Raw genomic sequence first — 111,235 nt, 5'->3', positions numbered from 1 at the left:
TGTTTGGGTACTATCACAAACCTGAACAAGTATCAATTTGCCCCAACGCAACGGACGTTGCTTTCACTATAGGTCCGAACGGACGTTCGAACCAGCGTCTTTCTTTTTAAAACCTTCATTTCCAGAATAGATATGGGACACGATAAGGGAAAGCCCATGGCTTTGTGGGCAGGAGGTTCGGCAGAAAGTGCCTTTTCTTTACAAACACACAAATCTGGCTCACCAAATTCTCATTTGGTGCCCCTTTCTTTGGGCAAGCAAAGAAAGTAACATGCGGTAGGAACAACAATGTTCTGGGCTATGAACTTATACTGGAAGAAGTAGTCAGAAACTATATATAAGTAGAAAGAAAAGATTCTAATCGAAAGTAATCAACAAACACATTGCAATCCTGACTACCGACTAAGCTACCTGCTTATCCTTGCCTGCCAATTGGCCACAGGCCGCATCAATGTCTTTGCCACGACTGCGACGAATGTTAACCACCACACCCTTATCTTCCAGAAACTTACCAAACTGAGCAATCTTATCACCTTCGGCATTCACATAGTTGGCTTCTGCAATAGGGTTATATTCAATGATATTTACCTTGCAAGGGGTATGTTTGGTAAACTCATACAATTCTCTGGCATCCTGAATTGAGTCATTGAAGTTATGGAATACAATGTATTCATAAGTCACCCGGGTGCCCGTTTTTTTATAGAAGTACATTAAGGCTTCTTTCAGTGCCTCCAACGTATTGCTTTCATTGATAGGCATAATCTGATCACGTTTAACATCATTGGCTGCATGTAGTGATAATGCCAGACGGAACTTTACTTCGTCATCACCCAGCTTCTTGATCATTTTGGCAATACCAGCTGTGGAGACAGTAATCCGCTTGGGTGACATATTTAATCCATCCGGCGATGTGATTCTTTCAATAGATTCCATCACATTGGCATAATTGAGCAGCGGTTCACCCATACCCATATACACAATATTGGTCAGAGGTGTCTGGTAATGTTCTTCTGCCTGATTACGTATGGCTACTACCTGATCATAAATTTCTGCTGCATCCAGATTTCGTTTGCGATCCATATAGCCAGTAGCGCAAAACTTGCAGGTCAGTGAACAACCCACCTGGCTGGACACACAGGCTGTCATACGATCATCCGCTGGGATCAGTACCCCTTCAACCAGATGACTATCATACAGGCGAAATGCTGATTTGATAGTCTGATCACTGCTAACCTGTTTTTTATCAACAGAAATAGAATTGATTACAAAATGCTCATCAAGCAAATTGCGCAAGGGTACAGACAAGTTAGTCATCTGATCAAAACGGGTAGCAGACTTCTTCCATAGCCATTCATAAATTTGTTTGGCACGAAATCCCTGCTCTCCCTGAGAAGTCAGAAAGGTTTTAATGTCTGACAAGGCCAGTTTCCGAATATCTTTTTTCACAACCTGTACCACAGGCTTTGCTGTTTCTATTTCCATACTTGCAAAATTACACCAAGATTTGCAGGAAGTAAATTCTTTTCTGTGTCTATACGCAGAATCTTTTACAAAGAATTTGTCCTTCCGTGAAGAGGATACTAATTTTAACTCCTTGTAAGGCAACAATAAACCCAGTACATTAATTCATTCCCTTGTTATTTACTATAATTAAACCTCTTATTCCTTTCCTGATCCATCTGCCATTGGTAGCTTATCTGCTCACTCAGTGGTCTAAACAGCTGGTTGATGTACCTTTGAAACAATGGTTCTGGCCTGCTGTAGGAATAAAGTTACTGGCAGGATGTGTAGTAGGGCTTCTTTATCTCTATTACTATCCCTATAAAGGTGATACCTGGTTGTTGTTTGATGAATCAGTTCGGCTAAACAAACTTGCATTCCGCAGTCCAGTTGACTATCTACGTGTATTATTGCTGAATAATACGGCACATGCACAACATTATATAATTCTGGATCTGGCAGACCAGCCAAGAGCTTTCTTTATGGCAAAGGTTCTGAGTCTGATTAATCTATTCACCTTTCATAATTACTGGGTTACAAGTCTGTATTGTTCTCTACTAAGTTTTTACGGGTTATGGAAGCTGGCTAACCAATTGGTTCGGTATTTCCCTGATACCCGGCTAAGTGCCTGTATTGCCTTCCTCTTTTTTCCAACAGTTGTATTCTGGAGTAGTGGAGTATTAAAAGAATCCATTGCTGTGGCCTGTATCTGTCGTATCATTGGAATTGTCTTACAGAGGCTGCACACAACTGATACTGGAATTCCAAAATGGGAAGATTTACTAAAAAAGCTGAGAATACAGGATGTATTCTGGTTTGGAATTTCATTCTATGTGTTGTGGCAAATGAAGTTTTACTATGCGGGTGTATTAGTGGTGGCTTTGGTGGCGTTAGGCAGTACATTATGTATTTGCTCTGTTTTGCGTACAACTGGTTTTAGAATCATGAAGGCAGTCTATTTTCTGTGTTTTACGGGTATCTTTAATCTGGTGCCTTTAGGATATACCTTTCTGACTGGACAATCCCTGCTGGAATCTATTGTGCAAAACCATGATGCCACAGTTCGAGCTTCCAGTCCAGGCACTTTTATTATTTTTTCAGGCTTGCAACCTGTTATTACAAGTTTTTTGCAGCATTTTCCGTTAGCTTTGTGGTCTGGTTTGTTTGCTCCTATGCCGTGGCAGGCGCATACTAGTCTGGTTTTGAGTGTGAGTCTGGAAAATAGTGTATTGTTGCTTGGATATATAGGATACTTCCTGATCTTTTTCTGGACATGGAAAAAAGAAAATAAAGAACCAGAATCGGTTCTCTACCAGTTAATTGTACAAAGTATCTGGTGGTATAGCCTAACACTGGCTGTAATACTGGCTTTTGCTTCACCCAACTTTGGAGCTTTGAGCCGTTATAAAGTAGGATTTTTACCTCTGCTGGTATATGTTGTGTTTAGTAAAATTGAAAAAATAAAACGTCAAAATAAAAGAAGTACGCATGCAAATACGTGATTGCTTTGAATTGGGATATGTTGCCAAAACCCATGGATTAAAAGGCGAACTGGTAATAATGCTGGATGTAGATGATCCGGATGAGTATGAAGAGATGGATTCGTTTTTTATCCAGATAAAAGGACAACTGGTGCCGTATTTTATGGAGTCCTATAACCTGCAGGGAAACAGAGCTATTGTAAAACTGGAAGATGTGAATACAATAGATGCCGCAAAAGCTCTGATTGGTAATAAATTGTTCCTGCCATTGGATAATCTGCCGGATTTGGAAGACGATCAGTTTTATTATCATCAGGTAATGGGATATACTATTGTAGATGAAACCAAGGGCGATCTAGGACAAGTAGATGCCATCTATGATATGCCAGGACATGATTTGCTGGCTATGAAGTATCAGGGAAAAGAGGTTCTGATTCCTGTAAATGATGAGATTGTGAAAAAGGCAGATCATGAACAGAAGATTGTCTATGTTTCTCTGCCAGAAGGATTACTGGAAGTCTTTTTGAATGAAGGTGACGAAAAGCCGGATGATGAAGAGGAATAAATAGAATGTGTAATACTAACTTCTGGTCTTATTAAGTAAGAATATATGCGTATTGATATTATTACCTGTTTGCCTCAGTTGCTCGACAGCTTTTTTGCTGCCTCTATTCTGAAAAGGGCACAGGATAAAGAACTGGTTTCTGTAAACGTGCATGATCTGCGGGATTACACTACCTATAAACACAAACAGGTAGATGACTATGCTTTTGGTGGGGGTGCCGGGATGGTGTTAATGATTGAGCCTATCGCAAACTGTATCCGTTCATTACAAAAAGATCGAACCTATGACGAGATCATCTATGTGACTCCTGATGGAGAGCGTTTGAATCAGAGAATCGCCAATCGGTTGTCACTGAAAGAGAACTTATTGATTTTGTGTGGACACTACAAGGGTGTGGACGAACGTGTACGGGAACATTTTGTAACACAGGAAATCAGTATTGGAGATTATGTTTTGTCAGGAGGAGAGTTGGCAGCAGCGGTGATCTCCGATTCTGTGATCCGGTTGCTTCCGGGTGTGCTTTCAGATGAAACATCTGCACTGACAGATTCTTTTCAGGATGATATGTTGGCACCTCCTATCTATACACGTCCGGCAGACTTTGAGGGCTGGACTGTTCCGGAGGTACTGCTTTCCGGGCATGAAGCCAAAATCAATGACTGGCGTTATGAACAAGCGCTGCAACGAACCCGAGCCCGGCGTCCTGATTTACTGAATGAATAGAAGAAAAGCTGCTAACAAAAAAGACAGGTGAGAGCCTGTCTTTTTTGTTAGAAACCATCATCGCTAATAGACCGTTTCCCTTGGGCTGTGGTCTCGTCCATGGCATCGGTTTCGCGTTGAGCCACATTATCTCCACTTTCCAGGTCATCTTCTTTTCTAGTAGGATCTGACTCCGGTTTCTGCTTCTGATTCGTGATCTGCTGACTACTATGTTTCAACTGATCATCTCTTTCTGCTTCTGCAGGTTCTTGTTTTTTTTGATTTTCAGGATGTATCATATTTCTAAAGAGCTTACTCTCTGTTGGTTTTATAGTATCCTGAGACAATAATATGCCTGTTGTCAAAATGCATTAGATTAGCTGAAAGTAGCAATTTAGCCTATATACGCTGGGGAAAGTATTACTGGTCTTGTGGTGTTTTTTACGCGGTTAATTGAGTGTCTAAACTTAAGACAGATAAAAAAACACCAGGCAATTTATTTACCTGGTGCAAAATATAAGTTGTATCTACTAAAAACTACAGCAGTTTCCGGATGATATCATCTACTGTTACGTTTTCAGCTTCAGCTTTGAAGTTACGTACCACACGGTGACGAAGAATCGGAATAGCAACTGCCTGTACGTCTTCGATATCCGGTGAATATTTGCCCATAAATAGTGCATTACATTTGGCTCCCAGCACCAAAAACTGTGAAGCGCGCGGACCTGCGCCCCATTCCAGGTACTGATTGGCTTCATTAGATGCCAGTTCTGTTTGAGGACGAGTTTTGTGAACCAGTTTTACGGCATATTCCACTACATTGTCTGTTACAGGTACTTTACGTACCAATGTCTGGAAATATTTAATCTCCTCTCCACTGATTACATGAGAGATTGTTTGTGAGCTGGATGAAGTAGTATTTTTTACAATCTCAACTTCTGACTGGTATTTAGGATAATCCAGCTTTACATTGAACATAAAGCGGTCCAACTGTGCTTCAGGTAGGGGATAGGTACCTTCCTGTTCAATCGGGTTTTGGGTTGCCAGTACAAAGAAAGGTTTTTCCAGCGGATATTTCTTCCCTGCTATGGTTACCGCATATTCCTGCATGGCTTCCAGTAAGGCTGATTGCGTTTTAGGAGGAGTCCGGTTAATTTCATCTGCCAGAATGATATTAGCAAAGATAGGTCCCTGAATAAATTTGAAGTGCCGTTCCTGATCCAGTGTTTCCGAACCCAGGATATCAGAAGGCATTAGGTCAGGAGTAAATTGAATACGATTAAAATTAAGGTCCAGAGCAGAGGATAAAGTTTGAATCAATAACGTTTTGGCCAGTCCCGGTACTCCTACCAGCAGACAGTGTCCCTGACAAAAAATGGCTGTGAGCAATAATCTCACTACTTCATCCTGGCCAATAACTACTTTGGAAATTTCGGTTTTTAACCGGCTGTAGGCTTCTTGCAAAGCACGCGCCGCATCTACATCAGAAGTATATTGCACGATAGTTAAAAAGTTTGATTATAGAATCTATTATGTTTTACAAGAATGTCAGAAATATGATTACCTATGTGAATAGTATATTAAGTTCACAAAGTAGTAAAAATTGTTTCGGTCTAAAATAGATATTTTTCTTAAAAACAAAAAACTACAAAAGTGTTCTTAACTTTTGTAGTTTTTTGTTTTACACCATGGTGTAAAATAGATATTCTTCTTTACTGTTTTCCTTTTAGCACATCACAGTCTTTCAAATCTTCATGAACATTGATAAATACTTCGTCCTTTGATTTTTTAAACCACTCATTCAATGCTTTGGATTTCTTCTCATTTAGTGCGGCAGCAGCTATCTTATCCCAGTCATCTTCAATTGTGGCTGTGTGTGGAGCTATCTTTTTCCGGAAATAAATGATACGCAGTGCATTTTTTCCATCATCTGTACGATACTGAAGTGGCTTGCTAATGTTACCTACCTGCATTGTATCTATGGCAAAATACAAACCTGGATCCAGAGCTTCCATGAAGATTTTAGAACTACGACTGTTCGGATCAGAGATTACGCCGCCGTTCCCTTTTGTTCCTTTGTCATCTGAATATTGTTTTGCTGCATATTCAAACTTGATACTGTCAGCTAATATCAATGTGCGAAGACTATCCAGATATTGTGCAGGCACATTCATATCTGCATCTGAATAGTTGGGACGTACTAGAATATGGCGTGCACGATATTCTTCTCCTTTTCTGTCAATCAACTGAATCAGGTGAAACCCGAATTCTGTTTCTACTACCTGGGATACTTCGCCTTTTTTGAGCTTCATTGCCGCACCTTCAAATTCAGGTACCATCATACCTCGTTTAGCCCAACCCAGATCTCCTCCATCAGCTGCTGAACCATCTACCGAGTTTGTACGGGCCAGAGATGCAAAATCTTCACCGCCATCTACAATTTTTTTACGGATCTGATTCAGGCGTGTTTTAATTGTATTTTTCTCTTCCTTGCTTACGGCTGCCAGTTTAACAATCTGAGCTACTTCTACTTCAGTAGAAAAATAGGGAATGCTATCATGAGGCATGTTATTATAAAAACGCTTTACTTCACTAGGAGTTACTTTGATTTTCTCTGTGATTTTCTCCTGCATTTTCTGAACCATCATCTGCTCCTTGATCTGAGGCCTTAATTCAGCCTTCAATGCTTCAGGTGTTTTTCCATAGGCTTCAATCAGTTTTTCTGCCGAACCAAACTGATTCCGAATCATATATTCCATTCTTCGGTCTAATGTTGACTCTACATCTTTATCTTCTACTTCCACAGAGTCAATTTCAGCTTTGGCTGCCAGTAGCTTTTGCAGTAACAACTGCTGAAGGATCTGACATTCTTCCAGATTCTTTCCTGCAGCAGAGGCTTCTGCCTTATATCCTTCGATTTCTGATTGTAATACAATGTAGTTATCAACCTTGGCTGCAATGCGGTCAACAGATTTACCCTGAGCATTGGCAGTTGTACTACAGATGCCTGCAAACAAAATTGCTAGCAAGCAACCAAGACAATATAAATACTTCATTTTTGAAAACATATACATATAAATAGGATCTTCGGAAAATGGACTATTCTACAAAAGAAAAGGAATTTCTACTTTTCTTATATGATTTAACAATCTTTAACACCTATTGGACTTTTATTTCGAACTCCTTCTTCTTCTTTGCTTCCTCATAAATCTTGTTTTCCAGTTCATGTAACATCTTTACCTTTCTGCGGTTAATGAGTATTTCGTGGATTTGGGGAGTGATAAAAGCAAGAGGTGCAGGTTGAGATGAAAGCCTTACTTCTTTAATAGCCAACAAATATACATTTTGTTGATCGGAAGTTTCTGCAAATTGATTATTTTTTAACAAAGCCACATTGTTCTTGTCATCTGCAAAAGGCGTATTACGAATCAGATCATTAAAAATAGTCCATCTGGTATCTTCCAGATGATAGAAATTAGCAAAGCGATAGGCAAATGACTGTAGTTCTTTGCGGTCATTGGGTTTATTGGAACGTATCCAGTTTCTGGCACGATCCAGGCCAGGGGTAGTTTTTGGAGCCACTACCAGCCAGGCTTTGACAATACTTTGCTGCAAGGTAAAATTTTCTGGATTGTTTTTATAATAGTCCTGTATTTCGGCAGTACTTACAGTGGTATCTATATGACGGTCAACATATTGTTTCTCAAAAGCCTGAAGTATCAGATATTCTCTGTAATCAGCCACTTTCTTATCAATCTCATCAGCATCTCCTTCTGTTTCGCGAGTAGCTTGAGTTAGCAGGAGGTGCTTCCTTACCCAACTTTCTGCATAGCGCTTTACAAATGCAGTACTATCTGGCTGTGAAAGTCCGGCAGGAAGGATGTCTGATAACTCAGACAGGTAAAGAATGTCGTTACCTGTTTTGGCAAGTACAGTTTCTGACGTAGACTGACGATTGGATTTTTTGTCCGTATTGCATGCTGAGATCAGCAGAGTTCCAGTAACCGAAAGCAAAAAAAGAATGGAAAAGTTTCTCATAGGATATAAAGCAAACGAAGACCCTTGCAGAAATAGTATTCAAAAAATAGTGTTGTGGAAATGATTTGTTGGATAAAATAAAACCCCATTGGGAGGGGTTTACGGACAATAAGTTACAAAAGTTTTTATAGCGGTGCTGTAATAGGTTTTATGGCACGTGTCATTTCCCTTTTTCCCATAGGTCCAGGCAATGACTCCACTTCCCAGCCAACTTCTTTCAGATCGCGTTTGAATTGCCCCTTTGCGCAGTAAGTAACTAACATGCCACCAGGAACTGTTACATCATATATTTTTTGAAAAAGTGCTTTTTCCCACATTTCAGGTTGTTTGCTGGGGGCAAAGGCATCATAGTAAATAAGATCAAACAGCCAGTAAGGTTTAAAATCTGTAAGTGTAACCGGAAACTTTCGTAAATGAAACTGATCTTTTAGTATTTTGGATTCTTTTTCCCAAGGCACTTCATGCAACTGAGAATACAAGGAATCCATTGAGGCAAAACTGCTGGAAACATGTGTATAGTTTAACTGACTGATAATCTCAGCAGGAACAGGATAAGGCTCTATGGCAACATAACTCACCAGATGGTCAGGGAAATAACGTTGTATATTGCAGATACTCAGCCATGCATTGAGTCCTGTGCCAAAGCCAACTTCCAGTAGATATATTCCCTTCTTATCTTGTAAAACGGGTTTCAGGCCTGCTTCTATAAATACGTGTATAGATTCATCCATAGCTCCGTGAATGGAATGATAGTTTTCATTCAACAGCGGACTGTAGAGAGTATGGGACCCGTCATGTGTAACTCGAATTTCCACTTTATATCAAATAGATAGTACTTTTACAAAATGCTTACAGCTGAATTGTTTTTACTGTAGAATAACAACAATATTTGTAAAATGTTATAAGCTATTTTACCTGAAGCAAACAGTCAGGTAGCTTCCCGGATTTATTAAGCAAAGCTTGCAAATTTATTATTTTTTTCATTTGTATGAACATTTATTTAATTGGTATGCCCGGTTCCGGGAAAACAACGTTGGGTAAACGATTGGCAAAAGCGTTGGGTTTCTCGTTTACAGATTTGGATATTGTATTAGCTGAGCAAGAGAAGATGCCTGTTACTGAAATATTTGCGCAGAAAGGTGAATCATATTTCAGACAAGCAGAAAGTGAATGCTTAAAGGGGACACTTCAATTACAAAAATCTGTGATTGCTACGGGAGGAGGGACGCCTTGCTTTTTTGATAATATGGCATGGATGAATGAACATGGTATTACCATTTTTCTGGATGTATCCACTGACGAACTAGTAAAACGTCTGACGAGTAGCGAAGACGCTACGCAAAAGCGGCCTTTGTTTGCAAATAAATCGGTGGAAGAACTGAGGGACAGCATTGATACAATGCAGGTAAATCGCGTACCACATTATGAAAAGTCACAGTTCCGGTTTCTCCCACATGAGACAAAACCTTCCTTTGTTGCTTCACAATTAAAAGAGAGGTTTCCAGATTCGTTTTAATAATTGGATAACAAACAAAAAAATCCCTCTATTGCCAGAGGGATTTTTTGTTTGTTCGAATATATGATTTAGAAACTGGACCCTATTGTAAGCATAACAGATGTAGTATTATATTGTGTAGTTGCAGAAGGTGCACCTGGAAGTTGATAGGGTGTATATCCTCCTTTGGATTGAGAATACATAACTCCAAGATCTGAATAAAAATTAGAAAGTTTAATCCCAACACCACCACTATAAGATAGTAAGCTACGATTCAGATCATCTATACGTTGTTGATAAGGATCAGTTTGATAAGCAAATCCCGCACGAATGCGAAATATCTGATACCTGAACTCTCCACCTACTCTGTAATTAAATGTATTTGTATAGGTTTGTTTTATCTGGTTATTGATTGTGACACGTTCACTTAAACCTGAATTATCTGTAGACCAATCACTGCCTCCTATTCTTGCTCCCTTATAAGGCATATATTCCACATCACCTGAGATAAAACCATATTTTTCGAAAAAGAAAGCTATACCTACTGAAGTTCGAAGAGGAGTTGTTAGGTTATAGTCAAATTCATTGTCAACCGTTCTAAAACCAATAGGGTTATTGCCTCCAACAGTACTAGGATCTTTTACACGTGTGGAAAGAGAAGTAAAACTTACTTCATTCAGACGATATAAAGTTGGTGTAGAGAAAGACCAACCAATCCGTACCCAGTCAACAGGACGATAATTCAAACCAAGTGTTGCATTAAAGCCAGTACCATTTACTTTCAAATTATCAGTAACTGTAAACTGGTCCAGAAAGTTTAGGGTAGATTCATTCACAACTTCCGTATATCCTTTAGTGGATTCATAACGAATAGATGATATTCCTAAAGAAACACCCATATAGAGTTTGTCAGCCCAGTTTCCTCCCCATGCAAAACTCCATTGACTACGTCCGCCTGTTGTGGTCCATGTTTCACTTTGCGAAACTTCAAATGGATCTTCTATCAGTTCATTGGTTTGAGGGTCTACAATAGCGTTTCGGCTTAAATTTGTAATATAATAGTTACCTACATCTTGATTCCCATCATTGTCACTATCATATCCCTCAATTAAATATCCTTTATAAGCCAATTGAGCCATGGCCTGATTATAGCCTACATTAAATCCGATCTGATCGTCTGCAACATCAAGTCGAGAAGATGGAAGATCAAGCGCATCTGCAAGGCCTCTGAAGTAAACAGCTATGGAGTTAGCACTATTAGGGTTTCCCTGAAATGTAACAACATTTCTGAAGTTAGCGTTTCTATTATAACTTATACCAAAAGAACCTCCTCTCCACAAGCTATTGTCTGTATCTTTTTTTGCTCCAGAAAATACAATACCAAAGTTAGGGACATTAAAAAAGGTAGTACCATCACTTAGTTGACGTCCAATGAATGTACTTTTGTTATTTGTAAAATTCAAAGATGGGGTAATACTGAAATCTGACTTACGATAGAAACCCAGACCTGCAGGATTTCCAGAAATAGAACTAATATCTGCACCTAAAGCTGTATTGACACCACCCATAGATTGAAAACGTGTTGTTCCGAAGGGTTGTGATTGTGAAAATTGGAGTGCATCTGAAACATACGGGGATATAGATTGGGCCAGTACACTGTCTGTTAGGCAATAACAAGCTAATCCCACTATTAAATGTCGGATTTTCATAGTCAAAAAATCTAAAAAGGTTGCTTAATAAATGAGAGGGATTCTCAGAGAGGAGAATTCCCCCGGAATATAAGGGGGAATTCTAAATTAAAAAATTATCTTCGAGGAACACGTGTTGGTGAACCATTGCTGTTACCTCCTCCACTACTGTGACTTCCACCACTACTATGGCTGCCGCCACCCCAGCTACCGCCTCCACTATTACCTCCACTACTGCGACCTCCACCGCCCCAGTTGCCTCCAGAATTACTGTTGCTAGGAGTGCTCCAGCTACCACTATTGTTGCTGCTATTGCTACGACCTCCACCCCAGCTACTTCCAGAATTGGAATTATTGCTAGGAGTATTCCAGCTACCACTGTTAGAGCTAGAACTGCGGCTTGGACGTGAGTTATATGGGGTTACAGGCTGACTACCAGAGTTTGAATAACCATTATTAGAATAACTGCTGCTTCTGCCTCCTACACTGCTATAGTCACTGCGACGATAATTGAAATCGTTACCACTATTGTTGCTATAATCCGTACCACGAGGTCTTACTGCACGAGTATCAGACATGGAAGAGCGGCCTGAAGAAGAGAAGCCATCATTAGAGCTACCTCTTGGATTGGCAATCATGCTATTTCTTGCAGGACGAGAAGAACCTGAATTATTTACCGCGTTATCTGTTGACGCCATTCTACCTCCTCTACCTCCTGATCCATTTACAAAGTTCTCATTTACAACAGTGTTACTTCTGCTTCCTCTGGAACCATAATTTCTATAAACAGTATTTTCTGAGCGACTTCCTGTATAACCAGTGCCATTTGAACGGCCCCATACTACATTGGTACGTGAACCACCATAGTAGTTATAATAGTTATTGTAATATCCACCATAGTAACCATAATATCCATAAGGACTACCCCAATAAGAGTTATACCCATACCAGTAAGGATCATACCCCCAACCACGGGCATAGTAACCACCGCCCCAGCCCCAGTATGGTCTGCCCCAGCCGATACTTACACTTATACCAGGTCCCCACCAGGATGATGCCCAGGGACTATAACCCCAACCTCCACCATAGTAAGGATATCCCCAGCTTGAACCATAATAAGGGTAGCCCCAATTTGATCCATAGTAAGGATCATACCAGGAATTGCCATAATAGTTGTTAGCGTAGTAGTTGTTGTAGTTTGGATATACACTGTTATATCCATAACTGGTAGTACGACGACGGCCTAATGTAGCATTATCTGCTGTGATCAGATCGCTATCCTGATAATTAGGATCGTAATAGGTATCTCCTGTTGTATCCTGAACTTGTCTTTGGTTATTGCCACTGTATTGTTGTGACTGCTGGCTATATTGCGTCAGATAATCCGGATTAAGATTTTTTTGATTTTTTGAATTTCCGGATGTATTGGGGGCAACTTCAGTTGAAGAGGCGTATCGGGTAACAGGTTTATCCTTAGAAGAATAATACAGATCATCACTATCGCCTTTCTGTGCATATTGTGATTGTGTACACGACATGACCCCCCCCAAGCCTATCATAGCCGCAAAAACTACTGATTTAAATGGGTACGTCTTCATAAAATTATCTGTTGGATGTAAAACTAATTCATTTAGATCTCAAGCATTTCTCACAAAAACCTATCTTTGCCGTTTGCTTATCTATTTTATAAAACACAGTATCCGGTAAAAAAAGTTTATGTTTTGAAATTTATAAGTTTTTCGGGATAAAAGTAAATTAAAATGTAATTAAATACGCACTTTCGTATTCTCATTCTGCCTTATATAAGTACTAAAAATCGTGCCATAATTAACAATTTTTAACATTTTTTATAAAAAATACGATTATAACGAAAGACTATACAGAAACAAGATATAAGTAGTCAAAGAAATCGATTTAGTATAGTTTAATTACCAATGGATTAGCAATGTGAATGCTTTACAATACAAATAACCTAACCTATATTATTCATTAACTTTTTTGTTGAATTCATGAGTAAAGGATTGCCAAAACGAAGCGAAGACTATTCAGCCTGGTACAATGAACTGGTTCAGAAGGCTGACCTTGCCGAAAACTCACCTGTGCGCGGATGTATGGTGATTAAGCCCTATGGATATACTATCTGGGAAAAAATGCAAAGGGCATTGGATGATATGTTTAAAGAAACAGGGCATACCAATGCGTACTTTCCGTTATTTATACCCAAATCGTTCCTGAGCAAGGAAGCTAGCCACGTAGAAGGATTCGCAAAAGAATGTGCGGTGGTTACACACTATCGTTTAAAAAATGCACCCGATGGAAGTGGAGTTATTGTAGATCCGGAAGCAAAGCTGACAGAAGAACTGATTGTGCGTCCCACATCGGAAACGGTGATCTGGAGTACCTACAAAAACTGGATACAAAGCTATCGTGACCTGCCTGTTCTGGTAAATCAGTGGGCTAACGTGGTTCGCTGGGAAATGCGTACACGCCTGTTTTTGCGTACAACTGAATTTCTGTGGCAGGAGGGGCATACGGCACATGCTACTGCGGATGAGGCTGTTGCTGAGACCAAACAGATGCTGGAAGTATATGCCACATTTGCCGAAGATTGGATGGCCTTACCGGTAGTACGTGGTGTAAAAACCGCTAATGAACGTTTTGCAGGGGCTGAAGATACGTATTGTATTGAGGCACTGATGCAGGATGGAAAAGCATTGCAGGCAGGTACCTCTCACTTCCTGGGACAAAACTTTGCCAAAGCATTTGATGTGCAGTATACGAGCAAAGAAGGAAAACTGGATTATGTATGGGGAACTTCCTGGGGTGTGAGTACACGTTTGATGGGTGCTTTGATTATGGCACACTCAGATGATGAAGGTCTGGTATTACCTCCCAAACTGGCCCCTATTCAAGTAGTGATTGTCCCAATATTTAAAGGGGGTGAGCAACTAGCTACCATTACTGAAAAGATTCAGCCTCTAGTAAAAGAGTTAAAATCCAAGGGAATCAGTGTGAAGTTTGATAATCGTGATGGAAATTCACCTGGATGGAAATTTGCTGAGTATGAACTGAAAGGTGTACCTGTACGGGTTGCCATCGGCCCTCGTGACCTGGAAAATGGTACCGCTGAAGTGGCTCGTCGGGATACCAAGGAGAAGAAAGTCTATTCGATGGAAAATCTTGCCAGCCAGATTGAAGGATTGCTGGCAGATATTCAACAGAATATTTATCAGAAGGCCCAAACTTTCCGGACTGCCAATACTACAAAGGTTGAAACGTATGATGAGTTTAAGCAAATGCTGGATGAGAAACCAGGATTTGTTCTGGCTCACTGGGATGGTACTTCTGAAACAGAAGAACGTATCAAGGAAGAGACCAAAGCTACCATCCGTTGTATTCCATTGGATGCGCCAGCAGAGGAAGGTAAGTGTATTGTAACAGGAAAGCCTTCTTCCAGACGTGTTTTGTTTGCACGGGCTTATTAATAGAACCAATTACAAAGGCATTTTTTACATTGTAAGAAATGCCTTTACTTTATGTAAGTTATATAGCATACCTGTTCTTTTAGAAGTATGTTCAGATATCTGGGTAGTTTAGGCGCCATAATCCTGCTGACTTCTTATCAGGACATTATTGATTGGATAAGTCATCATTTGCTGACATGCCCTTTTAAGAAAGTGTTTCTGATTGATTGTCCGGGTTGTGGATTACAGCGTTCTATTATTGCGTTGTTACGTGGTGATTTTAAAGAATCATGGCATATGTATCCGGCTACATTACCTATGTTTTTGTTGATTGGATTTGTTTTTGTAAACAGTCGAATTAATTTTCGGTATGGAATCTGGATCGTAAAGATTTTGTCTGGTATTGTTTTTCTGATTATTATTAGCAGTTACATCTTAAAAATAAAAAATCATCAATTATTTTAACTTATGCAACAAGATCCTACTACATTCAATCAAGGGGGTATGGGCTTTCAACAACCCTTACCAAATGCCACTATTGTATTAATTTTAAGTATCCTATCTATTCCTACCTGTTGCTGTTATGGTATTGTCGGATTGGGATTAGGTATTACCGCACTTATTTTAGCCAACAAGGATAAGGCATTATATGAAATGAATCCGAACATGTATACTCCTTCTTCTTACAGTAACATCAATACCGGAAGAATCATTGCTATTATAGGTATTGTATTAGGCAGTATCTATCTGCTGTTATCTATCTTTATGATTCTTGCGTTTGGTTTTGATGCATTATCTGACCCTACGCTGATGCAAGAGCGGATGAGAGATATATTTGGAAGCTAAGATTATCACATTCATTAAACAACAAAAGCCCGAGTACTCGGGCTTTTGTTGTTTAATGAACTTTTATTCAATAAAGTTTAAAGAATAATATTACTAAAGATTAATTATTTCAGAATGATTTTTTGACAAGCATTCTCTTGTTTAGTTCTAAATATAAGCAAATATATACCTGCGCTATATGCAGATAGGTCTAATTGCTTAAGTGATGTAGAACGAGATATATTTTCAGAAACTATCTTTTTACCCAGATGATTGTATATCTCTATTTGTTGCAAAGAAACATTGGTGTTCGAAAAGTCGATTGTTAATTTCCCATCTGTTGGATTAGGTGAAACTACAATTTGGCTACTCCATATAGGTTGTTCGGTTGCTGTTGGTTTTAGTATGAAATCAACTTCACTGGTAGCAGTCCCTCCAAGAGTAGTCACACTTACTTTGCCTGTGAATACATTTTGTGGAACAGTTACTATCAATTGATTTTCTGTAGCAGATATAATTGTTGCTTGTATTCCCCCAATTTTTACTTGGTTATCTGTAGGAATCTTTTTATAGTTAGTTCCATTAATAGTAATCTGATCACCTGCTTGTGCATTGTCAGGTGTAAAATTACTAATTGTTGGGCGTAGGAACATTATAGATTCTGCATCTAATTTATTTTCTCCTTTTACTGTAGAAGGCACATCATAGAGTACATTGACTGTAGTATTAGTGCGAACTGGATCATTATAATCAAAGACTATATCAGCAAAATTTTCAATCAACGTTTTTTCTGGCAGATCTTTCTTAGGTTTAATTGAAAACTGAATAAATCCATTGCTACCATCCTGGTCATGAGTACTGTCAGGCAAATTGATATTGTTGAATGTCCATATTAATATTGGCTGGTCTTTTCCTCTTACATTTAGAGTATATGGATGTGATATTGATCCATTCTGAAGTGTAGAAACATCTAGGAATTCAGATAGCGTATCAATTACTGTAACCACATAGGCAGTGTCTGTACCTGTATTTTGAAACCGAATTGTATATTTTAATTCTGCTGAAGTTGGGGTGTAGTGTTCTGAAGTTGTACCTGCCGGACTAACTTGTTTATCATTGGGGTCATAAGAATCTCGTATTGTCAAGCATTGAACTGCTACCTCTGGTTCTGAATCATCTTGTGGTAGCAGATCTACATAACCTTTGCTGATTATTTCGTTAGAGGAAGCAATACATCCTTCAATAGTGAGGTTAGTTTGTGATTTGAGTGGGTTGCCAGGTCGTTGGTCAGCTTCTAAACGGATAGTTTTTCCATTTGCTGGAACCCTTAGCACAAGACTATCGCCTACTTCCAATTTACATTTTTTATATAAAGCAAGGTTTGCATCAGTAAAAAGTCTTAACTCTGTACTGTCTGCCATATTGCCTTGACCTGTATTTTTAACGACCATCCGAATAATGCCATTCTCTGTGCATTTTCCAGTAATTGTTATTACTGAACTATCCCAATACGAATCTGCTGGTATAATGTGAGTGTTAGCAGGAGTAATCCAGGTTTTTGTACAAGCAGTCAAACCGACTATATCTGCAATACAGGCTACTGAATCTATAATTTGGATAGTTCCAGACTGATTCGATTTTAATGTATCAAGGGAGAAGATGTAGGTAGAATCTAGACCAATATCATAGGGTTGGTTTGCCGATTTGAGGATTATATGTGTTGGCATCTTTACATATACTTTTACATTCTGGGCATCTGCATAACCTATATTGGCATAACTTATAACTGTTGTGTTGGTGCGACATCTTCGGCGTCTGTCAGAGCTAACACTACTTGTTAAATTAGGGAATAATGTGGCTTGATTTGCAAAATCTATATTTACTGCACTATCTCCTATATTCTTTAAGCTAATCAACGGAGATACATTATTCGCTGGACATATTGGTTTGATAAGTGCACTTGTTGTGTTACTAATGACTTGGCTAACAGTATATGTACCAGTATCTGCTATAATCTCATAGTATCCGTCGTTGTCAGTACTTGCATAATAATTACCAGGTTGTGTTTTAACAAAAATATTTGAAAGAGGCTTATCTATATTATCAAACGTACAGTTTTGATTTACGTCTGAATAAATACGGCCTTTTATTAAGGTGGGCAATGGATCATAAATGCCTGTACTATATATATATACACCTCTATTGGTTGTACAATACAAATCTCCATTTGGAGCAAATGCAATATAACGTGGTTGTAAATTAAGAGTACTTATCTTTGTTAGGAATTTTCCATTTTTGTCAAACTGCTGGATGCGGTAATTGTATGTGTCTGTAACCCAGATGTTTCCGGCTTTATCACAAGCAATACCTTGGGGATTTTTAAATTGGCCATTTGCAGTACCATTTGAACCGATTGTTAGTAGGAATTTTCCGTTTCTATCAAACTTCTGAATACGATGATTCCCATTATCAGTAACCCAAATATTACCTTGAAGATCTACTGCAATACCTGTTGGGCCAGAAAATGCTCCATTGGCAGATCCGGAAGTCCCAAATTTGAGCAAGAACTTTCCGTTTCTATCAAATTTCTGAATACGTTGATTTCCACTATCGGCAATCCATACATTACCCTGCCGATCCAGAACCATTCCCATTGGTTCTTTTACCAATCCATCTGCGGAACCTACTGTTGCTATCCTTTCTAAGAAATTACCCTTGTCATCAAACCGTTGAATATAAGAATTTACTTGGTCTGTAATCCAGTAGTTGCCATGACTATCTAGTACAATACCATGAAGACCACGAAACTTACCATCCCCATCACCTATAGAACCAAATCTAAATGCGAATTTCCCATTGGCTTCAAATTTTTGAATATGTTGACTACCGCCATCTCCTACCCAAGTATTGCCTTGATTATCTATAACTATCCCTGTTGGAGATGAAAACTGACCATCTACTGTATTAGCTCCCAATGCACCACCAAAGTTTAATATAAATTTTCCATTTTTATCAAACTTTTGTATACTTTTCGCAGACACATCTGCTATCCAGATATTTCCTTTGATGTCTGATGCAATATCTTTGATATTCTTGAATGTTCCATTTACAGGTCCAGTGATGGTACTTTGTGAACCGAATTTTAGCAAAAATTTGCCATTAGAATCAAATTTTTGAATGCGACATAGTTCTGTATCTGTAACCCAGACATTATTGTCTTTATCTACGACTAAGTTTTTGGGAGAGTGAAACGCTCCATCAAAAGGACCCGCGATGCCTGAGGCTAAAAGAAATTTTCCATTTTTATCGAATTTCTGAATACGATAATTACTTTTATCAGCAACCCAAATATTACCTTGAAGATCTATACATACATCTGAAGGATAATTAAATTTTCCTTCTGCAGAACCAGGAGTTCCAAATTTTGCTAGAAAATTACCATTTGTACTAAATTTCTGAATACGGGTATTGTTGGCATCTGCTGCCCAAACATTACCCTGACTATCTGCAAATATATCGAGCAAAGTATTAAACTGGCCATCGGCTGAACCTAATCGTGTGCCATATGGATTTATCTTTACTAAAGATTTACCTTTAGCGTCAAATTTTTGTATCCGAATCTGACCATCAGATAGCCAAATATTACCCTGTGGATCTATACTAAGTCCGTTTGGTCTATCTAATGGCTTAGATGAATTGATATAGTCGCTATATACTAGTTGTTCTAGTATAATTCCATTAGAGTCAAGTTTCATAATCTGTCCATTATATCCATCTATATCCGCAACGTATAACATACCTTGTTGATCTGTTGCAACACAGGATGGATTTAGCAATAAGGGTGGACCAAGACTTCTTTTGAAAGAGTAAGTTTGCCCAAAAGTGTAAACTGTAGAAATATGTAGAAGAAAGAAAAATAGAAAAGGTAGTTGTTTATTCATAAAAAGAATACTGTATATTTTGCTGCAAAGATATGTAAAGCAGGAGGTAGTAATATTTGAATGTTTAACCCTTTATTACATGTTGAATAATTGCTGTATAATCATCAATATTCAGATTTTAGTCTAAATGGAGTGTTTTTATGAGAAACTTTATACATATCAGTGATACAGATATTATGTAGGGTCGAAACATACAATCCTCTTGAAAAAAGTTTTTCAAGAATTACTGCGTTTCTGCTGACTAGCTAATAAATATAAGACTATAAAAATCTCGTGAAACAGAATAAAAAGAGGATAAAAGTTTTTTCAAACGAGTACTGTTATAGATATTCCAGTTCTTTCTTTTGCTGTGTTGCATGTGCCAGTAGTTTAGTTAGAAGAGTCTGATCAGCAAGAGATTGCTTCTCATCTTTCTGAATGGCTTTGAGGCATTATCTGACCCTACGCTGATGCAAGAGCGGATGAGAGATATATTTGGAAGCTAAGTTTCTGAATCTGTTTTGACAAAAGCCTGGATCATCCAGGCTTTTGTTGTTTGAATAGAACAAAAGTATTTGTTTCATTAAAAATAAACACTATTCAATATATGCAGCAAGAGTCCGGATTTGAGCAACGACAACTACCCAATACTCTGGTTGTACAAGTATTAGGCGTTATTTCTATTTTTGTCTTCTGGTACTATGGTATTTGGGGATTGATTAGTGGGATTGTTGCTCTTATGTTGGCAAAGCAGGATTTGGTTCGTTACTACAACGATCCGGATAACTATTCTTTCAGCTCTTATAAAAACCTTAAGGCAGGACGTATTTGTGCGATTGTCGGAATCGCACTTTCGGCTTTGGTTAGTTTATTAACTATCGCTTTGTTTATTGCAGTAGCAACAGGGGTAATAGGTAATGAACTAAGATTTTTCCAGTGAAATAGAACTATTGAAATCCATAAATAGATTGGATTGAACCCTTTGTTTTAATCTCTTCTTGTATAGAGTATGTAAACTGCTTTTGGGTAGTGCAATGGATACTATTCTTGTCGTCGGGGTTAGTCACTGTAAGGTAGTTTTGGAAACGATTAAAATAAGCATTTACTATAACGCGGGTCGATTTCTCCTGTATAAATGGTTTGACACCCGCCACTGAAAGGGGTTTTTCGGAAGCCAGATCTGATTGGGTGTTAGTTGTAGTCTGGCTAGCAGCTTGCTTTGATTGTTTTACAAAGTGTAAAGCCTTGAACAGTTCAAAATCCATAAACTCGTATTGTTCTTCCTGCTCAAGTTTTTTCCAGATATCATAGGCTGTTTTGATACGAATGCGTACTTCATCGCGCTTCAGTTCTTTGAGAACATATTTAGCTGCATTGTCTTTGTCCTTTTTCTTTTCCAACACAGCGAGGTGGTATTCATTGCGTTTGTGTTTGGCATTGATTTCTTTATACTCTTTTTCCGCTTTTTTGAGTTGTTTGTTACGTTCTTTGGAGGCAGGCTGTACTTCCAGCTTAGCTTTATGCTCACTGGTATGAGCCAATAGAGTAGTCAGAAGAGTTTGATTGGCAAGTGATTGCTTCTCATCTTCTTTGATAGCTTTGATGTGTTGTGCCATCCGGAATAGTTCATGATTCAGGCGGGCTTCGTAGACCATTAATCCATAATATTCAGATTTATACTTGCGAATCGCTGTTGTATTTGTATGGTAACGAGGCATATAGATACTAAGTGTTTAAACGTTTGCTGATTGAATTAGGTACTTTAAAGATACAAAAAATAGTGCTATGTTTTACTTTGTTTTTTAATGAATTTTTATTGCTTTATTGTATTGATCGTCAGTTATTTAGTTTGTGTTTAATGCATTGATTTGTAAAGGTGTGGTTGTTAGCTTTGTACTACATGGTTGCACAAGAGAGAAGATGGGAAATAGGATAATTAGAATAGAATAACCAACTATATGAGTCGCTCCAAATTTTGAGGAAACAACTTTACTTTGAAGCCATAATAGTAGTACAGAATAAATAAGCTACAAAGATGGTTGCGATAACTTCAATTGTGAAAGTCAGTGTAAGTGTGTAGGCAATCTTTTCTCCGCGAGGTTGGTCTTATCCTGTTCTATATTTTGTGGAAATGAGGTTTGTAAATAAAGAAAAAACATCCTCCCTGTCCTCCTGAAAGGATCTCTTGACAAATAGAGTTGTGTTCGTTTTTGGAGAGAAAGAATATTTTCCAGTCGGAAAGGCCGCCGGTCTTGCCACGAGTTCCTTTCAGGAGGACAGGGAGGGGGCAAGGGTAAAAGAGAATTTTTCCTAAAACCTGCAAAATTAAAAAAGATATGGGACAAGATAAGGGTTGGCCTTTGGCCTTGCGGACAGAAGGTTTGAAGAAAAGTGCCTTTTTTGCACACACACAAATCTGGCTCACCAAACTCTCGTTTGGTGCCCTGTTTTTGGGCAAGTAAAAAATGAAGAAGCCAGTGGAAGAACAATGTAAGGGATAATAAACAAACGCAGGAAGAGAGATTTCTCAAAAATTAACCCAAGCCCATATTGTCAAAAACATAGGCTTGGGTTTTACTCATATCCAAAATTTGGGATCAATCATGTAATCCTTAGACCTGTATACAATCTTATTCAGCTAACTGATTCCAGTCGGACAAGCCTGCTGACCAAAGCAGTTCTGCTCGTTCCTTTGCATATTTGGTTTTCAGAGAAAACAATTTGATCTGCTCATCGATATACTTGGTTTCCCGTGAGTTAATGAGAAACAGAGAGCTTTCTCCATTTTCAAACTTTTGTACCTCTGCATCCCGTAACCGTCGATAGTTGGCAATGTTAACCTGTTGGAGCCGGATCAGCGAATCCAGGTTCCGCAGATCATTATAGGTAGTTTGAATATTGTTTGCAATTTCACGGGATGTTTGCTGGCGTTCCAGATTGTTTTGTTCAATCTTTACTTCATTAAGAGCCAGCTTGCCTCGTTCTTTTCGTAAAAACAAAGGATAACTAAACTCAAATCCCCACTTATAGTTGTTTTGCAAATAAGCCATATCCACTGTCGAAGGTAAAATACGGCCGTCTGTATTATATGTAGGGCTACTCAGTAAATTGTAATTAACCCGTAAGTTTGGTTTAAAACGGTCTCGTAAAAAGCGTCTTTCGATAGTAAGCTGTTCATTTTTAAAAGTCAATTTTTGCAATTCCGGATGGTTTGCTTGTGCCATATCCCGAAGACGTATCAGAGTAGCTTCCATTTCTACTCTATGGGTTACATCAAATTGTTCAGGTGCAATATCTGAGGGCATCTCTAATGGAGTATCATTTTCTCCCCACAGATAGTTAGACAACCGGATACGTGCATTCAATAAATCTACTTCTACCTGTGTGAGGCGAATCAGACGGTCTTGCAATATGGTTTGTGCTTCTACTGAGTCAATGCCTGCCAGATCACCTTCTACAACACGACCTTTTACTGCTTTATAACGTATATTGGCTAGTTCGTAATTTTCACGCAACATGGTATATTCGTTGTGAGCCAGATACCATTCCCAGTATTCTTTAGTCGCATTGAAAACCAGTTTGTTGATTTCCTTTACGCGATCTGCTTCGGCAATATTACGAAACACCTGTGCCTGCCGGAGAGTACTACGTCGCTGGTCTATCAGGAAATCCTGGCTGATGGGTAGCGGAATAGAGACTCCAGCAAAGATTAATCCGCTGGTACTTGTATAATTCTCGTTGTTAATATAGTTGCCTACACCACGCTGAAATCCCCCTTTTATCTCTCCAATCCAGAAAGGAATCTTCAACTGGCTATCCCATCGATGATAGTAGGTAGATCCTTTCAATTCTTTATTCTCATAATTGGCTTCCAGTTTAGGGTCGAAAGAACCTCGTGCATACCGAATCTCATTCCGCGCTTGCTCACTTAATAAGGCTGCTTGCCGGGCTACAGGATGATACTTTAAAATTCGTTGAAGAAAATCCTGACTGCTCATGGTTTTAGACTCAACCGTTGTTGTTGGCTTTTTGTCTGATGCCAATTGAGCTGAAGCAGTAAAATGCAATCCCTGAAACAGAACATACAAACAGAAAATAAGCATTCTTGTGATAGATAGAATGTGTGCTTTGGCTGGAAAGCGCGATCGCCAGCCAAAGACCTTACGTGTCTGGCTATTTCTTTGCATCTTTCTCTCCCTCCTTCTTTTTCTCAGATGAATCTTCTGCTCCTGCTGTTGGACTCTGCAAACTTGGTGGGAAGCCATTTAGCTGCCGCCAGATTTCATACCATACAGGTACATCATTCAACATTACAAAGCCACTTACCCCCGACCCAAGACGTAATTGCTCTGGCCATTCTTCTTCCTCATTATCAGGCGTAACCAGAATCCTGTATTTACCATCCTTGCTATTAACATAGTCAATGACTGCCACACGTCCAGGAAATGTACCTACGGATACACTTGGCCATCCGGAAAACTGTAACGCAGGCCATCCATCAAACTCCAAACGCACCATACGACCTTTTTCGAGCAGAGGAACATCCATTGCTTTTACATAGAGTTCTACCGCTTTGGCTGGTTGTGCTGGCTGAATCGTAGCCACCGGATCTCCTTCTTTTAACGTTTCACCTACCCCAGCTTTCAGTGCTTTTACCACATATCCATCCTGTGGCGCAATGACTGCCCGGTTTTTGATCCGTACCTGTACACTGGAATATTTGTTTTGCTGTTTGGATAGTTCACCTTGTGCATCTGCCAGATAGGAAACTGCCGAACTTTTATCAGATTGTGCTTTGGAGATCTCTTTTGCGTAATCTGCCCGGATAGAACTCAGTTCAATCTGAGCATTGATAATCTCATTACGAGCTACATCTACTTTATTTTGGTAGGCAATCAGCTTGGCCTGTGTTTCCTGCAGCTTGGCTTTTCGCTTTTCAAAGTCTACCAGAGAGATTAACTGGCCATTGTACATATTTTCACCTGCCTGAAATTGGCGGCGGGCAATTTGCATATTTATTTTCTCTGCTTCATAATCGGCACTGTCCATCTGCAATTTAAAGCGAGCTTGTTGCAATTTGTTGGCCGCTTGCTGCAATTTAAATTTCAACCCATTCTGTAGTGCGGCAATATTATCTTCCAGTGCATTAATTTTAGTCTGAGTAGCTGCAATCCCTTCATTTTTAGCTTTGATCTGTTCCTGTAGACGCTCAGGTAGTTGTGGGTCAAAGTATTCATCTTTTACCTCTGAAATAACTAGGATGGTATCTCCGGCACTTACTTTCTGGCCTTCCTGTACATACCATTTTTCAATTCGTCCGGCAATAACAGAGGGAATTGTTTGTGGACGATCTTTTGGGGCAAACGCTGTAACATACCCATATCCCTGAACATTCTGCTGCCAGGGCAGGAAAAGGCATAAGAAGAAGAAAACGAATATTCCTATTAACCAATAGGCTATTACCCTGCCAGATCGGGGTGTCCCTAAGGTCTGCAGGGCATAGACCTTCTTTTCGATTTCATGAGAATCTATATTGTTATTTGATATATGTAACATACGGAGGCGGTTTATACTTGAATGTGTAAAATAAACTAAGGTTTAATCCTTCTAAACAAGAGTTGGTGAGCGGTTATAGTCCTCTCACCCGGATCTCTTAGGAAAGATCAGATTTTTGTTCATTATCTGTTTAACTTCATTTACGAGGTCAATGTTTTTACCTCATCTTGGAAAGTGTCTTGCATCACCTATCAAAAATGATGCAAAACAGATTGTGTGAGAACAAAACTGGACTTAATCCTGTAAAATGGCTTCCCGCAATACAGGATGATCCTTCACTTGCTGATACGAACCCTGGGTAACCAGATGCCCGTCATCAAAAACAAGAACCTTATCACATTGTGACAGCAGCATAGCATCATTACTTACTACAACCAGCGTCCATGGCATTTCGCGACTGGTCATAAACTGAATCAGTTGAGTACGGTCTGTACGGCACATTTCAGGTAAAGTGTCCTTTACTACCAGTAGTTTGGGTTTGGAAACAATAGCTCTGGCAAAGAGTATTTTATGTGTAACTCCTTCTGAAGGATGTTGTCCATCAGCACCAATATGCGTATAGAGACCTTCCGGTAGCTTATTCATATAATGTTGTAGACCTACATTGGTCAGTGCCCAGCGGACATCCTCATAGCTGATGCCTGGACGATTCATTGCTACATTCTCAAGAATAGAACCAGAAAAAACTGCATCTTCAAACAGGTAATTGGATACTATAGGTCGCAGGGAACTCGGATGAATATCCCGCAAGGAGATCTGATTATAGGTAATGCTACCTGTGTAATCAGTCATAACACCCGCCAGTAGCTTAGCTAATGTGTGTTTCCCTGCTGCATGCATCCCTGCAATCGCTACTTTTTCACCAGCTTTGATCGTAAAACTAACGCCTTCCAATGCCTTGTCTCCCATTGCATACCGATACCGGAGGTCTTTGATGGCTACTTCCATGCCTTGGCTGTTTGTATTTAATTCCAGAGGCGTTCCTCTTTCATTTTCCAGAGGCATATCCGTTACTGTACCTATTTTCTCTACCGCTGTAAGCAGGTCATAAACGGTGTCCATATTGACAATAATCTTTTCTACCGCAGCCACTACCAGCACTATTACAATCTCAGAGGCTACAAACTGACCCAGCGTAATCTGGCGGTCTACCACCAGCAGGGTGCCCAGAATAAGTAAACCTCCAATGATCAGTACCTTAAAAATAACAATATAAATTAATTGGGTACGTAACACACTGAAATGACTTTTCCGATAGTAAAGATAGTTGCTTACATAGTCGTCCATCTTTTGCATATGCAGATTAGTATCGCCTGCCAGACGAAAACTGTTGACAGTGCGGGCAATCTCTTCAAGCCAGTAGACAATCTTATATTTATACTTTGATTCAGTCAAACTGGTTTTCAAACCCTTTGGACCTGTTATTTTAAAGATTAGGGCAATGATGCCTACCAGTAATACACTAAATGCAAGAAAGAAAGGATGGTAGAAAGACAACAAAATTAATCCAAACAAAATCTGAAGTACAGCCCCTGTCAGATCCACCAGTAGCTTGGGTAGTGATTTCTGAACATTGATCACATCAAAGAAACGGTTCATTAATTCCGGAGGATAGTATTTGGATAAAGCATCCAACCGGATTTTGGGAACACGGTATGTAAATTCGAATGCAGCTTTAGCAAAAATACGTTGCTGCAAGATCTCAACCAGGGAGATTTGCATGATCTGTAAGCCACCAGATGCCAATAATCCAATGATAACAACAGTAATAATTACAACTACTGAACTAAAGATCATCCCACCGGATATAAGTCGGATCATTGCCTGAATCCCTAAAGGAAGCACCAGACTGATTAAACCTACTACAATAGCATAGACATATATATAGGAGATATCTTTTCGTTCGGAGCCTAATAAGTTGAGTAACCTTTTGAGTGGAGTAGGAGGCTCAAGGGTTTCTTTATTTTCATCTCCTGTTGGCTGGTCGGCGAGATAGTGAACCGGAAATGAAGTTACAAAGATGACGTGTCCATTTTGCCGGGGATCAGTTGCTTGTTGTTGAGTCAGGAATTGCCGGCTTAGATCACGTATCTGAGATTCTTTAAATACAGTTTCCGAATCGGGATATTCTCCAACCAGATCATCATTTTTATCTCTGTAGATAAGTAATGGTTCTATTTTGTCAGGACTAATCTGTTGGAAAAAGATAACAGGAAAGGTTATATTTTCCAGAAAAGAGGCTACTTCTTCAGGGCGTAAATGATTTTGTAAGAATGTAAGGCCTGCCTTTTGTCCTTTATAGGTTAGTTCATCAATAAATTTATGAATGTCTTTAATTGTATATTCTCTATCAAGCTGATGATCATTTCCGCTGAGTTGCATGGGCGTGACTTTTTGCCCCGACAGCTCTGCGATCTTTTGTAATAGTTTTGTGATTTTTCTTTTGTCCATTTTGATCTTTAAGTTAAATTTTACCTTGGCTAGAAGTTGTCATTAACAACCAAACTTACTTAAACGTTCTGTTGTTTTGTTTTTCTGTTTATCTTTACCGCCACAAAAGCAGATATCATTAATACAGAAAAACTACCCGAAAGGTAATCCGGCTTATGTCACAACGTATAAGGTTTTATCTTGTTGTGTAAATTTATGTAGAAGATATTGGACTTTCGGACATAACTATAAATTTTTATCGAACCGTCTGTTTGAAATCCGATACGATTTCCTCACATTTCTATTTTAACTTTTAACCTTGAACCTTATTTATGAACTTTCCAAGTGAATTGAAGTACACCAAAGAACACGAATGGATACGCATTGAAGGCGATGTTGCCTATGTAGGAATTACAGAATTTGCACAGCGTGAGCTTGGCGATATTGTCTATGTAGATATCAATACAGTAGGACAGGAAGTAGCTAAAGATGAGATATTTGGTACTGTAGAGGCCGTAAAAACGGTGTCTGATCTGTATCTTCCGGTGTCTGGTACTGTACTGGAGTTTAACGCAGATCTGAACACTGCGCCTGAGTTGGTAAATTCTGATCCTTATGGAAAAGGATGGATGGTTAAGATCTCTATTTCTGAGGCATCCCAACTGGATGGACTTCTGTCTGCAGATGCATACAGTGCATTGGTAGGTTAATATCTGTTTCTTTGGTTGTTTATTTCAATGAACCATGCAGCTTTTTGCTCTAAAGAACCTATTGCTTCAGAAACGGCCCTCGATAACAGGGCTGTTTCTGTTTATTGCCCTCACAGCAGCAGGGCAGGATATGACCCGCGCCCGGGCTACTCTGAAAACGCTTACCTCTCCTGAATTTCACGGACGAGGATATGTGAATCAAGGGGATCGGATTGCTGCTGATTTTCTGAAAAGCCGGTTTTCAGACATGGGGTTAAAGCCATTTGGAAACTCCTACTTTCAGCCCTTTACACTGGATGTGAATACCTATCCGGGAAAGGTGTCATTGAAGATCAATAAGACAGATCTTGCACCCGGAAAAGACTTTCTGGTAAATCCTATTTCCCAAAAAGGAAAGGGAAGTGCCCGGATCATGCAATTACCTCCTCGTTTATTTACGGATACTATAGTTCAATCTGCCTTTCTCAAACAAAATCTGTCACGTAAGGCTATTGTTTACCTTTCTGCTGATTATGGGAAGTTTACAGATAATCCGGATCTATTGGAGAAGCTGCATACTGCTAAAGCTTTGATTGAACTGCAGAAAGAAAAGCTGACTGCGACTGTATCAACTGCTGCTTTGAGTCATCCTACTTTTGAGATAGTTCGTAAAGACTGGGATACGGCTGCTCAGAAAATCAAGTTTAGAGTAGACGCGAAGCTTATTAAGAATTATCAGACGCAGAATGTGGTTGGTTTTGTGGAAGGGAAAGCCCATCCGGAAGAGTTTGTTGTGATCACGGCTCACTATGATCACTTAGGGCAGTTGGGCAAAGATGTCTACTTTCCGGGAGCCAACGATAATGCATCGGGTGTAACACTTTTGCTGGAACTGGCTCAGTATTATGCGAAGCCTGAGAATCAGCCTGAATACTCAATTGCTTTTATTGCCTTTGCAGCAGAAGAAGCGGGTCTGTTAGGTTCTAAGTATTATACAGACCATCCCTTATTTCCCCTGAATCAGATTCATTTTCTGATTAACCTGGATCTGATGGGAGCTGGAGATGAGGGGATTATGATGGTAAACGGATTGCGTCTGGAGCAAGAGTTCGGCTTGTTCAATAAGATCAATGAAGAGAAGCATTACTTTACCAAATTACAGAAGCGGGATAATGCTCCCAACTCTGATCATTTTTTCTTTGCACGCAAGGGTGTAAAGGCCTGTTTTTTCTATACACTGGGTAATCCCAAGTTTTACCATGATATTTATGATCGGGCAGAAACATTGCCATTGGCTAAGTTTCCGGAAACGTTTGGGTTGCTTACAGATTTTATCCAACAATATCCGTAAGCTGGAATGAAATAGTACGAAACCAGAGCCAATGTTCTTGGGAAAGACTATAGGCTTTGGTTTCGTTTTTGAGAAATTATTCTTCCTTGGTTTGTTTATTATCCCTTACATTGTTCTTCCACTGGCTTCTTCATTTTTTGCTTGCCCAAAAAAACGAAGCATAAAGGGCACTTTCTGCCGCGAGGAAAGCCCTTTATCCTGTCCCATAACTTTTTCACTTTTGCAGCTTTTAGGGTGTAATCTCTTTTTTGTGCCCTTACACCCTTTATTGTCCTCCTGAAAGGAACTCGTGGCAAGACCGGCGGCCTTTGGATTTGGAATGTATTTGTTTTTCTCACAAACCAGGCATGGCTCTATTTGTCAAGAGATCCTTTCAGGAGGACAGGGAGAGTGTTTTTTTCTTTATTTACAAACCATGTTTCTAGAAAAGATAAGGGAAAGCCCATGGCTTTGCGGGTGTGAGGTTCGGCAGAAAGTGCCTTTTTTGTACACGCACAAATCTGGCTCACCAAATTCTCATTTGGTACCCTGTTTTTTGGCAAGCAAAAAATGAAGAAGCCTAGGGAAGAACAATGTATGGGACAATAAACAAACTTAACCTGAGAGAGATTCTTCAAAAACAAAATCAGCGTTATACTCTTCTCAAACGCATAGATGATAATCTTGTAAAACAAACTCATATCTAAACTTCTGTAGGTTTATCTTATTCAAAAAGGTTAGATAGATCTTTGTCTCTATAAATATACACATGGAATAGTTTTTTATAGTTAGTCTACTGTCCATCCCTCCTTATTATAAAGTAATGCTTGGCGAGATAACTTATACACTATTCATCTGTTATAGACACACCTTATGAAAACGTCTTTGGTAAGATTTTCATCCAGCCGAACCGGAAAAGTTCTGAAATGGGTAGGCGGCATTATTGCCGTTGTGATTGTGGGAATTTTTATATGGCTTAATGTGGGATTAGGACCCACTATCCGTAAAAAGCTGGAAGCAAAAGTCTCTGAAGCAACCAAAGGCAAGTACCAACTAAAGATCAACTGGATAAGTATCAACTTTATCACAAGTAATCTTGTATTTCATAATGTGAGTCTACAACCTGGTAAGTTAGCATCTTACACCAAAGGTGACAGTTCGAAACGGAATACAAATCTGGGAATAGAGGCTAAATCGGTACAATTACATGATATAAAATGGCGAACCTATCTGGCTGAAAAGAAAATTGAGCTCAAAGGTATCTACATTAATTCACCGGATATCACAATCACACAAACCAAACCAGACGATATAAAACAGATAGATTCTACAGATCAGAAAAAATCATTGGAAGATTTACTGAATGGACTGAAAAATGAGATTCAGATTGACGAGATTATTGTAAAGGATGGCAAACTGAAACATACGGTAGTAGCTTCTAAAGGAAAGTCAACACAATCAGCTGAACACATTCGCATTGCACTACATAATATACGTCTTGACTCAGTCACAAAGCAAAAGCGATCTTTTCCGTTTCTCGATAAAATAGAAGCTTCATTGGAAAATTACCAGTTTGTGGGTGCTGATAACCTGTATGCGTTGAAAGTAGGGAAGGTAGACTTGAAAGACGATCACTCATTGGCTATTGAAAATATGAAGTTACAGCCTACAGTATCTGATAAAGAATTTGTTCGAAGGAAGAAAGTGCAGAATGACCGATTTATTATTACTGTGCCTAAGATAGAATGCAAAGGTGTAGAGTTAAGACAGGCCCTGGATAAAAAGCTAATTGCACAAAGTGTTCGGGTCAATAATCCGGTAGTAAACATATACCGGGATAAACGGATGCCTCCTAAACCAAACCATCACCCTTTAATGCCTAATGAAGCAGTACGTAATATTAATTTTCAGGTACAGATTGATTCAACGTTTATTTCCGGAGCTTCTATCACCTACGCTGAACAAGTACTAAATGCTCCCAAACCCGGAAAGGTAATGTTCGAAAAATCGAATGTCCGGATTACTAATCTGAGTAATGATCCCAAACGGATGACAGACCGGAATCCAGTAAAGATTCATGCAACAACGATGCTGATGCAAGGGGGATTACTGACACTGAATGTTAGTATGAATCTGCTCTCCAAACAATTTAATTGTGCTTATCGTGGACATCTGGACCGAATGAGTGCTACTGCCTTTAATCTGATTAGTTTTCCAAATGAAAACATCCGGTTGACAGATGGATTGGTGAATGAGGTCACCTTTTCCTCTCATATTCGTCGTGGTATCGCAAGAGGTTCTGTCAAGGCATTATACAGAGATCTGAAAATAGAAGTAATTGACCCTGAAAAGCACAAAACACATCAGTTGCTGACATTACTGGGAAATATTGCTATCAAGGCAGACAATACTGCAAAAGAAGAGAAGCCTGCCAGATTAGGAACTATTTTTTATCAGCGGGAAAGAGATGACAGCTTTGTAACTTACCTGTGGCAATCTCTCAAGTCAGGTTTATTTTCATCCATTACAACAGTGAATATAAATAAAGTAAAAGAGATTCGTAAGAAGGCAAAAGCATTGCAGAAAAAAGGGCCTCGTCCAACGGTGAAAGAGAAGAAAGATTCGGTAGACAAGGACTCTATAGATAAAGATTCTTCTAAAAAAGTAGCTCCTGAACCTAAAGATTCTGCCAATAAAGATCTAACGAAGAATTAATATATACGTTAAACTTTGGAAGGGGGTCTTATAACCAGTACCTATACTTTTTAAAATAGTGTAGGTGCTGGTTTCTTTTGACAAATCTTTCTTCATTCTTTCACAGACCTCTTATTTTTACTTGTTTGTATCCAAGGTTGGTTTAAAGTCTGGAACATATTTCTTCCTACCGCCTGTTACTTTTTTTGCTTGTCCAAAAATAGTAACCAAAAAAAGGGCACTTTCTGCCGAACCTTCCACCCGCAAAGCCAGGGGCTTTCCTCGCGGCAGAAAGATTGCCAACGCACAGATACGACCTTTCGCGTTTAAAGGTATCACTACTCTCTTTGTGGCTTTTTTTCTTACTTTCTACCTTTTACTTGAGAGCTTGAGAACTTTCGGGAGGGCCTAGGTAACTGGATTGTAACCCTCCTGTATCGACAACCAGCTTTTGCAATACTATGCCTGGGTCTACCATCCAGAATTTGATCACATGTTCGCCAGGTCTCGTGAGTTGATGGCTAGAAACCTGAATGTTGATATTGTTAGCTACCCATTGTTCCCATTTATGATTGGTTTCCTCTTTATGTATATTTATAATCTGAGGTTCCTCATCATCTACAGAGATGGCATAGCGAAGTCCCTGACCAGCAGTAAAGTTTAAGGTCGGAGACAGATAGGCGTGTATTTTTACTTCTCCTGCTGACTTTGTTTGTATCATATACTCCAAATGAGGGCTATTTGCTTCTGGTGACTGGCTCAAAGCTGTAACCGGAAATGGAGTGACTCCTGATAAAGTACGTCCAAGAGTTGGAATTTTTTTCCAGGTACTATCAGTGCCTATTGCTTTGCTGTAATGTTCTGCCTCTATAGAAATATACCCATTACTATCTGAAAAACCTTTGCCAACCTTAGGAGTATTATCAATTACAGCTTGCACGACAACTTTGCTATTAGCAGGACCTGTGACGGTGATAGGAATTCGTTGTAGCCCTGCTGGTACTTTGGACCAATTAACTTGTAGGTTTATCCGTTGTTGATCGGTTACAGTTCCTTTTGCAGAAGAAAACGACAACCAGGACACAGGCGAGCTTACACTATACATAAAGGCTGACTGACCTCTGTTAAATACATCTATATAAGGTACCAAAGAACTATTTTGGGTATACGCTGGCAAAACAGCTTCTTCCTTAGCCTGAGGCCACCATGTATCTGATCCATCTATGGCTATACCCATTTCAGATGTAACAGGTACTTCTATAGTTTTCACTGCGGGCATGGAATCTCTGGGTGGCTGCTGCCAGTAGGTATAGCCAATATGTGTTTGGTCCATCATGTGGCTCCATTTCCCTCCGGCCAGAGTTTTGTTGTAGTAGGCCGAGATTTCGGCATCTTTGGTAAACAACTCTTTGGCCTGATCTGCTAACTTATTAGTTATAGCTCTACCCTGAGATGCATACAGGTGGTTTTTGGCAACTGTTACATACAAATCATTCAGATTTGCACAGGCTTTGACAGGGTGCATTACCAACTGATAATAGGCATCTTTGTATTGTGCAGGAAGAGAATTGTAAATTTTTTCAGCCTCAGCCGCAAGGGAATTATAGGCCGTTACTATATTTTCTGCTTCATGGTAATGTGTCAGACTATAGGTAGCAGGAGAGAGAAGTTCCGGTTTGCGTCGACCATTGTATCTTGTATATCTGTCCAGTATAGAAGCGATTTCCCGTGCGTACTTAGAACCGAACTGCTTCTCTGCCCATCTTTGTGTATACTGTTCCAACTGCTCTGCGGGCAACTGATCCGGATTCCATGCATAATCCAGGAAGAATGAAATCGGAAACTCCATAGGTTTGATATCTCCCACATTGACAATCCATATCTGATTCGCTTTGTATTGATAGGCCAGATGCATTTGTTCCCATACCCGTGCGATAGGATTAGTATTGAGCCATTTGTAATTTCGTGGTCCCCCAACATAATCAAAGTGGTAATAAATGCCATAGCCGCCTGATCGTGGTTTGTCTGTTAGTTTAGGTAACTTACGAATGTTGCCCCAGTTATCATCGCAAAGCAGCAAGGTTACATCATCAGGTACTCGCATTCCTTTGTCATAGTAATCCTGTACTTCTTTGTATAAAGCCCAAAGCTGAGGGGTTGCAGCAGGTTGTTTACCCGTTAGATCTTGTATAATTTGTCGCTGATCAGCTACAATTTTTTCCAGTAATGCAATGGCCGTTCCTTCTGTCATAGGTTCGTCGCCATCACCGCGCATTCCTATGGATACAATGCTTTCATTGGTTCCCATGCGTTGGATACTACTCTTCCAGAAATCTTTTAGTTTGGCTTCATTGGTTTGGTAGTTCCATTTGCCTGATCCATATCTTCTCCATTCATCGTGTGCCCGCATCAATGGTTCGTGGTGAGAAGTTCCTATCACAACTCCATACTCATCTGCCAGCTTAGGATTGAGAGGATCATCATCGTAAAAGGCATGCCCCCACATAGCAGGCCAGAGGTAATTCCCTTTCTGACGCAGGATAAGCTCAAACACTTTTTCATAAAAGGCATGATTGAAGTCTCCAAATTTTTCTTTTACCCAGCCTGAAAGTGCAGGTGCCTCGTCATTGATAAAAATGCCTCTGTATTTTACTTTGGGCTCTCCTGCTGAGTGCACTCCGGGTAGTACGTACAATTCTTTTTTTTGAGCAACAGGCACATCTGCCCACCAGTACCAGGGAGAAACACCAATCTGTGCAGACAAATCATAAATGCCGTAGATGGTGCCCCTTTTATCACTACCTACAATAACCAGAGCCTGTGTTACATTGGGAAATGGATTGGTGATAATCTGGGTCTGAAACATTTCCCACTTTCCTTTGAGTGCAGCTACATCCAGTTTATGGGATTGTACCAACTGATTAATCAATGGACTTTTGCCTAGTGTACCTGCAATGACTATAGTTTTTTGATTTGTAATTTTATCTGTAATGAAAGCAGGCTCGGTTTGTGTGACGAGTTTTATATCAGCCTGTAGGTTTTTTGCTGCTCGTATTACACCCGGATAGTCTTGAGAACTCACCAGCAGAGAAGTGGATTTTCCTGATGCAGAAAGCAGGAAATGGTCTTTTCCTGCTTGATTAGTCACATAGGGATTCTGAGAATAGGCAACAGATGCACTTCCTATAAATAAACTTGTTAATGCCAGCCAGAATCTGGTAGATAACAAAAGGACTTTCATTGGATAGCAATAAATAAGTAATACTAAATCAGGTAACAAAGCGTATATAGCCAGAGAATCAGAATTTGATTACTTCCCAATACACTTTCTTGGGTTGCAGATTCTGATCAAAGAGTAATGGATAATTTTTGCGACCTCTGACTGGATAACTGTCCAGCCAGGTACTCTTGTCTGAAATATTCCAGAATGTGACACTTGTAATAGCTTTTTTATATTCTCGGAAGATGGAAAATACCTTCTTGTATTGTTCCAGTTGCTTCTGCTCTAATTCAGGTGTGAATGCATCTGATTCTCCTTCTTTTCGTTCGCGACGATTTTTTTCCCAGCGATAGACAGACATATCTACTTCTGTAAAATGGATCTGTAATCCCAGTGAAGAAAATTTTTCAATTGCATTGCGAAGTTCTTTCTCTGTAGGTTCGTAAATAGACCAGTGTGCCTGCAGACCAACCCCATGAACAGGTACCTTAGCTTCTTTCAGCTTTTTAAGTAACTGATATACCCGTTCAGTTTTTTCTGGTCTTTCAGTGTTATAATCATTATAGAATAGCAAGGCATTAGGATCTGCCTGATGGGCATATTCAAATGCTTTTACAATGAAATCTTCTCCACATATCTGATACCATAGGCTGTTGCGTAAAAACTTTGTACTGTCATCATCAATAGCCTCGTTTACTACATCCCATGCATAAATTTTTCCTTTGTAGCGGGAAACTACCGCATTAATATGGTCCTTGAGCCGTTTGAGCAGAACTTCTTTGGTAACATTTTTTCCCTGAGCATCTGTAAAAATCCATTTAGGTGTTTGTTCATGCCAACATAAATTATGACCACGTATGCGTAGCTTATTGGTCTGAGCAAAGTTGACGATAGCATCTGCATCATCCCAGAAATAACGGTTTTCTTCCGGATGAATGGGACCCATCTTCATGGCATTCTCGGGAGTAATACTATTGAATTGCTGAAGAATTAATCCAGCTTCCGGACCTTGCAGGGCACGTGGAGATACGGCAACTCCTATTGGGAAATAATTCTTATAGTAATCCTTTAAACCCTTGGAGGAAGTTTTTGGAGTACTGGACTGAGAGTAAAGGTTCTGTAAAGAACATGCTAATACTGCAGAGATTATTAGGAAATTACAGGTTTTGTAGAGATACATATAGGTTGAGGGTTTTAGTGATAACAATATAATTTCAAGTGTTGTATACCATATCTACTAACTGAAAACGAAGAGGCCGGCCCTGATGGCTTTGGGCTCCATTAGGTTTATCTGTGGATTCTATGGAAAAAGGAGAAAATACCAGAGTAAAGTCGAATTTGTCTTCTTGTGGTTTCCGCAGTTCCCCATAGATTGGGATTACTATTGTATTGACATGCATGGCTGTTAGCTTATGCCCTATTGACTGCATATAGTCAAGGTTTGAAGCACTGGAGTTGCCTAATTCTCCGCCAAGCGTCAGGTAGGATTTGCCAGATACGATCAGTTGGGTGGTGTTTCTCTGTTGTAAGTACGAAATTTCCTGAAGGAGCTTTTTTTGCCCAATAGCATAAAGGCAGATAGAAAAAAATAGGAGAGAGGTATAGATACAACGCATAAAATGCAGATAATAGGTTGATAATCTGTTAATATACAAAAACTGAGGTTTTGTGGACCTCAGTTTTTGTTATCATGGCTAGTATCCGGGATTTTGAGGGAACTCATTTACAGTCAGGTTAATCTGACTTTGAGGAATAGGTCGTAATGTATGACGTTCCTGAATATTGGCAGCACCTTCCGGATTGTAAAGTTTTACCCTTTCAATCAGTTTACCAGTTCTGACCAGATCAAACCATCTGTGCTGTTCACCACACAGTTCACGGCTTCTTTCATCCAGGATAAAGTCTAGTGTGACAACGTTTGGATCTGTGATGGTCATAGCTGTGATGGCTGCACTGTTATCTTTACCAGGTCTGTACGCTGCACGTTGTCTCAACACGTTAAGGTATGTAACCGCATCCTCTTTATTTCCCATCATAAGTGCAGCTTCAGCTGCGATCAGGTATGTTTCAGAAAATTTATGAACCATAAATGCACGTGTGGAAGAGTAGTTAACTGCTGCACGTTTGGTATCGTCAAATTTTTTCATGTGAGGATACATACCCTTTGTATAGTCGCTAGGCGCATAAATACGGTATTTTTTTGCTGCACGTTCTGCATCTGTTACCGCCCGGCCTGGCATGTAAAATGCTGTATCTCCCATACTCATGCCTGCGGGTAATCTGGAGGCATCAGAGGTATTGGCAAACCATACAGTGCGGAATGTGTTATCATAACGGGAATCGTTGGTTTTATCTGCAAAGGCAGTATTTAGCAACCAACTGGTAGGGGCAAATCGTCTCCAGGGACGTTGGTAGTTCATGTCTCTGATTACAGGCGATTTACCACCAACAGTTTGTATTTCGTAGTATGGTGTGAAAAGATACAAACTGCGATTTTCTTTCAGACCACTGGCAGGAGCATTGACATCACTCTCATTGAAAACCAGGTCACTGGTGTGTTCTACTGTAAAGATTGATTCAGAGCTGTGTTCCTGACCTTGTTTGTTTACATCTCCAAAATCCTGTAGCAGATTAAGACCATATACAGATTTATTGTCTATAAGTTCTTTAGCTGTTTCAAATGCTCTCTGATAATCATCAGATTGTTTGGCTACAGATCCTGCTCTTGTCAGGTATACTTTTGCCAGCAGATGTTTGGCTGCAGCTTTGGATGCTCTACCCGTTTGAAAGGGTTTATCCGGCAAATTTGTAGCCGCAGCCGTCAGATCAGTGATAATAGCTGCATATACATCACCAACAGGACTCCGTTCAGACTGACTGGTTGGATTGGTATTGAACTTCAGTACTCCGGAGCCCAGATCTAATGGAACCGCACCATACGTTTGTACCAGCAGAAAATAGTAGTGTGCACGCAGATATTGAGCTTCTGCAATCAGTCTGGTTCTGGTGGCTGCATCCAGATTCGCTTCCGGACCGAAGTCAATCACGCCATTACAGGTATTGATATAGGTAAAGTTATTGTTCCAGGGAGTCAGAAACTGACCATTGTCTGCACTTAAACCCGCATTGTATGCGTTGATACTTACCCCATCTGTATTGGCTCCGTCGCCTACCGAAAACTCATCTGTACCCGATACCGTAATGATCATAGACCCTTCCGGACCATATTGATACCGAAGGCCTGAGTACGCTGCCGTTACTCCTGCATCTATTCCTTGTGCTGTCTTGAAATAGGAGGGCACCAGAATAGATTTAGGTTCTTCGTCAAGTTTTCCATTGCATCCTGAAAGAAACAGGACTGTTGCAATATAGAATGCCGATAATTTTAGAAATGATTTCATAGAATATATAAATCTTATCTTTTTAGTATTTGATATTTAAGCCAATCATGAACCAACGGGACGGAGGCGTATTCGCTCCTACAGTCAACTGACGGCTTGGGATATTGGAATTGGCTACAACTCCTTGAGCTCCTGTTCCCGTTGCTTCCGGATCAACACCACCTGCCTTGATATAAGGAGAGAACAGGGTAGCTACGTTATTAACAGTCGCATAAATGCGTATAGAGCTGGCTGATATTTTCTTTAGCCAGTTTTGTGGCAGGTTGTATCCTAAATTTATGCTGCGGATTTTTACAAAAGTTGCATCAAAATAACCAAGTGTAGAACCATACAATGGGTTATCTCCAATCGCAGCATCTGGTTTTGGATAGGCATTGGTAGGGTTTTGCTCTGTCCAGTAATCTACTTTAATACCATTACGACGTCCCTGAAGCATATTCAAATAACTCTGGGGCTGATGGATGGCACTGATTAATTTACCTCCAATGCTGGCAAATGTAACTACTGAAAGATCAAATCCTTTGTAGCTGAAACGGTTGGTAAATCCACCCTGGAATTTAGGCTGGAAGTTGCCTAGGATAACTTTGTCATCTTCCGGTGTGATCTTGCCATCATTGTTCTGATCCTTTACTTTGATCTGACCTGGTTTTTGGCTGAACTTCGTTGCTGCATCTGCTTCATTGGTTTGCCAGATTCCTATTTTCTCATAATCGAAGATTACATTGATAGGCTGACCTACAAACCACAGATTACCCAAGTCTTTAGTTACACCAGAGTTTAATGCCAGAATTTTGTTTCTGTTAAAGAATATGTTCAGATCGGTAGACCAGTTAAATCCGTTTTCTTTGATGATATTTTGAGTAGATACACTGAACTCTATCCCTTTATTTTCTGTCTTACCTACGTTTTTCAGATAAGCCCCTGGTACGCCACTGGTAGGAGGCAAGCTGGTATTCAACAGAATGTCTTCCGTTCTTTGGCGGTATACTTCAAATGATCCCGTGATACGGCCATTCAGGAAGCCATAATCCAAGCCAATATTAACAGTTTTGGTATATTCCCAGCCTAAGTCAGGGTTAGGTAATGTAGACGTATAATATCCATAGGCATTTGTACTACCAAAATTGTATTTATTCTGAGACAAACTTCCCAACGTTTGGAATGGATTAATTGCCTGATTGGATGTTTGTCCCAAACCTGCTCTCAGTTTTAACGTAGAGAGAAAACGAATATCTTTCATGAAAGACTCGTTGGTGATATTCCACCCTGCACTCACTGCCGGATAAGCATGCCATTTGTTACCTGCTGCCAACACAGAGGAGCCATCCAGACGTCCGGTAACTGTTAGTAAGTAGCGATCATCATAACTGTAATTGATACGACCCATGTAGGATAAAATTACCCTTTTGGAATATCCCTGGTTGTCTGAAGAAACAATAGCTGTTGAATTAGACAACCCCAGGTTATAGTACTGAATATAGTCAGCAACAAGATCCGTAGCACTGATACGTGTATTGTTTGATTCTGATTGCTGGATACTATAGAGTCCGGTTACTCCGAAGCGGTGTTTTTCTGCAATGGTTTTATCATACGTTAACAGGTTTTCTATAGTATAATTATAGGCTGATCCATTATCTACTGTTGCTGTCGAAGTGGTTCCATTATTCATTGGAGTAAATTTACCAGCATAAGAACCATACTGATCCTGTCTGTAATCCAAACCTATATTGAGACGGTATTTCAACCCTTCCAGGATCTCTACTTCTCCATATAAGCTGTTAAACGTACGTATTCTTTTGCGTCTCTCTGCCCAACTATCTTTGTTGTTAAGCAACAATGGACTATACTGATCTTCTCTTGGATATGATGGCTGATTGATGGTTGCTCCATTTGCATCATATGCAGGAACCAATGGACTGGTAGAAAGGATAGAATACATAGCACCTACACTTTCACCGTCTGTAATACCAAATGTGTTCATGGTATTAAATCCAATTTTTACTCGTTTTCCTATTTTTTGATCAATCGTCATCCGAAGAGAATAACGTTGAAAAGCCTGGCCTGGTAATACTGCTGTTTCTTTATAATAGCCTCCACCAAAAGAATATTGTGTATTTTCAGTACCACCACCTACAGACAGTTCATGATTCATTACCTTTCCATTCTTGTACAATAAATCCTGCCAGTCTGTAGAGCGACCCATACTGATGGACTCTAACTCAACAGGCAAATACGGAGCACCAGCTGCTACACCATATCCAGATACATCCCGCATTTTCTGAAACTCTTCTGCATTGAACAGACGGTACTTACGAGCAACAGTGGTTACACCCTGATACCCATTATAGGATACTACAGGTTTTCCAGCTTGTCCACGTTGGGTAGTGATGATGATAACTCCGTTCGCACCCCGAGAACCGTAAATGGCAGTTGCTGAGGCGTCTTTCAGGATTTCCAGCGACTTAATATCGGAAGGATTCAGGTCATTGATACTACCGTCATACGGAATACCATCCACAACCAGCAAAGGATCGTTTGAGCCACCAAGAGAGCGTTCTCCCCGTACACGGATCTGTCCAACGCTGCCTGGTCGGGTTCCGGTTGGCTGGATTTGCAAACCAGCAGCTCTTCCCTGCAATGCCTGGCTCAGGTTAGCTGCAGGTACTTCGCGTAATGTCTTTTCATTTACAGAGACAATGGCACCTGTCACATCTGATTTTTTCTGGGTACCATACCCTACTACAACTACCTCTGTAAGAGAAGTAATATCTGGTAGCAACTGGACATCAATAGTTGATCTGCCATTTAATGAAGTTTCTTCGGAGATATATCCGATAAAACTAAAGACCAGTACTGCATCGGGATTCGATACTGAAAGTGTGTAACGGCCTTCTGAATTGGTAACAGTACCATTGTTTGTACCCTTGATGAGTACACTAACCCCTGGTAGTTCGCCACCTTTGTCATCAGTGACTTTTCCGGTTATAGATTTTGCTTGTGCATTAGCCTGTGTTATACCTATAAGAAGCATAATTGCTGCAATGATCATATACTTCCATCCGAAGCATACAGGTAAGATACGGATTTCGGGTAAAATTGATTTTTTCATAAATAAATGAGGATAGATGGGTGCCACTACATAAAATCGAATTTAAATTTCTGAATAATTTCGATAATTGCAATCGATTGCATAAAAACTTTTTTCACTTAAATATTACTTAGTTGTATATTTCATAGTGCGATATATTCATTTATTATAGAAAATTTATTTGTAATGGTACTTTATTGGGAAAAAATAAATTGTCACAAAGACGTATAATAATTGATTTTTATTGTTGTTTTGCAATCGGTTGCATTTGAATATCCCATTCTATATATTCGCTAACAGTATTTTTAGTATAGCAATAGTATATTAGCTTCCTAATGCAATCAAAAAGAGTGATTTATGGAAAAAGAAATAACGATATATGATATTGCCAAACAGTTAAATATCTCACCTGCCACGGTGAGTAGAGCCTTAAATGACCATCCGGCTATTAACAATACTACCAAAAGCCTCATAGCTAGTACCGCCAGAGAAATGGGATATCGAATTAACCCATTTGCGAGTTCTCTTCGGAAAAAGCGTACAAATACACTGGGTGTGATTGTGCCCCGGTTAAACAGCTATTTTATGTCAACAGTCTTGGCAGGAATGGAAAAAGAAGCCAATGAAGCATCCTACAATCTGATTATTAGCCAGTCGATGGAATCCTTTAAGAAAGAGATAACCAATGCCAGAACTATGTTTGATAGTCGGGTTGATGGATTATTGGTATCTCTGGCATTTGATACTGAAGATCTGGAACATTTTGAGCCTTTTCTAAAGCGAAATATACCCTTGTTGTTTTTTGACAGGGTTATGTCCCATAATCAGTCTACCAGTATCATTATAGACAATGTAAGGGCAGGTTATGAAGTTACCAGCCATCTGATTAGTCAAGGTAGTCAGCGGATTATGCACGTTACAGGAAGTCTGAAACGAAATGTATACGCCGACCGCCTCAAAGGTTATCAGCAGGCACTGTCAGAGGCTGGAATAGCCTATGATGATTCTTTAGTAAAAGTGACTGATTTAGGTATGGATACTGGTCAATGGGTTGTGCAACAAATACAGGAAATGTCTATGACACCTGATGGACTTTTTGTGGCTAATGATTTTTGTGCTGTCAGTTGTATGAGTGCTTTAAAGCGGGCAGGTTATGCTGTTCCTCAAGATGTAGCTGTAGCAGGATTCAATAATGATCCATTGTCACAGGTTGTAGAGCCTAACCTGACTACTATACACTATCCGGGATATGAAATGGGAGAAATAGCTGTCAAAAGCCTGATTAGTCATTTGAATGGTGTCTCTGCCAGTCATGCTACCAATACTATCATTTTACGATCCGAACTTATTGTTCGGGAATCTTCTCTACGGCTTTCATCAAAGTAAGTAATGCTTCTATCTCATTCATATACTATAAAATATCAGATTGTATGTTTTCGATGAATCAAAAAGTGATTGTTATTACAGGAGGGACAGGGATTTTGGGAGGTTCCTTTGTAAAGGGAGTCTGTGAAGCAGGTGGAACAGCAGTTATACTAGGCCGAAATCAGGTGGAGGGTGATGATCGGGTACGTCAGGTAAAGGAAGCAGGAGGTGAAGCCTTATTTATTCAGGCAGATGTACTCAATGAAAGCGATCTGCAGAAAGCCTGTGATCAGGTTTTAAGTACTTATGGCAAGATTAACGGTTTGGTAAATGCCGCCGGCGGTAATATTCCCGAAGCCGTGATTGGACCAGATGCGGATATTTTTACAATAGATATACCCGCCCTGCGAAAGGCATTTGATCTGAACCTGTTCGGTACCATCTTACCTACTACCATTTTTGGAAAAGCGATTGCTGCTGGAAATGAAAAAGGCAGTATTGTAAATATCTCCTCAATGGCTGCACAAACAGCTATTACCCGTGTATTGGGTTATTCTATGGCTAAAGCGGCTATCGACAATTTTACCCGCTGGATGGCTGTTGAGTTAGCCAACCGGTACGGTGACAAGATTCGTATGAATGCAATTGCACCAGGTTTCTTTATTACACACCAGAATCGTCGGTTACTGACTAACGAAGATGGTTCGTATACTAGTCGGGGAGATGCCGTAATTCGGAGCACGCCTTATAAACGGTTTGGAGAGCCAGACGAGTTAATTGGAACGTTATTATGGTTGCTTGGAGACGGAACCGGATTTGTAACGGGTGAAGTAATTTGTGTGGATGGTGGCTTTCATGTATTCTCAGGGGTGTAATACGTATACCTCACTATCTTTTCACACTAGTATATAACTGTTAAAATATGAGAATGAGACAAACATGGCGCTGGTTTGGTCCTAATGATCCTGTAAGCTTGCAGGATGTACGACAGACTGGAGCACAGGGAATCGTAACTGCCCTTCACCATATTCCGCATGGGGAAGTATGGACAGTGGATGAAATCAAAAAACGTCAGGAAGAAATACAGGCAGGGGGATTGAGCTGGGATGTGGTAGAAAGTGTAACCATACACGAATCCATTAAAACCCGGACAGGTAATTATCAGCAATACATTGATCTTTACAAGCAAAGTCTGCGAAATTTGGGTGAATGTGGGTTAAAAATTGTGACATATAATTTTATGCCTGTCAATGACTGGACCCGTACAGATTTGGACTACAAAATGCCTGACAAATCAAAGGCCTTGTATTTCAACTGGTTTGACCTGGCTGTCTTTGATATTCATTTATTGAAGCGTAAAAATGCCTCTGATTCATATCCTGAAGCTGTTGTACAGGAGGCTGAAAAACGTTTTAAACAATATACTTCTACTCAGCTTGAGCAACTGGCTGGTATTGTGATGTTTGGAATTCCGGGTGAAAAGAAACAAACCCTGGATCAGATGCGGGCTAAGCTGGATTGGTATAAGGATATAGATCATGCAGCGTTGCGGGAAAATCTGAAGTACTTTTTACAGGAAGTAGCTCCTGTAGCAGAAGAGGTAGGTATTAAGCTGGCCATTCATCCTGACGATCCTCCTTTTGATATTCTGGGATTACCTCGTATTGTAAGTAAAGCCGACGATCTGGAATACATTCTGTCTGCTGTTCCTGACAAAAGCAATGGAATCTGTTTCTGTACAGGATCACTGGGTGCGAACCCTCAGAATAACCTGCCAGAAATGGCCAAAAAAGTTGGGACGAGAATCCACTTTGTTCATTTACGCAATGTAACCAAAGATGAATATGGGAATTTTTATGAAGATGATCATTTAGGTGGAGATGTAGATATGTATGCTGTAATGAAAGAGATCTTGACTATTCAGCAACAAGTGGCTGAACCTATTCCTTTCCGTCCGGATCATGGTCACCAGATGATGGATGATATGGCCAAAGTAACCAATCCGGGATATTCTTGTATTGGCCGTATGCGTGGACTAGCCGAATTACGTGGTTTGGAACTAGGTATTTGTCGTGCTGAAGGTTGGTAAGCCTGTGTCGTTTTATTATTTCTGAAACTGCTTTTTCAACATTGCCAGATATGAAATTATTCTCTATAAATACACTATTACTACTGTTTGTTCTTATATCCTTTTCTTCTTCGGGGTATGCAGAAGATGGCTATCGATTATGGCTACGATATGACAAGCTGGCTGATCCTGCAAAAGTAGCTGCTTATCGAAATGCTGTAAGTCAGATTGTGCTGGATGGGCAGTCTGAAACCATACAGGCTGCCAGAGAAGAACTGACTCTTGGATTAAAAGGATTACTGGGAACAGATGTTTCATTTGTGAATCAGGCAACAAAGGAGGGAACATTAATTGTTGGTACCCCCTCTACTTCAAAACTGATTGCTTCTCTAAACCTGAAAAACCAGTTGGCAACAATAGGTAATGAAGGATTTATCATCCAACGTACAAAGGTAGGCACAACACAGAATATAGTCATTGCTGCCAACACAGATGTTGGAGTCTTGTATGGTGTTTTTCATTTTCTGCGACTGATACAAACCCAGCAAGACATAAGTTCAGTGAATAGTGTCAATACTCCAAAAATCAATCACCGGATTCTGAATCACTGGGATAATCTGAACCGGACAGTTGAGAGAGGCTATGCAGGAGCTTCTTTATGGGACTGGCATAAACTGCCTGATTATACATCTCCGCGCTATAAGGATTATGCCAGAGCCAATGCATCTGTTGGAATCAATGGAACGGTATTGACGAATGTAAACGCCAATGCTTTAATTCTGACACCCCAATACCTGGAAAAAGTAGCTGCTTTAGCGAACATCTTTCGGCCATATGGCATTCGGGTTTATCTGACAGCCCGTTTCAGTGCACCGGTTGAAATGGGTGGTTTGAAAACAGCTGATCCATTAGATCCACAGGTAATTGCATGGTGGAAACAGAAGACAGAAGAAATCTATACCTATGTTCCTGACTTTGGAGGTTTTCTGGTAAAAGCGAATTCAGAAGGCCAGCCCGGACCACAGAATTATGGACGTACACATGCGGATGGTGCCAATATGCTGGCTGATGCTGTTGGTCCAAAAGGCGGAATTGTGATGTGGAGAGCTTTTGTATATGATAACAAAGTTCCTGACGATAGAGCCAAGCAGGCTTATACAGAATTTAAACCATTGGATGGTACTTTCCGGAAAAACGTATTAGTACAGGTAAAGAATGGTGCGGTTGACTTTCAGCCTCGTGAACCTTTTCATCCATTGTTTGGTGCCATGCCCAGAACTCCTATGATGATGGAATTTCAGATTACACAGGAATACCTAGGGTTTGCTACGCATATGGTATTTCTGGCCTCGTTATTTAAAGAGACTTTGTATGCAGATACCTATGCAAAGGGCAAAGGGTCTGAAGTGGCAAAGGTGATTGATGGATCATTGGACAAACACGAATTAACAGGTATTGCTGGAGTGGCTAATATAGGTGATGAACGCAACTGGTGTGGACATCCCTTCGGACAAGCCAACTGGTATGCCTTTGGACGATTGGCCTGGGATCATACATTGAGTGAGAGTCAGATTGCAGACGAATGGTTACGAATGACATTTAGCAATGATAACCGCTTTCTCAAACCTGTAAAGGAAATGATGCTTGCCTCTCGGGAAACGTTGGTGAATTATATGACTCCTCTCGGTTTGCATCATATTATGGGGTACAATCATCATTATGGTCCTGGTCCCTGGGTAAATCAGGCTAGCCGTCCTGACTGGAACTCTGTATATTATCATAAAGCTGATTCTATTGGAGTAGGTTTTGATCGTACTACAAAAGGAAGTGATGCTGTAAGTCAGTATTTTCCTCCGGTTCGGGATATGTTTAACTCCACTCAAACCTGTCCGGAAAAGTTTCTGCTCTGGTTCCATCACGTGCCTTGGGATTACAAAACACAATCCGGACGAATACTCTGGGATGAACTCTGTTATCGGTATTATAGTGGCGCTAAATCCGTACAGCAAATGCAGCAGACCTGGAATACCCTACAACCAATGATTGATGCTGAACGCTTTGTACATGTAAAAGACCTGCTTAAGGTGCAGGAGAAAGAAGCCCGTTGGTGGAGAGATGCCTGTGTGTTGTATTTTCAAAGCTTTTCGAAACGACCTATTCCCTCAGATCTGGAGAAACCTCCTTATCCACTTGAACATTATGTAAAGATCAAACACTTATTTGTTCCTGGAATCTAATCTGAACTCAAAACAAAAGCGGTATCCATTTATCTTGGATACCGCTTTTTGTTTTGAATGTTTATATGTATCAGTAACTACTTATTTATTTGAGATCATTGGCATTGATCTCCTGTTTCCATTTCTCATTTCCTTTTACATCATGAATATGGATAATCATTTTGCGATCAGTCTTGGGACCTTTAAACTCAATGATAGCAAAGTTACGTTCTGCTACCAACGTATTAGGAACAGCTACTGTATTGGGTTCATTTTTTGGCTCGTGACTACTGGAAGTAAGAGGTGATACTGTAATATCATACAATGGATAACGACCCGGCCTATCCAGTTTAGACAATACCGTATGATGGCGGTCTCCATCCAGAAATACCACTCCCGGAATTTTTGCTTCACTGATGGCATTCAGTAATTTCTCTCTTTCCGTTCCATAATCTGTATAATTTTCTTCCAGTTCTGCTGTATTTAATACTTGTCCACCTATCACAATGACTTTAAAAGCAGCTCTACTATAAATTAAGGCATCTATCAGCCATTGGAATTGCTCCTGACCTAACATGGTTCTATCTCCCAGCCGATTGCGATCCGGAGTACGGAAATATCGGTTGTCAAGCAGAAAAAACTGCACATCATTCCACTGAAATGTCCCTGTGATACCACCTTTGTTTCCCAGTACATAATTGGGATTAGCCCAGAAGTCCTTAAACGCCTCCAGTGTGAGTTCTTTATTGGCAAAGCCACGGTCTGAGTTATCAGGTCCAAAATCATGATCATCCCAGATCGCATAGTTATGAGTTGATCCCAGCAGAGGCTGAATTTCGGGTGTACTACGTGTATGTGTATAGCGATGATAAACACCTGTACGAGAGTTCCAGTCTACTTCCCGCAGATACACATTATCACCCAGCCATAACATGAAATCTGGCTTTTGTTTGGCTATCGAAGTAAAGATCTCATATTCGCCACCATAGGGTTTTCCCGGACGATCTACTTCTGGTTCATTAATATACACACAGCTTCCTGTTGCGAATTTAAAATCCGGTGCATCCGTTCGCCACTGCCAGAGAAATTGTGTTTGAAACTCTAGCGGATACGGACGATCTACCTTTTTGTTATTGATGTATAACTCATACTCGTATCGTTTGCCTGGTTGAACTTTGTTGGCAATTAAATGTGTAGAAAAGGCTTTTTGAGATGTTGTGCGTACTTTATCTGTCTCAAACCGGGAACCGGGTTTCCCTTTTTCAAAGTAAACAATTTTGACTTCTGCCGTCTGTGTAGTTTGTACCCACAAGGCGACTTCCAGAAAGTCTGAATATCCTACCATCGGACCTGACTGTAATAGGGTACTTTGTGCGAAAGCCTGGAGGTAGAAAAATGTAAATAAAGAAAGAATGTAATATTTTTTCATGGTGTCTTGTAGTTTGTGGCGGGCAAATTACAGAAAAGACATGAAGGTGATTGGTTAAGTTTATATTAAATCTTATACTACTAGACAATTTAAGTAAGGGATAAAAAAAATAGAGTCAAAAAGGAGAAATTTGTAGTGGCTAAACAAACAAAAAGCTCCCCATGACTCTACTATCCAAACTTAGTCGATTGAAAGGAAAATATCATCAATCCACCTTAAAAAATGTCGAACTACTACTGGCCGGTTTACTTTCGGCCCGCAGTGTGAGTTTGTATAAAATCAAAGATGAACTCTCAACGTTGACGGGGAAAACGGACCTATCCCGTCATACACATTACAAACGCTTGCTTCGCATCTTTGAACGCTATGGATCAACCCGCTTGTTTATCGATTTGCTTTTGTGGGCAACAGGTCTGGTGATAGGCAAAGTCGAGCATTTTTTTTGGATTCTACCGAATGGAAGATTGGTCAGTATCCCTTACACGTACTGGTGCTGGCGGCCAACGTAAAAGGTATAGCTGTTCCGGTGTATTTTCGCATTTATACCCATAAAGGCGTATTGAGTGAAAAAGAACGTATCGGTTTTATTCGCAAAAGCCTGTCGGTAATTGATTTAAGGGATAAACTTTTGATTGCAGACCGGGAGTTTATCGGCAAAGACTGGTTTGATTTTCTGAGTAAAAACCGGATTGACTTTCTGATTCGTTTACGAAAAGGAATCTATCAGCAATGGGTTGACTTGGAGTGCAAACAATACGAGAAATTACAAAAAAGGGCCTTGAAGAAAGCCTATGCACAAGCACAGTTTACCTTGGAAAAGCAGCCATACCGATTAGAAGTGTATCGAAATGAAAATCAAAGTGAAAAAGAACCATTGCTATATCTGTTGACCAATCGGCTCAAGGAAAAACGAACCGGAAAACAGTATGGTAAGCGCTGGAAAATCGAGTATTGTTTCAAGCACTTAAACGAGTATTGTTTCAAGCACTTAAAGACGAATGGTTTTAATCTGCAACAGGTAGCCTTTCAGGATACAAACAAGATCCGGTTGCTAATCAGTTTTGTGATTGTGGCTTATATTCTAGCCATTGAGCAAGGTATCCTGCAAGAGAAACAAAACCCGGTTCGACACATTCGCTTTGCTAATGGCAAGAAGTATAGATCTGTTTCTATTTTTCGTGATGGACTACAAAAACTCAAAGAAAAGCTAACTTACTTAGTCGATTTTAGGACCTACTTATTTAAACTTACCCCTAAAGAAACGACTATTCTTAAAATTGTCTAGTAGTATAATTAAATCTATAACCAACCCTTTATGAAGTTAGCATCCAAAGATCAGCAGTTTCTTTATTTCTGTACTTTGGATGCTGCCCAGAATATTGCATTCCGTAACAAAGTTGTATACGCCTGATTAGTAAATAAAGCAGGATCATGTCCCATGAATATATAGATATTTCTGGCCTTCACATGTTCATTTGTCCATACAACCGGATGATCACCCATTTTGATGGTTGAATTGGGATTGTAACTATTTTCATTTACACTTGCCAGTACCCGTACATTTTTTCGTGGACTTACACTGTAGGTATACCACTCATCTTTGGTAATATGAAAGGTTTTGGGAACATTTTTCATACAAGGGTGTCTGGTCTCTTCCACTTTAACATCTGCAGCCGCAAAATCAGCGATATATCCTGTAAATCGGATGTCTCCCATAAACTGAGAAAACCATGGCCACATTGTATACCCATTAAAATCTCCCAACAATGTAGCATGGTGTACACCTACCCACCCTCCACTGCCTGTAGTGATATATTTCTCAAAAGCAGCTTTGGCCTGATCACTCCAGCCATAGGGAGGGAAATTTAATTGAATAAACAATTGGTATCTGGACAGAAAATCGTCTGTTATACTATCCGGATTCTCAATATAGTCGATAGTTAGGCTACTGTCAGTAGCCAGTTGATGCAGCCAGATTTTAGCTGCATCAACATAAGGCCGATGCTGTTCATGCAATTCTGCCAGAACAACGACCCGAAGTTTTGTTTGTTTCTGGCTCCATGCTGGTATGTGACAAAGAAGGCAGATAGTCAATAGAAAACAATAGAACCTCATACTAGTTTAAGATAGAATTAAAAATGTTAAGGGATAGATACTGCCAGCAAATACCAGGCCGCATGAGGTAACCATTGTTCTGCCCAACGCCAGTCATAGTCTTTGCCTGTTTTCGCATAAGACAGATTAAACTCAATATCATTTTCATTCTCTAGACCTGAGGTAATTCCGTTTACGATGCCACCAGGGGCATTGGTATACTCAAACGTACCGAAAAATCCGTAAGCAGGATTATTGTGACCAGTTCCTTGAAGCATACACGCATCGTAGGGATTTAGACCCAATATCCAGTTTAGCTGATCTACAGCAAACTGTTGCAGTGTGTTTTGAAATTGTTTGTCTTCTGTAAAGAGTGGACTTGCTAAGCGGGCTGCGGCTGCCATAGATCCCAATCGGGCGTTTTCGCCTTGCCACCATGGAGAGGCTTCACTACCATGTGGAAAGAAAAAAGTACTTCGTCTGATACCAGCAGTATCCTGTACCAGTTGGCGACTATAACCAAACGGATTCGTAACTTCTCGGGTAATTGCCAGTTCAAATGTGAGAGAACGTTTGATTGCCTGTTTAATAGTAGCTTGCATAGCTGGAGTAGCTATCTGAGAATAGTAAACCAGGCTGGCAATAGGTAATCCTGCATCAGAAGGATGAAAGAACGGACGATCTTTGGCATCGGCACTCCAGTAATCCTGGTAGTTTTTCCAGCGACTGAGTCTGTTGATTAATTGTTGGGCTCTCTTTTCTGCCGCTTTTTTATAAACATCCTTTTTAGTGGTTTTGTAGAGTTCAGTTGCTGCACATAAGGCTGTATAGTCATCCACTATATTTTCTTTACCATCATTAGTCATAAGCACATTATCTGTTTCCAGAAATGCAAATGCTTCTTCAGCTGCTTTCAGGTAATCTTTATTTGTGTAGTCGCCTGATGTATCGTATCGGGCTGCAATCGCTAATGCTGCGATAGAAAGTCCACCCCCTGACCGATAGCTGGTTTGGTAGGTGCGCCAGTCTCTTCCGGCTACACTGGTAGTAAATGATTGGTCTTTATTTTGTTTGATGCGATAGTTACTCTCTTCTGCACGAATCACCCGATCCTGAGGCAATTTACCTGGGCCGGGAGCAGATACAGATCTGTAGAAAGACCCTTTCTGTGGATGCATACGGGTAAGATAGTCAGCGCCATACATAGCTTCATCCAGTAATCTTCTGTTGTATTGACGGAAATCTGTTCCTTTGCGCTGAACCAGCAGTTCATATGTTTTGAGTAGACTCCATACAGTGAGTGAAATCTGCTGAGGATTGAAATAGGAAGAGAATGACAAATGAGATAGATGCTTACCATAATCACCACTGGCATCATACCAGCCACCATGTGCATCAATGGTTCGTTCAGTGGCACCTGACAGTGCCAGATGATGATCAGCCTTATCCAACAGGCCTGAGGCTCGTTGTCCTTTAAAATAGTAGATCACATCGGATATAGTGGCTTGCTCAAGGATATTCTTACCAATCTTGAATGGATAGGAAATGACTGACTTACCAGGCAAAGATACCTGTAACAAATAGGTGCCATTGGTTGAATAGTCACTAAAGTCTATTGTCCAGAAAATCCAGTTTTTCCATTTGTCAGCAGGTCCGCTGAATACTGGCTTACCAGAATAGGCTACGCTGCCATTTGCCTGGTTTACTAACTGAAAGCTTTCCGGAGAAATCTGTGTATCAGCAAGTAATACAGCTCTCTTTGGTTTGTTTTCCTCATAGCCAACATGATTGGTTAATACTTTGCTGATTTGAGAGTAGAGTAGACTAGGGATTAAAACTACTAAAGAGCAAAGTAGAACTTTGCTAGTATTCAAAATTTGCATGCTATAAAAGGTTGAATGGGTTATAAAGTCTGGCAACTAAATAATAAAAAAAAATCACAAATTGGAGGAAATAAAAAAAAAATTGTGAAATGCCGTGAAGTCTAATCCAATTTTGCTAAACTTGTGATTAGATTATTGGAAGGATTTATAAGACTATAAGACGAAACAAAATGTAGAGTAGGTTCACTTTCTGGTTATCTGACGAATAACATAACCCAATCCCAAAACGGAGATAAGTGTTAAACCTGCCAAACCTATACGCCAGGTAAGACCTTGATTAGGATGTTCAAGTAAGATACTGAGTTGATACGCCTGAGTACCTGCCCAGACAGAAAGGATGGTCCGGGGAAGCATTCCCCAGAAACTACCCCATAAGAAAGGGCGAATAGGAATCTTTACCAGAGAAAAGACAGCATTCATCACGGCAAAAGGCAAAATAGGTGACAGACGGGAAAAGATAATCACTTGAAGAGAACCTTGCTGGAGTTTGGAGATAAAAGCGTTGACGCTTGGCCGTTTGGAAAGAAATTGAAGCAGCGAACCATTATCAAGAAGCCCTATTGCCTGATAACCCATCCAGGATGCAAACAGATAGCTGAAACAGAGAGGAAGAAGAGCTGGCCATCCAAGTAAATAACCACTCAGAAGTGCAATAAGAGTGGTTGGAGTCAACGCAAAGGTCATTGTAAAAGCTGTAACGAAGAAGAATAAAACCCATTCAACATAACCAAACTGGCTGATAGTACTCTGATTCTTTATTACCAGATAAGTTACTAAAGAACTGCCAATCAATGGCAATAAACCCAGTGTAACAGAATAACTAAGGGCTAGAATGCTTTGTTTGGATAAAGGAGGCATAGATTGATTTTACAGACAAAGCAAAGGTAGAATGGTTTACATATTATAAAATAGAATCTTTTAAAGATTTTATTCCATTAATTTCGGACTAAAATAGTATCTTTTCGGTGTAAAGATATTTTTGTCCACTTAACACCCGTTACTGAATGCAAACCAAAGCAGCTACTGAAAGATCAAAGATCTGGAGTGTCATTACAGCCTCATCTGTAGGAACACTCATTGAGTGGTATGACTTCTATATTTTCGGAAGTCTTGCTACTATTCTTTCTGAGCAATTCTTTCCAAAAGACAATCCAACAGCAGCATTTCTTTCTACACTGGCAACTTTTGCAGCAGGTTTTGTTGTGAGACCTTTTGGTGCATTGGTTTTCGGACGGCTGGGTGACATTGTAGGACGAAAGTATACTTTTCTGCTTACACTGGTCCTTATGGGTGGTTCAACCTTTGCTATAGGATTAATACCAGGCTATGCCAGCATAGGTGTGTTTGCACCTTTATTAGTTCTATTGCTGCGATTGATTCAGGGATTGGCTTTGGGAGGTGAATACGGAGGCGCTGCTACCTATGTGGCAGAGCATTCTCCTGCTCATAGACGTGGCTATTTTACCAGCTTTATCCAGACGACAGCTACACTCGGACTCTTTGTTTCGTTAGGTGTGATTCTGGGTGTGAAAAACTCTATGGGGGCTGCTGATTTTGCCAGTTGGGGATGGCGTATTCCTTTTATTCTTTCCATTTTTCTGGTGGCTATTTCTATTTATATCCGTATGAAAATGGAAGAGTCTCCTTTGTTTGCCAAAGCGAAAGCAGAAGGAAAAACTTCTTCCAATCCACTAAAGGAAAGCTTCACCAAAAAAGGAAATTTGAAAATGGTGTTACTGGCCTTGTTTGGTGCTACTGCCGGACAAGGTGTTATCTGGTACACAGGCCAGTTTTATGCCATGTCCTTCATTGAAAAAAATTGTGCAATTAGTTTTGATCAGACTCGGTACATTACGGCTATTGCGTTGATTATAGGGACTCCGTTTTTCATTCTGTTTGGTGCCTGGTCTGATAAAATCGGGCGTAAGGCCATTATGATGGTAGGTATGTTCTTGGCTATTCTTGCTTATCAACCTATTTATCACAAAATGTATGAGTTAGCAGATATAAAAATGAAACAGGAAATACCATCACAGAAAGCCATAGAGACTCAAAGTGATATAAGTACAGGCATTGCTACTACAACTATTACTCATACCTATACAGATGGCACCCTGTTAAAGGAGACAAAGAAGGAAAAGCTTAATCCCACTGCAACTGATAAACCTGAAATCAAGCAAGAGAAAGTGCTGGCAACAGGTGGTTTCTGGATGATGGTCTTTTTAGTGGCCGTGCAAGTGATTTTTGTAACCATGGTATATGGACCTATTGCAGCCTTTCTGGTTGAGTTGTTTCCTACACGCATCCGATATACATCCATGTCACTGCCTTATCATATTGGGAATGGCATCTTTGGTGGATTAACTCCATTCATTGCGACATTTTTATACGAAAGTTCAAAAACACAAACTAATCCTGCCGGAGATCCATTTGCCGGACTTTGGTATCCAATTGGTGTTGCCGCAGTGTGTGTGGTGATTGGGACATTGTATGTATCCGGGAAATTTCAGGACATGGAGCATTAACTACTATAAATCTATAAAACTCTGATTATGAATATACTTAAAAAGTTGTTGGGTTTCCTCTGGCTGGCAGGAGGTATTGCCGGTATTGGCTACCTGCCCTTTCATGCGGCACAGAAAATAGCAGAAGGAAAACAGGAAGACATTGTTTTCTGGAGTATTATGGTATTCATCTTTATCCCAATCCTTTTGGGATTCTCGTTGTTTGGCTGGTACGCCATCAAGGGTGAGTATGAAGAATTGTAACAGTTATGTATAGTTCTCGGAAATATCAAATAAGATACATCAGATTGATTTGAAGATTTCTTGTGTATCAGTACCTGAATCAGAGATGAGACAGGCATTTAACTAAATGTATTGCTTACCTATTATTTTTAATCATGTTACCTAAAATTAACACTCTTAGTGGCTATCTGTATGAATATCAGAAAAGTGTAGCCAATCCTGAAGCGTTCTGGGAGAATATTGCAGAGAATTTTTACTGGCACAAGAAATGGGACAAAGTGCTGGAATGGGATCGGGACGGACATAATGTGCAATGGTTTGTCAATGGAAAACTGAATATTACTGAAAATATATTTGAGAAGAATCTGTTTATCCTGGGAGATAAACCTGCCATTATCTGGGAACCCAATAATCCGGATGAGCCAACCGTAACGTTGACATACAAGCAATTACATGAGAAGGTTTGTCAGTTTGCCAATGTGTTATTGCAAAATGGTGTTAAAAAGGGAGATCGGGTATGTATCTATCTTCCAATGGTTCCGGAAGCTGCCATTGCTATGCTGGCTTGTGCTCGTGTTGGAGCTATTCACTCTGTAGTGTTTGCAGGTTTTTCTGCTAGTTCACTGGCTGATCGGATCAATGACGCGGAGGTGAAGATTGTATTGACTTCAGATGGAAACTTCAGAGGCGCAAAGTCTATTCCCGTAAAAGCAGTGGTAGATGAGGCACTGGAATCTTGTCCGTTGGTGGAAAAGGTGATCGTATTGAAGCGGACCAGCATAGAAGTAACTATGAAGCCTGGACGTGATATCTGGTGGCATGATGCCATCCGTGGCGTGTCGACAGAAAACAAGGCGCAGGAAATGGACTCAGAAGACATGTTGTTTATATTGTATACATCCGGTTCTACCGGAAAGCCTAAGGGTGTTGTGCATACTACAGGTGGTTACATGGTGTATACAGCATATAGCTTCGCCAACGTATTTCAATACAATATCAATGATATTTATTTTTGCACTGCTGATGTAGGCTGGATTACCGGACACTCTTACATTGTGTATGGACCTTTGTTGAATGGAGCAACTGCTGTAATGTTTGAGGGCGTTCCTAATCACCCGGGTGTAGATCGTTTCTGGCAGATCATTGAAAAACACAAAGTTACCCATTTCTATACTGCACCTACAGCGATTCGGTCATTGATGGGGTATGGAACAGAGCCTATCGAACGACATAACCTCAGTTCCCTGAAAGTATTGGGATCTGTAGGTGAGCCTATCAATGAAGAAGCATGGCACTGGTATCATACACATGTTGGGAAAGGAAACTGCCCAATTGTGGATACCTGGTGGCAGACAGAGACTGGTGGTATTATGATATCGCCAATAGCAGGGGTAACCCCAACCAAGCCTGCCTATGCCACATTACCGCTTCCGGGCGTACAGGTTATAATTGTAGATAATGAAGGAAATGAATTGAAAGGAAACAATGTAGAAGGGAATCTATGTATTAAGTTTCCTTGGCCGTCAATGATCCGTACTACGTATGGAGATCATGAACGGTGCGTGAATACGTATTTTTCATCCTTTAAAGGCTTATATTTTACAGGAGACGGTGTAAAACGCGATGCAGACGGATACTATCGTATCCTGGGACGTGTAGATGATGTAATCAACGTATCCGGACACCGCTTGGGAACGGCTGAAGTAGAGAATGCAATCAACTCTCACCCGTTGGTAATCGAATCGGCTGTTGTAGGGTTTCCACATGAAGTAAAAGGGCAAGGTATTTATGCCTATGTGGTGCTGGATGCTGCAAGTAAAAACCATGATCCTGAAAAGATCAAGGCAAGTTTGCTGGCTGCTGCGACCAAGGTAATCGGACCAATTGCCAAACCTGACAAAATTCAACTGGTAACAGGTCTTCCTAAAACACGTTCAGGTAAGATCATGCGTCGTATTCTTCGTAAGATTGCCGAAGGAGATGCTACCAGCTTAGGAGATACTTCTACTCTGCTTGATCCGGGAGTTGTGAAAGAAATCATAGAAGGGGCGCTGGTTCCTGTAAAAGTATAAGATTTTCTTACCTGATACTTCTATTGACAGGCGCAACTCATGTTGCGCCTTTTTTGATTAGTTATGTAGATTACCTATTGTTGAATACTGCCCTGTGTATCACTTTTTCATCTTTATAGCTATATTTTCTATGGTTTCACTAGTAAGTATATTGGATCAACAACTAAAGAATTCACGTACTGGCTTTTACAGGAAATTAAATTTTCCACTTACCACAAAAGAGATTCATGAAATAGAGGAACAATATGGTATAGTCTTACCGGAAGATCTAAAAGCACTTTATCTCTGGAAGAATGGACAAGCAAATGATTGTTATGAATCGTTTGTTAATAATTCAGTATTTCTGTCGTTGCAGGATGCATTGGAAATTGCGACTGAAATGACATCACTGATTGGGACAGAGTTTGATAGTGAAAACTGGTGGAATAAAGACTGGATACCTGTTTTTCACAATGGAGGCGGAGATTATATCTGTTATGATCTGGGTGGAACCTTTACCGGCAGAAAAGGACAGTTGATAGAATTCTGGCATGCTGACAACGACAGAAATGTAATTGCTCCTGATCTGTCTAATTTTATTGGCATGTTGAATCGGTACTATCAGACACATAATCCCAATACACTGGATGAGTATATTGAGTTGGACAATATACCTGGCTATCCCGAAAACTTTATGGTATAGCCTTATTTTTTGCTGCTATAATGGAACCTGTTTCTATTTTACGCTGTATCTTCCTGCATGAATGATTTCCTTTCCTTGCGAATTAAGGCTATCAGGTTAGAAACTGCTGATACCAAAACTTTTATCTTTGAGACTCTGGATCAAACACCTGTTGCATATCAGGCTGGACAGTTTTTGACTTTTCTGATTCAACACAACGGTCATGAAGTGCGTCGATCCTATTCACTAAGTTCATCGCCTGATGTAGACGAACCATTGACTGTAACTATTAAACGTGTTGTGAATGGGGAAATCTCCCGGTATATACTGGATACCTGGAAAGTAGGGGATATTATACAGTCTTTGTACCCAGCAGGACGTTTTACTATAAAACCAGAAGAAAATCATTCCCGGGATATTATTCTGATAGGTGCTGGCAGTGGCATTACACCATTGTATTCTCTGATCAAGACTATACAAATACGCGAACCCCATAGTCGTATTACTTTGATCTACGCTAATCACAATGCGACATCTACTATTTTTAGAGACGAATTGGAGAAGATTGCTTTATCTACAGCAAAACAACTCAGGTGTATTCATATTTGGGCATTACCAGAAGAAGGCAAAATAGTGAATCTTGCTTCTAATGCAATACAATATATCAAAGGGAGAAGACTTAACAATGCATTGCTTGAAAAGCTGATTCAGGAAAACGTAACAGGTGATCTGGACAAAGCGTTGTTTTATCTATGTGGGCCTGTTCCTGTTATGCGAATGGCACATATCACACTACGATTTATGGGCTATGGTGTCCATCAGATCCGACAGGAACATTTTGTTATAACTCCCTTAACAACCAGAGAAGATAATGTAGTTACTGTTTCCGGTGCACCTGCATCTGTAAAGATAAAGTACCGTTCAAAGGATTTTGCACTTTTAGTACCTCTAGAAGAAAATATTCTACAGGCTGCTCTGAAACAAGGCATCCAGTTACCGTACAGTTGTAGGGGCGGACGGTGCTCTACCTGTGTAGCGCGTTGCCTGAAAGGAAAAGTGCATATGTCTATCAATGAAGTGCTTACTGATCAAGATATGGAAGAGGGTTGGGTGCTGACTTGTACCGGTTATCCGGAAACAGACGAGGTCGAGCTATCATTTGAATGAAGTTTAGAAAAGGGATAAAATAAAACCGCCCCGAAATTCAGGGCGGCTTATAAAAAGACAGGAAAATCAAGCAATTTGTAGTCGACTAAAACATTGGTCTAAGACTGCCGCATATACCTGGCCATATTTCTCATAGCACCAGGCCTTAAGTGTTTGTACTTCTTCTTTTAATAGGTTAGATACTGCTTTCCGAAGTTCTTTTTCGAATAAGCGCCGGTCAAAACTGACCTTGTCCAGAATCGTTTTTGCGTATTCCAACATAGCATTAAATAGTTAGTTTGAAACACCTGCAAACGACATACGCTCCACCAGAAACCAATCTCAGTCGTGCGGAAAGGATAGCTTTCTGTGCAATTATGGTATATATGGCAGAACGAACGTTCATGGGTGCATTGATAGATGAAGAAGTTTGAAAAATAATGTGTAAGATGCGATTATAAATTTAATAACTTTTTGAATATATAAAGTGCTAGTTTTTAAAAATTTAATCTTCTTACACTATTAATAACTTTAAAGTTACATAACGTTTACCTCACCATATTATTGAGTGAACCGATTGCAAATATATATAACTTTTCAAGTTAAAAATATGTATTAACTAATATTTTTTCTTTTTAAACCATACATTCCTGATAAATGCCTCAAACAACGATTCTGATGGGTTTTTACATTAAGCTTTATACATAACTGTCGGATTATTAGGCTGCTACCTTTTTGAAACTTTAATTTTTTTCTGTAATATAATGTAAGATTTCCTGACTATTCTGAACATTTCAGTATATATCTATTTTTTCTTGCACAGACAGAAAATGACCAACTGTGCATCTTTAATTCATGAACGGATTTGCTGACTGTCTGCAATAAATTCATACTCTCTATATTCAGTATTGCAAAAGACCTGTTACTTTTGCAGTATGCAAGATCGTTATATGCAGCGCGGTGTATCGGCATCCAAAGAAGATGTTCATGCCGCCATCAAAAACATTGATAAAGGAATTTTTCCGAAGGCTTTTTGTAAAATCATTCCCGATATGCTGGCTGGTGATTCCGACTGGTGTAACATTATGCATGCAGACGGTGCAGGGACCAAATCTTCACTAGCTTATCTTTACTGGAGAGAGACAGGTGATTTATCTGTCTGGAAAGGTATCGCACAGGATGCTGTGGTTATGAATACGGATGATTTACTTTGTGTAGGAGTTACAGATAATATTTTATTGTCATCTACTATTGGCCGGAACAAAAATCTGATTCCCGGAGAAGTCATTGCTGCTATTATTAATGGTACAGAAGAGGTACTTCAGATGTTGCGTGATCAGGGAATGGGAATTTACAGCACTGGAGGAGAAACTGCTGATGTAGGTGATCTTGTACGAACAATTATTGTAGATAGTACCGTTACAGCTCGAATGCGCAGATCTGATGTAATCAGCAATGACCGGATTGTGGCAGGAGATGTAATAGTAGGACTAGCTTCTTCAGGCAAAGCTACTTATGAGACGGAATATAACGGAGGTATGGGGAGTAATGGACTAACCTCTGCACGTCATGACGTATTCTCCAAGTATGTTGCCAATAAGTATCCCGAGAGTTATGATACTAGTCTGAATACAGATATTGTATATTCAGGTAGCCGGATGTTAACAGACCCAATAGCTGTAAGTTATTATGATACAACAGGGCAGATAGTAGAGAAGAATATTGATGCAGGACGCCTTGTGTTATCTCCAACACGTACGTATGCACCTGTTATTCATTCTATATTAAAACAACTGCGTCAACAAATACATGGTATGGTGCATTGTAGTGGTGGGGCACAAACCAAAATATTGCATTTTGTAGAAGGTCTGCATATTATTAAAGATAATTTGTTTGACACACCTCCATTGTTTCAGCTTATTCAACGGGAAAGTGGAACGTCCTGGCAGGAGATGTATAAAGTATTTAATATGGGACATCGTATGGAATTATACCTGCCAGAAGCCTATGCGCAGGAGGTAATAGAGATTTCACGCAGTTTTAACATTGATGCACAGATTGTTGGTAGGGTAGAAGCTGCACCACACAATAAACTTACCATTTCAGGCCCTTATGGTAATTTCTTTTATAGTTGATAAAAGATAGTATTATTCTCAATAAAGGTCAGCCTTTTTTAAGAATATACTCACCTGCCTTTTACTATTATTTTTTCATATTGTTATGACTATTGAGGAGCTGAAGGAGCGCAAACTAATTTTATTTGAAACAATATCAGGTAGTCGTGCTTATGGTACTAACCTACCTACTTCAGATACAGATATCAAAGGCGTGTTTGCGTTGCCCGAAGACGATTTCTACGGATTACACTATGTTGAACAGGTCAGTAATGAAACCAATGATATCGTCTATTATGAATTAAAACGGTTTGTTGAATTACTGCTGCGTAATAACCCAAATGTAATGGAGATGCTTAATTCTCCAGAAGATTGTGTTTTATACAAGCATCCACTTTTTGAGCAGTTAGATCCTTCTCTGTTTTTAAGTAAATTATGTAAGCAGACATTTGCCGGCTATGCAATGACTCAGGTTCAGAAAGCCAGAGGACTGAATAAGAAGATTCTGAATCCTGTAGAAGAAGAACGCAAAGATGTAACCGACTTTTGTTATGTGACACATGAAGGAATTACTCTTCCGGTAAAAAAATGGCTTGAAGCAAAAGGCTTTTTGCAGGAACACTGTGGTCTGGTGAATTTGAATCATCTGCGTAATATGTATGCATTATATTATGATTCTACACAGGAACTTGGCTTTAAAGGTATTATCCGAAAAGATATCTCCAATGAGGTGTCCTTAAGTAGTGTTCCCAAAGATAGGAAGCCTGAAGCTTATTTATATTTTAATAAAGAAGGGTACTCCTCTTATTGCAGAGACTATCGTGAATATTGGGAATGGGTAGAAAAACGCAATGACGAACGCTACCAGAATACCTTGCAACATGGCAAAAATTATGATGCCAAAAATATGATGCACACAATCCGGTTATTAGAGATGGCAGAGGATATTGCAGTTCATAAGAAGATTATTGTACGCAGGCCTAACAGAGAATATTTGTTGCAAATACGAAAAGGCGAATACAGTTATGAAGAACTGGTAGCTTTAGCTGAAGAAAAAATACAGTCCATAGAGACGTTGTTTGTTCTATCAGACTTGCCAGATCAACCAGACATGAGTCAGGTGAATGAATTACTTATTTCGTTACGTAAACAACTATATCAATTGTAATTGCACTAAAAAAATTATTTTTTTTAGTATATGGTATGTTTCTACCAGGTTTTTTTCTAATTTTCAGTCGTGTATATTATTGGAAATGAAAGAGTTGTAGGCTAAATAGTTAGCCATGCATATTTAATATTTACTTTTTCTATTTTGATTGACTAAGAGGTATGAATGCTGCTGATTTTGACCGTCAGGAAAAACAAGTGCGAAACCTGAGAGCTACTCTAGCTGTTGTTATTGCTAAACTCCGTTTGAATAAAACCTATGAAGAAGGAAACGAAAGTTACTTTGTCAGCAAAGAAGGTTTAATCCGATATATTCAGAGCCTTATTACACAGGCTATGGAAGGAAAAGATAACATCGAGATCCCTGAGTTTTTTTATGATCGTTCGTCACTGAATAATTATCCTCTCCTAAAGCAGGTGTTATCTACTGCATTGACAGATTTGCAGCGTCTTAACTATGATAAACATCTGACACTTGATAGTATCTATCGGGATTTGATGAATAGTCTTAAAGACCTGGAACTTTAATCTGTCTGATGACACCAGAAATAGTGTGAAGATATAATAGTAAAGTCTTTCTTGTAAAATAACTCTTCTTTATCTGAAGACAGGTTTTCTTATGTATGTAAATTGTATGGAAATAAAAAAGCCCTGTTTTGCAGGGCTTTTGAGTTGTCACTGTACTGTATACTATATTTATTTAGCTACTGTATCAACGATAGCTTTGAATGCTTCAGGGTGATTCATTGCCAGATCTGCAAGAACTTTACGGTTCAGTTCAATTCCTGACTGAGCCAGTTTACCCATAAATACAGAGTAGGAAAGACCATGCTCACGAGTACCAGCATTGATACGCTGAATCCAAAGTGCACGATATTCTCTTTTCTTTTGTTTGCGGTCACGATATGCATAAGTAAGACCTTTTTCGATCTTGTTCTTAGCAACTGTCCATACATTTTTTCCGCGTCCCCAATAGCCCTTAGCGAGCTTCATCATCTTCTTGCGACGGGCGCGAGCCGCAACAACGTTGACTGATCTTGGCATAGTAAAATAAATTCGTTTTTTGATGGTAGGCGATCCCAGTTAAGAGATGCTTATAGCCTGACATCGGGTGAAACATGAAACCGGTAATCCTTCAAGAGGATACCAAATTAGATAACTAAAAGAGCTTTGATTCTTGGTAGATCGGCATCACTTACCAGTGCCGCATGACGTAGATTACGTTTGCGTTTGGTTTCCTTTTTAGTCAGGATGTGATTTTTAAAAGCATGCTTACGCTTGATTTTGCCTGTACCAGTAACCTTAAATCTTTTTTTAGCTCCGGAAATGGGTTTAATCTTCGGCATTTTGGTAAAGAGTTAAGTTTTAATAACGTGACAACTCAAATTAGCCTGCAAAATTAATAGATTTCTTAATATAAAAGTCTATTAATCTTGTTTTTTTTGACCAGTCTCAAAAAGAAAAACAGGATTTATCTCTTATAGTCAGTTAGTGTATAAAATACTGATTATAAGAAGTAAATCCTGTTCGGAGAATTTATGTCTTATGATGGGATATAACCTATCATGTATAGTATACTAATCCTATTTTTTGGGTTTAGGAGATAATACTACAATCATACGCTTTCCTTCTAGTTTTAGAGGGGCTTCAGGTTTTCCCAGATCATCTAAGGCTGTAATGAAACGTTCCAATACATCCTGACCTCGTTCTTTAAATACGATAGCACGGCCCACAAACTGTACATAAGCTTTTACTTTAGCACCTTCTTTCAAAAAAGTTTGGGCATGCTTTAATTTAAAATCAAAGTCATGATCATCTGTATTCGGACCAAAACGAATTTCTTTGACTACCACTTTCTGAGCTTTAGACTTCAGTTCCTTCTGCTTTTTCTTTTGCTCATACTTGAATTTTGAGTAGTCTACTATACGACATACGGGTGGCTCGGCATTGGGAGAAATCTCAACCAGATCCAGACTAGCTGCCTTTGCCATTGCTAAGGCTTCCTGTATAGAATAAATGCCTTGCTCGACATTTTCACCCACTACCCGTACTTTAGGGGCTTTGATATAGTTATTGATTTTGTAAGGTTCCTCGACTCTCCCCCGAGGAGCCATGGGTCTCTGTGGTCTATTGATGTGTACCTCCTGTTTTTAAAGTTAATAAAGAATGAAATTTATGTGTTATACAGCCTTCAACAGATTTTCGTGTTTCCGGGTTTCATTTGCTGGAGTATTTCTTTTCACCAGGGTGAAACCTGAAAATACTATACGCTATAAAATAGATGGAAACAAGATCTATTTATCTGGCATTTATTTTGTCTGCAAAAATGAATGGCGGAAAAATAAACAATTGTCTTTAAATAAGGAAATACCGCTTTCAATATTTTATGTAATATTTTACGAAATATCAATATTTGATTTTCAAGGTTTTTTCAAAACCTTGAATTGTAATAAACTGTTACTCAGAAGTATATTTTTGTTCGTATATGCCGAATGCTTCATTGCTTAATTCATCTTCCAGAAAATCAATGCATTGGCGATTGATTGTAATACTATTGGTCTTAATCATATCTGTACAGGGTGTTATATATTTGCTTATACCAGGGTCTACACCATTATTTGCTCAGGAAACAGCAGTAGTAACAGATACAGATACAATTCCTATTGGGCTCCGGAAGCTATTAAAAGCATATCCGGACCAGTTGATTGGAGCTACTTCCAATTCACTGATTTGGAAGGATAGTACTGTTATGCCATATGATGATGGAATACAAAATAAAGATTATGAGGCACTACTTTTGACTCCTGACCTCGAAGATCAGATGAGCAAGAAGTATGTTAAAGGCCGAGATTTCCCTGATCCTACCGAAAATGTAACAGATACGACAAAAATCCGTTACACTCCTTTCTTTGAAAAAATGTATGGTTCAACACATGCAGAGGTGCATGGAAAGCTGGCTCTGGTACGTTGGTTACCAAAGACTCAGAAGCTGAAGATGTATGTGACAACTGTCAATGATATCCATAAAAAGATACAGGCTATTTCAGATGAACTGGATAATCATCCGGAATGGTTAAAATATGTACGGAATCCGGGAGGAGCCTTTAACTGGCGGAGTATTCGGGGGACAGATCGTAAAAGTGCTCACAGCTTTGGTATTGCTGTAGATATTAATATTCGGTATGCGGATTATTGGCTATGGGATAAACAGATGGGCCGACCTCATAAATACAAAAATCGTTATCCTATTGAGATTATCGAATTATTTGAAAAATACGGCTTTATCTGGGGTGGAAAATGGTACTATTATGACACTATGCACTTTGAATATCGTCCGGAGATGCTTATTGATGAAGCGAGTCTATAAGTTTGTTTTAAAATAAAAAGAGCAGGACGGAATTGCCTGGCTCTTTTTATTGGGTAAAGGAAAGTTATTGTATAATAGTCTGGAGTGCCTGACCTGTAATAGCAACCAGACAGGATTTTGGAATGCTATCTCCTCCATCCGGAAAATGACTTGTCAACTCTTTCAGATTTTTTGAGTTTTCGCCAGGATGTTGGACACATAAAAATAACGTTTCATAATCAGGAGAGAAACAAGGGCCTGTGAACTCTGCATCCATAGGAGCAGAGGCTACCTGGTAAACTTTTCCTGCATTTTCTCCAGACATAGGAACAAAGAAGAATCCATTATTTTTAAAAGGTATATAATCTCCTTTGTTCATGTTATACATATCAGATGTAAACCACAGGTTGCCTTTGTTGTCAAAAACCATATTATCCGGACAGGCAAATCCTGTATCAGGCCCGCCTGCCATAAATATTTTTGACTCAAAACGAAGCCCGTCTTTTCCATCTTTTTCTGTAATACGCATAAAGGAACCATATACATCTCCTTTACGGGCATTATTGGTGAGGCAAACAAAAATATCTTTAGTGATAGGATCTATCTCAATATCTTCAGGTCTGTTTAGAGGTGTAGCCCCCACAAGTTTGGCTGCTTCTCTGCAGCGTATCAGTACTTCTGTTTGACTTGTAAAATGTTGTTGTAATACAGGCTGGTCCTGGATATCCAGCGATATCCATTCTCCTCGTTCGGTATTGGCTACATAGAGTTTTCCTTTCTCAAGTGAGTTAGGTTCGGAGGCGATGAATTTGTAAAGGTGCTCATCTTCTTTATCATCTCCTGTGTATACTACACAACGTTTATCGGGTAGTTGACATACAGTGGCTGCTTCATGGGCAAATCTGCCTAAAGCTACCAGCTTTTTAGCTTGTCCGGTGAGTGGATTGATTTCTACTACCCATCCATAATGTTCTGGAGTATAATGAAACACAGTATCCCATCCATAGTCACCCATTCGTATTTTGGGCTTATCAGGTTTTGAGAGATCCAGCTCTCCCCAGAACGTATCATAGTTTTCTTCACAAGATAATGCACTACCCCATGGAGTCTGACCGCCTGCACAATTGGCTAGTGTACCAATAGCTGTTTTAGACCCTGCAATGGGTTCATGCCAGGCAAAAGGAATTTCTGTTAAGGCTGTAATACGTTTGTTTACAGGATCTCCTTGTACTATCTTCCATTGAGAGTCTTTCGGGTTTTTGCGAATCTTAACAATACTACCACCCACGCTCTCCATCTCTGCCAGCACTTCTGCTTTTGTTCTGGTTTCTCCCTTTATATAGGGTTTGCCACTTATAAACAATGGGTTTGTATACTCGTGGTTGACCCATAAGATGCCTTCGTTTTTAGCTTGTTTAATGGATGAGATAAAGGTTACAAAGTCGTTGTGAGTACCATACTTTTCTGTCTTATTAAGTTTATCGCCCCATTTGGCAACCACATGATATTGAAACCCTTCTGCCAGTATAAGCTTATCTGCATCGGAAGGTTCGATAGGAGTAAACGGTAAGGCATTCGATTGTAAAGAAGCTGCAAGAAGATTATCTGTTGGTAGAATAGATAATCCATACGTAGTAATAGCTGCACGGCCCAAAAACTGAAGGAACTCTCTTCTGGATGAAGTACTCATGAAATTTGTTTGGTTGTGAATAAAAGAATTAAAATGACAAAGACTGACTAATCCAGGATATAAAATGCCTCTGTCGACATGACAAGAGGCATTTTATATAAATGTATTTGTAATAGGATTAAAAATTGGTTGCAATGATTAAGGAACTGCGACCAGAATCAGCAAAATCCATTGGGATAATGCCGTATCTGCCACTTGTGTTAGTCGTAAAGTAAGTGGTGATTTTTGGATTAACAGAGTTAGAGACAGTAGTAATACTAGGAATTCCAAAAATAAGAGCCTTGTAACCACTAGTATAATTCAGATACAAGGTATTGCTGCTTCCTGCTAAAGCTGCATTAAACTGATTGGTAATAGAAGTCCATTTTTGGTCAGCACTGCTTACATTATAATAATCCTGTACATTTAGAATACCCGATGTGAAGGTTGTATTGTCTGCCCAATTAGTAGCATCGATACCTTTTGGAGTGCTAGTTGCATTGAAACGTCTGAGAAGAACGATCTTTCCACGAACAGTACCTAATGCTGGAACAGATGATCCCATATACCACTTGCTAGGATTTTTTTGGATATAGGTATCAAATGTTTGTTCAAAAGTGCGGCTGACATTCGAAGAGTTATACTCTTCTTTAACACTCATAATTATAGTCTCGGTAGGGTTGCTCGCTAAAAAACTCCAGCAGGCATTGAGAACATCATCAAAGTTCATGTTTTGATAGATCGAGCCATGGTGGATAGCAAATGCGTTATCAATGTGTCTGCAACGGACATCCAGGAAACGTATACCTGCTATAAGTTGGTTGCCTATTGTAAGATTCTGACACTTGGCTGTTCCTGAAACAGGTTCATAAAGTGCCCCAGAGTCGTGTGTACCTGGAATAGAAAGCTGTGAAAGTGTAAGACTGCTGCTTACCAGGCTCATCCAGTTGTTAAGTGAATAGGCAACCTTAGCCGATTTGCCAGAATAAGATGACTTTGGTTGAACCGGACTTTCAGATTGACAGCCAACCAATAAAAATGCAACTGTAAAAATGCTTACTGACAGAGAAAAAAAGTGCTTTTTCATGCGAATAAGTGAAAAGATGAATAAAAGTGGATAAAAGAAAAGTATATAAACAAGAATCAGAATAGGTAAAGTAGCTCTTTACCTATTCTAAAAGAGGATTTAATAACCTTCATTTTGCCAAAGCGCACCTTTGCTTACTGCAATCTCATCCGGAGGAATTGGCCATACATGGTGTACAGTAGGTTTAAATGTACGGCCTTCATAAATTACATGTCCATCTGCATGATGGAGAGGTTTCGCATAGGTAGCTTCTGCATCTCCCCAACGTACAAGATCCCAGTGGCGATCTGTCCACTCTCCTGCAAACTCGCAACGTCTTTCACGTTTTAGATCTTTCATTGTCGCATTGCTGATAGATTCTAATCCTGCACGGTTACGGATCATGTTAATTTCTGTGTCTGCACTTTTATTCTGCATAAGAAGTGCTTCTGCTTTCATTAAGATAATATCTGCATAGCGTAACAATGGCACATTCAATGTAGTAGATGGTTTATCTCCATTGGGATTAACATAGGTCCCAACTGGATTGGCATATCCAAAAGGTTCCATGTATTTTTTAAACTGATATCCAGTACGGTTACTGGAGCTAACAGTGAACTTGCCTACATTAAATACTCTTTCCTCTCCGAAAAACATGAACGTATCACCTGTTTTGAGAATCGTAGCCGGGAGGCGTTTATCATCTTTGTCATATGTATCAAATAATTCCTTAGTTGGATAGAAGTTACCCCATCCATTATAGAAACCCCATCCTTTATCTTCCAGAACTACACCAGGAAAAATACATCCTTTAGATGTATTAGATACACTGGATGATACAGACCAGATATACTCTTTTGACCAGTTGTTGGCAGTTTTAAATACATCTGCAAATTCTTTTAACAAGTTATGTTGACCACTGTTAATTACTGTATCTGCATAGCTTTCTGCATTAGCCCACTCTTTGGCATATAAGTATGTCCTTACCAGATATGCCCATGCAGCAGACTTGTGAGCACGTCCATAGTCTGTTGTAGCATATTGAGAAAAGTTTGGTAGTAGGGCTGCTGCTTTTTTTAGATCCGCAATAATGTATGCATAGTTTTCACTAACGTTTTGAGTACGTGATACATAAATATCCTCAGGATCTTCTCTGTTTTGAATTGGAATGCCTGCCCGACTATCTCCATATCGATAAGCTAGTTCCAGATGCATCACTGCATGGTTGAAGTAGGCCTCTCCAAGCAGGCGGTTTTTCAACTTCTCATCTCTGAATGTGATAGCAGGAATATTTCGTATGGCATCATTACAGCGTTTCATTACCTGGTAATGCTTTGCCCAGATATTTTTGGTATCAGATTCGTTTCCATCAACCTGAAAGTTTTTGATACGTTCTGCATTCGCACGAGGTTTGGTACCAATATCGTCACTGGCATTGTTAAGCCAGAAAAATCCTCGTCCATACATATCGTCATCTGAATAAAGATCATAGATGGCATTAACACCTGCAATGGCATCTTCCTGTGTTTTCCAGAAAGAGTTACTGGTAGGAGGTCCCTGAGGTGTAACATCTAATAAATTGTTGCAGGAGGTTATCACCAGAACAGCAATAAGTAAGCTTATATTTTTAAACATTTCTTTCATAAAAGATCAATAGGATATTTATTATTTCTGTAGAAGTGTAATGGATCAAAAGTTTACATCAATACCAAACATATACACACGAGATACAGGATATAAGCCAACATCTATTCCTGAGTTGTTCATCCCTACTTCAGGGTCCATACCTGAGTATTTAGTAATTGTAAATAAGTTTTGTCCTGTAAAATAAATTCTGGAGTGAAGACCTTTTACCCATGTATCTGGAAGAGAGTAGCCCAGTGTCAGACTTTTCAGACGCAGATAAGATCCATTTTCAACATAAAAGTTAGACACTCTTGAAAAGTTATTATTAGGATCTTTTATTGTAAGGCGAGGGACATCTGTATTTGTGTTTTCTGGTGTCCATGCGTTCTTAATATCAGATAAGAAGTTATAGCTAAAGAAATTAGCGTTCAAGCCAGTAAATTTCACGGCATTGAGAATCTTGTTTCCCTGAACTCCCTGGAAGAAAAGATTCAGATCAAAATTCTTGAATCTGAAATTACCATTCAGGCTGTAGGTCCACTTAGGAAATATGCTGCCCAGAATTACCCGATCTTTATCATTGATAACCCCGTCATTATTAGAGTCAACAAATTTCAAATCTCCTCCTTGAGCATTAGGCAGAAGACGTTCACCTTTGCCATTAACATAGCTTGCTGCTTCATCGTTTGACTGAAATAACCCTGCAGTCTTATATCCATAGAATGCATTAAACGGATCGCCTATCCTGGCTATATTAGATAAAGGCAATTGACGTACAGTGGGTCCCATTGGAATGCTGGTTACATCCTCATAAAGAGCCTTCAATGTGTTTTTTGTATACGCAGCATTAGCTGAAATGTCAAATTGTAGTTCTCCTTTTGATTTATGGTATGTAAGGCCAATCTCTACTCCTCTGTTCTCCATGTTGCCTGCATTAATAATTTTTCCCTTAGGGGTTCCTGCTACACCTGGAAAGGTTTTACGAAGCAGCATATTTTTATTGTTTTTGATAAAGAAATCAACTGAACCTGTAAACTGATCATTGAGAAATCCAAAGTCCAATCCTGCGTTTTTTTGTTCAGAGCCTTCCCATACCAGATCAGGATTCGATCTTTCATTTTCTGCAAATCCCAGTTGAAGGCTTGGTGTTAAACCCATCATTGTTTGTAGTTTGTCAAAAGGAACACTAAACGCATAGGGGCCTAATTGTCCCAGATTGCCTATTTTACCCCAGCTAGCACGTAATTTTAATGTGCTGATCAGCGAAATGTTCTGCATGAAAGGTTCTTGTGATATTACCCATCCTGCAGATACAGATGGATACCACTTCCATGCATTCTTACCAGTTAATTTGGATGTTCCATCTCTACGCAGAATACCCGTTAGTAAATATTTATCTGCAAACGAATAGTTTAGTCGGCCCAGATACGATTCCTGATTTGTTTCATAAGCATCTGAGTTATAAGCAGAAATTGATTTTGCGTTGGTAAGATAACGGCGGAAAGGAGCTTCATTATCAAAACCTGTTCCTGTAACAGAGTAGGACTCATTCTTCCAGTGTTCATAAGTATGTCCCACAAGTATGTTTATCTTATGTAGCTGGTTAAGGGTTTGTTCCCATTGAAGCGTTTGTTCATTCAACAAACTTTGAAAGAGGCGGTGGCTTTGATATAACTCGTTAAAATCAAAGATCTTTCCTGTTTCCAGCACACGGCTAGTAAATCGTTTTGTATCATCATTGATACGTGTATAAGCCCAGTTACTTCTAAATTTTAAACCTGAGATTATTTCCCATTCCAGATAAGGGTTAATAAGTAGGTTGGAAACCGGATTTTTGTTATCCAAACGTTTCAGATACGCTACAGGATTGACAACATCTCCATAAGACGCAGGGTATTGTTCTGGTACACCACCAAAAAGTCCTGATCCATCTTCTCGATATACAGTTGCATTAGGAGGATAATATATTGACCCTATAATTGGTCCAACATAGGAATCGAATGTATTGGCACCCTGCCCATTATTGAGGGAATAGGATAAGTTTTCTCCTACTTTTACTTTTTTATGTAAGTGATGAGAAGAGTTTAAGCGTGCTGTAAAGCGATCAGAGTACGTGTTTAAGAGAATACCTTCATTTTTTCTATAACCACCAGATAAAAAGAATGTACTCTTTTCATTCCCTCCACTTAGAGATGCATTTATATTATAAATTCGGCCAGTCTGAAAAATTTCATCCATCCAGTTGGTTTTGGTAATGCGGGCATCTGGAAAGGTGGTGAATGCAGGATCTTCTGATAATCCTTCATTCTTACGAATCATATTTACAATATCTGCTCTTTCCGCTGCATTTAATGCTTCCAGCTTTTTTCCTGCCTGTTGAAATCCTTGCTGATAGTTTACATTTACATTTGTTTTATTGGACAGACCTTTTTTTGTTGTAATCAACACAACACCTCCAGACGCACGTGCACCATAAATAGCTGCAGACGCATCCTTTAATATACTTAAAGATTCTATGTCATTGGGATTAATAGAATTGAATGATCCCATATAAATAGAGCCATCCACAATAATCAAAGGACTCTCTCCATTTATAGAGCCTATACCACGTATATTAATAGAAGGTTGAGCTGTCGGATCTCCTCCATTATTCATAATAGTCACACCTGGAACTGTGCCCTGGAGTACTTCCGCTGCTGAGTTATAATTACGGCTACTAACTTCCTTTGTAGAGATAGAAGAAACAGCTCCGGTTACTTCATTTTTTCGTTGGGTACCATACCCTACCACAACTACTTCCATCAATGATTTTACATCATTAACCAGCGTTATATCTACAGAGGTACGAGTACCAACAGCTACTTCTTCTGATACATAACCAATAAAACTAAAGACAAGCGTTGCATCCTGAGACGGTACTGAAATGGTGTACTTGCCATCTGCATTGGTGATAGATCCAATGTTAGTTCCTTTAACAATCACTGTTACACCTGCTAATGGCTGATTCTGATCATCTTTTACTGTACCTGTTACTGTAATATCTTTTGTACTGGTTTCTGCATAAGTGGTATTTGGAAAAATAACAATGGTGTTATACTTTTCTTCAAATCGTAACTGAGGAAACTTCTGAAGCATATTTGTAAGCACATCTCCTACTGTAGTTTCGTTGAAAGTTGCTTTTGGTACATGGTAAGTAAGAATGGCATTTTCATCATATGCCAAGTTAACTGCTGCCTTGTCTTCAATGATATCCAGTGCATGAGCCAGAGTACCTTCTGGTATAACCATCTTTTTGATCTTCTTCTGCAACATCGCCATCTTGACTGTTGCTGGAGAGATTTGTATGCAGCAGATAGTGAGAATAAAAGATAGACAAGCCAGGCATTGTCGGATTCGGAAAGGGTGTTTCATGATGGTTTGAAAAGGTAAATAATTAATTTTAAATGAGTTTGGTGTGTTTTATATCGGTTTTTAAAGGCAAAAGACTCCCTGGGTGCCTATTGGCGCCTTTTTTTCTTAAATAGTATGTTTGCTTAATTATTTGATTTTAGTCCGGTATACGTGAATGGTTTTTTCTTTTATCTCAAACCGGATTTTTGGTTGATAACTGACTAGTTGGATAATATCTAATGCTTGATCAAGAGATAGTTTCTGATTTAGTTTTAATGTAAAGTTGCCTTCATTGGTATTAAAGTGGGTTTTAAAGTTTACACCATAGTATTGTTCCAATGTTTGAAGTACTTCTTTCAGAGAGGCATTCCGTAAGAATATTTCCCCGGATGTCCATCGTTTAATGGCTGATGGATCAACATGATCCATTTCGCTGGTATGATTACTCTTTTGTACCGTGATCCGGTCTGACGGTGTAAGCAATGCAAATGCTTTGCGGGTATCACCTACTTTTACTTTTCCGCTGGCAACTGCTACCTGTACAGATGTATTCTGAGGATAAGCCGTAATGTTAAAGGAGGTTCCTAACACAGTAGTAGTAATTCCGAATGTATTCACTACAAATGGATGAAGAGTATCTCGTTTAACATCAAAAAACGCTTGTCCTTTTAATCTGACTACTCGTTCTTTTTGTATGAAAGGTTCACTATATTCTATTGTTGTTCCTGCATATAGCCAGATATATGAGCCATCTGGTAGCTGAATCTTTTTTATCTGCTGATTGCCCGTTGATACTGTTACTATTTTTGCAGAACCATACTGTTGAAAAATATATAGTGCAACAGAAGAAACCAGAATGAATGCAGCAGCTATCTTTCCAACAACAGGCCACAACTTGCGGTTTGGTGTCTCCTGTTTGGTATGGGGCAGAATATTTGCCAATGATTGCTCCCTGAGCGACTCCAATTCTTCTGTAGATGGATCTGTCAGACGTGAATCTGCTTCCAGTATGTCCAACCAGTGATGCAAAAGTTCAATCTCCTTCTCGGTACACTCACCTGCCTGAAATCTTTTTACTAACTCTTTAAATACTTTATCGTCCACGAATGAAAACTTATTTTACTTCAAAGACACAGTATACCTGAGTTGTAACCATCGCAAAAACAGAAATTAACAATTTGATAAAAAAGGAAATATAAACGTAATGTATACTTTACGGCTGTGGAATGAGGAGATGATAATATGTGTAAACGCTTTATTATCTGACAACCAGCTTTTCCCGTAGACGTTTTAGCGCAATATTTAATTGGTTACGGATAGTTTGGGGTGCGGAACCTAGTTCATCTGCAATATCAGATACTGATAGTCCATGTAGATAATGCATTTGCAGTACTTCCTGCATGCGGGGAGGGAGTATTTCCAGTAAGGGAATGATTTTGTCTTTAAATGTGATATCATGAATGGGGTCATCTGGAATAGTATCTGTCTCATCCAGAACTTCGTAAAATGCTGCAATCTGTTTTTCTTCAATCTGTTTATCCCGAATAGAATTTAGAATGCGATTTTTCAGTCCTCTAAATAGGTAGGGTCTTATGTCTGTTACAAAAGGCAGAGTGGCTGATTTTTCCCAGAGGTCGCTAAAGAAAAGCTGAAGAATATCCTGAGCTTCTTGTTTGTTGTTGAGAAGGCGGTAGGCATATAAAAAAAGCGGAGTCCAGTATTTGTCATACAGGATCTGGAATGCTTCCGGATCTGCTTTTCGTAGTTGAGACCAGATTATTGTTTCGTTTTCAACATTGCTCATACACCTCATCAAGAGGGGGCAAAGATAAAACTTACAAATCTATCTGCTGGTGCCAATAAGTTAACTTATTGTTAAATGAAAATGAATATAGGGTGCTGAATAAGGTATGGGATTTAAAATTTGATTTTAAGTCCCATATTTTTCTTCATTGTTAGCAATGCTTCTGCGTTTCCTTTTGCATCATCTACCGGATGATGAGTGTGAGTAGTTTTGCGGAGATGCTTAAAGTTCTTGAATGTGTCTTTTTCAAGGCCTTTGTATAAGCTTCCCAAATTCTGAGAACTGAAACCAAAAGGGTTGTTGCCCAGGAAATGATGGAAATACCAGCAGATAAACATCCAGTCAAATCCATTGTTATCACTGATAAAGATGGCGCGGTCTGTTGTGTTTTCTTTAATCCAGTGAGAAAAATCTGTCATTACTTGTTTGGCTTCAGGAAATGCCAGCGTTTCCTGACGGGTATGCCCGGATACAGCAAGAGCTTCTGGAATAAACTTATCTGAAATAGGACGTAGTTGTCCGTAGAATGTTTTATTCAGTAGTTCATCAACAACTACTGCTCCAAATGAAATCATAGAGTAATCACCCGGAATAGGGCCATCACTTTCTATGTCTACCATAATATAGGTCATTGTTTGTGCGATTAATGTTACATTCAAAGATAGTACTTTCTAAAAGATAAACGCCTGAGATTTACCTCAGGCGTTTATCGGATATATCTATATGTTAGAGTTTAACAAGCCTTAGGGTTTTGACTGTGATTCCTGTCTGAACCTGTACCAGATATACCCCTTTGACCAGCTTCTGAATATCTACTTCGTTTTCAGATTGGGGATCAGCGTATTTTTGTACCGAGAGAATTGCCCCTTTCATATCAATAATTGTAACTGTAAGTTTATCTGACTTGTCAGATAGAAGTAAAATAACTTTATCTGCATTGACAGGATTTGGTGCTAATAAAAGCTGTTGAACAACTGATTGTATGGATACTGATACTACTTTACTATAGTAAGACTCAGTATTATCATAATCGACCTGTTTGATTCTATAATAATTCTGGCCATTTAAAGGCTTTGAGTCTACTAATTCGTAGGCTGATATCTGGTTAGTAGTACCATTTCCTGCTACTTCTGCAATGGATTCAAATGTTTTACCATCCACAGAACGTTCAATGATAAAGGCTTTGTTGTTTTCTTCTGAAACTGTTGACCATGTTAATACTACAGTGCTATTGACTACTTTTCCTGAGAAACTAATGAAAGTTACAGGTAAGGGATTGATAGAGCATGTACATAGTGTGGAATATGTACCACCAGGATTGGAATTACTATTGAAGTTTCCATTTGATGTAGTAGCTGTACAAATGTCAACTCTTAGGCTGGCATTATTGCCGAAGGTACCTGAGTTGCTTGAATTACCTGTTGTTGCTACTTTAGAACAGCTTAAAGCATTGGTATTTCTGACAGCTCCACCATTGTTATTAAAATTACCCGTTACTTTTACCAAAGAGCCAGAGAGATTCAATGTTCCTTGGTTAGTGTAGTTACTTGTTACATTAAGCTCCGCATTTGTAAGACTTATGGTATTATTATTCGTTAAGTTTCCATTAATAGTTACTTTACTTCCTGTTGCTGTTACAGGGCCATTTGCCGTGACATTTCCATTAAATGTAAGCGTTCCTCCAGCTGTAGAGTTAATTGCTCCTGATATATCAATATTATTTGTTACAGTGGTAGTGCCTGCATTATTGTAAGTACCGCCATTGCTGTTGAGAGTTCCTGTGAAGGTACCTGAACTTGTATTATTAAATGTTCCACTATTTACTGTAACAGGAGTATTGGTGATTGAACTGTAATTATTGATTGTACTGGTTCCATCTATCTGGAGAGATGAAGGCCTGAATGTACTTCCACTATTATTATTGAAGATAGCTGAACCTGATAGTATAAAGTTTTGATTGGGTTGAAATGTCGCTCCATTATTGTTATTAAAGGTTCCTCCACTGAAGTTACTTATTGTAGCAGTAGAAGACCAAGTTCCATTATTATTAACCACTACACCCGCACCATTTATTGATGTATTGTAAGCTCCATTCCAGGTGGCATTATTCGTAATAGAAGCATTACCTGATATAGCACCATTGGTAAGTCCGTTCCAGATATTATTGTTAGTGAGAGTACCTCCTGAACGAGGTTTACTCATTGTCCCTGTCCATGTACCATTATTGATTATAGCTCCACCCGTAATAGGATTAGTATCAAGATTACCACTCCAGATTGCTCCACTCGCATTTGTAATAGTACCTCCACTAATACCCCCCGTAATAGTATTGGCCCAAGTACCATTATTTGTAATATTTCCTCCTGATATATCTCCACTAATACTACCATTCCAGGTTTTTCCGCTATTGTTTGTGATAGTTCCACCACTGATAGCGCCAGTCATTGGAACATTCCAAGTACCATTATTTGTAATACTACCTCCTGATATAGCTCCACTTATTGTGTTCCAATTACTCCAGGTTCCATTATTGGTAATAGAGGCTGTACCTGATATATTACCCGAAATTGCACCATTCCACGTCCCATTGTTTGTAATAGCTCCGCCTGAGTTATTGCCACTGATAGTGCCTGTCCATCCGTTATTGCTAGTACTGTTATTGATTATACTACCACCTGTAATTGCACCACTGATAGCTCCACTCCAATTCCCACTACTGTTTGTTACGGTACTTCCTGAAATAATACTTGAGCTAATTGTGCCATTCCATGTTCCACTGCTAGTTATTGATATACCTCCTGTAGGAAGAGGTTGATTAATTGTGCTATTCCAAGTGCCACTATTATTGATGGTTGTTCCTGTTGGGAAACTACTATTTAGGGTTGCATTGAATGTCGCAGAGGTTGATATATTATTAATGTTTAATCCACTCACATTTGTTGTACCCATAACAACAATAGAACTTCCCGAACTCATAGTTCCATAATTATTGATAGTCAGGTTAGTGGCATTATTACCTAATGTAATAGTTCCACTATATGTTGTTCCTGATGCAATGCATATAGTAATATTGTTTCCCCATATTGTAATTGAGCGGGTACTGGATGCAACAATACATAGATAGTCACCTTGGGTTCCTAGGTTAACTGTGCTACCACCTGCGTTTCCTGCATTGATTTGTGCTGTACAACCGCTATTACAACTTTGGCCATAAGCAACAATATTATTTATTAATAATAGTATAATTAATACAGTCTTGGTTCTGAGAAATATAGCTGGGTAAATGAGCATAATGCTGTCTAATTACTGAATATGCAAAAAAAGGGATATAATCTAATGTGAGTGGTATAGGATAGCAGAAAACAAAACAGATGTAAGAAATCCACAAAAAACTCTTTTTAACAGTTTAATTTAAATAAGAATTTAATATATCATTTAAGCAATATTTTACCTATATATACGCAGCACACTTATAGTGTAACTCTATAATTTAAAGAAATACAATGTCTAATCGATTATTGAAGGGGTTTTAGGCTATGAATGCAGGAAAACTATCGATGACTTTTGAGTAAAGAAGTTTGCTTGTTGAACCTTTGAATTGAGTAGCTTTTATTGTATTACTATGCATGAATAACCTGAAAATGGAGAAATTGTCTTCAGAAAATATCTAAAAGATATCAAAAAAGTGAGGACAAAAAAACATCTGTGTAACTGTATGATTTGGACTTAAAGAAGAATGAATGGCATAAGAGAATCATACCTGAGAAATAAAGCAATCAATCTGCTAAATACGAAACTTCGCACTACTTTATAGAATTTACACCTATATTACTTACACGAATACCTTGTTCATAGTTGCGTTTTATGTAGTTGATAATCAAAGTTAAGGATTTTTTATTCCCTAAGACTAGGGTATAGTGATTCTAATAGAAATTCTATTTTTAGGATGTTCAGTATTTTCTTCCAATGGCTCTGCTGCTATACTGTCCACCAGATTTAATCCCTCTATTACTTCTCCAAAAACAGTATAGTGATAATCAAGGTGGGGTACACCTCCAACAGTTGTATAAGTCTTCAATTGTTTCAATAACAAGGGGTAGCCTGTATCTTTATTGATACTTCGTACACTATCTTCTCGAAATACAGATCCTTGGACAATATAAAAGTCATATGGAGAAGATCCTTCTGATTCATCACGATGTGCCATGGCTAATGCTCCACGTTTGTGAAACCACCGAGGATCTATTTCATGTGGTATTTCGTAGTTCTCAAGTCCCATGCGTCTCTTATCCAGATGGCCTCCCTGAATAACCATAGCTGGAACAAGACGATAAAAGTCTGCTGAGTCGAAATAACCTTTGTTGATCAGACGTATGAAGCTTGCTCTATGGAGGGGTGTTTTCGTATACAATACTGCTTTGATAATACCATAAGGAGTTTCAATACTAATGATAGAATCCTTATGCTCTTCACCATATTGCGTTAGTACCTGTTCAACATTGTGTTTGGTGATACGAATTTTTGCAGGATCTGTTTCTGTTTCCTGCACTTTCTTGGTTTCACAAGATAATAGAACTCCAAGGACAGATAGTACCAATAATTGAATACGGAACGAAAGTTTTAAAGGACAATTCATATATCATTAGTAATGAAGAGCAAAACAAACGTAAAAATGACAGATTATCAATCTTCAATTGAGAATATATTAAAAATGAGGCTATATATATTACAATGTAGTGAATTGCTATTCAATTAGACAATATGTGGAATAGTAAGAAGAAAAAGTATGTGTTTTTAGCTGTTCAGCTTATTGATAATGTGTTCTGTAAAAAAAGATATATTTGATTTTTTTAAAAGATATTATTTTTCTAGTGTTACCAGTCTTGTTTATTACTTGTTTGGAGAAGAGAGTAAGTCCCTCATTTTTTGGTGGTAGATAAATGCTATTTAATATTGTGGCGTAAACAAAGTGTTTACAGGTCTTATTTAACTAACTCTACACTCTTATCAATGAAAAAAGTTACTATTCTTGCATGTGCACTATTTGCAATGATGACTCCAGCCTTGGTTAAAGCTCAATCTGAAACTTACAAACTATTTAAAGTAGATGTAGGAGCTGGATATGGTTTTGGAAAAGCTAAAGGTGTATTATTTTACGCAGAACCTAAATTTAACCTGCATGACAATTTTGCAGCAGGTCTTCGCTTTGAAGGTGCTATCTTAGGAAATGTAAGTGGCAACGATCAATATGCTTCTGCAGATATCTCTGCCATTGGATCTTATGCTCTGACTGGTGATTATTATGTAGGCACTAACGGATTCCGTCCTTTTGGTGGTCTGGGTGTAGGTCTTTTCAACATGGGATCTGTAAGTGTTGACTCAGAAACTACTGAAGTACCTGAAATGAATGTAGGAACTAAGTTTGGTGTTGTACCTCGTATTGGTTTTGAAGCTGGGCACTTCCGTATGGGATTGGAATACAACTTGATCACTGGTCAGCCTTCAGATTTCAATCGTAACTATTTCTCTCTGAAACTTGGAGCCGTAATAGGTGGTGGTAAAAAATAATAAATACGATTTATCTAAAAAGCCCATTTGACATAGTTCAAATGGGCTTTTGTTTTTATAATTCTACTATAGCTCTTTATTCAAATATTTCATCGCCCAATCCTTTGTTGAGTTCAATCGATGTTACTTTCAGATCTACAACCTGTGGACCAAAGGATGTACTTAGTAAATAAGGGAATTTCACACCAGAAACTTCTCTGTAATCACCAAAGTTTGTTGTTTGTGTAACTGTCTGACCATTGGTTTCACCAACAAGAATTTGTTTGACTTTTAAACCTGAATTTATCTCAAAGTATTCCGTTGTTTTACTTCCTCCTGGTAAGGTAAGTTCGATAACGTAGGTATCTGATCCATTAACTTTTTCTATTCCTTTCAGTGTTCTTGTAACTCCAATCTGATCATAATATAACTCTGGGAAAAGAGTGTTCATGGCTTTGGTAGATTCCAGTTCTTTTCCTGTTAACTCCTGTGTATTGCCCATAGCAGAGAAGGTAGCTTTATTTCCATTGGAGACAATTTTTAGTACTTCCATTCCCATACTTGCTATTTTCATGCTCATCTTAAGTTTGTTGGGTGTTTTTTGTTGACGTAACCCTGTCACTTCCATTCCCTGGACTTTAGCATTCATACTGGTGCTAACATCACGTATTTTGATCAGCTTTTCTTTACCGCCTATAGCATTTATATAATTTCCAATGACTTTATCTGCAGTTATGTCTGCTGGAATAGTAGAACTAGAGGTTGATGCTTCTATTTTATTACCTTCTGCATCATAGTGTATAATCTCTCCAAACTGTTGTAGCTTTGCTTCGAACTCACTTGCATTTCCTACTACAAGAATATAGGCATTTTCTGGCAGAATATATTTCTTAGCCATTGCCTGTATGTCTGGGATTTTTACAGCTTCGATATTTTTTAGATAATTAGAATAATAATCTGCTGGTAATTTGTAACGAGCTGTATTTAAAGCAAACCGGGCAATAGTTTGTGGATCTTCCAGGGATTGAACAAAAATACCATTTCGTATATTCTTGGTCTGCTTCAGTTCTGCATCTGTTACTACAATATCACGTATTCTGCGCATCTCACTCACTATTTCTGTGATTGCACTATCAACGACGTTGGTTTTTATGTTACCACCTGCACTAAAAGAACCCACTAACCTATCATTCTGTAGGGAAGAATATGCGCCATAAGTATACCCATGTTTTTCACGCAAATTCTGAAATAGCCGTCCTGAAAATCCACCATAACCTAAAATATCGTTGGTAATAGAAGCTTTGATTGCATCGGGGGGACCTGGTTTAAAATCGATTGGATAGGCAATACTAAGAACTGTTTGTACTGCTTCAGGTTTGTTAACTACTATCACTTTTGTTTTAGCAGGCACTTTAGGTTGTATATAAGTTGGAGTAGGTACAGTTCCCTGTTTCCAGGTTGAGAAGTATTTTTCAGTTAAAGCCTTAGCTTCTGCTAGTGTAATATCTCCTACAAATGCCATATACCCAATATTAGGTTTGAAATAGGTAGCGTAGTAAGTATTGATTTTGTCAAGGGTGATAGCATCAATGCTTTTTTCTGTTGTGATTTCTCCGTAGGGATGGTCCTTTCCATAAAGGACTACACTTTTTACCTGTTGAAGAATAGACTCTGGCTCGTCTTTGGAAAGTGACAACTCATTTTTCTTTTCTGTTTTGATTTTATCCAACTCTTCTTGTTTGAAGGATGGATGAAGCAACAAATCTGCCATGATTTCCATTAATTTATCCTGATGCTTTTTCAGACTGCTACCATAAGCTCCCGATGAAGAAGTATATAATGTGGCCCCCAGAAAATCGATCTGTTCGTCAATCTGATCTTTGGTACGGGTTTGAGTGCCTGTGCGTAACATTTGTCCGGTTATATCTCCCAATCCTGTTACTTCTTTTTCCAGAGGTGGAATATAATCAAGGATTAGATTGACTGCTACACGAGGTAGTTTCTTATTGGTCACTACAAATATTTTCAAACCATTTGCTAACTGAAATGATTCGTATTTGCCCAAACGAATTACTGGAGCAGGGCCTGGTGTAGGTCGTTTGCTACGGTCTAACTGGGCAAACGTAGTTAGACTGCTCAGGCATATATAGAAAAGAATGAAGAACTTTTTCATATCTGAAGATAGAGTATAAACAATAATGATTGGTAGGTTGTGTAATAGCGCTGATGCACCATTTAGTTGCCTTTTTTCTTTTTCTTCTTGGTTTCTTTGGCCGGTTTTTCCGGTGTTTGTGCCTGAGAAGGGACTGAAGATTCAGTTTTCGGTTCTGGGGTTACCTGAGGAGCTGGCTTGGAGGCATTAGGTAGATAGTACAAAGAAACCCGATTTTCTTTTGTCAGATATTTTTTGGCTACACGCTGGATATCCTCTTTTGTGACTTTATTATATCGGTCTATCTCTGAGTTAATAAGATTGGCATCACCAAAATACATCTCATAGTTCGCCAGATTCTCAGCAATACCTGTTACAGATCCATTCCGGTTTACAAATTCGGACTCTATCTGATTTTTAAGTTTTTGAAATTCCAGATCACTAATAGGTTCGTTTTGTACTTTTGTAATCTCGGCATTCATGGAAGTTTCCAGATCTTCTGGTTTAACACCCATGTTGGCAATCCCAAATGCGATAAAGATACCTGGATGTTCCAGTGCTAAAGGAAACGAACCTACATACAATGCTTTTTGCTGTTTGTCTTTAATTTCTTTGGTAAAACGCGAACTTTCACCACCTGATAATAGAGAAGTAAGTAAGTTAAGGGCATAATAATCTTCTGTACCTTGAGCTGGAATGCGGTAAGCCTGGATAACCGCGGGCAATGTTACATTATCATAGAAATTGTCACGGATCTCTGCTATTTGAGGTGGTTCATTGGCCTCAGGGCGAAATATAGGTTGTGTTCCTTTGGGTATTTCTGAAAAATACTTAGCAATAGACTGTTTGGTTTTTTCAATGTCAATATCTCCTGCAATGGATAGAATTGCGTTATTAGGTACATAAAACTGTTTGTAAAAAGCAATAAACTCCTCCAGGCTGGCAGCATCTAAGTGTTCTGCTGTGCCTATGACATCTGTTTTATAGGGATGTACCTTAAAGGCGCGGCTCATTGTTTCTGATAACAGTCTTCCATAAGGTCGGTTATCCCGTGTTTGCTTCATCTCTTCCTTGATCACATTACGCTGAGTATTTACTCCTTCCTGATCAATGCGTGCATGGAGCATTCGTTCTGACTCAAGGTATAAACCCAGATCTAATTGATTGGAAGGTAATACTTCATAGTAAAAAGTTCTGTCAAATGTTGTATTGGCGTTGAGTTCTCCTCCTGCTCCTTCTACAATCTTAGCATATTCGCCTCGTCCAATATTTTGGGAACCTTCAAATAATAAATGTTCAAAGAAATGGGCAAAGCCAGTACGTTTGGCATCTTCATTCTTGCTACCCACATGATACATAACCGTTACGGCAACAATGGGTGTACTATTGTCCTGATGGAGAATAACTTTTAATCCGTTAGGTAATTCGTATTCTGTGAAATTGATTCGGGTTTGTTGCCCATGTACAAGAATGGACAAACAGAAACTCACAAACAGCAGAAGTGTTTTTTGCATAGGAGTAAGTGGTGTATGAATTTAAATTAGAGATGCAATTTTAACTAAAAAATAGAGTATTACTTTTTACCAGATAAAAATAAAAGGCTATCCGGTTTATTATTACCCGAATAGCCTTTATCTAAATTATAAGATTTTATATTTAGAATGCGTAACCAACCGTCAATCCTGTTCGGAACCAGACTGGAAAATTGATAGAAGCAGGAACATTATAATCATCTTCTGTCAGGTCTTGAGTCACAGACAAATGCCCTAAGCTGAAATAAGGCCCAATATAGGCATCTAGTGATATATGATCACCAAAAAGCCACTGTCCACCAATCACACAACCCAGACTGAAGGTTTGTTGTGTTAGTTTTCCATGAATAGTACGTTGTTCTCCATTGATCTCTTTTGTAATGTCACCTTTAGCTGAGAAGTTTACATACCGTGCAAATGGTCCAACATAAAATCCGGTTGGAGCGGTTCCACTGGGATAATAACGAAATTCAGGTGCTACGGCAAATCGATTTAATTTACCGTTTTCTCCTAAGATATCTGTCCCAAAAATTCTTGCTTTTCGAGGGAGTGTATATTGCAGATTAAGAACCATACTAGTATTTTCTGACAGTACATGTTCATAAAACACAGAGCCAGTTGTTGTAAATAAACTAAGCGGATTTATTTTTATGAGGTTTTGAGGGCTATCAGAACTTGCACTGCTGGAATATCCGCGACGTTGAGCAAATAAGTCCTGGGTGAAGGATAGCACAACAAGTGTAAATGCAATTACAAAAAATTTTTTCATAGAGTTTAGAATGATGTAGTGTAATATAACTATAGATCAATCGGTTGACAAAGTTTGTGCCATATTTTCTTTTTTCAAAGTCAGCGGTTTTTAAATTTTTTTTGAAACTATTGTCCCATGATATAACTTTGCGCATGGAACAAATTCTTATTCTTGACTTCGGCTCGCAATATACCCAATTGATAGCCCGCCGGGTGCGCGAACTCAACGTTTACTGCGAAATCCACCCGTTTCATCACATACCTGCTCTTACTCCTGATATTAAAGGTGTTATCCTGTCTGGGAGCCCTTGTTCTGTTCGTGATAGTGAAGCTCCTAACCCTGATCTGACATCTTTACTAGGCCAGATTCCTGTATTGGGAGTGTGCTATGGTGCACAATTGATGGCCTGGCAGCAAGGTGGTAGTGTAGAACCTTCCCGCACACGTGAATATGGACGTGCTCGCCTGGCAAGTCATACTGTATCTCCACTATTTAACGGAGTTTCTGAGCATTCTCAGGTATGGATGAGTCATGGGGATACTATTACTCAGGTACCTTCCCATTTTAAGTTGATTGCCAATACTGAAACCGTTACAGTAGCTGCGTTTCAGGTTGATGGACAACAAACCTATGGGATTCAGTTTCACCCGGAAGTAACTCACTCACTAGAAGGTAAAACTATTCTGAAAAACTTTGTTGTAGATATTTGTGGCTGTAAACAAGACTGGACTTCTGCTGCCTTTGCAGAAAGTACAGTTCAAAGTCTGAAAGAGAAGCTGGGAAATGATAAAGTTGTGATGGGACTTTCTGGTGGGGTAGATTCCAGTGTGGCTGCCACATTGATTCATAAGGCAATCGGTCAGAACCTGTATTGTATTTTTGTGGATAATGGATTGCTGAGAAAAAATGAGTTTGAAGAAGTATTACATTCCTATCAGGATCTGGGCTTGAATGTGATTGGGGTAGATGCTAAAAAAGAATTTTATGCTGCTTTAAATGGACTGACTGATCCGGAAGCAAAACGCAAAGCAATTGGACGTACATTTATAGAGATCTTTGATGCAGAAGCGCATAAAATTCAGGATGTAAAATGGTTGGGACAGGGGACTATCTATCCGGATGTAATTGAGTCTGTATCGGTAAAAGGGCCATCTGTAACTATTAAGTCTCACCACAATGTAGGAGGCTTGCCGGAAAAGATGAAGCTGAAGATTGTAGAGCCATTAAATGCTTTATTTAAAGATGAAGTTCGTGAAGTAGGACGCCAGATAAATATCCCAACTAACATTCTGAACCGTCATCCGTTCCCTGGCCCTGGGCTAGGTATCCGTATTCTGGGTGATATTACTGCCGAAAAAGTACAGGTATTACAGGATGTGGATTCTATCTTTATCAATGGCCTGAAAAAACATAACCTATACGATTCTGTATGGCAGGCTGGCGCTATTTTGCTGCCTGTGCAATCGGTAGGTGTAATGGGTGATGAACGCACATACGAAAATGCGGTAGCCTTACGTGCTGTAACGAGTGTAGATGGTATGACTGCGGATTGGGCGCATTTACCTTATGAGTTTCTCGCAGACATTTCCAATGAGATTATCAATAAAGTAAAAGGTGTGAACCGGGTTGTATATGATATATCTTCCAAGCCACCTGCTACTATTGAATGGGAATAAGATTCCTATACATAAAAAATGCGCGTTGGGATCGCGCATTTTTTATTTGTAATACGTCAATTCACTCACTGCTTCTGACAGAGATAAATAATTTCATCCTTCGGCAATGCATATCGACCTACCTGATCTTTAGGTAGCTCCATTACAAAACGATCTTCTTTCACAACAAAGCCTGCTTTTGTCAATCGCTGGGCATAGTCGAGACCGTACAGTCGTTGGTGATCATCCTGCCAGTAATATTTTTCACGATCCGCAGGCGTATTGATGGCAGGATCTTCCAGGGTAGTAGCACGTGTAGTATCCATCGGGCTTTGGATAATAGCCCATCCACCCGGTTTTAACACCCGATGCAATTCACTCATGGCCTGAATATCATTATCTACATGTTCCATTACGTGATTACAAAATGCCACATCAAATGTATTGGCATCAAAAGGAATCTGGTGTATATCCATTTTAACCTTTGCCAGTGGCGACTCAATATCAGCCGTGATATAATCCAGATTTTTCATTGACTCAAATCGATTAATGAAGCAATGTTCTGGCGCTACATGCAATAATTTATGGGGCGTTTTAAAGAAATTTGTTTGTCGTTGCAGATATAACCACATAAGTCTATGCCTTTCCAGAGCCAAACAGCTTGGGCATAAGGCATTCTCCCGTGGATTAGTCCGTCCATAAGGTAAGAATTTACGAAAATGACTTTGACACACAGGACATTCTACTTTATTGCCAATATAAAATATGGCTACAATTTTCATAGCGAAATGGCTAACTAACTGTAGATATTTACGGGGAATGTGACGAATGACGAAACTGATAATGTATTTCACTGAAGTGCTTTTTTGCGGAACGAAATAAAACTATTTGGCAAAGATAGTATTTTTTCAGATGTTTACCTTTTGTGAAGGTTCCGACTAATTTAGTGGAACATGTTTAATTATCCTATTTACTCAAACTTATGAAAAAAACAATTGTTTATTTGTCTACCTTTTTGGTAGTGTTGATTTGTAGTTTTTCCGCTCAGGCACAATATTCAAAAGGTGATTTGTTAATTAATCCAGGTATCTCTTTTGGAGGCATTGGTTATGATTATGGATATTATGGCAGTTATTCAGGTCTTCCAGGCTTATCCGCCAATATTGAATATAATGTTACAGATAATATAGCAGTAGGTGGATATTTGGGTTTTATATCGCGTTCTTATAAATATCAAGGATCTGGGATAAGTTCTAAAACTAGATGGACAAATGTTGGTTTTGGTGCTAGAGGTATCTTTCACGCTACAGAAGTATTAAATGATGCGTTTAGTGGAAGCATGAATTCTGAAAAATTAGATATATATGGTGGATTATCATTAGGCTATGAAACTTATTCATGGAGTGGAGATAACTCTACCTATTATGCTAATGGTGGCAATGTTGTATTTGGTGGTATTTTAGGTTGTAGATATATGTTCAATCCTGCTATTGGTGTTTATGGTGAGGTAGGTAGAGGTGCACTTGGTATTCTTACATTAGGGGTATCTTTTAAATTGTAATTACTTCGCTTTTATTGGTAGTAAGAAGCCGGAAATTTTCCGGCTTTTATTTTTTATAGTCTCCTCTGTATTGATTTTTAGGAAATGATCGTTGATCTATTTGTTCAATCTTTGCTACTTTGCCTTAGATTATCTACATCCTAATTTTCAAACAAACCATGAAGCAATCTTTTTCTTTAAACGTATTGCCAGCTATCATCGCCTTAGTGTTGGCAACCTCTGCTTGTACTAGTTCTCGTATTAGTCAACAGACCCCTGTTAATCAAACCACTATTGTTAAGCAAGAGCCTTCAGTACTAGAATCTGAACAGAGAGTTGCTGTTGCCGGTGCTCAAACTTCTCAGGAAGAAACAACTTTTAGTGCCTCTGAAATATACACGAAGGCTACACAATCAGAGACCGAAAAGAAGGAAGAGTTATTGGCTGATGCATCAGTTGCAACTAAGCAGGTAGATGTACAGAGTCTGCGTGAACAGCTAAAGCATCAGAAAATGGGCTTTGCTAAAAAAGCAGTGATCAAGGCCGTCCTGAAAAAAGTTGAAAAGATGCAAGCCAAATCGCCTGAAAAACAGCTGAAGGCTAAGAAGATGGGCGGTGTTCCGGAAGAGTATAAGCTTCCTTTTATTATTGGTGCTGCGGGATTGGGACTAATAATAATAGGTGCACTTGCCATTGCACCTGCTATATATACATTAGGGGCCATTGCATTAGTAGGTGCTATTGTTTGGGTTGTATTGATCCTTGCTGAAGTAATCTAACTCTGTTTTTAAGAAATTTTTGGAGCCGGATATAAAATGATCCGGCTTTTTAATTTTTGCCTATGCAAGATCAGAGAAAAGTTGCCGAAATAATCTTTACACATGCATTAGCAGCTGTCGAACCTGCTCAATTGATAAAGAGAGCTATTAGAATTAATGGACATACTTTATATTGTGTAGATGAAATTCTTGATCTACAGGATTTCAGAAATATTTATGTGATAGGAGCAGGTAAAGCAAGTTCCCCGATGGCTGCTGCTATAGAAGAGATAGTAGGTACACGAATCACCAGAGGAACCATAACTACTAAATATGGACATGGTACTCCCTTACACTATATAGCTACTACAGAAGCAGGACATCCAGTTCCGGATGAAAATAGTTTAAAAGGAACCGAATCAATAATGTCGATTCTGGAAAGTGTAACAGATGAAGATTTAGTTATCATCTTATTATCAGGTGGTGGCTCTGCCTTGCTAGCGGATATTCCTACAGGATGTACTTTGGCAGATCTGCAATATTGTAATAAACTTTTACTACAATCGGGAGCGGATATTGTAGAGATCAATACTGTGCGAAAACATCTGTCTAATGTAAAAGGTGGACAACTAGCGAGAATAGCCTATCCTGCAAAAGTAGTTACATTGATTCTTTCTGATGTACTGGGTGACCCGCTAAATGTTATTGCTTCTGGCCCTACAGTTCCTGATCCAACAACATTTGCAGATGCCTGGAAAGTATTAGAGAAGTACAACCTGCTAAACAAAATTCCGGATTCTGTGTTAGCATATCTGACAGAAGGAAAGACTGGAACACATCAGGAAACTCCTAAACCTGGCGACAGAATTTTTGAAAGGGTTTCAAACTATATTATTGGCAGTAATCGTCTGGCTCTTGCTTTTGCCAGAGAGAAAGCGGAAGAATTAGGTTATATTGTTGAAATTTATTCAAATCAGTTGCAGGGAGAGGCTAGAGAAGTAGCAAAGATGATAATCAGTCAGGCAAAAGAAGTATACAAGGATATCACCAAACCCAAACCTTATTGTATACTCGCTGGAGGTGAAACAACAGTGACCATTCGTGGCAATGGTTTAGGTGGCCGTAATCAGGAACTGGCACTAGCTGCGGCAATTGAACTAGAGCATCAAGCTGGGATTACGCTGCTATCGGCTGGGACAGATGGAACAGATGGACCCACAGATGCAACAGGAGCCTTAGCAGATTCAGCTACTTTGTTTGAGGCCATTGAATTGGGGATAGATGGAAATGTTTACCTGAAGAATAATGATTCATATCATTTCTTTCAACAGGTTGGAGGGCATCTCATTACAGGACCTACCCAGACCAATGTAATGGATTTGATTGTTGTGTTAATACATGCCTGAATGTGGAGAATATTGTCACAGGCATGACTATTTCTGTTTTGGATGAATAAACAAATCTCAAAAAATATCAAATTTGCAGTATAGATATCAGTTTACTTATGGAATCATCAGAAAAACCTGTCGATATAAACTCTATTCACATTGATAAAGATAAAATGGCTGAAAACCCTGGTTTATTGCCATTTGCACATACAGTGGGTAGTGCAGTCATAAAACCTGAAGATACAGGTAAAATCAAAGGTCGGGCTGTGACTGCTATGCGCCAGCAGACTGAATTACAATTAGCTCAAATTTATCAGCAGATGCAGTTGCTGGCAGAACAGGCAAACCGTATCAAACAGCGAGTAGATATATCTGAACGGATTTACACCGCAGCCGTCGGATTTGAGCCACTGATAGGACAAACATATTATCTGTATCAGCGGAAGGATAACACGGATGTGCTGTCATTGGTTGGACCTGGAGAATGGGGGAGGAGCAAACCTTTTCAAAAATATCTTGCCAGGGTTACTATGCTGGCTGATCATACATGGGATGTAGAGTATAATCCGGAAGAGGCAAGCTAATTTGCTGCATCACTTGATCAGCGATGTTCTTCATAAAAAATCGGTCTGACAGATTGGGTTAGCTGGTTATATTCTGACTCTGTCAGACCTACTGCGTTTTGAGCTTGCAGAGAGGTTTTTAACTGATCCATCGTTCGGATTCCTGTCACAGCAGTAGTAACAGCTGGATGATGTTTCGCAAACTGGAAGGCGACAGCGGTAGCTGTTCGGTTGTTCTGACTTAGTGAATGAATTGTTTCTGCTGCTTTTTTTACTTCATCTGCCTGATAGCCCAAATAAGAAGTAGCAGGTTTGTTAATTAGTAATCCTTTGGCCAGACTGCCTCTGACCAACACACCAATTGAATGTTGGTGAAGTAAATCCAGACAGGTCTCTTCAGGTCGCCGGTCAAGGAGGCTATATTGCATCATGACACTAGTAATAGAAGACCGATTTACATACTCCCGAATTACATTGGGGCGTATAGAAGAGATGCCATAATGCCGTATTTTACCTTGTTGTTTCAGTTGCTCGAATGCTTCAATTGTCTCATCAATGGGATCTTCTATCGTACCACCATGCAACTGATACAGATCTATATAGTCTGTTTGCAAGCGTTTTAAACTTTCTTCTACTGCTTCCAGAATATAGTTTTTACTTGGATTCCAGTCCCATGTACTGCCATCTGACCTCCATTGGTTACCTACCTTTGTCGCAATGTATACCTGCGATCTTCTATCCTTTAGAGCTTTACCTACCAATCGTTCATTTTCACCCTTATCATACAAATCCGCAGTATCAAAGAAGTTGATCCCTTGTTCCTGAGCATAATGCAGAATCCGATCCGCATCTGACTGACCAGGGCTGAGCGACATACACCCAAAGCTGAGTGCACTTACACGAAGATCCGATTTTCCAAGTTGCTGGTAATGCATGAGATAAGGTGAAAATGTTAAGGTATAAGAGGATCTGGCCATTTCCTGTTTTAGCCAAACACTAAAAAAACAGGGATCTTGTTTAAACTAAAGATCCCTGTTACAATTATGGCTGACTTTGAGGCGCAGGTTGTATTGGTACTACTAAATGTTCTCTGCGGTTTTTTACAATGTCACATGCCAGATAAATAGCTTCGCGCATAGAAGTTTCGTCCGCAGTATTTTTTCCAGCAATATTATAGGCTGTACCATGATCCGGGGAGGTACGTACCATCGAGAGGCCTGCCGTAAAGTTTACTCCATTTTCAAATGCAATGGTTTTAAACGGAATCAGACCCTGATCATGATACATGGCCAGGATACCATCATACTTGCGGTAGTTGCCAGTACCAAAAAATCCATCAGCAGGCAGAGGTCCATAGACCAAAGTTCCTTTGTGTTTCAGTTCGCTGATTACAGGCCCAATAATTTCTTTTTCTTCCATTCCCAGTAATCCGTCTTCTCCTGCATGCGGATTTAAACCTAATACTGCAATTTTAGGTTTGGCAATACCAAAATCATGACGCAATGAATGTTCAAGTAATTTTATTTTCTTGGTAATAAGATCTTTGGTAATAGCAGGTTTTACTTTTTCCAAAGGTATGTGTCCTGTTGCTACAGCTACACGCAGTTCCGGGCTAACCAGAAACATCAGGCTATCGGTGCTTCCAAACTCATGGGCAAAATATTCTGTGTGCCCGGGAAATTTGAACGCATCATTTTGAATCGTATGTTTATTAATCGGAGCTGTTACAATGGCATCCAGCATATTGTTTTTTAAATCTGCAACTGCTGTTTTCAATGCCAGATAAGCTGCGTTACCTGCTTCAGGGGTAGCTTTGCCTGGATCAATTTCCAGATGTTCTTCCCAGCAGTTGAATACATTAACCCGTTTGTGAATCAACTGATCCATAGTACGAATGGAGTGAAGCTGAATTTCTTCCAGATTGAGTAATTTCCGGTAGCGTGACAAAACTTTGACAGACCCATATAGTACGGGAGTACATACGCGGCTGATTTGCCCTCCTGCCAGTGCCTTTAATGTAACTTCGGGTCCAACTCCATTAAAATCGCCCAGTGTGATTCCAATAACAGGTTTATGTTCAGACATGAATACAATAAGAAATGTGTAAATAATAACCTCTTTTAAGCGCCCGTGTTTGACCGCACAACTTAACACCTCAAAAATACGTGCCTTTTTTATTTTAAGAAACGTATTTTACAGAAAGGACGTTTCTCTGACAAAAAAGTATAGTATTTTTGGGGTGATTTTATAGAATAGAACAAAATCCCCTATTGTATTTTGAACGTTAAACCTAAAAAACATCTTGGACAGCACTTTCTGCTGGATACCAACATTGCAAAAAACATCGTAGATGCCCTGACTGGACATAAAAACTATGAGGTGGTATTGGAGCTAGGGCCTGGAACAGGTGTCTTGACTAATTTTCTGATAGAAAAAAAAGATATTGATTTTCACTTATGTGAGATTGATAGGGAGTCAGCAACTTATTTGCGTAAAAAGTATCCTACTCTTTCTTCCAAACTTATTGAAGGAGATTTTTTGCAGCTTCGGTTGGATAGCCTTTTCAATAAGCCTTTTGCCCTAATTGGTAACTTTCCCTATAATATTTCCTCACAGATATTTTTTAAGGTATTGGAATACAAAAATTCTGTACCCGAAATAGTCTGTATGTTACAAAAAGAGGTAGCTCAACGTATTGCTTCTCCTCCCGGAAACAAGGATTATGGAATACTTAGTGTGTTTCTGCAGGCATATTATACTATTGAGTATCTCTTTACCGTTCCTCCTCATGTATTTGATCCTCCACCCAAAGTACAATCAGGTGTAATTCGTCTCAGACGAAACGAAGTAGCTGCTCTGGAATGTGACGAGGCACTGTTTTTTAAAGTGGTGAAACAAGGTTTTAATAATCGACGCAAAACACTTCGTAATTCGCTGAAGCCACTGGGGTTGTCACCTGAATTACTGGTAAATCCTTTATTAGACAAACGTGCCGAACAACTTTCTGTAGCAGATTTTGTTTATCTGACACAACAGTTTAGTGCTATGCTGTAACCTATCTCTAGGCAATTAGCAAGTATTTGCATTTTTTTAACACAAACTTAATTTTATAGACTTAAAAATTAGACAAAAAATAGTTTTTTTACCCGGAAAAATATCTGTGATACTACTGTTTTTATGGATCTTCCTGTAATTTTGCAGCCGAAAAAATGGTTGCCTAATGTGGCATGATTAATGAAGGCCAGTATGGTAAAACAGAATCAGAATACATCGGTTAGCTGTATACTTTATTCATTTCTCACTTTTATCTCTTTCTCTCTGCATGGCATTTGAACTGACGCAAGATTATCTGGACCTATTGATAGATGCAATAGAAACACACGATGATGATTTTTTGCGTCAGGCAATGGATGAATTATATCCGGCAGATATAGCTGCTCTTCTGTATGAGTTTCCTACAGATGAATATGCGCAATATATTATAGCCATTCTGGACGAAGAAACTGCTGCTCAGGTAATTAATAATCTGGCTCCAAACTGGCGGGAAGATTTTCTTAAAGCATTTTCGACAGAAACTATTGCACAGTTTATCTCTTATCTGGACTCAGATGATGCGGCAGATATTTTGAATGAGCAACCAACCCGTACCAAAGAAGAGGTATTGGCTTTGCTGGAAGATCGGGAAAAGGCAAGATATATTATTGATCTGTTACATTATGAGGAGGACACTGCTGGTGGACTAATGGCAAAGGAGCTTGTAAAAGCCAATATTAAATGGACGGTAACACAGACGGTGGATGAAATCAGAAGGCAGGCTGAGAAAGTAGAAAAAGTGAACTCTGTTTATGTAGTAGACGATAACAATGTATTAAGAGGAAGGGTATCGCTGAAAAAGATTGTATTGTCACGTGTATCTACAAAAGTGGCAGATATTTATGAGGATGATGTCGTATCTGTTGATTCGCACCAATCTGCTGAAGAGGTGGCAGATATTATGCAACGTTATGACTTGGAATCTGTACCGGTAGTGAATGTGAATGGTCGGTTATTGGGTCGGATTACTATTGATGATATCGTAGACGTAATTACCGAACAGGCAGAACAGGATCGGCAGGCGATGACGGGTTTGTCAGGTGATATTGAGGAAGATGATACTGTGTGGGCTTCTGTAAAGGCTCGTTTGCCCTGGCAGATTATAGGAATGGCAGGTGGGTTGCTGGCAGCCTGGCTCACAGATATGATAGGCAAACCTGTGTTGGGAGCAGTAGGTGCATTAGCTTATTTTATGACACTGATTGCCGGTACAGGTGGAAATGTAGGTGTACAGTCTTCTTCTGTCATTTTGCAAAGTCTGGCAAGTCCATCTGTAGTTGAGCAGAGTGTGATTCGACGTTTGTTGAAGGTATTCAGTATTGGGATGCTGAATGGCGCTTTGTTGTCTATGGTTTTATTTCTGGTTATTTATGGTGCTACCCGTGATTTAAAATTATCTATTGTTGTTTCTATATCTATTTTAGCGGTAGTACTGCTGGCCTCATTTATGGGAACAGTAACTCCATTGGTGCTGGATCGATTTGGTGTGAATCCTGCCGTTGCTTCAGGCCCTTTTATTACAACGGCAAACGACTTGCTGGGGTTGACTGTATATTTCTTTACTGCCAAGTTGTTATATAGTTTGTAGAGAGTATTTCAATACAAGAGATGAAATCTTTATAACCCTCTACCTAGAGGGTTTTTTATTTTAAAAACCTATTATTTTTGCAGCTCACTAATTTATGACCATGCAAATACTTGTTATAGATAAGATGCATGCCTCTCTGCTTCCAATGTTGGGAGAAAAAGGATATGCTGTAAATTACCAACCAGATATCAGTCGTGCTGAAGTACTGGAGACTATAAGCAATTATGAAGGAATCATAGTCCGTAGTAAAATGCAACTGGATGAAGCATTTCTCGAACGGGCTACAAAGCTAAAATTTATTGCCAGAGCAGGTGCAGGGCTTGATCAGATTGATGTAGACGCTGTCTTAAAACGAGACATCCAACTATTCAATGCTCCGGAAGGCAATCGGGATGCTGTAGCTGAGCATGCAATGGGTATGTTACTTTCGCTGATGAATCACCTAAGCAGGACTGACAGACAGGTCCGGAGTTTGGTATGGGATCGGGAAGGCAATCGGGGTACAGAACTAAAGGGAAAAACAGTCGGAATTATAGGATATGGAAATACAGGACATGAGTTTGCCAAACGGATAAAAGCTTTTGGTTGTAATGTGCTGGCTTATGATAAGTACCTGAAAGAATTTTCTGATGAATGGGTGGAGGAGAGTACTTTGGAAGAAATCTGTGATCAGGCGCAGGTTGTTAGTTTGCATGTACCATTGACTTCCGAAACAAACCGTTGGTTTAATGAGGCGATGTTTGATAACTTCCGTCATTCTGTTTTCTTCATCAATACATCTCGTGGTGAAGTAGCTCCTTTCGTTGCTTTGCAGGCTGCTATTGAGAAAGGCAAAATACTGGGCGCTTGTCTAGATGTATTGGAGAACGAAAAGTTGAAAACACTTACTTCTGAACAACAGTCTGCTTTTGCTTACCTGGCACAATCAGATAAAGTATTGTTTTCCCCCCATGTGGCTGGCTGGACGCATGAATCCTATGTAAAGATCAATGAGGTGCTGGTGCATAAGATTTCGAGTACATTTCCGGTATCTGTCAGTACAAACTTGAAAGAATAAGCCTGAACCGTTGTATCCCAAAAAAATATACTATTTTGCAGAACAAAGAATACTGATTTCTGGAAGATACTGTTGCTAGTCTTTGTTCTCACTATTTTATTTGCTCCTACTAGTTATGTCTATTACATTTTCGCTTACTCTTGTCTTTGTTATAATTACTGTACTTGCCTCTTTATATGCATGGCAGCGTCCCGATATAATGGAAAAGTGGATGATGAATCCGTATAGAGTAGCACATCGAAAAGAATATAGCCGCTTTATAACGTCTGGATTTATTCATCAGGATGGTATGCACCTGTTGTTTAATATGATAGCGTTGTTCTCATTTGGTGTGCAGATGGAAGAAAAAGTCTTCTCTGTTTTATATCCAGGTGCGGGGCTTACATTGTTTGGAATACTATATATAGTTGGAATCATTGTTTCGGATATACCCACCTATCTGAAATATAAGAACTATTCCTATTATAACTCGCTGGGTGCGTCCGGAGGGGTATCTGCTGTAGTTTTTGCATTTATTTTATTTAATCCTCAAGCTAAGCTGGGACTCATGTTTATTCCATTTCTTAAGTTACCGGCATTCTTGTTTGGCGCTTTATATATGTTTTATTCAATCTATATGTCTAAAAGAGGTGGAGATAATATTAACCATGATGCTCACTTATGGGGGGCTTTGTTTGGAATTGTGTTTAGTGTAATCGTTTATCCTCCTGTCGTAAATTTATTTATGAGTCAGATTTTAGGAGGAAGTATTTAGTGATTTTCAGGTAATGTAATACAATCTTAACGTATTACATTACCTAAAATATTGGCAATTTGTCTCTCTATCTCCTTGTATTGTTTCTGAACACGGAGTAACTGTAACTGTTGATTTATATCTTTGGTAGCCTGAATGGCCTTGAAATTTTCTGCAATTTTATCCCGTACCACTTCCTGTTTCAGGCGTAAAACCTGATTATAGGTTTCTTCCAGGAGGTTATCACTTTCGTGTGCTACCCGAATGTCAAATTTATTAAACCAGTTATCACTGATCGTATATTTTTCGGTCAACATCGTAATCGTCATATCCTGTATCTTCGCATCTGGATGTCGTAGAAAATCTTCACTTTTCAAAATTCGACCATTCATCCACTCAGACCGAAATATATCCAGTACTTGTTGATAAATGGGTGTTTGAAACGCAATATCCTCTAGCTCTCTCATTACAAAGTCACATACAGTGTCTTCAGTGCCTTCCAATACCTGATCGCCATAATGAAGTATTAACCGAATCACCCCTTCTTCCCGATAACTCATCGAGGATCGGCTATGATCGGTTACTTTACTTCCAACTTCAACCGCATAGGTTTCTTCAGGTGCAAATGAAACCCCTTCTGGTAATTGATCCTCAAATGAATAATAGGATTCCGGAGGATAAGAGTCAGGTGGTGGTGTCTGCTGTTTTTCTGTACGCTTCTGATAATCTACTCTTTCCTTCTTGATCAGAAAGTTTTCTTCTGTAATCAGGGTTTGTTCGTCTACATCCAGCAGATGGGCAATTTGTCGGCGAAATACAGAACGTTGGATAGGATCAGGAATCTTAATATTACTGGCCACCATTTCCTTGATAACCTCCGATTTTCGATACGGATCATTCTGGATTTCTTTGGAATAGAGTTTGACTTTAAACGTGATAAAGTCCTGACTGTTATTTTTGACAAATTCCTGAAAGGCAACAGAGCCTACTTTACGGACATAACTATCCGGATCATCGTTATCCGGAAAGATAACAATCTTTACATTCAGCCCTTCTTCCAGTACCAGATCAGTTCCGCGTATAGAGGCTTTGATACCAGCTGCATCACCATCATACAGCATCGTAACATTTTTAGTAAACCTGCTGATTAACTGAATCTGTTCTTTTGTCAAGGATGTCCCTGATGATGCTACAACATTCTGGATACCTGCCTGATGTAGGGAAATGACATCCATATAGCCTTCAGCCAGATAGCAGTTATCAACTTGGCGAATGGCATTTTTGGCCTGATAGATACCATACAGAATGCGGCTTTTGTGATAGACTTCCGTTTCGGGAGAGTTCAGGTATTTAGGCTGATTCTTATCATTGGTCATGATCCGGGCACCGAATGCGATTACCCGACCTGACAAGTTATGAATTGGGAAAATCACCCGATCCCGGAATCGGTCGTATTGCCTGCCTTTATCATTGACAATGGTAAGGCCTGCCTTTTGAAGAATATCCAGATTATAGTGTTTGCTTAACGCCTCTTTTGTAAAGGCATCCCAGGCAGATGAACTATAACCTAAATCAAATGCATCAATAATTCCATCCCGCAGATCACGTTCTTTGAAATACGACAGACCAATAGCCTGTCCATCTGGCGTTTGTAATTGCTGTTTAAAAAAGTCCTTTGCAAAATTCAGTGCGATATATAAACTATCTATCTCATTTTGTCGCTGGGTTTCTTCAGGAGTATACTCAACTTCAGGGATTTCGATGTTATATTTCCTGGCCAGGTGTCGTAGGGCTTCTGCAAAACTTACCCCCTCAATGTCCATGACAAACTTGACAGGATCACCTGATTTGCCACAACCAAAACACTTATAGATACCTTTTGCAGGAGATACGGCAAATGAAGGGGTTTTCTCATTATGAAACGGGCAACAGGCAATCCAGTTGCTTCCCCTCTTTTTTAGCGAAACATAATCTCCTACTACATCCAGCACGTCTGCTGCCTGCTGGATTTGCTGCACAAGTTCATTCGGTATCCGCATACAACTCCGAAATTCAGTAAATAGATGGATTATTCTCTTTTGTAAGTCGCAAGGTACTGAATTTTTCAGTGTTTTGCGCTCAAAATTGATTTTTGGAATCGGTTACAATGTAGAAGGCAAAGACAAATCTGAGGTAATCTGTTGCTGCTTCTACTTACAAATTGCGATTTTATTGCAAGTTTCCTTACAATTTGTTGCAAAAAAATTCTTCCTGCACCTAACTTTGTTGCCTGTTGAGGATTTTTTCCGGATTATTTTTGTTATCCATCATAACAACGTCCAACATCCGGTTGAGGCATACTAGCTTAGCTTTTAAGATTTCCTATTAACCAAACATCGTTACTATTTGTTGATTCTCCCATGGGAAGCATGACCATTACCAAAGAAATAATACTAGAGGCATTGAGTACAGTGCAGGAGCCTGACTTGAAACGTGACCTGGTGTCTCTGAACATGATTCAGGATGTTGAATTTGGAATCAATCAGGTTCGTTTTACAGTAGTGTTAACGACGCCTGCCTGTCCATTAAAAGAAAAAATCCGGAAGGATTGTGAAGATGCTATCAAAAAAGCAGTAGGAGAGGATATTGATATACAGATCAAAATGATTGCAGATGTAACCTCTACACGATTGAATGGTCCTGTATTACCTGGGGTGAAAAATATTATTGCAATTGCTTCTGGCAAAGGAGGAGTAGGTAAATCTACAGTTACTTCTAATCTGGCTATCGCTTTACATAAGCTTGGAGCCAAAGTGGGATTGATTGATGCGGATATCTATGGCCCTTCTGTGCCAACTATGTTTGATACAGAAGAAATGAAGCCACAGGTTACCCAGAAAAATGGCAAAAATTATATTATGCCTGTCCATCAATATGGTGTAAAACTGTTATCAATGGGCTTCTTGACTGGCAGAGCTGATGAGGCAGTTGTATGGCGTGGACCTATGGCAAGTTCTGCTCTGAAGCAGTTCATTACAGATGTAGAGTGGGGCGAACTGGATTATCTGTTGATTGACCTTCCTCCCGGAACCAGTGATATTCACCTGACACTTGTGCAGACAGTACCAGTTACCGGAGCCATTATTGTCACCACTCCACAGAAGGTTGCCCTGGCTGATGCCCGTCGGGGATTGGCTATGTTCAAACAACCTGCTATCAATGTACCTGTATTAGGAGTTGTAGAAAATATGGCTTATTTTACGCCTGCTGAACTACCTGAGAATAAGTACTATATTTTTGGTAAAGATGGTGGCCGCCAATTAGCTGAACAATACAATATTCCATTACTGGGACAAATTCCATTGGTACAGAATATACGCGAATCTGGTGATGCGGGTAAGCCAGTTGTTATGACTGATGAGATATCCGGACAAGCATTTCGGGATTTGGCAGTGACACTTGCCCAACAGGTATCTATTCGCAATGCCTCTCTGGATAAGACTAAACCTGTCGAAATCAGAGTATAATTCGGATAATGTGTTCCTCTTATATTTTTGAAGTTGACTTTTTGATCCGTTGATACTCAGTATGCTAGGTCTTTAGGAAATAGAGGAGTGTTAGGGAAAGGATACATTGCACAAAATAATTATATTATATATCTTTGCTAATATTACAAGATGACAACGATGCAAGATACATTAGATGCACGGGTAGAGCTGGCTTTGAACTCAATCCGACCTTATTTAGAAGCTGATGGTGGTAATGTTCGTATAATCGAAATCACCGAAGAAAAAGTATTGCGACTGGAAATGTTAGGTAATTGTGGTACCTGTCCTATGTCAGCGATGACATTAAAAGCAGGAGTAGAAGAAGCAATTAAACGCGCTGTACCTGAAATCACAGGTGTAGAAGCAATCAATGTAACACTACTTGACTAATACTCATTTGACGACAAATAGAAAGACGTGTTGGGATACCTGACACGTTTTTTTGTTTGTTCTGTTTTCTACTGTAATTATATGGCGGATTTATTGCCTATTGTATGGCAGTCTCTGGCAGTTTATCTATTTATCATTCTGGCCATTCGTCTGTTTGGGAAAACAGAACTGGCACAATTATCTGTTGTCGATCTGGTATTTATTCTTCTGATCAGTAATGCAGTACAAAATGCCATGGTTGGAAGCAATAATTCATTAAGTGGAGGACTGATTGCTGCGGGTACGCTGTTTATTGCTAATTTTGTATTAAAGTTTATTTTATTCCGGTTTCGGTCTGTAAGTAAATTTGTAGAAGGGGAGTCAATTATGCTGGTGTACAATGGTCAGGTTAAGAAGCAGAATCTACAAAAAGCGCATCTGACATTAGATGAATTAGAGGCTGCTGCCCGTGAGCATGGAGTGTCAAGCCTGGCAGAAGTGAATCTGGCAGTTCTGGAAGTAGATGGCAACATCAGTATTTTGTCTGATAATTTCAAACATCAGTCCCGGTGTAAACGGAAACACAATACCTTTAACCAGACGTCATAAGAACTGTGTGATAAGGTTTGTTATTTATATATTGTTCGTAATCAATAATTACTTATATAAATGCTTAAAGTAGGTATCATTTTTGGCGGACCATCTCGGGAAAGAGAGATCTCATTTGCTGGTGGACGTACTGTATATGACAATTTGAATAAAAGCTTGTTTGAGCCTGTTCCTATTTTTGTTGATAGCCTCGGCAACTTTATTCTATTAAACTGGGAATTTATCTACAAAGGTACAATCCGCGATTTTTATCCGCCTGTATCTGCGTTGCCTGCCTCTGCACATGGATTTCAGATATACCTGGAATCGCTTGGGAAGTTATCTGAAGAGGAGCAGGATAGAATTATCTTACAGGTTGGAAAAAAGGTAGAGCCCAAAGATTTTGCTGACTTATTCGAATTTGCCTTTCTGACACTACACGGACCTGCCGGTGAAGATGGAAGTATTCAGGGATTGCTTGAATGGTATGGTATTCCTTATAGTGGATCAGGTATTTTGTCTTCTGCTATTGGTGTAAGCAAGACTACACAGAAGGAATTGATGCGTGCTGCGGGATTTGCTACACCTAAAACTACCACTATATCACGTGATCAATGGTTTGCGACAGATTACAAAGGTGATTTGATTAGTAAAGTGATTCATCAGATTGGGTTACCTTTTGTTGTGAAAGCTCCTAATCAAGGATCTTCTATTGGCGTTTCTGTTGTAACTGAAAATGATATGCAGCACATTGTGGGTGCAATCAATCGCAGTTTCTTCATTCAGGAGATAACAGGTGGAGAATGGCAGAAGTATACAGAAGAGCAAAAAGTCCGGTTTATTACATCTCTGACAGATATCAGGGAAGGTATAGGATTGCCTTGTTTGCCTTTATCTGAAGATGGACAATCATCATTAAGTGATATCATATACCATCCGGAAGAGTTATATCTCTATCTGGAGAAGGTAGCTCAACAGGGTGGTAAAGCTATCCTGGCAAACCTGAACGGGGAGGAAGAAGTGTTGATTGAAGGGTTCCTGCCTGGAAAAGAATTTTCTTGTATTGTGATCCAGGGTGAAGACGGACAACCCATTGCTTTACCTCCAACACAAATCATCAAAGGCGGAAATGTATTCGATTACCGGAGTAAATACCTGCCTGGTATGAGTCGCAAGGTGACTCCGATTGATGTGCCAGACAACCATTTAGAAGTTATCCGTAAAGAATGTTGTCGGTTGTTTAAGGCATTACATTTCAATGTGTATGCCCGTATTGATGGGTTTATCAATTCATTAGGGGAAGTATTCCTGAATGATCCGAATACAACATCCGGTATGTTGCCTTCTTCATTCTTCTTTCACCAGGCTGCAGAGATTGGTATGAATCCTTCGCAGTTTCTGACATACATTATCCGCACTTCACTGGTTGAAAGAACCAAAGCCGGAAAAAACAGCACTTTTCTGAAAAGTAAACTGAAAAGTCTGGATAATGCTATTTCTGCTTTACATAGTAGTGAGGTGCAGAAAACCCGGGTTGGAGTGATTATGGGGGGCTTCTCTTCTGAACGCCATATCTCTGTGGAAAGTGGTCGTAATATTTATGAAAAGCTGGCTTCTTCTGGAAAATATGATCCGCTGCCTGTTTTTCTTACTGGAACAGAGCAGCAGCATGAATTGTATGTAATGCCAATCAATATCATGTTGAAAGACAATGCGGATGATATTAAAGAGAAGATTTTATCTGGTGGAAAGAAACATCCTATTATTCAGCAGATTGGACAGGAAGCAAAGTCTATTACCGAAAAATATGTAGGTAAAGCTATTGATTATCCATATGCGATCAGCTACCATGAACTGGCAGATGCCGTGGACGAGGTCTTTATCGCATTACATGGCCGTCCAGGTGAAGATGGTGCAGTGCAAAGTGAACTGGAAAAAGTGGGATTATCCTATAATGGTTCTGGAGTTGAAAGCTCTCAGACAACCATTAATAAATATGAAACGAATAAGATTTTACGATCTCATGGCATTTCGGTTGCCAATCATGATGTAGTGTATCAGACGGAATGGGAAAAAGATCCGGAGGGAGTAGTGAAGCGTCTTGAGTCTCAGTTTAGCTATCCGATTATTGCAAAGCCAGCAGATGATGGTTGTAGTTCGGCAGTGAAGAAGATTGATTCTCGTGAAGAGTTGATTGCATTTGCTCAAATGATGTTCCGTCCGACACTGGCATTTCTACAAGGTCCATCTCAAATTCTGGAACTGAAAGCCAGTGAAGAATTTCCTCAGAAAAGCTGGTTCTTGGTTGAAGAGCTTATTTCAAGAAAAGGGGCTAAACACTTTCTGGAAATTACAGGCGGATTACTTACGAAATTGAATCAAGCAGGAGAGTTGGAATATGAAGTGTTTGAACCATCTGAGGCACTGGCATCAGGAGAGATTCTGAGTCTGGAAGAGAAGTTTCTGGCTGGCGAAGGTCAGAATATCACCCCTGCCCGTTTTTCGAAAGATCAAGAAGCACAAAAGTATATTTCACAACAGGTTCGGGCTACTTTACAGAAAACAGCTGAGATTCTGCATGTTGAAGGATATGCACGTATCGATGCATTTGTACGGATCTTTGATGATAACCGGGCTGAGACTATCATTATTGAAGTCAACTCTCTGCCAGGCATGACTCCTGCTACCTGTATCTTCCACCAGACTGCTATCAATGGCTATAAGCCGTATCAGTTCATTGATGCTATTCTGGAATATGGCCGTCAGCGTAATTCAGTGACACAGTAAATAAATAGGCTAGAAAAAAATACCCCATCATTAGTACCAATATGTTTTGGCTAATGGTGGGGTATTTTTATTTTAGGGCAAGTGATTTTAGAATTTATATATATGGCGATTCCTGACTATCAAACTATCATGTTACCTCTGCTCAAATATATTGCAGATGGGAAGGACTATAAACTTAGTGATACTGTTGAGGGACTAGCAAAAAACTTCAAGTTAACTGATCAAGAAAAGGCAGAGTTATTGCCTAGCGGCTCTGCATTCACTTTTACGAATAGAGTGCATTGGGCTAAAACATATTTAAAAAAAGCTGGACTGTTGGATTCTCCCAAACGATCTATGATGGTAATCACACAGAGAGGACTTGGTGTGCTTCAACAAAATATTACTCGAATTGACGTAAAGTATTTAATGCAGTTTCCTGAATTTGTAGATTTTGTTGAGTTAAAACGAGAGGATAATAAATCTTCCGAAAATAATAATGATACTATTAAGCAAACCCCTGAGGAAACTTTTGAAGGTGCATATCAAAGTATACGAAAGTCTTTAGCTCAAGAACTATTAGCTAAAGTTGTGAGCTTACCTCCTGCATTTTTTGAAAAAATGGTTGTGGAATTATTAGTAGGAATGGGATATGGTGGTTCACTGAGAGATGCAGGAAAAGCTTTGGGTAAAAGTGGAGATGAAGGGATTGATGGGACTATCAAAGAGGATAAACTTGGTTTAGATGTTATTTATATACAAGCCAAGCGTTGGCAGCCGGGTAATATTGTCGGCCGACCGGAAATTCAGAAATTTGTTGGGGCTTTAGCAGGGCAAGGTGCCAAGAAGGGGATATTTATTACAACATCATCATTTTCTAAAGAGGCATTAGAATATGTCCCTCGTAATGAAACAAAAATTGTATTACTGGATGGGAGTCAACTTACTCAATTAATGATAGATTATAATATTGGAGTAACTACTCAACACATATATGAGTTGAAAAAAATGGACAATGACTATTTTGAGTTAGAGTAAATATGTTTTATGATACAATAAAATCTTATCTTATACATAAGTTACTATTTGTAGAGAGTTAGTTATATTTCATAGTGAATTAAGCAGGTTATGTCTTCAATTTAGATGTGTTCAGCTAAAAGTTATTTACATTTGCTATCGGTTCGTTATTTATCTAAAAAAGCACCAGCCGATATGAAATCCTACGCCAAGACAATCCTTCTTAAAAATAATCCGGGTCTTATTGCTGAATACATGATGTATCACGATGATATATGGCCAGAGGTAGTTAAATCGTTTCGTGCGGTGGGGGTGGTAGATATTCGGATATGGATCATTGGCAGACAGCTATTCATGGTTATGGATACCAAAGACAGCTTCGATCCAAACCGTGATATGGAACGATATCTTCAACTGAATCCTAAAAACAGAGAGTGGGAAGAGAAAATGAAAACCTATCAGGAGCCTATTACAGATTATGAACATTGGGCTGAACTCGAACTGATATTTAAACTCAGTGATCATGCACCCGACAGATATTAATCTGCCATTACATAGGCTGTTTGATTTGCAGGATGCAAGACATATTGCTTGTGTCCATTACCCGATTTGATTTTAAAAGGCAACATACCTTGCTTTTGTGCAGTGATAGCTTTATATACAGGCCACAATCTTGTGCGATTTGCCTCATAGTAGGCGAATCGCATTTTTGTAGGCAGGCAGTCCACATTGGCTTTGTCTTTTGACCGGACAATAAATGCCTGACAGCCATACATACATATTTTTTGAGCCGGACATTGGTCACAATCATACCAGCTTTCTGGAACCAGTGCATGAAACGAATCCACTTTTTCTTCAAGCTGTTGGAAAGAGGATGTTGATGGCTTGGTATGGAGGTCTCCCAGAAAATAGTCTGTATCATTCCACTGAAAACGGCCGCAGGGAAGAAGGTCTCCTTTTGGAGTGACTCCTAAAACAGATTTACCTGCACCACATTGCCTTTCATGACATAGTGTAGGTGGCAAAGTAGGATCATCTTCTGCTGAGGTGAAGAACCGTTCAATCTCTGTGACAAGATTGTGTTCAGTTAGTTGCTGGCCTTTGGTTTCAATCATATATTCCAGAATGGCTCGCTGAGCTTCAAAAATCTGTTCTGCTTTTAAGCCTGCCAGATTATATCCTGCACCAACACTGGTCACTACATTGGCTTTAAAGTGATGAACCTGTGCCTGTTCTACCAGAAATTTGCATATTTGTTCAAACCGTTGGTAATTGGAATGGTTGATAGTGGTTAGTATACCACAGGATATACCTGCTTGCTTAAGCTTTAGAAAGTTTTGAAATACCCGGCTTTCTCTGCCTCGCATAGAATCTGGTGCATCTGCTGTCCCGTCCAGACTCACACCAGGCTGAATGTTATATGTTTTGAATAACTGGATTTTCTCTTCTGGTAGGTGGATCAGGTTCGTTTGCAGCGAGAATCGCACTTCCTTCTGTTTTTGCTTTGCCTTTTTTAGTACATAGTTAATCCCTTGCTCATACCAGCTATTGGGAATCAGGGTAGGTTCCCCTCCATGAAAAAGAAAAGTAATCACCTTCTGCTCTGAATTCTCCAATACCCGATCTGCCAATTGCCTGAATGTTTGTTCAGACATATCTTCTCCTTTCTGTGTGATAAACTCATAGCAGTACTGGCAATCCAGATTGCAACGATGAGTAACCTTCACTACCAGTGTAGAAACTTGTTTGAAGCGATTATCTTTGGGGATCGAGAAAAACATAGCTGAATAGTGGATCAAAGTCTGTTCAGACTTTATTGGGAACCTGTTAGTAAGAATAAAGTATAAATGTACTAAAATGAAACAGTTAAATACACCCTATTTTTATATCCTATTCACCTATTCGAATAAGGAATCATTTACTAATCTGCAACAAATCTTTAGGCAATTACAACATACCAAAAGTCTGACAGATAAAATTAATTTTCCGGAAGATGATGAAGATGAGAGTAAGGATAGAGAAATAATTATTCCGACTGTGGATTGGAATAACTACTTGACTCCATATGCCAAACAGTGGTTTACGAATACTTTTGATTTTCAGAGTGAAGAAGGAAAAGTATATTTGAGGTTAAGAGATTTGACATCTGTAGCCATTCGCAGCTATAATACGTTCTTTATTCCTCCAGGAAACTGGAGCCTTGATTCAGTTATTGAATCTATTCTGGCATGTGAGTATACATTGGTTGCTCTGGAACAGTTGGAAACTAACAAAGCTGTGTTGTACTATGATCCATGGGTCGCACCTTTTGGAGGTGTAGAAAGCTTATGGCAACTGATATGGGCTTTTGATTGCCAGATTGTTTATGATTTTTATTTAGGTGGAGTACCTTCTGCTGAAGAAAGTACCTGGAACTATGATCTTGCAAAACAATTGGTAGAACAAAATAGAGGTTTGTCTAATTGATGATTTTCGAATGGAAACGGAAGATATATTTTTTTACAGTGTTGGTGATACCTATGGAGAGTTTTCCAACTTTGCCCTTTATCCCATTAAGCTAAAAGGAAAAATGTGGCCTACATCTGAACATTACTTTCAGGCTCAGAAGTTTGTGGATACTCCCTACGAAGAAACTATCCGTAAAGCCATAAGCCCTATGAAAGCAGCTGAATTAGGGAGAACCCGGAAAGTGAAGTTTCGACGTGATTGGGATAGTGTGAAAGACAATATCATGTATGAGGCTATCAAAGCAAAGTTTACTCAACATACTGAACTTGCCGAACTTCTATTAAAGACAGGGGATGTTAGAATCATAGAACATACAGAAAATGATTCCTATTGGGGAGATGGAGGTGATAGGAGTGGGAAAAATAAATTAGGGAAGCTATTGATGAAGTTACGGGAGGAGTTAAAAGAGGCATATAAACGATAGCATTAATTTTATGGATAATAACTATACAGATACTTTGCTTCTTTCTTTGAAGAACGATTTTGATGTATATAAAATTAATTTCCAGACTATATGGCAGGAAATAGAAAGTCAAGTTATCATCTGGAGACTAGCGAGTAATCATATGGTATTTCTGGATGTCTTTCATCCCGAAATGTATTGGGAAGACAATGCCAAGTGGCTGGATGAAAGGCCGGAAGATAGAACCGAATATGTAAAGGTTGGGCTAACTAGTGAAAGCAAAGTTATTGTTGAAAAGGCTGCTGAATATGAAAAGAGATATCTCTATTTGCCAGATGGTGATATGGTAAGTTTGCAGTCTGATTATAGTAATACACTTGATGGGATTGAAAAACTTGTTTTTTATAAGGGACAGCCGGAATGGTATTTACAGTATAACAAAAAACAGGATAGCATTCAGGCATCCAAATATTCTTATACAGACAACAAAATTACAAAAATAGAATCTTTCACTGATGTTCAGCAAACCGCAGAATATGTAATTACTTATACTAATGATAGTGTATTAGACTCAATACGAAGAATTACTCCTATTGCCTCAGATCATCAGAATTTTTTGATTTACAAGAGAAATCCATTTAGCATGGAGGAATTGAGTACTATCTTAATTAATCAAACAACCAATCATATTGTACAAGCTATCCGAGGTTTAGATATTCAAGATCCTGTCTATTGTATAATCCTTGTCCTTTTTGACGCTTTTGGTAATAAGGGCTGGTTTCCTCCTGGATTACTGTTAGGATTGGAAAGAGGAAAAAGGCAATGGAATATTGATGAATGGGGAAACTGGAATCTCGATGGGAATGATTTTGACTTTTCTCTTCAGCTTACCGATTCAGACTTAGTAGAACTCTACCAACTTTTTATGCAGGAATGTGTTATTCATAAATATTATGATCTACCTTCTATAGTGTTAAAGCAGATCGCACAGGAACTACGTAAAAAAGAAATCCATACAATAATTCCAACCACAGATGACTTTGCCATTTTTACCTTTGATTCAGATAGTCCTTTCCTGGCTGAAAGTCTGGAAGGGATATATAGTGAAGAAGAGATAAATGTTTGGTTGGAGAAATGGAAAATGAATGAGTAAAGACCATCTGAATTCAAAAATGGAAATAGTTTTTAATAAAGAGTTTGAGCAGCTTTGTCAACCTTTCAATATTCCAGTAGATCTGAACTTTACGTATGAGATACCTGGAGATATTCAAAAGATACTTGATGACGAAATTATCTCGAATGCATATGGTGTGTCCTTGAAATCTATCACTATTCCATCTGAATTTGATGGTCACTATGCACTAAATCAGGCACAGCAAGAAGACCTGCAAAACCATTTTCATGTTAGCTCTAATTCTGAAAAGGAAACAACTGAAGAGGCATTCAGGCTAGGGATTATTACGTTGAAGAAATTGGCAGAGCGATTTGTTGCAAGTAGTTACAAGGATATCCATTTCTGGTATTACTTCCAGTCAAAAGAAATGCGAAGGTTGTGGAATAAACGTCATGGCTTTATAGAAAGGGATAATGAACTCTTTATAAGTGATCGATTGAGTTTTTATACTGAAGTTGTTTAGTATTTATTAAGAGGTTGGATTTTACGTAAAAAACGAATAGAGAAAGCCATATAGAGAAATGCAGTCCAGTTAGGCGCCTTCTTCTCAAACCGAATTAATAAGACTTTGAAACTG

Annotated in this window: 89 protein-coding genes; 46 read left to right on the top strand and 43 right to left on the bottom strand. The window is 39.2% G+C overall.

What is annotated here, in order from left to right; genetic code table 11:
* Positions 1-402: 402 nt before the first annotated feature.
* Positions 403-1,482, bottom strand: coding sequence for a 23S rRNA (adenine(2503)-C(2))-methyltransferase RlmN (rlmN, locus tag QNI15_RS29730; protein WP_314035300.1), 1,080 nt, complete (start codon positions 1,480-1,482; stop codon positions 403-405).
* 152 nt (positions 1,483-1,634) lie between these two features.
* Here rlmN and QNI15_RS29725 point away from each other — a divergent pair, with 152 nt between their 5' ends.
* Genes QNI15_RS29725 through trmD form a run of 3 tightly spaced genes read left to right on the top strand, consistent with a single transcriptional unit; the run spans position 1,635 to position 4,269 of the window.
* Complete coding sequence (locus QNI15_RS29725; protein ID WP_314035298.1) at positions 1,635-3,002, top strand: hypothetical protein; 1,368 nt, start codon at positions 1,635-1,637, stop codon at positions 3,000-3,002.
* Positions 2,989-3,546, top strand: coding sequence for a ribosome maturation factor RimM (rimM, locus tag QNI15_RS29720; RefSeq protein WP_314035296.1), 558 nt, complete (start codon positions 2,989-2,991; stop codon positions 3,544-3,546). The genes QNI15_RS29725 and rimM overlap by 14 nt, the downstream gene beginning before the upstream one ends.
* 45 nt (positions 3,547-3,591) lie before the next feature.
* Entirely contained in the window at positions 3,592-4,269 is a 678-nt protein-coding gene (gene trmD / locus QNI15_RS29715; protein WP_313975727.1) for a tRNA (guanosine(37)-N1)-methyltransferase TrmD, read from the top strand.
* A gap of 47 nt (positions 4,270-4,316) precedes the next feature.
* Here the strand turns inward: trmD and QNI15_RS29710 are convergent, their stop codons facing one another.
* The 5 genes from QNI15_RS29710 to mnmD form a co-directional block, all read right to left on the bottom strand.
* Positions 4,317-4,547, bottom strand: a complete 231-nt coding sequence (locus QNI15_RS29710) for a hypothetical protein (RefSeq protein WP_314035294.1) — start codon at positions 4,545-4,547, stop codon at positions 4,317-4,319.
* 238 nt (positions 4,548-4,785) lie between these two features.
* Positions 4,786-5,748, bottom strand: coding sequence for an AAA family ATPase (locus QNI15_RS29705; protein ID WP_313975723.1), 963 nt, complete (start codon positions 5,746-5,748; stop codon positions 4,786-4,788).
* Positions 5,749-5,960: 212 nt separating this feature from the next.
* On the bottom strand, positions 5,961-7,304 hold the full coding sequence (locus QNI15_RS29700; protein ID WP_313975721.1) for a peptidylprolyl isomerase: 1,344 nt from the start codon (positions 7,302-7,304) through the stop codon (positions 5,961-5,963).
* Positions 7,305-7,407: 103 nt separating this feature from the next.
* Positions 7,408-8,286 carry a hypothetical protein gene (locus tag QNI15_RS29695; protein WP_313975719.1) on the bottom strand — a complete coding sequence of 293 codons (879 nt, stop codon included), beginning with the start codon at positions 8,284-8,286 and terminating at the stop codon, positions 7,408-7,410.
* A gap of 125 nt (positions 8,287-8,411) precedes the next feature.
* Positions 8,412-9,101 carry a tRNA (5-methylaminomethyl-2-thiouridine)(34)-methyltransferase MnmD gene (gene mnmD / locus QNI15_RS29690; protein WP_313975717.1) on the bottom strand — a complete coding sequence of 230 codons (690 nt, stop codon included), beginning with the start codon at positions 9,099-9,101 and terminating at the stop codon, positions 8,412-8,414.
* A 173-nt stretch (positions 9,102-9,274) separates the two neighbouring features.
* Here mnmD and QNI15_RS29685 point away from each other — a divergent pair, with 173 nt between their 5' ends.
* On the top strand, positions 9,275-9,802 hold the full coding sequence (locus QNI15_RS29685) for a shikimate kinase (RefSeq protein ID WP_314035291.1): 528 nt from the start codon (positions 9,275-9,277) through the stop codon (positions 9,800-9,802).
* A gap of 68 nt (positions 9,803-9,870) precedes the next feature.
* On the opposite strand, the gene QNI15_RS29680 is transcribed toward QNI15_RS29685, so the two are convergent.
* Both QNI15_RS29680 and QNI15_RS29675 read right to left on the bottom strand, forming a co-directional pair.
* On the bottom strand, positions 9,871-11,490 hold the full coding sequence (locus QNI15_RS29680) for an OmpP1/FadL family transporter (RefSeq protein ID WP_314035289.1): 1,620 nt from the start codon (positions 11,488-11,490) through the stop codon (positions 9,871-9,873).
* A gap of 95 nt (positions 11,491-11,585) precedes the next feature.
* Positions 11,586-13,067 carry a hypothetical protein gene (locus tag QNI15_RS29675; protein WP_314035288.1) on the bottom strand — a complete coding sequence of 494 codons (1,482 nt, stop codon included), beginning with the start codon at positions 13,065-13,067 and terminating at the stop codon, positions 11,586-11,588.
* 411 nt (positions 13,068-13,478) lie between these two features.
* Here QNI15_RS29675 and proS point away from each other — a divergent pair, with 411 nt between their 5' ends.
* The 3 genes from proS (at position 13,479) to QNI15_RS29660 (ending at position 15,779) form a co-directional block, all read left to right on the top strand.
* Positions 13,479-14,954 (top strand): proline--tRNA ligase, encoded by a 1,476-nt coding sequence (gene proS / locus QNI15_RS29670; RefSeq protein WP_314035286.1) that lies wholly within the window; start codon positions 13,479-13,481, stop codon positions 14,952-14,954.
* Between the two features lie 87 nt (positions 14,955-15,041).
* Positions 15,042-15,398, top strand: a complete 357-nt coding sequence (locus QNI15_RS29665) for a DUF2752 domain-containing protein (protein WP_314035284.1) — start codon at positions 15,042-15,044, stop codon at positions 15,396-15,398.
* A 3-nt stretch (positions 15,399-15,401) separates the two neighbouring features.
* The gene (locus QNI15_RS29660) at positions 15,402-15,779 is read left to right on the top strand and encodes a CCC motif membrane protein (RefSeq protein ID WP_313994181.1); all 378 of its coding nucleotides are present in this window, start codon (positions 15,402-15,404) and stop codon (positions 15,777-15,779) included.
* A gap of 104 nt (positions 15,780-15,883) precedes the next feature.
* On the opposite strand, the gene QNI15_RS29655 is transcribed toward QNI15_RS29660, so the two are convergent.
* Positions 15,884-19,699: a DUF7619 domain-containing protein gene (locus QNI15_RS29655; protein ID WP_314035282.1), complete on the bottom strand. Its 3,816-nt coding sequence runs from the start codon at positions 19,697-19,699 to the stop codon at positions 15,884-15,886.
* A gap of 586 nt (positions 19,700-20,285) precedes the next feature.
* On the opposite strand from QNI15_RS29655, the gene QNI15_RS29650 reads away from it, so the two are divergent.
* The gene (locus QNI15_RS29650) at positions 20,286-20,618 is read left to right on the top strand and encodes a CCC motif membrane protein (RefSeq protein WP_313975704.1); all 333 of its coding nucleotides are present in this window, start codon (positions 20,286-20,288) and stop codon (positions 20,616-20,618) included.
* A 7-nt stretch (positions 20,619-20,625) separates the two neighbouring features.
* Here QNI15_RS29650 and QNI15_RS29645 read toward each other — a convergent pair whose 3' ends face one another.
* From QNI15_RS29645 to QNI15_RS29630, 4 genes are all read right to left on the bottom strand, one after another.
* Positions 20,626-21,396 (bottom strand): hypothetical protein, encoded by a 771-nt coding sequence (locus QNI15_RS29645; protein WP_314035280.1) that lies wholly within the window; start codon positions 21,394-21,396, stop codon positions 20,626-20,628.
* Between the two features lie 912 nt (positions 21,397-22,308).
* Positions 22,309-23,865, bottom strand: a complete 1,557-nt coding sequence (locus tag QNI15_RS29640) for a TolC family protein (protein WP_314035278.1) — start codon at positions 23,863-23,865, stop codon at positions 22,309-22,311.
* Complete coding sequence (locus tag QNI15_RS29635) at positions 23,852-25,234, bottom strand: HlyD family secretion protein (protein WP_313994164.1); 1,383 nt, start codon at positions 25,232-25,234, stop codon at positions 23,852-23,854. The genes QNI15_RS29640 and QNI15_RS29635 overlap by 14 nt, the downstream gene beginning before the upstream one ends.
* Positions 25,235-25,468: 234 nt before the next feature.
* Complete coding sequence (locus QNI15_RS29630) at positions 25,469-27,685, bottom strand: peptidase domain-containing ABC transporter (RefSeq protein ID WP_314035276.1); 2,217 nt, start codon at positions 27,683-27,685, stop codon at positions 25,469-25,471.
* 311 nt (positions 27,686-27,996) lie between these two features.
* Here QNI15_RS29630 and gcvH point away from each other — a divergent pair, with 311 nt between their 5' ends.
* From gcvH to QNI15_RS29615, 3 genes are all read left to right on the top strand, one after another.
* Entirely contained in the window at positions 27,997-28,374 is a 378-nt protein-coding gene (gene gcvH, locus QNI15_RS29625; RefSeq protein WP_313975693.1) for a glycine cleavage system protein GcvH, read from the top strand.
* Between the two features lie 34 nt (positions 28,375-28,408).
* Positions 28,409-29,704, top strand: a complete 1,296-nt coding sequence (locus tag QNI15_RS29620) for a M28 family metallopeptidase (protein WP_313994159.1) — start codon at positions 28,409-28,411, stop codon at positions 29,702-29,704.
* Positions 29,705-30,556: 852 nt separating this feature from the next.
* Positions 30,557-32,398, top strand: coding sequence for a hypothetical protein (locus tag QNI15_RS29615; protein ID WP_314035274.1), 1,842 nt, complete (start codon positions 30,557-30,559; stop codon positions 32,396-32,398).
* Between the two features lie 355 nt (positions 32,399-32,753).
* Here the strand turns inward: QNI15_RS29615 and QNI15_RS29610 are convergent, their stop codons facing one another.
* The 5 genes from QNI15_RS29610 to QNI15_RS29590 form a co-directional block, all read right to left on the bottom strand.
* The gene (locus tag QNI15_RS29610) at positions 32,754-35,618 is read right to left on the bottom strand and encodes a glycosyl hydrolase 115 family protein (protein ID WP_314035273.1); all 2,865 of its coding nucleotides are present in this window, start codon (positions 35,616-35,618) and stop codon (positions 32,754-32,756) included.
* 58 nt (positions 35,619-35,676) lie between these two features.
* Positions 35,677-36,777 (bottom strand): endo-1,4-beta-xylanase, encoded by a 1,101-nt coding sequence (locus QNI15_RS29605; protein WP_314035271.1) that lies wholly within the window; start codon positions 36,775-36,777, stop codon positions 35,677-35,679.
* Positions 36,778-36,811: 34 nt separating this feature from the next.
* Positions 36,812-37,213, bottom strand: coding sequence for a hypothetical protein (locus tag QNI15_RS29600; protein ID WP_314035269.1), 402 nt, complete (start codon positions 37,211-37,213; stop codon positions 36,812-36,814).
* A gap of 78 nt (positions 37,214-37,291) precedes the next feature.
* Positions 37,292-38,998 (bottom strand): RagB/SusD family nutrient uptake outer membrane protein, encoded by a 1,707-nt coding sequence (locus QNI15_RS29595; RefSeq protein WP_314035267.1) that lies wholly within the window; start codon positions 38,996-38,998, stop codon positions 37,292-37,294.
* Positions 38,999-39,020: 22 nt separating this feature from the next.
* Positions 39,021-42,107, bottom strand: a complete 3,087-nt coding sequence (locus tag QNI15_RS29590; protein WP_314035264.1) for a SusC/RagA family TonB-linked outer membrane protein — start codon at positions 42,105-42,107, stop codon at positions 39,021-39,023.
* 336 nt (positions 42,108-42,443) lie between these two features.
* On the opposite strand from QNI15_RS29590, the gene QNI15_RS29585 reads away from it, so the two are divergent.
* The 4 genes from QNI15_RS29585 to QNI15_RS29570 are packed head-to-tail and all read left to right on the top strand — an operon-like array spanning position 42,444 to position 47,756.
* Positions 42,444-43,472 carry a LacI family DNA-binding transcriptional regulator gene (locus QNI15_RS29585; protein WP_314035262.1) on the top strand — a complete coding sequence of 343 codons (1,029 nt, stop codon included), beginning with the start codon at positions 42,444-42,446 and terminating at the stop codon, positions 43,470-43,472.
* Between the two features lie 44 nt (positions 43,473-43,516).
* Positions 43,517-44,326 carry an SDR family oxidoreductase gene (locus tag QNI15_RS29580; protein ID WP_314035260.1) on the top strand — a complete coding sequence of 270 codons (810 nt, stop codon included), beginning with the start codon at positions 43,517-43,519 and terminating at the stop codon, positions 44,324-44,326.
* A gap of 53 nt (positions 44,327-44,379) precedes the next feature.
* Positions 44,380-45,540 (top strand): mannonate dehydratase, encoded by a 1,161-nt coding sequence (gene uxuA, locus QNI15_RS29575; protein WP_314035258.1) that lies wholly within the window; start codon positions 44,380-44,382, stop codon positions 45,538-45,540.
* A 50-nt stretch (positions 45,541-45,590) separates the two neighbouring features.
* Positions 45,591-47,756, top strand: a complete 2,166-nt coding sequence (locus QNI15_RS29570; protein WP_314035256.1) for an alpha-glucuronidase family glycosyl hydrolase — start codon at positions 45,591-45,593, stop codon at positions 47,754-47,756.
* Between the two features lie 85 nt (positions 47,757-47,841).
* On the opposite strand, the gene QNI15_RS29565 is transcribed toward QNI15_RS29570, so the two are convergent.
* Positions 47,842-49,164, bottom strand: coding sequence for an alkaline phosphatase D family protein (locus tag QNI15_RS29565; RefSeq protein ID WP_314035254.1), 1,323 nt, complete (start codon positions 49,162-49,164; stop codon positions 47,842-47,844).
* Positions 49,165-49,325: 161 nt separating this feature from the next.
* Between QNI15_RS29565 and QNI15_RS29560 the strand changes: the two genes are divergently transcribed.
* Positions 49,326-49,673: a hypothetical protein gene (locus QNI15_RS29560; protein WP_314003087.1), complete on the top strand. Its 348-nt coding sequence runs from the start codon at positions 49,326-49,328 to the stop codon at positions 49,671-49,673.
* Positions 49,607-50,449, top strand: a complete 843-nt coding sequence (locus QNI15_RS29555) for a transposase (RefSeq protein WP_314035252.1) — start codon at positions 49,607-49,609, stop codon at positions 50,447-50,449. The genes QNI15_RS29560 and QNI15_RS29555 overlap by 67 nt, the downstream gene beginning before the upstream one ends.
* Positions 50,450-50,511: 62 nt before the next feature.
* On the opposite strand, the gene QNI15_RS29550 is transcribed toward QNI15_RS29555, so the two are convergent.
* The 3 genes from QNI15_RS29550 to QNI15_RS29540 form a co-directional block, all read right to left on the bottom strand.
* Positions 50,512-51,279 carry a ThuA domain-containing protein gene (locus tag QNI15_RS29550; RefSeq protein WP_314035250.1) on the bottom strand — a complete coding sequence of 256 codons (768 nt, stop codon included), beginning with the start codon at positions 51,277-51,279 and terminating at the stop codon, positions 50,512-50,514.
* A gap of 26 nt (positions 51,280-51,305) precedes the next feature.
* Positions 51,306-53,141 (bottom strand): glycoside hydrolase family 9 protein, encoded by a 1,836-nt coding sequence (locus tag QNI15_RS29545; RefSeq protein ID WP_314035248.1) that lies wholly within the window; start codon positions 53,139-53,141, stop codon positions 51,306-51,308.
* Between the two features lie 183 nt (positions 53,142-53,324).
* Positions 53,325-53,999 carry a TVP38/TMEM64 family protein gene (locus QNI15_RS29540; protein ID WP_313994121.1) on the bottom strand — a complete coding sequence of 225 codons (675 nt, stop codon included), beginning with the start codon at positions 53,997-53,999 and terminating at the stop codon, positions 53,325-53,327.
* Positions 54,000-54,145: 146 nt separating this feature from the next.
* Here QNI15_RS29540 and QNI15_RS29535 point away from each other — a divergent pair, with 146 nt between their 5' ends.
* The 5 genes from QNI15_RS29535 to QNI15_RS29515 all read left to right on the top strand — a co-directional run bounded on the left by QNI15_RS29535 (position 54,146) and on the right by QNI15_RS29515 (position 59,788).
* Complete coding sequence (locus QNI15_RS29535; protein WP_314035246.1) at positions 54,146-55,666, top strand: MFS transporter; 1,521 nt, start codon at positions 54,146-54,148, stop codon at positions 55,664-55,666.
* 27 nt (positions 55,667-55,693) lie between these two features.
* Positions 55,694-55,909, top strand: coding sequence for a DUF6814 family protein (locus QNI15_RS29530; protein ID WP_313975661.1), 216 nt, complete (start codon positions 55,694-55,696; stop codon positions 55,907-55,909).
* 134 nt (positions 55,910-56,043) lie between these two features.
* Positions 56,044-57,960 (top strand): acetate--CoA ligase, encoded by a 1,917-nt coding sequence (gene acs / locus QNI15_RS29525; RefSeq protein WP_313994116.1) that lies wholly within the window; start codon positions 56,044-56,046, stop codon positions 57,958-57,960.
* 130 nt (positions 57,961-58,090) lie between these two features.
* Positions 58,091-58,642, top strand: a complete 552-nt coding sequence (locus QNI15_RS29520) for an SMI1/KNR4 family protein (protein WP_313994113.1) — start codon at positions 58,091-58,093, stop codon at positions 58,640-58,642.
* A 57-nt stretch (positions 58,643-58,699) separates the two neighbouring features.
* Positions 58,700-59,788, top strand: a complete 1,089-nt coding sequence (locus tag QNI15_RS29515; protein WP_313994110.1) for a ferredoxin--NADP reductase — start codon at positions 58,700-58,702, stop codon at positions 59,786-59,788.
* A 66-nt stretch (positions 59,789-59,854) separates the two neighbouring features.
* Here QNI15_RS29515 and QNI15_RS29510 read toward each other — a convergent pair whose 3' ends face one another.
* Positions 59,855-60,049 (bottom strand): hypothetical protein, encoded by a 195-nt coding sequence (locus tag QNI15_RS29510; protein WP_313975653.1) that lies wholly within the window; start codon positions 60,047-60,049, stop codon positions 59,855-59,857.
* Between the two features lie 653 nt (positions 60,050-60,702).
* Between QNI15_RS29510 and QNI15_RS29505 the strand changes: the two genes are divergently transcribed.
* The 3 genes from QNI15_RS29505 (at position 60,703) to QNI15_RS29495 (ending at position 63,576) form a co-directional block, all read left to right on the top strand.
* Positions 60,703-61,902 carry an AIR synthase related protein gene (locus tag QNI15_RS29505; RefSeq protein WP_314035244.1) on the top strand — a complete coding sequence of 400 codons (1,200 nt, stop codon included), beginning with the start codon at positions 60,703-60,705 and terminating at the stop codon, positions 61,900-61,902.
* 85 nt (positions 61,903-61,987) lie between these two features.
* Positions 61,988-63,049, top strand: coding sequence for a nucleotidyltransferase domain-containing protein (locus QNI15_RS29500; RefSeq protein WP_313994101.1), 1,062 nt, complete (start codon positions 61,988-61,990; stop codon positions 63,047-63,049).
* Between the two features lie 161 nt (positions 63,050-63,210).
* Positions 63,211-63,576, top strand: a complete 366-nt coding sequence (locus tag QNI15_RS29495) for a hypothetical protein (protein ID WP_313994099.1) — start codon at positions 63,211-63,213, stop codon at positions 63,574-63,576.
* A gap of 168 nt (positions 63,577-63,744) precedes the next feature.
* On the opposite strand, the gene rplT is transcribed toward QNI15_RS29495, so the two are convergent.
* From rplT to infC, 3 genes are all read right to left on the bottom strand, one after another.
* Positions 63,745-64,092 (bottom strand): 50S ribosomal protein L20, encoded by a 348-nt coding sequence (gene rplT, locus QNI15_RS29490; RefSeq protein ID WP_313975646.1) that lies wholly within the window; start codon positions 64,090-64,092, stop codon positions 63,745-63,747.
* A 107-nt stretch (positions 64,093-64,199) separates the two neighbouring features.
* The gene (rpmI, locus tag QNI15_RS29485) at positions 64,200-64,394 is read right to left on the bottom strand and encodes a 50S ribosomal protein L35 (RefSeq protein ID WP_313975644.1); all 195 of its coding nucleotides are present in this window, start codon (positions 64,392-64,394) and stop codon (positions 64,200-64,202) included.
* Positions 64,395-64,631: 237 nt separating this feature from the next.
* Positions 64,632-65,183 carry a translation initiation factor IF-3 gene (gene infC, locus QNI15_RS29480; protein WP_313975786.1) on the bottom strand — a complete coding sequence of 184 codons (552 nt, stop codon included), beginning with the start codon at positions 65,181-65,183 and terminating at the stop codon, positions 64,632-64,634.
* Positions 65,184-65,638: 455 nt separating this feature from the next.
* Between infC and QNI15_RS29475 the strand changes: the two genes are divergently transcribed.
* Positions 65,639-66,415, top strand: a complete 777-nt coding sequence (locus tag QNI15_RS29475; RefSeq protein WP_313994096.1) for a M15 family metallopeptidase — start codon at positions 65,639-65,641, stop codon at positions 66,413-66,415.
* A 64-nt stretch (positions 66,416-66,479) separates the two neighbouring features.
* On the opposite strand, the gene QNI15_RS29470 is transcribed toward QNI15_RS29475, so the two are convergent.
* The 9 genes from QNI15_RS29470 to QNI15_RS29430 form a co-directional block, all read right to left on the bottom strand.
* Positions 66,480-68,084 (bottom strand): PhoX family protein, encoded by a 1,605-nt coding sequence (locus QNI15_RS29470; protein WP_313994093.1) that lies wholly within the window; start codon positions 68,082-68,084, stop codon positions 66,480-66,482.
* A 118-nt stretch (positions 68,085-68,202) separates the two neighbouring features.
* Positions 68,203-69,150 carry a phosphatidylinositol-specific phospholipase C gene (locus tag QNI15_RS29465; RefSeq protein WP_314035242.1) on the bottom strand — a complete coding sequence of 316 codons (948 nt, stop codon included), beginning with the start codon at positions 69,148-69,150 and terminating at the stop codon, positions 68,203-68,205.
* A gap of 99 nt (positions 69,151-69,249) precedes the next feature.
* Positions 69,250-70,773 (bottom strand): RagB/SusD family nutrient uptake outer membrane protein, encoded by a 1,524-nt coding sequence (locus QNI15_RS29460; RefSeq protein WP_314035240.1) that lies wholly within the window; start codon positions 70,771-70,773, stop codon positions 69,250-69,252.
* 45 nt (positions 70,774-70,818) lie between these two features.
* Positions 70,819-74,166 carry a SusC/RagA family TonB-linked outer membrane protein gene (locus QNI15_RS29455; protein ID WP_313994084.1) on the bottom strand — a complete coding sequence of 1,116 codons (3,348 nt, stop codon included), beginning with the start codon at positions 74,164-74,166 and terminating at the stop codon, positions 70,819-70,821.
* A 126-nt stretch (positions 74,167-74,292) separates the two neighbouring features.
* A complete protein-coding gene (locus QNI15_RS29450) occupies positions 74,293-75,249 on the bottom strand; it encodes a FecR family protein (RefSeq protein ID WP_313994081.1) in 957 nt (318 codons plus the stop codon).
* A 154-nt stretch (positions 75,250-75,403) separates the two neighbouring features.
* Positions 75,404-75,949 carry an RNA polymerase sigma factor gene (locus QNI15_RS29445; RefSeq protein WP_313994078.1) on the bottom strand — a complete coding sequence of 182 codons (546 nt, stop codon included), beginning with the start codon at positions 75,947-75,949 and terminating at the stop codon, positions 75,404-75,406.
* 113 nt (positions 75,950-76,062) lie between these two features.
* A complete protein-coding gene (locus QNI15_RS29440) occupies positions 76,063-76,608 on the bottom strand; it encodes a 3'-5' exoribonuclease domain-containing protein (protein WP_314035238.1) in 546 nt (181 codons plus the stop codon).
* A 67-nt stretch (positions 76,609-76,675) separates the two neighbouring features.
* Positions 76,676-79,240 carry a T9SS type A sorting domain-containing protein gene (locus QNI15_RS29435; RefSeq protein ID WP_314035236.1) on the bottom strand — a complete coding sequence of 855 codons (2,565 nt, stop codon included), beginning with the start codon at positions 79,238-79,240 and terminating at the stop codon, positions 76,676-76,678.
* A gap of 616 nt (positions 79,241-79,856) precedes the next feature.
* Entirely contained in the window at positions 79,857-80,585 is a 729-nt protein-coding gene (locus QNI15_RS29430; RefSeq protein ID WP_313994070.1) for a peptidylprolyl isomerase, read from the bottom strand.
* A gap of 374 nt (positions 80,586-80,959) precedes the next feature.
* Between QNI15_RS29430 and QNI15_RS29425 the strand changes: the two genes are divergently transcribed.
* Positions 80,960-81,517, top strand: a complete 558-nt coding sequence (locus QNI15_RS29425) for a hypothetical protein (protein ID WP_313994067.1) — start codon at positions 80,960-80,962, stop codon at positions 81,515-81,517.
* Between the two features lie 76 nt (positions 81,518-81,593).
* On the opposite strand, the gene QNI15_RS29420 is transcribed toward QNI15_RS29425, so the two are convergent.
* From QNI15_RS29420 to QNI15_RS29410, 3 genes are all read right to left on the bottom strand, one after another.
* Positions 81,594-83,669, bottom strand: coding sequence for a M16 family metallopeptidase (locus tag QNI15_RS29420; RefSeq protein ID WP_313994064.1), 2,076 nt, complete (start codon positions 83,667-83,669; stop codon positions 81,594-81,596).
* A gap of 62 nt (positions 83,670-83,731) precedes the next feature.
* Positions 83,732-85,162: a M16 family metallopeptidase gene (locus tag QNI15_RS29415; RefSeq protein ID WP_314035234.1), complete on the bottom strand. Its 1,431-nt coding sequence runs from the start codon at positions 85,160-85,162 to the stop codon at positions 83,732-83,734.
* Positions 85,163-85,304: 142 nt separating this feature from the next.
* A complete protein-coding gene (locus QNI15_RS29410) occupies positions 85,305-85,949 on the bottom strand; it encodes a DUF3575 domain-containing protein (RefSeq protein WP_314035232.1) in 645 nt (214 codons plus the stop codon).
* 134 nt (positions 85,950-86,083) lie between these two features.
* Here QNI15_RS29410 and guaA point away from each other — a divergent pair, with 134 nt between their 5' ends.
* Complete coding sequence (gene guaA, locus QNI15_RS29405; protein ID WP_314035230.1) at positions 86,084-87,607, top strand: glutamine-hydrolyzing GMP synthase; 1,524 nt, start codon at positions 86,084-86,086, stop codon at positions 87,605-87,607.
* Positions 87,608-87,672: 65 nt separating this feature from the next.
* Here guaA and QNI15_RS29400 read toward each other — a convergent pair whose 3' ends face one another.
* Complete coding sequence (locus QNI15_RS29400; RefSeq protein ID WP_314035228.1) at positions 87,673-88,440, bottom strand: class I SAM-dependent methyltransferase; 768 nt, start codon at positions 88,438-88,440, stop codon at positions 87,673-87,675.
* Positions 88,441-88,568: 128 nt separating this feature from the next.
* Here QNI15_RS29400 and QNI15_RS29395 point away from each other — a divergent pair, with 128 nt between their 5' ends.
* The 4 genes from QNI15_RS29395 (at position 88,569) to QNI15_RS29380 (ending at position 91,856) form a co-directional block, all read left to right on the top strand.
* The gene (locus tag QNI15_RS29395) at positions 88,569-89,147 is read left to right on the top strand and encodes an outer membrane beta-barrel protein (RefSeq protein ID WP_314035226.1); all 579 of its coding nucleotides are present in this window, start codon (positions 88,569-88,571) and stop codon (positions 89,145-89,147) included.
* A gap of 158 nt (positions 89,148-89,305) precedes the next feature.
* A complete protein-coding gene (locus QNI15_RS29390) occupies positions 89,306-89,905 on the top strand; it encodes a hypothetical protein (protein ID WP_314035224.1) in 600 nt (199 codons plus the stop codon).
* Between the two features lie 62 nt (positions 89,906-89,967).
* Entirely contained in the window at positions 89,968-91,290 is a 1,323-nt protein-coding gene (locus QNI15_RS29385) for a glycerate kinase type-2 family protein (RefSeq protein ID WP_314035222.1), read from the top strand.
* Between the two features lie 98 nt (positions 91,291-91,388).
* The gene (locus QNI15_RS29380; protein WP_313994040.1) at positions 91,389-91,856 is read left to right on the top strand and encodes a DUF2452 domain-containing protein; all 468 of its coding nucleotides are present in this window, start codon (positions 91,389-91,391) and stop codon (positions 91,854-91,856) included.
* A 17-nt stretch (positions 91,857-91,873) separates the two neighbouring features.
* Here the strand turns inward: QNI15_RS29380 and QNI15_RS29375 are convergent, their stop codons facing one another.
* Together QNI15_RS29375 and pdxA are read right to left on the bottom strand one after the other, a co-directional pair.
* On the bottom strand, positions 91,874-92,770 hold the full coding sequence (locus tag QNI15_RS29375) for an aldo/keto reductase (RefSeq protein WP_314035221.1): 897 nt from the start codon (positions 92,768-92,770) through the stop codon (positions 91,874-91,876).
* A 106-nt stretch (positions 92,771-92,876) separates the two neighbouring features.
* A complete protein-coding gene (gene pdxA, locus QNI15_RS29370; RefSeq protein WP_314035219.1) occupies positions 92,877-93,920 on the bottom strand; it encodes a 4-hydroxythreonine-4-phosphate dehydrogenase PdxA in 1,044 nt (347 codons plus the stop codon).
* A gap of 189 nt (positions 93,921-94,109) precedes the next feature.
* Here pdxA and rsmA point away from each other — a divergent pair, with 189 nt between their 5' ends.
* From rsmA to QNI15_RS29350, 4 genes are all read left to right on the top strand, one after another.
* Complete coding sequence (gene rsmA / locus QNI15_RS29365; protein ID WP_314035302.1) at positions 94,110-94,889, top strand: 16S rRNA (adenine(1518)-N(6)/adenine(1519)-N(6))-dimethyltransferase RsmA; 780 nt, start codon at positions 94,110-94,112, stop codon at positions 94,887-94,889.
* Between the two features lie 268 nt (positions 94,890-95,157).
* Entirely contained in the window at positions 95,158-96,516 is a 1,359-nt protein-coding gene (gene mgtE / locus QNI15_RS29360; RefSeq protein ID WP_313975601.1) for a magnesium transporter, read from the top strand.
* A 100-nt stretch (positions 96,517-96,616) separates the two neighbouring features.
* Positions 96,617-97,573, top strand: coding sequence for an NAD(P)-dependent oxidoreductase (locus QNI15_RS29355; protein WP_314035217.1), 957 nt, complete (start codon positions 96,617-96,619; stop codon positions 97,571-97,573).
* Positions 97,574-97,688: 115 nt separating this feature from the next.
* The gene (locus QNI15_RS29350; RefSeq protein WP_314035215.1) at positions 97,689-98,327 is read left to right on the top strand and encodes a rhomboid family intramembrane serine protease; all 639 of its coding nucleotides are present in this window, start codon (positions 97,689-97,691) and stop codon (positions 98,325-98,327) included.
* Positions 98,328-98,353: 26 nt separating this feature from the next.
* On the opposite strand, the gene dnaG is transcribed toward QNI15_RS29350, so the two are convergent.
* Entirely contained in the window at positions 98,354-100,345 is a 1,992-nt protein-coding gene (dnaG, locus tag QNI15_RS29345; RefSeq protein WP_314035214.1) for a DNA primase, read from the bottom strand.
* A gap of 360 nt (positions 100,346-100,705) precedes the next feature.
* Here dnaG and QNI15_RS29340 point away from each other — a divergent pair, with 360 nt between their 5' ends.
* The 6 genes from QNI15_RS29340 (at position 100,706) to QNI15_RS29315 (ending at position 107,116) form a co-directional block, all read left to right on the top strand.
* Entirely contained in the window at positions 100,706-101,812 is a 1,107-nt protein-coding gene (locus QNI15_RS29340) for an Mrp/NBP35 family ATP-binding protein (protein ID WP_313994023.1), read from the top strand.
* Between the two features lie 159 nt (positions 101,813-101,971).
* Positions 101,972-102,223 carry a NifU family protein gene (locus QNI15_RS29335; protein ID WP_313994021.1) on the top strand — a complete coding sequence of 84 codons (252 nt, stop codon included), beginning with the start codon at positions 101,972-101,974 and terminating at the stop codon, positions 102,221-102,223.
* A gap of 81 nt (positions 102,224-102,304) precedes the next feature.
* The gene (locus QNI15_RS29330; protein ID WP_313994018.1) at positions 102,305-102,811 is read left to right on the top strand and encodes a DUF421 domain-containing protein; all 507 of its coding nucleotides are present in this window, start codon (positions 102,305-102,307) and stop codon (positions 102,809-102,811) included.
* A gap of 60 nt (positions 102,812-102,871) precedes the next feature.
* Positions 102,872-105,577, top strand: a complete 2,706-nt coding sequence (locus QNI15_RS29325) for a D-alanine--D-alanine ligase family protein (protein ID WP_314035213.1) — start codon at positions 102,872-102,874, stop codon at positions 105,575-105,577.
* 102 nt (positions 105,578-105,679) lie between these two features.
* Positions 105,680-106,594: a restriction endonuclease gene (locus QNI15_RS29320; protein ID WP_314035212.1), complete on the top strand. Its 915-nt coding sequence runs from the start codon at positions 105,680-105,682 to the stop codon at positions 106,592-106,594.
* 174 nt (positions 106,595-106,768) lie between these two features.
* Positions 106,769-107,116, top strand: a complete 348-nt coding sequence (locus tag QNI15_RS29315; RefSeq protein WP_313975584.1) for an L-rhamnose mutarotase — start codon at positions 106,769-106,771, stop codon at positions 107,114-107,116.
* Here QNI15_RS29315 and QNI15_RS29310 read toward each other — a convergent pair.
* A complete protein-coding gene (locus QNI15_RS29310) occupies positions 107,113-108,354 on the bottom strand; it encodes a radical SAM/SPASM domain-containing protein (RefSeq protein WP_314035211.1) in 1,242 nt (413 codons plus the stop codon). The genes QNI15_RS29315 and QNI15_RS29310 overlap by 4 nt on opposite strands.
* A 76-nt stretch (positions 108,355-108,430) precedes the next feature.
* On the opposite strand from QNI15_RS29310, the gene QNI15_RS29305 reads away from it, so the two are divergent.
* The 4 genes from QNI15_RS29305 to QNI15_RS29290 are packed head-to-tail and all read left to right on the top strand — an operon-like array spanning position 108,431 to position 111,121.
* Positions 108,431-109,039 (top strand): hypothetical protein, encoded by a 609-nt coding sequence (locus tag QNI15_RS29305; RefSeq protein WP_314035210.1) that lies wholly within the window; start codon positions 108,431-108,433, stop codon positions 109,037-109,039.
* A gap of 10 nt (positions 109,040-109,049) precedes the next feature.
* Entirely contained in the window at positions 109,050-109,505 is a 456-nt protein-coding gene (locus tag QNI15_RS29300; RefSeq protein WP_314035209.1) for an NADAR family protein, read from the top strand.
* Between the two features lie 10 nt (positions 109,506-109,515).
* A complete protein-coding gene (locus QNI15_RS29295; RefSeq protein ID WP_314035208.1) occupies positions 109,516-110,637 on the top strand; it encodes a hypothetical protein in 1,122 nt (373 codons plus the stop codon).
* Positions 110,638-110,656: 19 nt separating this feature from the next.
* A complete protein-coding gene (locus QNI15_RS29290) occupies positions 110,657-111,121 on the top strand; it encodes a hypothetical protein (protein ID WP_314035207.1) in 465 nt (154 codons plus the stop codon).
* The last annotated feature ends 114 nt before the right edge of the window (positions 111,122-111,235 follow it).

The sequence above is a fragment of the Xanthocytophaga flava genome, from assembly GCF_030068545.1.
GTDB lineage: Bacteria > Bacteroidota > Bacteroidia > Cytophagales > 172606-1 > Xanthocytophaga > Xanthocytophaga flava.
This window is presented reverse-complemented; position numbering and strand designations above follow the sequence as displayed.

What these genes read in the sequence shown, in the direction of transcription:
- QNI15_RS29395 (WP_314035226.1), top strand. Translation starts at nt 88,569, where the DNA reads ATGAAAAAAACAATTGTTTATTTGTCTACCTTTTTGGTAGTGTTGATT.
- QNI15_RS29310 (WP_314035211.1), bottom strand. Translation starts at nt 108,354, where the DNA reads ATGTTTTTCTCGATCCCCAAAGATAATCGCTTCAAACAAGTTTCTACA.
- QNI15_RS29685 (WP_314035291.1), top strand. Translation starts at nt 9,275, where the DNA reads ATGAACATTTATTTAATTGGTATGCCCGGTTCCGGGAAAACAACGTTG.
- QNI15_RS29680 (WP_314035289.1), bottom strand. Translation starts at nt 11,490, where the DNA reads ATGAAAATCCGACATTTAATAGTGGGATTAGCTTGTTATTGCCTAACA.
- QNI15_RS29580 (WP_314035260.1), top strand. Translation starts at nt 43,517, where the DNA reads ATGTTTTCGATGAATCAAAAAGTGATTGTTATTACAGGAGGGACAGGG.
- QNI15_RS29415 (WP_314035234.1), bottom strand. Translation starts at nt 85,162, where the DNA reads ATGCAAAAAACACTTCTGCTGTTTGTGAGTTTCTGTTTGTCCATTCTT.
- QNI15_RS29315 (WP_313975584.1), top strand. Translation starts at nt 106,769, where the DNA reads ATGAAATCCTACGCCAAGACAATCCTTCTTAAAAATAATCCGGGTCTT.
- dnaG (WP_314035214.1), bottom strand. Translation starts at nt 100,345, where the DNA reads ATGCGGATACCGAATGAACTTGTGCAGCAAATCCAGCAGGCAGCAGAC.
- QNI15_RS29505 (WP_314035244.1), top strand. Translation starts at nt 60,703, where the DNA reads ATGCAAGATCGTTATATGCAGCGCGGTGTATCGGCATCCAAAGAAGAT.
- guaA (WP_314035230.1), top strand. Translation starts at nt 86,084, where the DNA reads ATGGAACAAATTCTTATTCTTGACTTCGGCTCGCAATATACCCAATTG.
- QNI15_RS29640 (WP_314035278.1), bottom strand. Translation starts at nt 23,865, where the DNA reads ATGCAAAGAAATAGCCAGACACGTAAGGTCTTTGGCTGGCGATCGCGC.
- QNI15_RS29650 (WP_313975704.1), top strand. Translation starts at nt 20,286, where the DNA reads ATGCAGCAAGAGTCCGGATTTGAGCAACGACAACTACCCAATACTCTG.
- QNI15_RS29515 (WP_313994110.1), top strand. Translation starts at nt 58,700, where the DNA reads ATGAATGATTTCCTTTCCTTGCGAATTAAGGCTATCAGGTTAGAAACT.
- QNI15_RS29445 (WP_313994078.1), bottom strand. Translation starts at nt 75,949, where the DNA reads ATGAGCAATGTTGAAAACGAAACAATAATCTGGTCTCAACTACGAAAA.
- trmD (WP_313975727.1), top strand. Translation starts at nt 3,592, where the DNA reads ATGCGTATTGATATTATTACCTGTTTGCCTCAGTTGCTCGACAGCTTT.
- QNI15_RS29710 (WP_314035294.1), bottom strand. Translation starts at nt 4,547, where the DNA reads ATGATACATCCTGAAAATCAAAAAAAACAAGAACCTGCAGAAGCAGAA.
- uxuA (WP_314035258.1), top strand. Translation starts at nt 44,380, where the DNA reads ATGAGACAAACATGGCGCTGGTTTGGTCCTAATGATCCTGTAAGCTTG.
- QNI15_RS29425 (WP_313994067.1), top strand. Translation starts at nt 80,960, where the DNA reads ATGAAAAAAGTTACTATTCTTGCATGTGCACTATTTGCAATGATGACT.
- QNI15_RS29695 (WP_313975719.1), bottom strand. Translation starts at nt 8,286, where the DNA reads ATGAGAAACTTTTCCATTCTTTTTTTGCTTTCGGTTACTGGAACTCTG.
- mgtE (WP_313975601.1), top strand. Translation starts at nt 95,158, where the DNA reads ATGGCATTTGAACTGACGCAAGATTATCTGGACCTATTGATAGATGCA.
- rplT (WP_313975646.1), bottom strand. Translation starts at nt 64,092, where the DNA reads ATGCCAAGATCAGTCAACGTTGTTGCGGCTCGCGCCCGTCGCAAGAAG.
- QNI15_RS29325 (WP_314035213.1), top strand. Translation starts at nt 102,872, where the DNA reads ATGCTTAAAGTAGGTATCATTTTTGGCGGACCATCTCGGGAAAGAGAG.
- QNI15_RS29520 (WP_313994113.1), top strand. Translation starts at nt 58,091, where the DNA reads ATGGTTTCACTAGTAAGTATATTGGATCAACAACTAAAGAATTCACGT.
- QNI15_RS29290 (WP_314035207.1), top strand. Translation starts at nt 110,657, where the DNA reads ATGGAAATAGTTTTTAATAAAGAGTTTGAGCAGCTTTGTCAACCTTTC.
- QNI15_RS29510 (WP_313975653.1), bottom strand. Translation starts at nt 60,049, where the DNA reads ATGTTGGAATACGCAAAAACGATTCTGGACAAGGTCAGTTTTGACCGG.
- QNI15_RS29470 (WP_313994093.1), bottom strand. Translation starts at nt 68,084, where the DNA reads ATGAGTACTTCATCCAGAAGAGAGTTCCTTCAGTTTTTGGGCCGTGCA.
- QNI15_RS29565 (WP_314035254.1), bottom strand. Translation starts at nt 49,164, where the DNA reads ATGAAAAAATATTACATTCTTTCTTTATTTACATTTTTCTACCTCCAG.
- QNI15_RS29620 (WP_313994159.1), top strand. Translation starts at nt 28,409, where the DNA reads ATGCAGCTTTTTGCTCTAAAGAACCTATTGCTTCAGAAACGGCCCTCG.
- QNI15_RS29605 (WP_314035271.1), bottom strand. Translation starts at nt 36,777, where the DNA reads ATGTATCTCTACAAAACCTGTAATTTCCTAATAATCTCTGCAGTATTA.
- QNI15_RS29540 (WP_313994121.1), bottom strand. Translation starts at nt 53,999, where the DNA reads ATGCCTCCTTTATCCAAACAAAGCATTCTAGCCCTTAGTTATTCTGTT.
- QNI15_RS29390 (WP_314035224.1), top strand. Translation starts at nt 89,306, where the DNA reads ATGAAGCAATCTTTTTCTTTAAACGTATTGCCAGCTATCATCGCCTTA.
- QNI15_RS29380 (WP_313994040.1), top strand. Translation starts at nt 91,389, where the DNA reads ATGGAATCATCAGAAAAACCTGTCGATATAAACTCTATTCACATTGAT.
- QNI15_RS29335 (WP_313994021.1), top strand. Translation starts at nt 101,972, where the DNA reads ATGCAAGATACATTAGATGCACGGGTAGAGCTGGCTTTGAACTCAATC.
- QNI15_RS29435 (WP_314035236.1), bottom strand. Translation starts at nt 79,240, where the DNA reads ATGCTCATTTACCCAGCTATATTTCTCAGAACCAAGACTGTATTAATT.
- QNI15_RS29660 (WP_313994181.1), top strand. Translation starts at nt 15,402, where the DNA reads ATGCAACAAGATCCTACTACATTCAATCAAGGGGGTATGGGCTTTCAA.
- QNI15_RS29330 (WP_313994018.1), top strand. Translation starts at nt 102,305, where the DNA reads ATGGCGGATTTATTGCCTATTGTATGGCAGTCTCTGGCAGTTTATCTA.
- QNI15_RS29535 (WP_314035246.1), top strand. Translation starts at nt 54,146, where the DNA reads ATGCAAACCAAAGCAGCTACTGAAAGATCAAAGATCTGGAGTGTCATT.
- QNI15_RS29495 (WP_313994099.1), top strand. Translation starts at nt 63,211, where the DNA reads ATGAATGCTGCTGATTTTGACCGTCAGGAAAAACAAGTGCGAAACCTG.
- rlmN (WP_314035300.1), bottom strand. Translation starts at nt 1,482, where the DNA reads ATGGAAATAGAAACAGCAAAGCCTGTGGTACAGGTTGTGAAAAAAGAT.
- QNI15_RS29630 (WP_314035276.1), bottom strand. Translation starts at nt 27,685, where the DNA reads ATGGACAAAAGAAAAATCACAAAACTATTACAAAAGATCGCAGAGCTG.
- QNI15_RS29385 (WP_314035222.1), top strand. Translation starts at nt 89,968, where the DNA reads ATGCAAGATCAGAGAAAAGTTGCCGAAATAATCTTTACACATGCATTA.
- QNI15_RS29615 (WP_314035274.1), top strand. Translation starts at nt 30,557, where the DNA reads ATGAAAACGTCTTTGGTAAGATTTTCATCCAGCCGAACCGGAAAAGTT.
- QNI15_RS29305 (WP_314035210.1), top strand. Translation starts at nt 108,431, where the DNA reads ATGAAACAGTTAAATACACCCTATTTTTATATCCTATTCACCTATTCG.
- QNI15_RS29320 (WP_314035212.1), top strand. Translation starts at nt 105,680, where the DNA reads ATGGCGATTCCTGACTATCAAACTATCATGTTACCTCTGCTCAAATAT.
- QNI15_RS29455 (WP_313994084.1), bottom strand. Translation starts at nt 74,166, where the DNA reads ATGAAACACCCTTTCCGAATCCGACAATGCCTGGCTTGTCTATCTTTT.
- QNI15_RS29700 (WP_313975721.1), bottom strand. Translation starts at nt 7,304, where the DNA reads ATGAAGTATTTATATTGTCTTGGTTGCTTGCTAGCAATTTTGTTTGCA.
- QNI15_RS29500 (WP_313994101.1), top strand. Translation starts at nt 61,988, where the DNA reads ATGACTATTGAGGAGCTGAAGGAGCGCAAACTAATTTTATTTGAAACA.
- acs (WP_313994116.1), top strand. Translation starts at nt 56,044, where the DNA reads ATGTTACCTAAAATTAACACTCTTAGTGGCTATCTGTATGAATATCAG.
- QNI15_RS29675 (WP_314035288.1), bottom strand. Translation starts at nt 13,067, where the DNA reads ATGAAGACGTACCCATTTAAATCAGTAGTTTTTGCGGCTATGATAGGC.
- QNI15_RS29430 (WP_313994070.1), bottom strand. Translation starts at nt 80,585, where the DNA reads ATGAATTGTCCTTTAAAACTTTCGTTCCGTATTCAATTATTGGTACTA.
- pdxA (WP_314035219.1), bottom strand. Translation starts at nt 93,920, where the DNA reads ATGTCTGAACATAAACCTGTTATTGGAATCACACTGGGCGATTTTAAT.
- QNI15_RS29560 (WP_314003087.1), top strand. Translation starts at nt 49,326, where the DNA reads ATGACTCTACTATCCAAACTTAGTCGATTGAAAGGAAAATATCATCAA.
- QNI15_RS29355 (WP_314035217.1), top strand. Translation starts at nt 96,617, where the DNA reads ATGCAAATACTTGTTATAGATAAGATGCATGCCTCTCTGCTTCCAATG.
- rimM (WP_314035296.1), top strand. Translation starts at nt 2,989, where the DNA reads ATGCAAATACGTGATTGCTTTGAATTGGGATATGTTGCCAAAACCCAT.
- QNI15_RS29295 (WP_314035208.1), top strand. Translation starts at nt 109,516, where the DNA reads ATGGATAATAACTATACAGATACTTTGCTTCTTTCTTTGAAGAACGAT.
- QNI15_RS29300 (WP_314035209.1), top strand. Translation starts at nt 109,050, where the DNA reads ATGGAAACGGAAGATATATTTTTTTACAGTGTTGGTGATACCTATGGA.
- QNI15_RS29530 (WP_313975661.1), top strand. Translation starts at nt 55,694, where the DNA reads ATGAATATACTTAAAAAGTTGTTGGGTTTCCTCTGGCTGGCAGGAGGT.
- QNI15_RS29460 (WP_314035240.1), bottom strand. Translation starts at nt 70,773, where the DNA reads ATGAAAGAAATGTTTAAAAATATAAGCTTACTTATTGCTGTTCTGGTG.
- QNI15_RS29645 (WP_314035280.1), bottom strand. Translation starts at nt 21,396, where the DNA reads ATGCCTCGTTACCATACAAATACAACAGCGATTCGCAAGTATAAATCT.
- QNI15_RS29635 (WP_313994164.1), bottom strand. Translation starts at nt 25,234, where the DNA reads ATGTTACATATATCAAATAACAATATAGATTCTCATGAAATCGAAAAG.
- QNI15_RS29545 (WP_314035248.1), bottom strand. Translation starts at nt 53,141, where the DNA reads ATGCAAATTTTGAATACTAGCAAAGTTCTACTTTGCTCTTTAGTAGTT.
- QNI15_RS29350 (WP_314035215.1), top strand. Translation starts at nt 97,689, where the DNA reads ATGTCTATTACATTTTCGCTTACTCTTGTCTTTGTTATAATTACTGTA.
- QNI15_RS29340 (WP_313994023.1), top strand. Translation starts at nt 100,706, where the DNA reads ATGGGAAGCATGACCATTACCAAAGAAATAATACTAGAGGCATTGAGT.
- gcvH (WP_313975693.1), top strand. Translation starts at nt 27,997, where the DNA reads ATGAACTTTCCAAGTGAATTGAAGTACACCAAAGAACACGAATGGATA.
- QNI15_RS29465 (WP_314035242.1), bottom strand. Translation starts at nt 69,150, where the DNA reads ATGAAAAAGCACTTTTTTTCTCTGTCAGTAAGCATTTTTACAGTTGCA.
- proS (WP_314035286.1), top strand. Translation starts at nt 13,479, where the DNA reads ATGAGTAAAGGATTGCCAAAACGAAGCGAAGACTATTCAGCCTGGTAC.
- QNI15_RS29590 (WP_314035264.1), bottom strand. Translation starts at nt 42,107, where the DNA reads ATGAAAAAATCAATTTTACCCGAAATCCGTATCTTACCTGTATGCTTC.
- QNI15_RS29595 (WP_314035267.1), bottom strand. Translation starts at nt 38,998, where the DNA reads ATGAAATCATTTCTAAAATTATCGGCATTCTATATTGCAACAGTCCTG.
- QNI15_RS29375 (WP_314035221.1), bottom strand. Translation starts at nt 92,770, where the DNA reads ATGCATTACCAGCAACTTGGAAAATCGGATCTTCGTGTAAGTGCACTC.
- QNI15_RS29600 (WP_314035269.1), bottom strand. Translation starts at nt 37,213, where the DNA reads ATGCGTTGTATCTATACCTCTCTCCTATTTTTTTCTATCTGCCTTTAT.
- QNI15_RS29610 (WP_314035273.1), bottom strand. Translation starts at nt 35,618, where the DNA reads ATGAAAGTCCTTTTGTTATCTACCAGATTCTGGCTGGCATTAACAAGT.
- QNI15_RS29550 (WP_314035250.1), bottom strand. Translation starts at nt 51,279, where the DNA reads ATGAGGTTCTATTGTTTTCTATTGACTATCTGCCTTCTTTGTCACATA.
- QNI15_RS29410 (WP_314035232.1), bottom strand. Translation starts at nt 85,949, where the DNA reads ATGAAAAAATTTTTTGTAATTGCATTTACACTTGTTGTGCTATCCTTC.
- QNI15_RS29655 (WP_314035282.1), bottom strand. Translation starts at nt 19,699, where the DNA reads ATGAATAAACAACTACCTTTTCTATTTTTCTTTCTTCTACATATTTCT.
- QNI15_RS29585 (WP_314035262.1), top strand. Translation starts at nt 42,444, where the DNA reads ATGGAAAAAGAAATAACGATATATGATATTGCCAAACAGTTAAATATC.
- rpmI (WP_313975644.1), bottom strand. Translation starts at nt 64,394, where the DNA reads ATGCCGAAGATTAAACCCATTTCCGGAGCTAAAAAAAGATTTAAGGTT.
- QNI15_RS29570 (WP_314035256.1), top strand. Translation starts at nt 45,591, where the DNA reads ATGAAATTATTCTCTATAAATACACTATTACTACTGTTTGTTCTTATA.
- QNI15_RS29665 (WP_314035284.1), top strand. Translation starts at nt 15,042, where the DNA reads ATGTTCAGATATCTGGGTAGTTTAGGCGCCATAATCCTGCTGACTTCT.
- QNI15_RS29420 (WP_313994064.1), bottom strand. Translation starts at nt 83,669, where the DNA reads ATGAAAAAGTTCTTCATTCTTTTCTATATATGCCTGAGCAGTCTAACT.